Here is a 115,343-nt window from a genome sequence, read left to right on the forward strand (position 1 = left end):
AACCGTTGTTGCAGCGCATAGCGGCGCTTGGGGGTTAGCGTTGAGAGGGCAGTTATGAAGCCACAAGTTGGCGGAGTGACGCCCTCTTTGCGCAGCATTTTACCCGATGACAGTAAAGGTGGTATCAGAATGAAATGTGCTTCCGTAACACCGCGGATGTCCAATGCCGATCGAATGGATCTTCATAAAATGTAGGAAAGCAATCGCTATGCAGAGATAAGCGGAGGAAGGGGGCCCCGAATGGAGCCGAAAGTATCGATCGTCATCCCTTTTTATAATTGTGCGTATATCGAGCAGGCTGTTCACAGTGCCACTCACCAGACCTATCCGCATATTGAAGTGATCGTGGTGGATGATGGGTCAACCGAGCACGTGGAGCGACTAGAGCCATTCATGGATTCTATCCATTATATCCGCAAAGAAAACGGTGGTACCGCGACGGCATTGAATGAGGGTATCAAACAGGCGACAGGGGAATACTTTGTCTGGCTCAGTTCAGATGATGTGATGCTGCTGGACCGTGTGGAGAAACAGTTGAAGTTTATGCGTGAGGTCAAGGCTTCATTCTGTCATGGTGCCTACCACTATGTGAATGAGAAGAGTGAGTGGTTGGATACGGTGCATCCGGAAGTGGGCAGTCGTCTGGAGATGTTGCAGGTACTGCTTGAAGGTTGTCCGATCAACGGCTGTACCGTCATGTTGGAGATGGATGCATTTGAGCGGTTTGGCTTGTTCGATACCGATTTTCGCTACACTCATGACTACGAGATGTGGTTGCGACTGTTTCCGATGTATGAGCTGTTCTATTACAATGAGCCCCTGATGTGTTATCGTCTGCATGATTCAATGGGGACCAAACGTCACTTTAAGGCTCTGGTGGCCGAGATGGAACGTGTTCAGGCGAAGCACAGACCTATTTTGCTCAATTTGCTTCAGGTCGGCGGGTATTGGAAGTGAAGTAGACGTGTGTGCCGATGATGGCTTGAATGGAATAGGTGGTTAAATGGATATGAGAGCACCCTTATGAAGCATGTTTAATGTGCTATAAGTGGGGGAGCTCTTTTTTGTTCTAAGACGATCCATGGACAGGTAGGTAGAAGGGATGCCGAAGTCTCTGTATAATGAAATGATTCATACACGGAAGGGACTGGGCTATGCGCAGATATCAATATCTTACACCGAATCATTAATAAACGAATGGAGGTGAAGTATTGATTACAGAGTTACACACAGAACGATTATTTTTGCGAAAAATGAACGTATTGGATGCGGCCAGCTTGTTTGAAATTTGGTCTGATCCGGAGGTTACTAGATTCATGAATATCACTCCTTTTACGGATGAAAGTCAAGCCATAGCCATGATTAATATTCTGGACGATCTTTCTCAGGAAAACAAGGCTATTCGATTCTCTATCATCGCGCAAGAGTCCAATGAAATTATAGGTTCATGCGGTTATAACTTGCTGGATTATGACAATCTCAAAGCAGAAATTGGGTATGACATTGCCAGATCACACTGGGGAAAAGGATATGCGACAGAAGCGATCTCTTCTTTGTTAGCTCATGCCTTCTCGACGATGAAGCTGAATCGAATCGAAGCAAAGGTTGACCCCAATCATGTGAATTCTATCAAGCTATTATTAAAGCTCAATTTCACATACGAAGGTACCCTCAGAGCATACGAAAGGGCAGGCGAAACGTTCAACGATCTGAATATGTATTCCAAGTTGGCGACAGATGAATAAGATCTGGAATTCGTTACATGTCGGATCTGTGCAAAAAGAATCAATTAGCGTGTTCTGGATTCGCTAGAACACAACACAATAAAAGCAAACAAGGGGTGTCCACCGTCATTCATATGACAAATGGTACACCCCTTGTTTGATATTCCGGTATGTTACATGAAGACAGTATGGAATGGGACAACTTAATCCTTTGAATACATGATCTCCATCGACACGGGATCGGGAAATACATAGCCCTTGGGCAGCTTCTGCATCAATTGATTCATGATAGCGTAATCCACGTCGATGTGAGGCGTGGAAACTGGAGTCGAAAACCAGCGATTGTATAGATCACTCGGTACAAGCAGCGTCATATCGGTTGTCCTCCTCTGTAAATAGCCTCCTGGTAGACTTGAAAAGTACGCATTCCCATTTCTTCCAGTGAACGATGTTGTTCAGCCCAGGCTTTTGCCGCCGCCCCCACTGTTCTTCGGGTAACGTTATCCTCCAGTAATGCATTCAACAATTCGCTGAGCGAGTCGACATCCTGTGGAGGAACAACCCATCCTGTACGTCCCGGTTCAACCATCTCAGGCATGCCGGCTGTACCACTGACGATAACAGGTATACCCGCCAGTTGTGCTTCGGTCACGGAGAACGGCTGAGTATCCTGCAGGCTGGGCTGGACATAGATGTCTGCGTGGCGCAGGAAGGAAGGGATATTGTCGAGTTTGCCCCAGAACACAACATCAGCGCCAATACCTGCTGCCGTGGCCTGTGCCTGCAATTCATCGGATAGATTGCCTTCTCCTGCGATCCAGCACACCCAATCGGTACGTTTGCTTTTCAGACTGGCTAAAGCCTTGATTAATACATGTACACCCTTGATGTATTCAAGCCTTCCGGTAAAGGCAATGACTTTCTTGCCCGCGGGTGGTCGTTGGCGAAATTTCACGGCTGCTGAGGCACGGTAGGTTGGCAGGTCGATAGCATAGGGGATTTGCCTGAACTTCGACTCTGGAACCGCGAGTTCTGTAAGTGTACTTTTGATCCAGTGACTGGACACCAGAATCAGCTCAGACTGTGCTGCACTTCGCTCTTCCAATGAGAGAAAATAACGTCCGCGTTTGGATTGCAGATAGGAAGAAAGAGTAAGCTGCGGGTTGGAGTTTTGAGCATCGTAAAAGGCCTCGCGGGCAAGTGCCCCATGATAGCTGGTGACCAGTGGGATATTGCGGTTCAAGATGCGTTTTATGGCTACGGCGGCTACGGGATCTTGCGCATGGATTACGTCATAGTGGTCTACTCCCAGATAAGCGGCGGCCATCTCGAAGGCGTATCTGTTCAGTTCATAATAAGCGAGAAGCGGATCGGCAGTGAATTGTGGCAGATCGGTCGGATTGAGTTTGGCTTGCAGCATGGGCCACACCGTATCCTTGGAGAAAGCGCGGTTCAGATTACGAACATATACCTCGTTTTTAGCACCATTTGTGCCCATGATATCAACCTCTACACCAAGTGAAATCAGCCTGTCGGCCAGTTGTTTGACATATGTCCATATGCCTCCCATATGTGTAAGCTCCCAATACGTAACGAGCAGAACTCTCATAGCTACCCCCTTGTCACGGCCTGCACCGGCCGAGCTTCTATGCTTCTATTCTATGAAAAAAGAGGACCGGAAGGTCGGGCATTTTTGTGTATCTGGTTGAAAATGGGTGAATGCAAATGACAATAGACAAGGGGGAGCATATCCTATGTATAGAAAGGCTCATACGCCGAAGGAGGGATCTACAGTGGCTGTATATGTGCTAAATATCCATGAAAATTTGTTACAGACGTTTGTTCCCATCAAATACATGGACGTGGAGTTGGCCTATGTGGGGAGCGATGAAGGGACAGATGTATTTGTTGGCGGAGCCAGTAGGCACGGAGAACTGTATCGACATCTTTTTCATATAAGTTCGAATTCGGGGGGAGCGGGTGGTAATCAAGTCATTCATAATCTGGATGTATCTTCCGATCCTTATGAGCTGAGGATTATCAGCAACAGCTCTTCACCGAATCATCTGGTTATTCGCATGTATTACAGAAGTATTCACGGTCAGACATTGGGCATAATGTCAGAATATCAGATGATGAAGCTTGCAGATTGATATGGACATAATTGAATAGTCGTGATTAACCCACGTGTGGAGCAGGGAAGTGCCTGTTCCATTTTTTTATATTGCATCCATAGTAGAAAATTCTGAAAAAATAGCTTGACAGCAAAGGTATTTTCATTAGAATTAGATCAGTGTTAAACGAAAGTTTAAAACGACGATTTAAAACGATAGTTTGAAATCAGTCGAGAGAATATAGGCTAGTGAGATGCAGGCAGCAGCCTGTGTTCTTCTGCCGGAAAAGAGTGTGGAGAACGTGAAAGAACAAACAGCAGTATCACAGGAGCCGGCAGAGTTTTCGATTAAAACCATTATTTTGCCACTCCTGGCTATTATCGTTGGCATGATCATGGTTATTCTGGACAGTACCGTTGTTAATGTGGCCATTCCGAATCTCGTTCAATATTTCGAGACGGATCTGAAGACCATCCAATGGACGGTTACAGGATATACCTTGGCTTTGTCTGCAGTTATTCCGCTGGCAGGTTGGTTAACTGACCGTTTCGGTGCCAAAAGAGTATTCCTGTTCACCATTGCCATGTTTACCTTGGGTTCTGTGTTATGCTCCATTGCCCAATCACCTGAGCAATTAATCATTTACCGTGTCATTCAAGGCCTTGGGGGAGGCATGGTTGCTCCTATTGGTATGGCGATGGTATTTCGACTGGCTCCTCCTGAACGAAGAGGTTCCATCATGGGCATGCTCGGAATTCCCATGCTGCTTGCCCCTGCACTGGGCCCGGTATTGTCCGGTTGGTTTATTGAATCACTGAGCTGGCACTGGATCTTCCTGATTAACTTGCCCATTGGTATTGCAGCTTTCATTCTATGTATCAAATTTTTGCCTGATACAGATCGAGGACGCACGCCTGCACTGGATCTGCTCGGCATGATTCTGGCGCCAATTGCATTCTCAATGCTCGCTTACGGTGTGAGTGAGGGGGGAACGAGCTGGACATCTACAACAACACTGACTGGTGTAATCGTAGGTGGCGTGGCGCTCATCTTATTCATTATTGTGGAACTTCGTCATCAAAATCCATTGCTCGAACTCCGGGTATTCAAATCATCTGATTTCTCACGGGGGATTATTCTCGCATGGGTGTCGCAAGTAGCGCTGTTCGGTGCGATGATTCTGATCCCGCTTTATTTGCAGCAGATCAAAGGGTATACTGCACTGGAAACGGGATTGATTCTGCTTCCGCAGGCTCTGGCTTCCGGCGTGGGTATGCCGCTTGGTGGTCGGTTGTTTGATAAAATTGGTGCCAGACCTCTGGCCTTCGTGGGTCTGGGAATTATCTCGGGAGCCTTGTTTATTCTGTCCTCCATCACGGCAGAGACAGGTCTTGGCCTGATTATCACGGCCCTGATCATGATGGGTCTGGGTATGGGCTTGTCCATGATGCCACTCAATACGCATGTATTGAATGCTGCACCACGTAAGCTGGTTGGACGGGTTACACCGCTTACGGCCGCTGCACAGCAAGTGGTCGTGTCCTTTGCGGTTGCAGGGCTCACAGGTTTCCTTACTTCCAGAATCGCAGACAATACAACGAGTGCAGAGCCGACCGCTATAGTTCAAGGTCTGGTGAGTGGTTTCAATGATACGTTCTTCCTGGCCGCTTGTATTGCATTGTTTGGATGTCTGCTCAGTCTGATTCTGCGCAAACCAAAACCGATGCCGGAAGAAGAACTTCAAAATGGCGACAAGCCTGATCCCGCGATGATGATGGGACACTAAGACTTTTTAAAGTGACATAGTAAGGCAGTTCAAAGAATCTTGCTGAACTGCCTTTTTGTTATGCTCAATGAAAAATTCGCAGTGCTGTCATCATTTCACGGAAAGAATGGGCATATCGATCAGGTGAGAAAGACAAGCTCATATGCTGTCTGCCCTGAATGCGGATATACTCCCGCAGTTTCTTGTTCTTCATGAGGTCTCTTGCTTCGTCTACAGCAGCCTTTATATTTCCAATGGGATAAAACTTTCCAGTCTTATTATGTGTGATGAATGAGCGCACACCATCCGAATCTGTGCTGAGCACTGGGCAACCGCAGCTAATGGCTTCAGCGACGGCATAGCCGAATCCTTCTAGCAGGGAAGTGGATAACATGATTCCCCCTGACGCAGCAATCATCGAATAGTATGCGGGCATCTGAGAATGGGGAACATTGACGAAGATGCCGATCCGATCCTCAAGCCCGTATTCTGCCAACATGTGCCGGAACATGACTTCATCTTCTGGATTAGCCAAAGTGGGATCATGGAATAACCATAGTCTGGCTTTCGGATTTTTTTTGATGATTTCATTCGAAATGATTAAATATTCCCGCCAGTTTTTATTGTGTTCAAGTCGTCCTACCCAGGCCAGCACTGGATAGGGTGGAGTATCCACCAGAACCGGTGCGAAGGTGTCTGTATCCAGCATATTGGGAATAACAAACCGATGTAGCCAAGGACAGATATGAATGAACATATCCAGAAGGTGGTCTGTGGGAGGGATAACGGCAGCATCGCAATGGGCCTGAAGGTAAGGTACACCCATCTGTATCGTTTCCAGAGCCTGATCGCGTGTTCCGAGTCCCTGCGCTTCAAAAATAATTTTTCCTGTATAGCCAAGCGCTCTCAAGCGGCCGGGCATAGCGATGTCTGAAGTGGCGATGATGGCATCATAATGATGAGTATGAATGATATGATGGATATCCTCGTCACTGGATGCGGTGAAAATGGGGGTATCACTGTTGTTCTGCAATCCCGAGCCTGTGTTGAGATAAAGTAGGTGCGCTTCAATGCCATGGCGTTTCAGAACAGCGGTGCGCAGTCGGTTTAACGTATCCACGCCACCGCTTGGAACATAAAACGTGAATAATACTTTCACACGATTCACCCTCTGACTTTTGGTCAGGAGCACATTCTCCTGTACTCTATGTTACGTTGGCTTGAAGTATAGGGTGTGGGTGTTGTTTAGTGTGTACACATTTTGGACACATTTTTTTAAGCTTTCTTTTAAGTGACATTAAGCTGGGCTTAGGATAGATCACGTATTATACAAGGAACTTCCCGTGTACACATCTACCTTAAACGATGGTACACGGGTATTTTAACGGGAAAGGATGAATGATGTGCTCGAAGTGAAACAGGTCAGCAAAGTTTACGAAGGGCAGCGCGGCGTACATCAATTGGATTTCACCATGGAACGTGGTGAAATTGTCGGGTTTCTCGGCCCCAATGGTGCCGGAAAAACAACAACGATGCGTATGATTACGGGCTATGTGCATCCAACCGCGGGTTCCATCCTGGTGGATGGGGTATCGGTGCATGACCAAGGTCAGCGTGTTCGTTCCAAGATTGGATATCTGCCTGAAACTCCGCCACTGTATCCGGATATGACAGTGCAGTCCTACCTTAAATTCGTAGCGAATTTGAGAGATGTTCCGGCACGTGAGGTTAAGCTGCGAGTCAGCGAGATGGTAAGCAGATTGGGACTCCAGGGTCGGGAGAGACAAATGGTACGTGGGTTATCCAAAGGATACAAGCAACGCCTAGGGCTGGCAGGAGCCATTATTCACAAGCCGGATCTTCTGGTGCTGGATGAGCCAACCTCGGGCCTTGATCCAAATCAGATTATCGAGATCCGAGATCTGATTCGGGAACTGGGGGAGAATCATACGGTGCTGCTCAGTACGCATATTTTGCCTGAGGTGAGCACACTCTGTAATCGAATGTTGATCATTAATCAGGGGCAGCTCGTGCTGGATGGCTCACCACAGTATTTCGGATCAGCAATGGGGGATCAGTTCAAGGTGTCGATTGAAGTGAAGGCCACTGCGGAGCAATTACATAATGTGCTGAAACCATGGGAGAAAGTGCGGAGTGAAGTCATTCAAACATCAGATGCGAATACCACCAGAGATACTTCACTTACTTCTGATACAGCGAATACGGTTAAAATGCTTCTTACTGGAGAGAACTCGGAAGATTTCCGGGAGGAGCTATTTTACCTTTTGTCCGGTGCAGGATTACCGATTCTGGAGATGAAAAAGGAGAATCTCAGTCTGGAACAGATTTTCCTGAAGCTGACCACAACTGAGACAACAACGGATATAAAAGATACAAACGCGGATTCGGCAGATGGGGCAGTGATGGATCAGGCGAATGTAACTTCCGACAACGACTCGTCGAGTGTATCGGGAACATCACCGAGTCCAACAAGTAGTACATTAACGAATACTTCAACGGATGCTTCGTCCCATTCGCGCAAAGGGGAGGACTCCAAATGAGACGAATGATGGCGGTATGTAACAAAGAGCTGCAAGCTTATTTTCTGTCTCCAACGTCCTATTTTGCTTTTGCCGTATATGTACTGATGACCAGCTTGCTGTTCTACTCCAGTTTCGTATATTACCAGCCGAGTATTGTCGATTATCGACTCGTGCTGGGGGATACGTTATCCATGCTGCTGTTTGTTGTGCCTTTGTTAACGATGCGGCTTGTTGCGGAAGAATTCAGACAAGGAACGGATGAACTGCTGCTGACTTCCCCTGCGCGTGTAACAGAGATTATTTTTGGCAAATACCTTGCTTCTCTGGCCATTCTGGTCGTGCTCATCCTGTGCAGTCTGGTGTACCCCTTCATCATGTCGTTCTATGGAACATTGGATATGACGACAGTATGGATGTCTGCGCTGGGTTTATTGTTCCTGGGCGGAAGCATGATGGCAATAGGACTGTTCGCTTCCACGTTATCCCAGCATCAGATGGTGTCTGCGGTGGCGGGTTTTATTATTTTGCTCGTTTTGTGGATGCTTGATTCATTCGCAGGTAATACAGGATCTGCTTTGCAGCAGTGGCTCGATCCGTTTGCCCTGACTAACCGGTTTGACAGCTTCATGAAAGGCGTGCTTAGCGGACCGGATATATTGTACTATGTCACACTTTCAGGTGTGTTTCTGCTGTTAAGCATTCAAATTGTCGAACGGAAGCGGTGGAGGTGAGAAGATGAAAAAATGGTTAAGTCATACCAACAGTACCGTGCTGTCTGTAGCGGTGATTGGCATCTTTATTTTGCTAACACTGTTCCTGAATTCACTTGGCGGCTTCCAGCTCGATCTGACCTCGAATAAACAATACACGTTGTCTGACCAGTCTCTTACTGCGATCAAAGACGTGAAGGATGACGTCAACATTCTGGTGTTAACCGTCGAAAATGCCAACAACACCGTGCTGAACCGTGAGGTCACGGATATGGTGGAGGAATACACGAAACGGAACAGTAAGCTGAAACTAAAACAGTATAATCTGACGCAGGAACCTGCGCTTGCATCCAAATACGGCATAACAGGCAGCTCCATTGTGCTGGAGCAGGGAGATCAACACAAAGTGATTGATATCGCCAGTTTGTTCACCGCGGCAGGTGACGGCAGTGACGGATCCTATCAGTTCACAGGTGAGGAAAAGCTGACACAGGCGCTTATGAATATGTCATCCACCGAGATGCATAAAATGGTCTTCCTGACCGGACATGAGGAGCTGAGTCTCGATCAGATGACTACGCTGCAATCCTCATTGGAACAAAATAATGTGCAGACAGAAGAATTGCAGTTGAATCAGGCCGGGAAGGTTCCGGAAGATGCAGATGTGCTTGCCATTATAGGTCCACAACGTGATCTCAGTGATGCAGAAATGAAGGCCATTCGCACATATCTGAGTAATGGAGGCAAGCTGTTATTGTCCCTCGGATTCGTAGAAGATATGAAATCCAGCTGGAAAAACATCGATGCCCTCATGGCAGACTATGGTGTCGTTGATGAGCATGCAGTGATGGTGGATAATCAACAAGCCAGTACGATGGGACCACTCTGGGTGGTACCGGAGTATGGAACACATGCAATTACGGACAAACTTGCTGCAAGCCAATTGTACCCGATGTTGTCGCTGTCGATCGCGCTGACCAGCAAAGAACAGGATAAATACACCCTTTCACCGTTAATCCATTCTTCCAATGACAGTTATGGGGAGACGAATATCGGAGGCTTATTGCAAAATGAAACAACCAATGATGCTAAAGAGGATATTCAGGGGCCAGTGGAACTTGGGTATGCAGCCGATACGACGGATGGCAAACCGAAGGCGGTTATTCTGGGCTCGTCGATTTTCATGCAGGATTCGGAAATTGCGAATGGCGGAAACAGGGACTTTATTTTGAATACCGTGAATTATTTGAGTGAGAAAGAAAATGGATTGACGATTCGTCCACGGGTACAAGCCGGATATGAGACGGCATACCTGAGCGGCGAACAGGCCAGAACGATTTTCTTCGTGGCTATTGTAGCGTTTCCGCTTATCTTTGTGATCATCGGTGTACTCTTATGGTGGAGGCGCAGACGGGTATGAGAAAATGGGTTCCAACGATTCTGGTGGTCATCGTACTCATTGTGGGTTGGGTGTACGCGGCTAGTCAAAATTATTTTCGGGAGGAAGAAGCGGTGCAAGCCAAGTTGCTCGGTATTCAATCCGAAGATATTCAATCCATCACAATACATGACTCCACCGCAGAAACATCCGGTGCAGCAGCATCTTCAACTTTGACGCTTGAACATGGCGTATGGCAGATGGTTGAGCCGAAAGCTTATCCTCTGAACGGTTATAGTGTTAGCAGTTGGTTAGATGCTCTGAGTGGCGCGAACCAGGAAATGGTGGTGGAAGAAGCGCCGGCAGATCTGGATAAGTACGGATTAGGAACAGATGCAACACGTATGGATATCCAACTCAAAGATCATCGGGAGATCAAACTGGCGATTGGTGGCCAGCTTCCAGCAGATGACGCACGATATGTGCGCGTAGATGAGGGTCCCGTAGTTGCCGTACAGACAGAGGCGATTAATAACATAGCCTTGTCACGTCGTGATCTGTTGGATACTACACCGTTCAACATGGATGAGACAAATGTGGGGTCTCTGGAGTGGGAAGGTGAAGCCGCTACCTGGATGTTAACATCGACATCGGAGAACGGTGCTGCAGAGCAGACCTGGGCATTGAATGGAAAAACGATTGAAGCCACGGACGCCGTATCCCTTATCGGTAAAATCAAAAACCTGTCAACAGCAGATGATGTGCGCAAAGCGTCTGAGCTGAAAGGTACTGTTCCACGATTCACCCTGTCTGTTGAGCAGACGGTCAATGGGCAACAAGTGAGAGATGTGTATCGGGGACTTACGTTGCCATCCGAACCGGATCAGATCTGGGTCGTTACGCCGGATGGTCAATGGGCATATGCCTTGGAGACGACGAGTCTAACGGAAGCCGAGAAATTCCCGGATACAATTAAGACATCAACCGAAGGAAAATGAGTGGCGCAAAAGGTAAGAGTTCATCAATGACTTGAAATAAATTTTAAGTTACATGTAGACAGTGCTGCGAACACGCAGTACTGTTTTTTTATTTTATAGCGAAGACCTTATGGTCTGCATTTCAAAACCCAAAGATCAATAAGCTGTGAGCAAAAATTGAGCATCCAAATCTACAGGGTAAGGTACCATATCCTTTCAGCATATCGGCACGCACAGAAGCGCATCCTATCTTTGTGACCAAAACCAACATACATTGGAGGATGAGTACATGCCAGCAGTCAAAAAGGCAACAGCTATTACGTTATCATTGTCTACTGCAATCTTTGTAATGGCCGGTTTGACAGGATGTGGCACGAATCGGGATACCAACAATATGCATACGCAAAGTGTCCGTCAGCAAGCGAGCGGCATTAACCGTTATGGTGTGGAAACGAATGGCATGGATGGCATTCGTGCGAAAAGTTATCGCATGCATAATGTCACTGACCTGAAATCCAGTGAAGAGTTGGCTAAACGCATTACGGAGATGAAGGAAGTGAAATCCGCCCGTGTCATGTTAACGGATCGTAATGCTTATGTTGCGGTGCGTTTGGCAGATGGTCATGCAGGCAAGTTGGAGAGCAAGTCCAACGGTCGTACAAGCATGCTGGATGGAACGATGCGTAATCATGCGAGTGATACCATGCGTGGTGGCAACATGAACCACGATATGGGAGGCATGCGTGTGAATGGCGGTACAGGCACAATGTCACCGTACAGCACAAGTGGAATTGCTCCAGGGCTGAACACGAATTCAGCAACGGATCGCAGCCATATGGGCAATGATCGTGGCATCTACGGCACGATGGGTACAGGAGCGGTTGGAATGATGCGTGGTCTCACAAACAGCGGCAAAGCACGTGGGACGAACGATGGTCATTATGGAATGAAAAGTGAAGGACAACGTGTAGATAGCACGGATGATAACACATCAGCTGAGATTAAAGGCAAGATTTCAGCCAAAATCAAGCAGTTTGCGCCGAACATCGAGAATGTATATGTATCAGCCAATCCGGAATTTGTGCAGCATGTCGAGAACTATGCCACAGATATTCGTAATGGTAAGCCCGTTAGTGGCATGATTGATACGTTCCAATCGATGGTGGAGCGTATCTTCCCAACCAACGGAGCAGGAATGAATCACCGCGATGGCATCCTTGACGATGGCCTGATGAACCGTAATCATAACGGTGGGGTCATGAATCGAATGAATCGGTAGATTACAAGCTCAATGAACAAGTGTGCCTTTGCGCGGATGATATCATCAGCTGCAAGGGCATGTTTGTTTTAATATCAATGATTCAAATGTTGGATTACATATGCCACTGCACAGGTTCACTTGGGACAATAAAACATATAATTCCTGCCCATTTTTCTTATAAAACTGAACCAACGCCCTTGATCTGACATAAGATGAGTTGACTGTATCCCCTTAACCTTGTTACACCAACACAACCCGAGCAAGGAGGGGTGAACATTGAAGGGTATCGATCATAAAAGCAAATTTTTGTTAACCCACCGTGAACGCGAAGTATTCGAATTACTGGTTCAAGACAAAACAACGCGTGACATCGCAGGGCAGTTATTCATCAGCGAGAAAACGGTGCGTAACCATATTTCGAATGTGATGCAGAAACTCAATGTTAAGGGTCGTTCGCAGGCAGTTGTCGAGCTGATTAAGCTTGGAGAACTGAAGATCTAGTTGCGAATTACAGTTAGGATGAAGTAGCAGCATGAAAGCCTTTCTCTATTCTTTGTCATGAAGAATGGGGCAAGGCTTTTTTGCTGGTATGGACCATGGACTCAGGGAACTATCAATATTTTTGAGGGAATATCCGAAACGTAGCATCGCTTGTTTTCATTATTTTACTAGGCCATAATGATTTACATATATGAAGTAGATAAGAGATTGTAGGTAAGGCTTTGAAGTGAAACAATAGCTTGAACAAATTGGTTGAGATTTTTTTGTACTACATCTATATAAGTTAAACTACATATTTACACTAGAACGGAGAGGGCAGAAATGACCTGAAAAAGCGGAGCGGTCGCCTTTATCCGCAGATTTCCACTTTTAAAAAGTGATACAAGAAATCTGGGGATAACAGTGATCAGAAGGTTATTCTGTCAGCGAAGTGGCAAGTGTAACGATTCGGTATTCAACTTATATAAAACATGAAAGGATGAGCTGAATGGAACGTTTCTTAAGTGAATTTGAAAAACAATTTAGAGCGGGGTTTCTACCCGATCTGGAACAGACGCTGGCTAAAGTGCAACATGAGAAAGTATATGCTTGTGCATTTGGAACGGACAGTGATTGGGTAACGCTGTTTATGGCGGTGAATACCGAGGAATCCCTGGCAACGCACATTTCGAGAATGAAAGAGCAAGGGCTATGCGACAGTGAGGAGGACGAGATCTATTACAGATGGGGCTGCTCCGAATATCAGTATGGCGAGGATACGCACTTTAACCACATCAGCCGATTGTTGTATGCAACAGAAGAGGTTCGGGAGTATAAGAATGAGATCATTCGAATCATCGCTAAAGTCGTGAATGAGACAGCCGATGACGTTTTTGCTCGGTATGGACAAACTAAAGCAGACATTACCTTCTTTGTTTCCCTCACAGATGACGATCTGGCGGAGGAGATTGAGAATCAATCGGTTCACCAAATGACGGTACCCGGCTTAGTCAGCACGTTCCTAGAACGATATGATGACATGAATTAGAACGAGTTAACTTGAGTTGAGTTTTGAGTTAAATGCAAATTAAATGAAAACGAATTGAATTTTAATACCGCGAAAGTCTTTCCTAATTCTTTATTTTATCTAAAGAAGGGGAGAGGCTTTTTTGTTTTAGCATGAAAAATAAATAACCTAATTCATATCACTTTATCACGTCTGATTCCTATTCATTCGAATAAACGTCCTCCATCTTTTCTTCGAAAATGGCTGATAAAAGAGCTGCTCCAGTTCCTCGAACTGTGCTTCATTCAGATGAAGATGGAGCGCTCTTTTCGCTATTTTGGCGGCAGGCGTGGAAGAAGATTTCCGTCCTCCAGCTTTTCGTTTGATCGGAATATGAAATTGCAGCAGGTCTTCAAAGTGATTCCAGCCTTCCCAACTGAGCCGACCTCCGCGTTTCCAGTCGATGGCATAGAGGGCATAATAGGCGTGTCCTTCTGTTGGTTTGCTAGCAATAATCCAGATGGAAGGAGTAAGTTTTTTCCGTTGTCTTCGATTCATTGAATGGCTCCTTTTTTTAATACGATCATATCTCGATTCTCAATATAAAGGATACCTATGATGTGTATCAAGCAGGTGAGTGTCTATACAAGTTCACTATCATTGCGAAAGTCGTGAGAAATTGCTCTTGATTTGCAGGATCGTCTTGATTAGAATGAAGTTATAAAAATGATTTTCTTATTTATTTAAAAATATATAAAAATAATTTTCATACAAGTGAGGTCCTTATGGCAGCCATATTACGTGCGTTGCAGCAAGAACTGAATAACCTTCCGTCTCAGGAGCGACGTATTGCCGAAGTCATTATGCAATCTCCGTCGGACATTCCCGGCTGGACGATTAGTCATCTGGCAGAGCAGAGTGGCACAAGTGCGGCGACGGTGACCCGCTTTTGCAAGTCGTTTCATTTCAAAGGTTTCCCCGATTTCAAAATGAAGCTCGCCGCAGAATTGTCCCACGCTTCTGATGAAACGGCGTATCAGGACATTGTAGCGGGCAATTCACTATCCAAAATTGTTGAAGCGATCGAAGCCAATCACCTCGCGTCTATTGCTGATACTACCCGTTTGCTGGATCTGGGCAGATTGGAGCAGGCGGTGCAATTATTGTGCCAGGCTCGCCGTATTGATCTGTACGGTGTGGCGACCTCGTCGATTGTGACACAGGATTTCTATCAGAAGTTGGTGAGGATTGGCAAAAGTTGTACTGCTTTCTCAGACTCCCATATGCAGATCACATCCGCATCTTCGCTCGCTGAGGGGGATGTCGCAATGGCCGTATCCTATTCAGGCGAAACACCCGAAACCATTGATGCCCTGCATTGTGCCAAACAAGCCGGAGCTTCTACGATTTCACTGACTTCCTATGGAAGTAATACACTCGCAACGGTATCTGATATCCCACTGTTCACCTCTTCTCTGGAAGAGGGCATGAGGCGTGGAGATATGGCTTCACGTATTGCACTGCTGCATGTGGTCGATATTTTGTTCACAGGCATGGTAAGTGCCGACTTCGACCGTTTTATCCCGAGACTGGAACAATCCTATCACAACGTGCAGTCCTATCGCGTACAACACAACGGAGGTGCTTAAACAGATGAATATACGTATTTTTGAAAATGAAGAAGATTTGAATGCCACAGGTGCAGGAGTCATCGCAAGTTTATTGCAGACCAAACCACGTGCAGTCCTCGGACTTGCAACGGGAAGTTCGCCTGTAGGCATATATAAACAGCTTATCACGTTGTACCAGAAGGGACTGGTCAGCTTCTCGCAGGCTTCTTCATTCAATCTGGATGAGTATGTAGGACTTCCAACAGAGCATCGCGAAAGTTACCGCAGTTTCATGAACGAACAATTATTTCATCATATCGATATGGATCTTGCGAGAACGCATGTACCTGATGGTCAGGCTGCCGATCTGGAACAGGAATGTAAGTCTTATGAACAGCGCTTGGATGATCGTGGACCCGTGGATCTGCAACTGCTGGGCATTGGACATAATGGTCACATTGGCTTCAATGAACCGGGAACTGAACTTACAGGACGAACACATGTTGTGGATCTGAAAGAAGAGACACGTAAGGCAAATGCACGTTTCTTCGACAGCATCGATGAGGTTCCGGCTCAGGCGATTACGATGGGTGTTGGTACCATTTTGAAAGCCAAACAGATTCTGCTCATTGCCCGTGGGGAGGAAAAAGCCGAGATTATTCGCGAAGCGTTCATGGGCCCAATTACAACGGCCTGTCCTGCATCGCTATTGCAATGTCATCCAAATGTGGTGGTATTGCTGGACCGTGCAGCAGGGAGGCTGGTGAGATGACCGGAGCGAATAATCATGAACCTGGGAGCCAGCGTGAACAAAATATTTCTCTTCTTCGGGGCAAGCTGCTCCTTTCCAATGAGATATTGGAAGACGGTGTATTAGCCTGGAGGGATGGAAAAATCCTTTATGCTGGGGTACCGGAAGGTCTGCCTGAACAGATTCGGAGAGAAGCTTTGCAACTGTCTGTACCGGACCATGGCCTCATTGTGCCTGGATTCATTGATATCCATGTGCATGGTGGGAACGGAGAAGACTTTATGGATGCAAGCCCGGAGGTGTTGGACAAGATCACTTCTTTTCATAGTACGCAGGGAACAACAGCGATGCTTGCGACTTCCATGACCGCTCCGAAAGAGCGACTGGACAGCGTACTTGCTGAAGTAGCTCGTTATCGTTCCGGTGAGATGCCGTATGCACAGCTTGAGGGTGTGCACCTGGAAGGTCCGTTTTTCAGTCCGAAATGGCCTGGTGCGCAAAATCCCGAACATATCATTCTACCTGATGTATCCTGGCTTGAAACATGGGAGAAGCAATATCCCGGCCTAATCCGTCAAGTTACGTTGGCACCGGAACGTGAAGGCGCACTGGAAGTCATCTCGTGGCTGCGTGAACAGCGGATTACAGCGGCACTCGGCCACACCGATGCGACCTATGAAGAGGTGGAGCGAGCAGTTGAAGCCGGACTTCATCATGCGGTGCATACGTTTAATGCGATGACACCGCTGCATCACCGGCTACCGGGAGCTGCCGGAGCGGTGCTAAGTGATCCGCGTATCAGTGCTGAGGTGATTGCCGATGGTATTCACGTGCACCCTGCGGCGATTTCCATCCTCGCTCAATTGAAGCAACATAATGATCAACTCGTGTTGATCACAGATGCCATGTCTGCTGCGGGATTGGATGACGGGGAATACAAGATCGGCGACCTGCCCGTCATCGTGAAGCACGGTGAGGCCAGACTGAAGGACGGCGGCGCACTGGCCGGAAGCACACTGACGATGATTCGCGGTTTCCGTTACCTGGTACAGGAAGTTGGCTTGAGTCTGAACGCTGCATCACGTGCAGCAAGTCTGACCCCCGCACGCCTGCTGGGCATTGATCACCGGACAGGTTCCCTGGCTCAGGGAAAACAGGCAGATATCGTTTTGCTGAATGCGGAGCTGGATATTGAGGGTGTGTGGGTGAAGGGCAGACGGGTCGGCGAGTAAGTTGTAGCGTGGACATGTTTGCGGAGAGGCAAGAGAGGCAACAGCTTGCGTATTATGTTAAAATAGATCTCAAAAAGACGGGATCTGCGGATCACGCATAACGGAGGCGTGAAACATGGAACGTAACGCTATGCTCGAACATGATCCGTTCATCACAGTGTTGGCGGAGAAGTTGCACATACACGGATACTATGCCTTTTATGGCGAGCATTACAATGAAACCGATATGGAGCAGTACCGCAAGCATCTGTTCACATCATTCAGCAACATCGTGTGGGTAGAGCTAGATGCACGCAAAAAGTATATGATTGTCGATCATCGTGGCCGCAACACGGTCATGAAACTGATCGAAGGTATGCTGAACACCCGTAGAACATTACGAGCGAATCAGGCCATGTCGGGGACTGATACTTCTGGCGTCCAACAGGAGATCGCACATTTCTCCAAACTTGTGCACATGCTGAAGTTTACGACTTTCCGCACATAAGCGCGATGGGTAACAATGAAAAAATGAAAAGTAACACCAAGAATAATAAGAACAACCACATGAGTATACATGAGCAACACGGAAGCATGATAAGTCAGGTTTCAATAAAGTACGGACTAGGATCTCGACAATAAGACATGACAACGAGTGCCTCTCATACGTAATAATCTCTGAAGGGACGCTCAGTTCTAACGAACCTGCGAAGTCTTATTTCCAAGATTTTGCTGTGATACAAAATGTAACGAATCTCAGACACGCTATGTAATGAAAATGAGCGATATTACGTTACAAAACTATGCTTAGACTCAAAATAAGGCGCCTACGATTCGTTAGATTCTCAAACCTGCGAAATTTCGAGCAATAAGGCCTTTAAGGTTCTTTAGACGACAGTTGGCAATCTTGATGGAGATTATGTGTGTGGCTTCATACTCAACGAAATAGAGATTTCTGTCATCACTGACGGAAATCTCTATTTGCCTTATAAAAAACCTTTCAATCCGGCATCAGACGTTACACCAACATTAACTTATTGACTGGTTCGACGAAAATCAAGCTTCTGTTATTTCGCAATCCTCATGCTAAACAGTTATCTAAACGAAGTCACAAAACTGCTGAACAGCGTCCGAACATCATACTGGTACTGGTTAATTGGCTCAATTGGACGGTTCTCTCCGAGAAGAGTGTAGACGGCGATCCGTGCTGCCCGGACCGAATATTCTTCCGTGAATACCACATCATCGGGAATCTCGCAGAATTGGCTAATAAAGGCCAGGTTAGTGGAGCCCTCAGGCACAACTTTTGGTCTGTCGCTGTTCAGTCTAGGCATAAATTGGGCAGTGATGTAAGGCATCATGCATGGAATGCAGTTGGCGGTAGCCATGATCGCCTCTTGATGTTCCTGAAAATGAAGATGGCCGATCAACTCCTGCATAATTTCTTCCCCGGTACAATCACTCATTCTTTTCTTCACGTAGTCGCCAACATTATCCGGGTATAATCCGTATCCCCAGAACACCTTGACATGCTCCGGCTGACCACGGAAATGTGGTTGGAAGGCCAGAACGACAGACATGAACCAACTGGAATCCTTGAAAGTAACCAGAGCGCCGGTACCTGCCCGGTTGCGTGTGAATTTCTCCATCAGATCAAAGAAGACCGAATCCTGGAAGGTGACCGTAAACGACTCCCATTTGGACTCATGCACATGATCATTAAATGAAGAGGGATTACCCAGCATCGGTTTCTTGGCGGCAATGTTCTCCCACAGCTTCCATGAGCTGCCCTTGCCGTTCAGTTTCGGTGCAGAAGTCATGGAGCCGAGGTCGGCCCCTTCGGTCATCGAGCCATTGGTGACAATGACCAGATCGCCTTCGTGGATGTCAATGACCTCCTCTTTACCTCCCTTGAGCACATGCATCCGACTTACCGTAATGCCGTCGCCCTCTTTGAAGTCCAGATCGGTGACAGTACATTTCAGCGTGAAATCTACGCCAAACGGTTCCAGATAGTTATACAGTGGCAGGATAATTGAGTCATATTGGTTGAACGGTGTGCGGGTGACACCTTCCAGCGTCTGAATTCTTGGGAATTCGTGAAAAAAGCGAAGCATGTATCTTTTGAATTCCACGGCGCTGTGCCAAGGTTGGAAGGCAAAGGTGGTCGCCCACATATACCAGAAGTTCGTTTGGAAAAAGTGAGGGCCAAACCAGTCGTTGATTCGCAGTTTACCCAGCGTGTCTTCAGGAGTAATAATCAGCTTGCCCATCGCCAGACGATCCGCCATATCAAAACCCATGGAGAGCACATCCTCGACCTTGCCGTCACGGTTGATGAGCCGTGCATTAGAATGTGTGGGATTGGCATCGTCAAATTCGGTAATTTCCTGTCGGACAGATATGCCCGGACGGTCGATGGAAGGGATGGACGCCAACAACTCCCATAGATTTTCATAAGCCTCGTCATTGAGCATTCGACCGCCGCGGATGATATATCCTTGATCGGGATTACCAGCCCCATCATTGCTACCACCGAGAATCGGCATTTCTTCGATAATGTGAATGTGTTCTCCTGGAAAGCCACAATCTCTGACTAGATAAGCTGCACCCGCCAATGATGCAATACCGCCGCCTACAAAATAGACCCGTTTATTACCGTGTTCTTTCTTCACGATCATTCGCCTCCAAAAGGTACTGTAGTCACATCCCTAATGTAAACCTTGCAGGTCCCGTAAGGTATGATCAAAAGAATAGGTATGTCTGGTTTTTAGTCACTTTTGGAAAAATGTCTAAAACCTAGAGTTAGATTGTATGCAAAAAAGCCGCGCATCCTAATCGGATGGCAGCTTATTCTCATACCTATGCAATGCCTTCAGGACATTACCTTCGATCAGCTCACTGAGCTTTTCAATAATCTGTTTTGGCGGTTCTTGCATATTACCCCTCATCCACTGAATGATTAGCCCGGTGAAGGCCAGGGTATAGAAGTTGGCGATAAACTCTTTGTCTTCACTGCGGACCTTTATCCCACAGGCTAGCTCATCAATCACACCCATAATCAGATCATGCGTTACTTCATAGAGGTATGTATCCAGGTGGGTGCGACCGAGCGAGTCGAGTGTATTGCAGCAGAATGATTTATTGTTCTCGATGTAACAAAAGATTTTATAGAATCCGTCCGTCCATGTGCTGTAGCTTCGGTATTCCGTAAGGCTCTCCACCGCTTCAGTCTGATAGATCCATCCAAGCAGCGCGTAAATATCCTGAAAATGATAATAAAAGGTTTGCCGATTCAATCCGCAATGATCCACCAGATGTTTGACCGTAATCTTGTTCAGCGGAGTATGCTCCATCAGTGATTTGAGCGAGTGAGCCAGCGCATGTTTGGTTAGGTGAGAAGCAGACACAATAATCACCTCATCATTTTGAATTAGCTTGCGAGAGAAAATCAATCTAAAAGAACTGATAAGCCGACGCGCAGGTTATCTCCAATACACTGAACCATTAAAACCGAGACCCCGTCTATAAAATCAATCATAGGAAGCACTAAAACGAGTGATGGAGAGGAAAATAAAAAAATCCCGAAGAACATCGTTTTTGTCTCTATCACACAAACCTTTACTAATGCCCGCCATCATGAAAGGTAGCCTTTGGAAAACTGGAACAACACTCAAGAAAGAAAAAAAATACAACATTACAAAGGAAACAAAGGAAACAAATAAACAAAGAATTAAAACAAAATCAAATAAAAAAAGAACGACCCGAAGGCCGTCCTTTTACTGTCCCTATTACCTAACCCATATAAATAGTTAGGCTCAATCTTAAAATCAGTCTGCGAGAGCTGCAACGTAGTGTAGGGGACGAAATCGATTCTGAAGAAGCGGAGCGTTCGCCTAAAAGCTTTCTGCAAGAAAGCTACTTCGGAAGCATATGCTATCCCCGGATTTCTCCCTTTAGAAAGGGAATCAAGGAAATCCGACGATAACAGCGATCGAAAGAACGATTCGGCACCGGAACGTCACGTCCGCACGCTCTCAGTATGAACTGGTTTTAAACGTGATGATTACAAACTCTTCAAGAACTGAACAATCGTCAACAACCCTTTATCAAAGTTCTCCAGGTTGAAGTGCTCGTTCGGTGCATGCAGATTCTCATCCGGCAAACCAAAGCCCATCATCACAGCAGGGATTTCGAGTACACGTGAGAGCTTCTCAACAATTGGAATGGAACCGCCATCTTTGGTAAAGAGGGCACGAACGCCATACACATGCTCATATGCATCTGCCGCTTTTTGCAGAATGGGATTGGCAGGATCGATATTGAAAGCAAAAGCTTTCTCGATCTGTTTCACATGCAGGGTTGCACCCGGTTGAACGTGAGCGCGCAGATGTGCTTCGATACGATCCAATACATGTTGTGGGTCTTGGTCCGCTACGAGGCGGCAGGTGATTTTGGCATGAGCTTCCTTCGGAATAACCGTTTTGCTGCCTTCGCCCTGGAAACCACCCCATACCCCATTCAGTTCCAATGTTGGACGAGCGCCAACACGTTCCACGAACGAATAACCTTCTTCGCCGTACAATTGCTCCAGTCCGAGGTCTTGACGAAGCTGTTCTTCATTGAAGCCCTGTTTCACAAATTCTTCTCTCATCTCAGGAGACAGTGGCAGAACGCCATCGTAAAATCCATCTACACTTACACGGCCTTGCTCATCATGCAACGATGCGAGCAGGGATACGAGTGCATGAAGTGCGTTGGGTACACCACCACCAAATGAACCGGAGTGCAAGTCGGTATTGGCTGTGTTCAGATCCACGTGAAGCGAACATAGACCACGCAGGCCAGTGGAGATCGCCGGTTTCCCTTTTTCAAGCAGGGACGTATCCGAGATCAGTATCATGTCTGCACGCAGCTTGTCCGTATTGTCATTCAGATAGATGGGCAGGTTCGGACTGGAGATTTCCTCTTCACCTTCGATACAGAACTTGATGTTAACCGGAAGTTCTTTGTTTTCGGCGAGAATGGCTTCTACAGCCTTGATATGTAGGAAGATCTGTCCTTTGTCATCCGTTGCACCACGAGCGAACAGCTTGCCATCACGAATGGTAGGTTCGAAAGGAGGCGTGTCCCACAGATTAAGGGGATCTACAGGTTGTACATCATAATGACCATAGATCAGAGCTGTCGGTTTGCCGGGTGCATGCAGGTGATCTGCATAGACAATCGGATGTCCAGCCGTTGGAATGACCTCTACGTTTTCCATGCCTGCACGTGTGAGCGCATCTGCTGCCCATTGTGCTGCACGATTAACATCCTCTTTATGCTCAGAAATGGCGGAGATACTTGGAATGGATAACCATTCATTCAGTTCTGCCAGGTGTTTTTCTCTATTTTGTTCAAAGTAAGTCTGTTCTTTCATTAAAAAGGCCTCCTTGATGTTTGCTTTATCTCATTGTAATCCATTTTGTCATGTTAATAAAACATTGGTTAAAAAAATGATCGGTTACAGATCATTTCATTCACCTGATGATTATGCGTATAATACAAGAAAAGGATTTCATCCATATATTCTCAAGGGAGTTGAGGAAGTTTCCATGACAGTCAGACCCGATGCAAGCAGGCAGGTGAGTAGCGATGGAACCGACGAGGAATGATCGAATATTGGGCAGATTCAAGCGGTTATCCGATTTCAAAGCAGGAAGACATAAAGGACGATTTTATCGAAACAGCCTTATGCTTATTTTACTCATTGCCAGTATTCCCGGGTTAATCACAGGTATCGTGATGTATCAACAGGTGGTTGGCCGGATGGAAACCGAATTCAATCGGATGCATCAGAACCAGATCGAGAATCGGGCACGCAATGTGGATGATCAACTGGCCTATCTGGAGATGAACTTATCTCATTGGGCTTTTGAACCGAGGTTTGGCAATGCGTTACGAACGCTGGATTTTGTGTATTATTTTAATGAAACGCAGGAGATCGTCACTACATTATATGTACTACAAGGTTCCCACCCGTTGATCAAGTCAGCACAGCTATATTTGCAGGAACCGAAGCCGATCTTGTTTAATCGGGATTATAACGAGTTGAATGATGATGCCAAAGTACAAGCGTATGATCGTTATCTCTCCATGGGCAACCACGTGTACTGGACAGACTGGGTTTCGGGCATCAACCGAGATACCGCCCCTTCGACCAACAATAGTCTACTGCATACGGATGCAGGCAATGCACTCGTTCTCGTACATAAGATCCCAGGGGAGAGCATGAATCCATTTGGTGCACTGATTATTACGCTGGATAACGAGAAAGTCGCCAGTTTATTGAAAACGCTTACGCCTTATGATGAAGGTTTAACGTTCCTTATGGATCAGGAAGGCAACACACTGGTTACAGGGAATCCGGGAACGGCGGGGGAGACTTCTGCTTTTGAACAGCAGCTAAAAAAAGAAGTGGCCCTGCATGCCGATAGCCGCTCATTCCTGTTCCGATATGAGGATCAGACCTATTCTGTCTCGTATGGCTCGTTGAGTCGGATTGATTCGGACTGGACGTACGTCTCCGCAGCACCTTTGACCTCAGTCACTTCGCCCGTCAAGCTGGTATCCAAGATCATCGTCATTGCGAGTGCAGGCAGTCTCATCCTGGGATTGTTGTTATCCTGGTTTGCTTCCCGCCGCATCTATTCGCCTGTAGCACGGATGCTGCACCTGCTTACGCCTGGCAGAAACGAAACTACACCAACGGATGAGAAGCTGGACGAGTTTGAGCTGCTGGAGCAACAATGGAACGAACTGACCTCCCGCAGTGTAACGGCACATCGCCAGTTGCAGGAGCAGCTTCCCCATCTGCGCGACAGCTTTGTCTTACAACTTGTGCAGGGACATTTATATGCCTATAACGAGCAGGATCTCCAGCAGCGGATGCGTCATCTCGGATTTGAGTTGGAGGGTCAGCAGTATTTGCTGGTGCAGATGTATTTTACGGGATACGAGCAGCTGCAAGGCAGATTCGGAAGCCAGGACAAGGGTTTAGTCACCTTTGCAGCAGTGAATATCACACAGGAAGTGGCAAAAAATCATTTCAGGCAGATCAGTGTCATGAACTTTCATGACCTGTCTTCCGCCATGCTTGTGATCGCTCCTCAGGACGAACCTGTGAAGTCACAAGCGATGTTATGGGGACAGGAGCTCGTGGAGGTGATTGGACGAACGCTCAAAATGAAGGTGACCTTGATGATCAGCCGCCCAGCAGCTTCACTTCAGGAACTGCCCGGACGATTCGTCGAGATGGAACAGGCCGTGGCATATCGCAGTGTGGAGGAAGGAAGTCAGATACTCGATCTGGAGGATGAGGCGTGTTTCCACAGAAACGAAGCAGCTTCCTATCCGCTTGGACTGGAACGTGAGTTGCTGCAGGCGATCAGGCTGGGCAAGCAGGACGAAGCGGAACGTGTGCTGGAACAATTCATGAGCGAGATTACGCGGACGGGTAGTACCGAATTTCAGGTGCAGCAGATGATGCTGCAATTACTCGGCAGTATTCAGCACATGATGCTGCAAACGGGAGTGACACCTTATAAGCTGTTTGGTGGTTGCAACATGTATGAACGGCTATCCGGTATTCGTGAACCTTTTCAGATGAGACAATGGATGATGAATGAGGTATTCACACCGTATATCCAAGAGATTGAAGCACGATCCCAGGAACCGCTGAAACAGGTGGTGGAACGTACAATGTTGTATATCGATACCCATTATCGTAGCGATATTTCGCTGGAAAACTGCGCTGACGCGGAGCAGATGACACCCTATGCACTGAGCAAGGCATTCAAACAGGTATCAGGCATCAATTTTATTGATTATCTGACACGTGTGAGAATGGATGCGGCGAAGCAATTGTTAAGGGAGACAACGATGAAAATCAATGATGTTGCGGCGGCTGTGGGCTATCAGCATAGTTATTTTAATCGGATCTTCAAGAAACAGGAGGGCATTACCCCGAGTCAGTATCGCGAACAATGGTTTGGACAATAACCGTTCATCCGTCTGTCATTTCTGACCGGCATCCAGCATTAGCGGATGTCGTTTTTTTCTTTTTTTACCGTCATACAAAGAAGGATAAACCTGCAAAAATGTGCAATTCTATCTGCTACGATATGTCCAATATCAAGGAAGAATGGCGTTATAGCGGGCTTCTAGACCATCAAGTCGTAGCGATGCAAAAAATGAAGGTTGCCGGAAAAAGAAGGGCTGTATAGTCTGAGTATCAGGATTATTGATAACGCTTACATAACTAGGGGAGGGGAGACATGATGAAGGGGAAGACAGACTGGAACACCAACGCCACTGCCACTGCTCAAGCGGATATGGCAACAAGGCCCATGAGACGAGAGTCGAACTGGAAAAGGCAGATCCAACGAAACAAATGGTTATATGTGCTTGTGCTTCCCGGCTTTTTGTACTTTGTCATCTTTAAATACTTGCCCATGTGGGGAATCATCATTGCTTTTCAGGACTACCAGCCTTTTCTGGGCATCCGGGAGAGCAACTGGGTGGGGCTGGAGAACTTTACGAACTTTTTCTCCAACCCGGACTTCTTCCGACTATTACGCAATACGCTGGTCCTTGCGCTGTATGATCTGATCTTCTTTTTCCCGGCACCCATCATTATCGCTTTGTTATTAAATGAAATTCGGGTTGCATTCTTCAAAAGAACCATTCAAACGCTGGTCTATGTACCCCACTTTGTATCCATGGTGATTATCGCGAGTATCACGTACGTGTTTCTGACCCCGCAGGGCGGAGTCTTATATGATCTGATCGCCTGGATTACAGGCAAACCTATTGATGTGCTCTCCAGTCCGGGTTCGTTCCGACCACTCATTATTGTTCAGATGATGTGGAAAGAGATGGGGTGGGGCACAATTATCTTCCTGGCGGCCCTCGCCGGTGTGGATACGGAACAGTATGAAGCCTCCATTGTGGATGGCGCAGGACGATTGCGGCGAATGTGGCATATTACGCTTCCCGCGATTCGTACGACCATAGTCATCTTGCTCATTCTCAGACTGGGAAACTTTCTGGATACCGGATTTGAGCAGATCTATCTCATGACCAACTCCCTCAACCGGGATGTCGCAGACGTATTTGATACGTATGTGTACACGGTGGGGATTACGCAAGGGGCTTTCAGTTACAGTACCGCTGTTGGACTATTCAAGTCTGTGGTGGGCATCATTTTGGTGCTTGGCAGTAATAAACTTGCGAAAAAATTCGGTCACCCCGGAATTTATTAAGGAGGAGCGCCCATGAACAGCCGTCTATACAACAGCCCTGCCGGCAAGGTATTTGATATCTTCAATTACGTCATGCTGGGGATTCTGGGCATATTAACTGTCCTTCCTTTCCTGTATATTATAGGGAATTCTTTCGCAACGGAAGCCGAGATCACCGAACGGAGTTTTTTCCTTATTCCGAAGGTATTTTCTTTCAGTGCATATGAGTATATTTTCTCTTCTTCCACGATCTTTCGCAGCATTGGCGTTTCCATCTTCATCACGGTGGCAGGCACACTGGTGAATCTGTTCTTCACCTTAACGATGGCTTATCCACTATCCAGAACTGACTTCTGGGGCCGTAACGTCATGATGAACATGGTGATCTTCTCCATGTTATTCGGCGGTGGCATGATCCCGACGTATCTCGTTATTCGTGGACTGGGACTGCTCGATTCTTACTGGGCCCTTATGCTTCCTGGCGCGATCAGCGCGTTTAACTTAATAGTAGTCAAAAACTTTTTTCAGCAAATGCCGCCAGGGCTGGAGGAAGCGGCCCGCATCGACGGCTGTTCGGATCTCGGCGTGCTGTGGCGAATCGTACTGCCTTTATCGAAGCCGGTCATTGCCACGTTTGCCTTGTTTTACGCCGTGGGACATTGGAACAACTTTTTCTCGGCACTTCTGTACATTTCCGACAGTGACAAATGGCCGCTGCAGGTCATGCTGAGACAGATCGTATTGCTCTCGCAAGCCAGTGTCGGAGATATGGCAAACATGGACCCTAATTTTGTACAGCCACCAGAGCAGTCGATCAAAATGGCGGTAATCGTTGTAGGTACGATTCCAATTTTGCTGGTGTATCCGTTTTTGCAGAAGCATTTTGCCAAAGGTGTCATGTTAGGTTCAATCAAAGGCTAAAGCCAAGGGGGAGAACGTATGGGACAAAAAACGGGATTCAAAAAAGGTGCATTGCTACTCTCTGCGTCACTGGTACTTAGTACAATTCTGGGCGCATGCTCCACGGACAAGGCAGATTCAGGAACTGCTGCGGGTGGCACCGATCAGCTCACGATTATGCTGCCGAACTTTGAAGCGGAGAATCCGCCGGACAACAGCCCTGTGATTCAGAAGCTGGAGGAATTGACCAAGGTTGATGTCAATCTGCAATGGGTGCCCAGCAGTTCCTATGAGGACAAATTCAATATCACACTGGCTTCGGGCAAACTTCCGCAAATTATGGTCGTATTGGGTAAATCCCCAAGCTTTATCAATGCAGCCCGGACAGGGGCATTCTGGGAACTGGGTCCTTATCTGAAGGACTATCCAAATCTGAGCCAGATGAATGAAATCATCACCAACAATGCCTCTATCGATGGCAAAACGTATGGGATATATCGGGCTCGCCCTCTGGGACGTAATGGGGTGACTATCCGTAAGGACTGGCTGGAGAATCTGGGGCTGGAAGAGCCGAAGACGATTGATGAATTTTACAATGTATTGAAAGCGTTCACGAAGGATGACCCGGACGGTAACGGAAAGGATGATACGTACGGTCTGGTAGCCAGCAAATTCACGGGACCGTGGGATAACATGCAGGTATGGTTCGGTGCCCCCAACAAATGGGGAGAGGATGGCAACGGGGGTCTAATCCCTGCACATGAGACACCGGAATACATGGAAGCCCTGAAATTTTTCCGTCAGATCTACAGCGAGGGTCTGGTGAACAAGGACTTTGCCGTGATGGATGCAACGAAACTGCCTGATCCATTTGTGAATGGGCAAGCGGGTGTCATGGTGGATGTAGCAGATAATGCCCAGCGCATGGACCAGAAGATACTGGATAAAGATCCGAATGCGACAGGACGTGTCGATGTGCTGCAAGCCATGGAAGGTCCGAAGGGGCTGCGTGATATGCCAACGTCCGGATATTCCGGAATGATTGCCATCTCCAAAGGCAGTGTCAAAACGGAAGAGGAACTGAAGAAGGTACTGCGCTTCCTGGACCAACTCAATGAACCAGAATTGCAGGCGCTGCTTGGGAATGGACTGGAAGGCAAGCAGTATGAGAAAAAAGAAAACTACATCATTCCTTCCACTGACAAGCTTGCTCTCCGCGATCTGCAGGGCTTGAATCAGATATTGATGTTTGTACCGGAGGACAAAACCCTTCGCGTGCAACAGACACCTGTCCGTGAAAAAGTTGCACAGGTACAGAAAGCCAACGAAGAGATTGTCATTGCCAATCCTGGCGAACCGCTGATCTCTGATGTTTATGCTCAGAAAGGGCCGCAGCTGGACAATATCATTAACGATGCACGTATCAAATATATTGTAGGTCAGATTGATGAGAAAGGATTCGAAGATGCTGTTACCCTGTGGAAGAACAACGGCGGAGATGATTATGTGAAAGAAGTCAATGAACTGTACGCTGCACTGAAGTAGTTGGAGACCAACGATACTCTTGAACAGGCAGGGAGGAAGGCGACATGTGGAACGGGGATGCATTTAGTAATCCCGAGGCGCAGTACCGGGTTCATCCCTTTTGGTTCTGGAACGGGGATATGGAAGAAGAACAGATGAAGCGGCAGGTGGCTGAGATGGCCGTGCAAGGCGTGGGTGGATTCTTTATCTGTCCACGTCAAGGACTGCAAATTCCCTATCTCTCCGAAGCGTGGTTTGATAAGGTGCGGATTGCAGTGGAAGCGGCGGCCGCTCACGGCATGCAGGTATGGTTATATGACGAGTATCCTTATCCGAGTGGAATGGCTGGCGGGGAAGTGACTCTTGATTTTCCTGAAGCCAAGCAGCGTCAGCTCATCCATCATCAACTGATGGTTCAGGGCGGAGAAGCTGTGAATCTGGAGCTGCCATGGGGACGAGTCTTGGTTGCCAAGGCAATTCCCAAGGATGCACAGGGCAAACGGTTGTGGCATGAATTCATTGACTTGCGAAATAAAATTGGCAATATCCAGACGGACCAGGTGTATCAGGAGACCGGACTCACCTCGTATAACCGGAAGAGGTTCTTCACCTACCAAACAGCGTTTCGATTGTTGTGGGATGTGCCCGAGGGTGATTGGGAGTTGATTATATTTCAAGAGATGGAGATCGATGATTTCAAATATTACGGCAACTTTGTTGATCCTTGCCATAAGGAAGCGATGAGTCGTTTTATTGAACTGACACATGAGCGTTATAAGGCAGCGGTTGGAGATCAATTTGAGAGCGTAATCAAAGGCATGTTCTCGGATGAGATCGCACCGCTGGGCCGTATCCCCTGGTCCCAACAGCTTCCCTGTTATTTCAGTGAGCGTTGTGGTTATAGTCTGATCGATTCGCTACCGGCCCTGTTATATGCTGATGTTCCGGACGCGTACCGGATTCGGTATGACTACTATCAGTCCCTGCATCTGCTTCTCAGGGAGTCCTATCACAAACAGGTGCATGATTGGTGTGAGGAAGCAGGAATCAATTACGCGGCTGAGGTACCTGGCGTACGGATGACCACCCAGTTGTTCAGCCATATGCCAGGCGGTGATTCAGCACATGAGAAAATCGGACGATCCTTATCGTGGATTCTGGAACGATATGGCCAAAAGATGCGTGACAATCCCAAGATGGTCAGTTCGCTTGCCAGACAACTGGGCCGAAGCCGCAATCTGATTGAATGTTTCCACAGTGTAGGCTGGTCCATGACGCTACAGGATGCCAAGTGGATGATTGACCGCATGGCCGCCATGGGCACCAATTTCTATAATTTTCACGCCTTTTTTTATACAATCGGTGGGCTTGCGAAGCATGATGCACCGCCGTCTCAATTTTTGCAAAATCCCTACTGGAAGCATTTCCGGCAGTTGGGGGATTACACCGGACGGTTGAGCTATCTCATGAGCACCGGAGCAGCAGACATTCGTATTGCTGTACTTGACCCAACGACGACATTCTGGAGTCTGATGGGTAATCCGCTGCATGGATTCGAGTATAGCGGCGAAGACGAAGCAGAACGGGTGCAATTGAATCGTCTGACGAAGGACTGGATGCGAATCACGACCCATCTGCTCGAAAACAGACGTGACTATGACCACCTTGATCCCGAATTGCTGGCTGAAGCTGACTTAACGGATGGTATCATTCAGATTGGCGTTGCCCGTTATGACGTATTGATTCTGCCACCGATGCTGAATCTGGAGATCGCGGCCTGGGAACAGGTGAAGCGATTCGTTCAGCAGGGAGGGACCGCCATTTCTGTTGGGATGCCTCCGCATATTGCTATCCAGCCGGGAAGTCCGGAGGGAGATGAAGCTGCCCAGTTCTTTGGTGCGGGCGAGCAGCCGCAAGAGGTGTACTGGGGCCGTAGCGTGACAACCGATCACGATAACCGTGAAACCATGTGGCATCAAGGTGAGGGGAATGCCTATTTTCTACCCGCAGGAACAGGGCAGGGAGATGACTTTTCGCTGGAGCTAATCTCTCTCCTGCTCGATCAGGTATTGCCTGAACCCATCTGCTGGATCATGGAGGAGGAAAGTGCCTCTCTGCTGATGCACACCCGTCAATTGTCGGCTAGGGAGCATATGGTTTTTTTGACCAATCAGGAGGGGCAGGAATTAAGAGGGCAATTGAAGCTGGTCGCCAGACAGCTGTGGGATGGAGCGGAGCTGACAGATGGTGCTTGTCTCGTGGCAGAACGACTTGATCTGGAGACGGGACAGCTTCAGGCACTGCCATATACGAGTAGTGGCGGGGAATGGTGCATCACACTAACGCTGGCGCCTTACGAAGCGCATGCTGTACGCCTTACTTTACAACCAGTGAAGGTAGAGACGGGACTAGGGAAGGTGGATGTAGCAGACCCAATAAATTCGACATTCCAAACGGATGTTTCAGCAGAAGTGAAGCAAGCCACTAAGATCAGTATTCCTGCGGAGGGACCATGGCGACTGGAAACGGTGCAGCCTAACATCCTGCGAATGGGACAATTCCATCTTCAGGCAACCAATGCTAACGGAATAATACTGGAAAGCCAGCATGTAGCTGTGAAACCGTTTATTGATCAGGCAGCAGAATTATCGGAGCAGCAGCATCTGCCAGTCCAGTTTAGTCAGGTATTTGGCACACCGAAAAAGGCATCCGTTGCTTACCCGATCGAGTGCCGTTATACGACCACATTTGAGCTAAGAACGGCGTTACCTGCATGCCTGTTATTCCTGGATAAAGCGACGATTTCGGGCAGTTGGTCGATGGAGATTAATGGGCAACCACTTGAAAAAGAACAATTCGATCCAATCGAAATAACCGACCACAATAATATCGCTTGTGATATTACGGAATGGCTACACAGCGGTCTCAATGAAATGACGGTGATTGTGCAGGTGACCAAAGATGAGGATGGTATCGTTGATCCCTTATATCTGCAAGGGAGATTCGGGGTGGAGTTTCATCATGAAGGCATCGCTTCGCTCGTGCGGGAGTCAGACACAGCCCTTCGCATCGGACCTGAACCTCAGCCGCTGTATCCTCATTTTGCCGGGGAAATGAGTTATAAACGCACGTTCTGGCTGGATGAGCCAGGGGAAGATATTACTTCGTTTGAAATGGAATTTAGCGATTGGCGTGTGCAGGATGTGGTGGAAGTGCGGGTGAACGGACATAGTCTGGGTGTGAGATGCTGGTCTCCGTATCGCTGGAAGGGAGAGGCCTCCTGGTTGCGTTGGGGAGACAACGACATTGAAGTGCGGATTACGAATACATTGATCGGCCTGCTGGAAGGTACGTATTTTGATTCGGAACATCATCAATTACAGGATGCAGGTCATGTACCTGTTGAAGAATTAGGATAAAGGAGTGGAAGTAAGGGATGGGACATCGTATTCAGTTTGACCGCTATCCAGGTGGTGTGATGAAAGCGTTAACGCTAAGTTATGACGACGGAGTGGTGCATGATCGCAGACTGGTGGAAATCTGTAATCGGTATGGTCTACGGGGAACCTTTAATCTGAACTCCGGTACCCTGGGTAATCCAGGACGTATTGAGGCGTGGGAAGTTGCTGAACTGTATGCGGGTCATGAAGTGGCCGTTCACACGGTTACTCACCCTACGCTGCCTTATGTTCCGAATGAACTATTGACCGAAGAGATTATCGAGGACCGAAAAGCGTTGGAGAAGCTCGTCGGTTATCCGGTACGAGGCATGGCTTATCCCAATGGAGGATACGACCGTACGTTAAGTACAAAGCTTGCGTGGCTCGGCATCGACTATGCTCGTACCGTTGAATCTCATGGCAAATACACACTGCCAGACCGGCCGCTTGAATGGCATCCGACCTGTCATCATAACCATGATCTGGCGGGGCATGCTGAACGTTTTATCCAACATTCCAAAACAGGTACACCACTATTACTCTACGTCTGGGGCCACAGTTATGAGTTCAATGATAACGACAACTGGGAGATCATCGAACAGTTTGGTGAGCAGATTGGTCGCAGGAACGACATCTGGTACGCCACGAACATCGAAGTGATTGCCTATTGGAAAGCGGTGCAACGACTGGAGTGTTCAGCCGATCGATCCATCATTCATAATCCGTCTGCCATCCCGGTTTGGTTCACGGCAGATCAGCAGGTAGTTGAAGTGCAGGGTGGGGAGACATTGCGGCTAAGCGAACGAATCAAGGTATAAGGAAGGGGCTGACGATCATTCGTTATTTCCATGAGAACGAGGCGATTGCAGGCAAGGTGTACGATTCAATTCCGGATATATTGACCACGGTGGCTCAGCGTTATATTGGCGATCACCCGCAACAATCCTTTTTGTTCAGAGCTTATCATCAGGGAGGTTTTCGCAGACTGGGGGATTATCGCTACGACCTGAATCTGAATGAGAAATGTGCAGAGGCGCGTACAGGGCAGTACGTGTATGTATGGGGCAAGTTATGGAGCGAGCAGAATGCAACGTTAAATACAGGCCTGAACTGTTATAGTCCAGTAATGATCTATGTGAACGGAGAAGAGGTATTCAAGTCCGAGTTGTTGCAGGAATTATTTCCCGAGCGAAGAACCCAGATTCCGATTTCCGTTCACTATGGCTGGAATGATGTGTTGCTGTGTTTTGTCAAAACAGAAGTGGGATTCGGCGGTATCTACGGAACAGCCTCTTTCAAAAATTTCCCGCTGCACTTCCTTACTCCTGGGACAGATCGTCAGGGTCAGGAAGGCTGGTTATATTCAGAACCTGTCGATGAACCTGTACTATCTCTTCCTCGTGATGGCATGGCGGAAGAAGAAACAGGTCTTATCTGGTATCCAAGCAGGAACTGGACAGGGGAGGAACAGAGCAAGGGTTCATTTGCACGCATCTATGGTACGGAACAACCTGCTGTGGCCTATGCATGGACGAGGCTGGATGTAACCTTACCAGGATCATCGCCAATTATTTTAAAAGGCAATCATGATGGTGCTTTGACTCTGTATGTAGATGGCAAGGAAATATACTCTGCTGGAAGCAGTGCTAAATTGCACGTTGAACTCCCGCGCCGTTACGGTTCTTGGGATCTGGTCGTGAAAGGTGAAATCCAGGCACAAGGTGGCTCATGGGGATTCACGTTGGAAGATGACGTAAGTTCGGATTCCACAGGTTGGAGACTAAAATCACCTCATCCGGTTGCGGGGTGCTCTGACCCCTGGCTGTACACAGGTGCGTTTGTTCCCGGCGCTGAGCCATCCCATACCGACATCGTGCGAACAGATACCGTGTTTGATAATGGAGCACAAGGTGTCTATTGGCGGGTAGACCTGCCCGACACTCATGTTCGTCCCTATCTGGAGAACACACATTACGGAAAGTGGAATTATCCACTTGGTGTTACCCTGCTTGGACTGCTCCAGACGGGACAGGAATTGGGACGGGACGATTACATTCAGTATGTACGGCAACATATTGAACTGAGCACTTCATTTGATCGTTATGGTCTGTGGGATCGGGAAGCATACGGTGCGGCAGGGATCAATAATCAACTGTCTGCCATCGACAGTCTGGATGATTGCGGTTCGTTTGGATCTACGCTGCTTGCTGCGATGGAGTTGGGCGATATTCGTGGGGGAAGAGATACCGCGGATCGGATTGCGGGTTACATAACGGATGAGCAGGAACGTCTGGAGGATGGCGCCTTTTACCGGGTTCGCGGCAGTGGGGAGATGCGTCAGGAGACGATGTGGTGTGATGACTTGTACATGAGCACACCATTTCTGATGCGTTATGGTAAGTTGACAGGAGATAGCGCGTACTGGGATGATGCGATCAATCAATTCCTGATGTTCCGCAAATACCTATACCTTCCCGAACAACAGATCATGTCCCATGTGTATGATTTTGTGCGTGGTCGGGCAACAGGTATTCCATGGGGACGCGGGAACGGGTGGGTGCTCTTTTCATTGACCGAACTGTTAACGATCTTGCCACATGATCATGCGAAGCGGCCGGAACTGTTACGTTTCTATCGTGATCTAAGTCAAGGTTATCTGGCACTGCAAGGGGAAAATGGACTTTGGCATCAGGTGCTGAACCGGCCGGATTCGTATGAAGAAACCTCCTGCACATCCATGTTCATCTACGCTTATGCCCGTGGTATTCGGGAAGGCTGGCTGGAACAGCCGGAGCCTTATCTGGAGGCGGTACGCAAAGGATGGGAAGGCATGACACGTTTGTCAATTGACTATAAGGGCAATGTATATGGGGTATGCCGGGGTTCCGGGTACTCGTTTACTGCCTTGTATTATCGCGATGACCTGGGATGGAATTTGAACGACACCCATGGGATTGGCATTGTGCTCTTGGCAGGTATTGAAGCACATAAGATGAACCAGCAGCTCCGTCAGAGGCATCTATCTGAGGCTTAACCAAAAAAGGATCGGATAATTACCTATAAGTATTTCAGAAAATACTTATAATTTTGGTGCCGTCAATTTGCATTAGGGCGACTCATCCGTTAAACACTTGAACAACAGGCTCTGATATAATAGCACATAACAACTATCTGTTTTCCATGGAGGTGAGGCTATTGAAAACAATCGGGGTAGGATTCTTACATGTACGGCTCTATGCAAAGCCAGTGGAGGATATGGCAATGCTTTGCATAGAGTTTAGAAACAATCATATTGCCAACGATGAATCGTAATATTCTACTGACTGGCTTTGCACCTTATTGATTTATTAAATAAGGGAGTGAGGCCCGTGAAATATTCAAAAGCCGAGTCAATTTTTCCGGAAGAATTGCTACGTATCATTCAAGAATACGTTCAAGGGGAATTGGTTTATATCCCCAAACCCAAAGAGGCACATTTAAAATGGGGCGAGAAAACGAACAGCAAGAGTAGAGTCTCTGCTCGAAACGCTGAGATTAAATCTTTATTCCACAATGGAGTCAGCATAGAGGAGTTGGCGGGGCGATATTTCTTGTCCTGCGAAAGCATAAAGAAAATTGTCTATACAAAGAACTAATGAAATCCGCTAAATCGTCCTATCGACGGTTTAGCGGATTTTGTTCAAAGATGAATTAAATCAACTTATACATAGTAACCGCACATCTAAATCGATAGACTCAAGTTAAGGTTGTTGTGATAAAGGACGGCCCGATCATACGAAGGGGTGCAACGAATGGACGAAATCATAAAGAAGAAGTTACTGGACAAAAATGAACGACTCATTAACATGGTGATTGAACGCGCAAAAAGAGATTTTATAGACGATATCGCAATTATTGGGCTTACGGGTTCATTTAGCACGGGAGACTTTCACGAGAAGAGCGATCTTGATTTAATTATCATTAATAATACAGAAAAAGGATGGGAAATATCCGATTGCTTTATCTTAGATGACGTTGGATATGACATCTATTGCACGCCATGGAATTCAAGAATACAAGAGCAATCCACTTTGGAGAGTCCCAACGTATCGAGCTTAACTGAGCTCAAAATACTCTACTATGCAAAGCCTGAGGATTTGGAGAGATTGAACGACTTCAGGCAAAAAGCACTTGATGCACTTGCGAGCCCGATAGGAGAAGCGTGTCTTGATCGAGCAAATAAATGGATCGATCTGGCTAAGCAAGCATACAGTGATACGATGCTAGGTGAAGATATCGGTTCAGTGCGACATGCATCTGCCGACGTTCTGTTTAATTTAGTCAATGCCTTGGTTAGTATGAATAACACGTGCATACAACGAGGAATCAAGCGATATTTGGAAGAGATTCGTACGTTTCGCTATGTTCCTGATGATCTCGATTCCTTATACATGTCAATCATCGAAGCTCATACCATTGAAGATATTCGAATAGCCTCCTTTAATATGTTGAATAGTGTTACGAGGTTATATAGCACGATGTGTGATAACTTCATAATTAAATCTGCTCCGACTTTTGATAATCTGAGGGGAACATATGAAGAATTGTGGTGCAACTACCGCAATAAAATTCTGAACAGTGTTATGACGAACGATGCTTCCTACGTCTTTCTTTCGGTCTATGGAGCACAAGGGTATCTTGATGAAATGGCTCTGGAGAAAGGAACTAAGAAATTTGATATTATGCAGTACTTTGATGCAAGTAATTTACCAGTTGTGAAAGAAAAGTTCCTTGAAGTGATGGATGAATATCTAGACGAATATGATAAGGTCGGCAGAAAAGTCGAACGTTTTACAACCTTCGAGCAACTATATGCCCATTATATGAATCATTGACCTTACCTTAGAGCCCTGAATAATTAACGAAAGTTCGATAAATTCAAATGAAGACAATCGATATAGTGGCTATAGATAACGAGATGAAAAAAGCGGCAATGCCCTCGGGCTTGCCGCTTTTAGTTGACCACAAACACGGATTAAAATAATTCCAACTGCTCCGGTCCTTCTTCCTTCTCCGGTTCAGTACGGTCAGGAAAAGGCTTCACTGGCAAATCCAGCAGATCCATCATCATCTGTGCATTCGCCGCTGCATCGCCACCGGAGTTGTTGTTAAAAATAACATAGACATCCTTGCTCTGCTCCTGCAATTGCTCCAGATAACCTTTCCACTCCAACAGCTCTTCCTTGTTGTAACGGTACAGATAACGAGTCTCGCGCCAATTGGGTGCACCATTCTGATGCCAGCCGGACACATTGCGCCCATGCATGCGAACCAGTGTCATGTCCGAATCCGTGGCCTGGGGCACGATGGGAATGGAACCCAAACCCGCCTGAGGTTCGTCACAGACGCTGTGAATCCAGCCTTGCTCTTTCATGAACGCAAGTGTTCGCTCACGCATGTCATCTTCATACCAGCTGCGATGGCGGAATTCCAGGGCGCACGGAATGCCCTCCATTCGAAGCTTCACTTCACGAAGCTCTTTCACATTGTCCTTATTACATTCGAACCAGGGCGGATATTGAAATAAGGCTGCCTGCATTTTGCCTGCTTCTATAACGGGTTCCAGTGATTCCCGAAAGGCTTTATACATCTCCGACGTGCTGGTGAAGTAGGGTTTGCCTCTAAGATGTCCGGTCATTCCCTGATAGGCTTTGATGATAAAAGCAAAGGATTCAGGCGTCTCAGCAGCCCATCGTGCCATGCGATCCCGCGGCTGTACGGCGTAGAAGGAACTATCCACCTCCACGGTGGAGAAATATTGTCCGTATAGACTGAGCTTGTCTTTGGTTTTGGTACGGTTCGGATAGAGATCCTCCTGATCCCCCCATCCGGTAAGTCCGATGTGAATCATAAGAACACCTCCTGTTGCTTTTAGAACAACCTCTTATAATTACCCGATTCGCAGGGATATGCGTATGATTAATATTATATCGTGTACATTTTGGCTCTTCAATGTAGGCAATGTACCGGGATTTTTTTGAGTTTGCAGAATAAAGACGTTACAATACATTAAAGCTAGGGGAAATGACCAGGCCTGTACAAAGCGCACTACAGATAGAGGGCCAAGGACCAGGTGGAGGGCGAGATTGAATGACGGAATGGTATGAAAAGAGTTTTGGAGAAGATTATCTTCTCGTATACAAGCACCGGGATGTGCACGGTGCCTATCATGAAGTACATAAAATGATCAATTGGTTGAAGCTTAAGCCTAATGCTGAAGTATTGGATTTATGCTGCGGTATGGGGCGACACTCCCTGGCACTTGCTGATGCAGGATTGCGAGTGACCGGAGTTGATCTGTCCGATGTGCTTTTACGCGAAGCGCGCCTAACAGACACCGAACACCGAGTATCGTGGTGTCATGCGGATATGCGTGAACTGCCGTTGAAAGGTGGTTTCGACGCCGTAGTTAATCTGTTCACATCGTTTGGTTATTTCCTGGAGGACGGAGAACAACTGAAAGTATTACGAGCCATTCATCGGATGCTTCGGCCGGGTGGCAGCTATATTATTGATTTTATGAATACGGCGTATGTGACTCGTCATCTGGTGCCGCACTCCGTCCGAGAGGATGAAGGGCAGCGAATTGAGGAATTTCGCAAGATTGAAGATGGATTTGTGCAAAAGGAAATTCGTATTACCGACACCACATCCGGACATGAACCGCGAGTATATCAGGAGCGTGTAAAGTTGTACACATGTGATCAACTGAGTCAGATGTTAAGTGCAGCCGGGCTCCGGGTAGATCAGGTTCACGGCGGCTATGATGAAGAGAAATATGACGAGCAGACTTCTCCACGCATGATTTTTGTGGGTCGTCGTCCTGTGGAGTGAACGGAGATCGTCAGGAAGGGGATCATATGAAGCGAACAGAAGAGATGTCCATGACAGAGGGCATATACCGGGTCAAGATCAGCATGTCGTTTCCCTTGCGATGGGTGAACAGTTATGTGTTATCAGAACCGGATGGGAAGATAACCATTATAGATCCCGGACCGCGTAATTTGGAAACAGAACAGGAGTGGAGTGAAGCGCTGGCAGATCTCGGTCTGACCTTTGGCGATATTCGTCAAATTATACTGACCCACCATCACCCCGATCATCTTGGGTTGTCGGGGTGGATGCAACAGATGACGGGGGCACCCGTCCGAATGTCCACACGCTCACGCGAAGAAGCCGATTATATGTGGGGATCTGATTCACACATTAATACAATATTACCTGATTACTATAGTCGTCATGGTATGCCGGTAGACAAGACTGAACAGATATATGAACATATGAAGACATTTACTTCGCAGATCACGCCCCTTCCGAATGTCATACCTGTTGAAGATGGCGAGTGGCTCGATATGGGCGGGAAACGTTGGGTTTCTGTCGAGACGGGGGGACATGCCCCAGGCCATTTATCCTTTTATGCGCCAGAGTCCATGGAGATTCTGTGCGGAGATGCAGTTTTGCCACAGATTTCACCGAATATCAGTCTGCAACCCGGCAGTGACCCTCAGCCATTATTGTCTTATATGGAAGGATTGCAACGTCTCGGAGAGCTGAACGTCAAGCAGGCATATCCGGGGCATCGGAATCCATTTTCCACATTCAACGAACGGACCGTTCAACTGCTCGAACACCATGAGGAACGACTTCAGAAGCTGGCGGATCGAATGCAGGAGTCACCCGCGAATGCGTATGACATCTGTCTATACATGTTTGGCAATCGGCTTGGTACCCATCAACTGCGGTTTGCCATGAGTGAGACGTTGGCTCATTTGCAGGAGTTAATTCGACGTGAAGTAGTGAAGCAAGTGCAGCAATCGGATGGTACGCTCTATTTTCAAATCTATACGGAATGATGAATATCGTTAAGAAAATGATAATTCGATCTTATATAGAGGCTCGGGACAGGAAACTCACCTGTTCGGGGTCTTTTTAGCCTGTCTTAACAGTTCATTCATCTATTTTTAAGCCACCGCGTCTATCATACAACTATGAACTTCGCTAGGGCGTGTCTTAGAACTCCGAAGGAAGCAGATTATGAGACACACCCTAAAGAAAGCAGGGATGAGCGATGACCAGAAAAAAACGAAATCAATGGAGAAAATGGCAAGCTTCAGCGGCAGCAACGTTGACTGTGGCTGCACTCTTTCAATATGTAAGAACTTCGGATGCCTTTGATGTAGCCTACGCAGCAGCGAATGGTACAGACACAAGCGTTACTGCTTCAAGCCAGGTGGATACGCGGGATGATGTGATGGATGAATGGTTCAACAGCACAACGGACAGCAGCAACTGGAATACACAGGACAATGATAATGATGATAGTCAATATAATGGAACAACCGATAACACACAATCTGCTGGGCCTGATCAGAGCATGAATAACGAGAGAAGGTACTCAGATTCTGAACGTCCGAGCCAACATAATCAGGATTCAGATTCCGGATATAGCAGTGGCAACTATCAGTCACGCACAGGTGCATCATGAGCCGCACAGTGCAAGTTGCTCGTCCGCTCCGGTTTCAATTCCGTGCGATGAACACGGATGTTGAAGTACAGCTGTCTGCCGGGAAGGAACAAGTTGAACATGCAGCAAACTTAGTGAAGAATTGGTTTGAGACGCAAGAGCAGCGCTTTAGCCGGTTTGTCGCAGATAGTGAACTGAATCGTCTGAATCATGCAACCGGATGGATGCCCATTTCCGCTGCGATGGATGAAGTTTTGAGTCTGGCCTATGGGTATATTGGACTGACTGAAGGGATTTTCCAACCGGGTATCTCGCAGGCTCTTCAGGCTTCGGGATATGATCTAAGCTTCGAGAAAGTGCAACAACGACAACCGCAGCGCCCGCTGCTTGAACGCATTTTGCGAACGAGAACACCTGAAAGTTCAGGAATGATGGAAGATCGGCATGACCACAGTCGTCCGGGATGGATTCAGCGGGAAGGTAGCCGGATGGTTCATCTGGACCCTGGAGCTGAGTTGGATCTGGGAGGAATCGTTAAGGGATGGGCAGTGGAGCGCATTGCGGACTGGTTGCAGCGAACATTGCATATCCCGGCGGGTTTAATTAACGCGGGTGGAGATATTCAGGTATGGGGTACACCGGACTATCCCCAGTGGACCTTGAAAGTAACAGATCCTTTGCAAGAACAGGGGGATGTGTCAGGTACGATTCGTTTACAGCGAGGAGCTGTTGCCACTTCGGGTATCTCGCATAGGCAATGGCAAAATTCAGACGGAAGCCTTGCGCATCATCTCATTGACCCCCGGACAATGGAACCGGCGGATACGAATGTGCTACAGTGTACCGTTTTGGGACAGCATGCGTCGCAATGCGAGATTATTGCCAAGACGGTCTGCATTCTGGGGAGTGCCGAGGCGGTGGGCTGGCTAAACCGACACTATGATCGTCATGACGTCCTGTGGATAACACAGGAGGGAAGCACTTATTTTAGAGGAAATACGGATACGCTCGCTGAGCACTGGCCCGGTTTTGATCCGGATCATCGCTTCAGTCTGATTTAAACGAGGACAAGTCTAACAGATATGGGGGAGCCGGTTATGGCACAATGGATTGTAGATTACCTGCCGACGTGGAATATCATTCGAATTAGTGGAATTGCTGCTTATGTGCTACTCTTTGTCGGTGTATTTCTGGGCATTGCTCAAGGGATGCCTCTGGCCAAAGGCAAACCAAAAGCAGCCATGTTCAAATGGCATACTCGAACGACCTGGCTCGCCTTCGGACTTGGACTCGTGCATGCGTTAACGTTATATATTGATCATTACAGCCCATTTAGCTGGGGAGAACTTCTGATTCCTTTTACCGCCTCCGTGCATCCGATTGGCAGTGGTCTGGGAACGTTATCCTTCTACGGATTAGTGATCGTCCTGTTATCCAGTGACCTGCGGAGCAAATTGGGCCGCAAATGGTGGTTCTTGTTCCACATGCTGTCCTACCCCGTGTTCATTGGTCTGCTGGTTCACGGCATGGTAACAGGATCAGATTCTGGCAACATTATCATGCGAATGATGTATGTATTTACCGGACTCAGTATACTTGGTATCACCGTATTACGTGGCATGTTGCGAGAACGCAAGGGCCCGGAGATCACGATTGGACCGAAATGGACATCCGCTGAGCCAGCTGCCGAGCAGAAGTGGGTTGAAGGTTATGGTCTGGCGGGAACGGTACGACCTAAACATCTGAAATAATAACATGTGGATCATCCAAAAATTATGGTACACATGCAAAAGAAGCGGCCATCAGGCCGCTTTTTCCATGAACAGTTATTTCTTCAAACAGTTATTGCACTAAGCATCTACATACATGTCCAATCTTTCACTTGATTTCAAGTACGAAACGAGTTACGTGTTATACCGTGTCATCGCTGACCGGTTTTTCTCCCAGTGCTTCTTCAAGCTCGGATTGTTTGCGATGGGCGATCCGACTGCTCGCTGCCGATGCAATTGCACCGACAATATCATCGAAAAAGGTGTGGACAGGACCCAGGCTCTTGTCATTCAGTCGTTCAAGCACCCCTGGCTTCAGCTTGTCCACATAGCCATAATTCGTAAATCCGATACTGCCATATACATTGACGATGGAGAATGCCAAAATCTCATCCACGCCATACAGCCCTTCGTCATTCTCAATCATCTCCTGCAAAGGAGATATGAGCTGCCCCTGTTCCGCCAGAATATCAAGCTGAATCCCGGTCAGGACGGCGTTCTGTACCTCACGTTTGCGGAGAACCATCTCCACATTTTCGATACACTCTTCCATCGTAAGACCAGGATAATATTTTTTCTGCAATAACATGACCAGTTCTGCGATCTCAGGGATCGTGACGCCCCGCTTATGCAGCCATTCCCTAGTTGCCTCCGCGACCTTGCGGCTATTCAGGCTGTAAGGGATTTTTTCTTGCTCAGGATGTTCCATGGGCGATTCCTCCTCTGAAGTTAGCAATGTCCCTACTCTTGCTTCCTAATACGTATTAACCGGTTTTACGTTTCTTTAAGATCATCGAACGTATAACTTTTCAGCGAAGCTTTTATCTTTTAGTTATTTTTTGGACAAAGGCTCGTATACATGGTAGTACAAACTGTAAAAATGATGAGGGGGAACGTGATCATGAGAAAGATCCAATCTTTGCGTACGGTATCGGCAGCTGCGCTGCTGAGCATTCCTATGGTGTTGTCAGGTTGTGGCATGTTTGGAGCCCAGTCTTCCGAAGCTGTTGATCCGCCACCGCCCATTCAGGAAGCAGCCATGATCCAGGCAGCCGAAGGGAATGGGGCACTCGCAACGCTCCCGTTAACGACAGTATATCTGCAAGACCAGCAGGGACTGCTCGCTCCGGTATCCCTGACTCTTCCTTCTGGAACAGATGCCAGCAGTCCCAAGACAGCACTGGATACACTTGTCACAGGCGGGGCCTACGCGGGTATGTTGCCAGAAGGATTCCAGGGCGTTCTCCCGCAGGGAACGGTTGTACAGAATGTAACGATTCACGCGGATGACAAGCTGGCAGTCGTGGAGTTCTCGGGTAATTTTGCCAAGTATGATGCGAAGGAAGAACGGAAAATGCTAGAAGCTGTTACCTGGACATTGACGGGAACACCAGATGTGGAGAATGTGCAGATCTGGGTGGATGGCAAAAAGTTAACACAAATGCCGGTAAACAGTACGCCGTTGCCTGAACCGCTGAATCGGGCTGTGGGAATCAATCTGGATCTGGGTGATACTTTGGTGGCGAACAGCAGTCCGGTCACGGTCTATTTCTCAGCAGCTTCACCAGCAGGCATCCAATATTATGTTCCAGTTACACGTCTCGTTACCCCTGGCGAAGATCGGGTGCAGGCAGCATTGAATGAGCTGATCAAGGGACCTGACAAAGGCGGTGAACTGGAAGAAGTCATGACAGGCGGAACAGAGCTGCAATCGGTCAAAACGGCCGAGGATGGCACAGTAACAGTTGCCTTGAAAGATGATATGTTTGCCGAAGGGGATATCGTACCTAGCGAGCTGTTACAGTCTGTTGTATTAACCACTGCGGAGAATACAGCCGGCAAGGATGCCAAAGTGCAGATCGAATGGAACGGCCAAAAAACGGTCATGGGTGATGATAACCGGGATTACAGTACGCCTGTTTCCAAGCCTGAATATATCAACGAAATTCCGATTTAATGAACGCAGAATGCATAAGGATGCTTTTAATTGAACTCTTTGGTAAAATATAAGGGATTCGTAAAATTGTTAACAAGCTCAACATTACAGGATGCTTAAGTCGTAGGAGGCAGAAAAAATGAGATCAAACGGACGAAACAGCGAACAGCTGCGCCCGCTGAATTTAACAGTGAACACGAATAAATACGCCGAGGGCTCTGTACTGATTGAAGTTGGAGATACAAAGGTGATCTGTACAGCTACAGTGGAGGAACGTGTTCCTCCCTTTATGAAAGGGCAAGGGAAAGGCTGGGTAACAGCTGAATATTCCATGCTGCCACGTGCAACACACACTCGTAACCAACGTGAAGCCAATCGCGGCAAATTGACTGGACGCACCATGGAAATCCAACGTCTGATTGGTCGGGCACTGCGTTCAGTGGTCAATTTGCAGGCGCTTGGTGAGCGTACGATTACGCTGGACTGCGATGTTATTCAAGCTGACGGAGGCACACGCACAACGTCCATTACCGGTGCGTTTGTAGCGTTGGCACTCGCTGTGAACAAGATTTCTCAACAACACAAACTGCAAGTATTCCCGATTACGGATTTCATAGCAGCAGTAAGTGTAGGTGTTGTGGGTGAACAGCCTGTACTGGATCTGAACTATGATGAAGATTCCAAAGCCAAGGTGGATATGAATCTAGTAATGACAGGCGGCGGCAAATACGTCGAGCTCCAGGGAACAGGTGAAGAAGCGCCATTTGATCGCCGTGAGCTGAACGCAATGCTGGAACTGGGCGAGCAGGGAATTTTAGAGATGATCGAGCGTCAAAAAGAAGTACTTGGACCGATTGCGCTCAAGATTGGCGCGCGTGGATTAGGAGAAGCCTAAGATGAGTTTGGACAGCCCAATCCTCATTGTTGCTACCCGCAATGCGGGTAAAGTCCGTGAGTTCGCACATGCTTTCGCACCGCTTGGCAAAGAGGTCAAGAGCATGTTTGACTATCCGGAGCTGCCGGATGTGGTGGAAGATGGCGTAACGTTTGCGGAAAATGCCTGGAAGAAAGCGAAGGCGGTAGGCGACGCGCTTGGTTTGCCCGTACTGGCAGACGATTCTGGACTTTGTGTAGATCTGTTGGACGGGGAGCCCGGAGTTTATTCAGCGAGATATGCAGGCGAAGGAGCAACGGATGCACAGAACAATACGAAGTTGCTGGAGACGCTGGAATCGTTGAAATCCGGTGAGGACACTGAGCAGCCGCTTCTCAGTCCGGCTCGATTCGTCTGCGCATTGGTCCTGTACGACCCGACAACTGGTGATAAATATGAATCGGAAGGCACTGCGGAAGGCTGGATCACGGCTGAAGCTGCGGGTGCTGGTGGTTTTGGATATGACCCTCTCTTCTATGTACCTGAATACGAGATGACAATGGCAGAGCTGACGCTGGAACAAAAGCAGGCGATTAGCCACCGTGGTCATGCGCTGAGAGCACTCGTATCCAGACTTGAAGGCTGAGTCGCAACGAGAATTTTTGATTTAGCGTATCAGATGTGAACATCAAAAGCGTTAATGGAAGGAAAGGAGCATTCCGATGGAATGATTCACCAGCCATTAACGCTTTTTTTATATGAATTGAAGTTGCCCAACGCGGTTAGGTAAGCTCCTTCCATATACCTAATGATGGGGGCTATTTCCGCGACTTTTTTATAGAACGTATGTTCCTGTACCTACATAAGAAATGCTTCACATTGCATGATTGGGAACCTCATTGGGACTGGAGTTGGAAGAAGTTGCAAGCTGTGTGTGGTATGGGTTAACATTCAAATTAACGAATCATATATGAACCTTAAACGGAGGGATTTGCTCATGCAAGAAGTGAAGCTTGTTGTATCCTACGATGATTATGAGGACGGCATTCGTATGGAAAAATTAATTAAGGATTTGGCGGCTAAACCGGAGGCCAGCTCACTGGAAAGTCTGGTCATCGGAGATTGGGGACAGGCTTATGAGAGCTCACCTCAAGAGTTCATGAGCACACTCATCCAGTCGGCTTCAAGCTTTCCGTCATTGAAGAAACTGTTCATCGGGGATATGGGATTCGAAGAATGTGAAGTGTCGTGGATTATTCAGACGAATCTTACCCCCTTGTTGGGTGCCTTTCCAGAATTAACATCATTCTCGATTAAGGGCAGTAGCGGCCTTAGTCTGGAACCGCTCCAGCATGCCAAGCTTGAAGAATTGATTATTATCTGTGGCGGTCTCCCGAAAGAAGTGTTATCTTCGATCACCCATGCCAAATTACCTGAATTGAGTAAACTGGAATTATATATTGGCGTCGATAATTATGGCTTCAATGGTTCAATTGAAGATATACTGCCTTTGTTAGAAAAAGGATTATTTCCAAAGCTGGTTTACTTGGGTCTAAAAGATAGTGAAATTCAGGATGAGATTGCGAAAGCAGCAGCGGAAGCACCTATTCTGGATCAACTTGAAGTACTGGATCTATCGGAAGGAACGTTGTCCGATGAAGGGGCAGAGGCCTTACTTGCCAGTGACAAGATCAAGCAGCTGAAACATCTCGATCTAAGTTACCATTACATGACCGATGAAATGATCCGTCGCTGGAACCAATCGGGTATATCCGTAGACGTTAGCGACCAGCAACAAAGTGATGAGGATGACTGGCGTTACCCGTCATTAACGGAGTAGAGGATGTCAGGTTTTACGAAAATAGTTGAAAGTCTGCATCAATCAGATGATGTTCCTGATCTGGATCGGGAGCAGCCATTATTATTGATCGGAAATCCTCATAACCGACGAACGCAAGGGATGCAAGAAGCCAGGTATAGATTAGGGATGAAACCTGCCGTTGTATTGCCTTATGCCCAATTGCTCCAGAACTGGAGACAGGGGGGAACGATCGTTGATATAGTAGATTCCAATCTGCCTGTGCCCCTCGTTCGGATTGACGCTCCTGGTGAGGATTGGGAAGTAGAGCGTGAATTGTTATTCCTTGGAGTTATGAATGATACGTCATGCTTAACAAAAGAAATGGCGGCAGAGGCATTCACATCAGAGCAGGTACTTGCGTTGGAACAGGAGTGGGGAAGAATCTATGCCCCTGCTCAGTGGTTCCGCGGCTGGAAAGCATGTCTGGATCGAATCGGCCGTGAGACTCGGGAAATATGGCCTGAAGTTCGATTCATGAATGATCCTGCTGACATCCAATTGATGTTTGACAAGAGAACATGTCAGCAGCATCTATACTCTCAGGGGGTTCATGTACCTCCTACGCTCCAGTCTTCACTGCCGATTCGAAGTTACACTGACTTGCGTACAGCGATGCAATCGGCCGGTATGAACCGTGTATTTGTGAAGCTTGCGTGTGGTTCGGGTGCCTCAGGTGTTGTCGCGTATCAGATTAACCCACGTACGGGTGACGAAATCGCCATAACGACGATGGGAATGGAACAGGCGCAGGGCAAGACAATTTTTTATAATGAAGGACGTTTACGCAAGTATTCCCGTAATGGCGAGGTTGCTGCGTTAATGAACTGGTTATGTGCAGAAGGCGCACAGATTGAACGGTGGATGCCCAAAGCCACGTTTGATCAGCGGGCCTATGATATTCGCCAACTGGTTGCGGGTGGACAGGCAGGCCATGCGATTATGCGACTAAGTCGTACCCCTATAACCAATCTGCATCTGCGCAATGAACGTATGTTGCCTGCTGAAGCTGGTCTGGATGAACAGCGGATGTCGCTGGTTCGGACGGCAGCGCAGGCAGCCATGTCTGCTTTTCCCAACTCGTGGTCAGCCGGGATTGATGTGATGCTTACAAGTGATTCGAATCTGCGTGCCTATGTGCTGGATGTGAATCCGTTTGGAGATCTGTTATACAGGGTTGAGCATCATGGCCTTGGAACCTATGAGTGGGAAATGGAACTTTTGCGAAAGGAGCCTATTCAACATGCCTGATATGAACACCATTGTGGGCTCCCATGATCTGTTAATGATTACGCTGGATACGTTACGCTATGACGTAGCCAAGCTGGAAGAGGCGAATTGTCCCAATCTGTGTGGTTCCGGTCCGTGGGAGAAGCGTCATACTCCAGGCAGTTTTACATATGCGGCACACCATGCTTTTTTTGGTGGTTTTATGCCGACCCCTGCCAATACGGATAAGGCATCGCATATAAGATTGTTCCATTCCCGGAATACCGGACTCAAGACTCATCCGCATACCTGGCTGTTTGATACACCGGATATCGTGTCCGGGTTCGCAGCTGAAGGTTACCGTACCATCTGTATTGGCGGCGTCATTTTTTTTACGAAAAAAAACCCGCTTGCGAAAGTATTGCCCGGCTATTTCCAACAGAGCTACTGGCGAATGAACTTTGGGGTAACCAACCCCAAATCGACAGAACATCAGGTACAGCATGCATTAAAGCTGCTTGAACAGACGCCGCCGGATGAAAAGATATTTATGTTTTTGAACGTGTCTGCCATTCATGGCCCCAATCGTTACTTTGTGGAAGGTGCCAGGGAGGACTCGGTGGAGACTCAGCGAGCTGCACTTCGATATGTAGATGAGGCACTTGGGCCATTGTTCGAGGCGATGAGGAAACGTTCCCGGCCTGCCTTTTGTTTAGCTTTTTCCGATCATGGTACAGCTTACGGTGAAGACGGGTATCAAGGACACCGGCTTGCACATGATGTCGTCTGGACGGTACCATACCGTGAATTTTTAGTATAGGACGTATTGCTCTTAACGTATTAATCTTATGATGATGATGATAACAACCGGAGACAGGAGGAGACCGATGGACAATCATTCACAACCCATGACAACAGGCGATTCCGATCAGTCCGGATCCAATACAACGATTACAGGTCTTCGTGAAGTACTCGCATTCCCTTATCGTTCGTATCTGTACTCATACCCGCACAAGACCGCATATCGGGAGCTTGACCCACCACTGCCGCTGGGACCAATGTGGGAACGAGAAAATACCGATACGTATTTTTTATATATGCATATTCCCTTCTGTGCTGCACGTTGCGGATTCTGTAATCTGTTCACCCTGCCGGATCGACGGGATGATACGCATGAACGTTATGTGGATGCGCTGGAACGTCAGGCGAAACAGTGGGCACCCATTACATCTCGAAGACCGTATTCGCGGTTCGCGATTGGTGGAGGAACGCCTACATTATTAAATGAGGTTCAGTTGAATCGTCTGTTTGATATTGCTGAACATGTGATGGGGCTGGACCCTGCGCAAGCATCGATTTCGGTGGAAACGTCCCCGGATACCGTTACGGAAGCCAAGCTGGCTATTATGAAGGAGCGAAGTGTGGATCGTATTAGTATGGGTATCCAGAGTTTCATTGAAGCTGAAGCATCTGCCATCTATCGTCCACAAAAACCGCAGGAGGTCGAACAAGCGCTTGAGAAGCTTACCCGTTATGATTTCCCATTGTTGAATCTGGATCTGATCTATGGTCTGCCAGGTCAAACGGTCGAATCGTGGATCTATTCACTGGAAAGAGTTTTGGCTTACGAGCCGGGCGAAGTCTTTATCTATCCTTTGTATACTCGGGAAAATACAATCGTGAAGCCTGATGATATTCGTCGTCAGGGACCTGACATTCGGATGGAGCTGTATATTGCTGCACGTGAGACTTTAAAAAGTAAAGGATATGTGCAGTATTCGATGCGAAGATTTGCCAAGGAACAATCGTCCTCCAAAGTGCTTCTGCCTTATAGCTGTCAGGAGGAGGGCATGGTTGGTCTGGGATGCGGCGCACGCTCTTATACGAGTGAGGTACACTATGCTTCCAAGTACGGTGTGAGTTACAAGGCTACACAGAGCATCATTGCCGATTATGTGGCGACTGAGCGCTACGATGTGGCGGATTATGGTATCGTGTTAAGTCGTGAGGAACAGAGACGTCGCTTTATTCTGAAAGCCTTGCTGCATCGGGAGGGATTGACGTTGTCTGACTACCAACAGCGCTTCGGTACCGATGTGATGGCTGATTATCCTTGGCTTAGCGAGTTGTTTACGGAAGATATGGGGCGGGTTGAACTGGAGGAAGGCGAACGTGTATTACGTCTGACAGAAGAAGGACTGGGTTACTCCGATGCAATTGGAGATTGGCTTATATCCGCCGAAATTCGTGAACAGATGGAAGGGTTTGTTTTCTCATGAGAGCGACTTTGTATTATCGCGGCAAGTTGTCTTCCTGCAATTATGACTGTCCATACTGCCCTTTTAGCAAAACCGTCGATTCCAAAGAGACGCTGGAAGTGGATGAACAACAATTGTGTCAATTTGTGAATTGGGTTAAGGCTCAGGAAGACGAAGGTCACCGCTTCTCTATTTTCTTCAATCCTTATGGTGAAGCGTTGGTACGACGCTGGTATCGGGAAGCTATGGTTGAGCTGTCACATATGCCACATGTGGATAAAATTGCGATCCAAACCAATCTGTCCGTCAAGCTGGATTGGGCGAGGGAGCTGGATGCGAATAAAGCAGCTTTTTGGGCGACGTATCATCCTCGTGAGACAAAAGAGTCTTCTTTTGTAAAACAATGTCTGACCTTGCGTCAGATGGGACTTGCTTTTAGTGTCGGTACTGTCGGACTCCGTAGTGCTTTCCCCGCAATTGAGTCCATGAGACAGGCTTTGCCGGATGATGTGTATATGTGGGTAAATGCCTTCAAAGATCGGCCCAAGTATTACACGCCGGAGGAAATTCAGTTTTTACGTGGGATCGATCCGCTTTTTGAAGGTAATCTGCAGGACTATGAGAGTTTGGGCAAACGTTGTGCTGCCGGTTCGGAAGTATTTTATGTACAAGGGTCAGGGCATGTGAAGCGGTGTTACAAGGATCGCCGGATCATTGGGCATCTCTATCGCGATGGTCTGCAAGCTTTGGCCGAGGATCGGCCTTGCCGCATGAAAAAATGTGGTTGTTATATCGGCTACATTCATATGGAGGATTCTCCCTTCAGAGAAACATTTGGTAGTGGGCTGTTGGAGCGTAATCCGGTCCTGATTCCTTGATCCGAATTTCATATGTCAGCATAACTCTGAAATGCATTTTTCAGTGTAAGCGGGATCAGACCTTGGGTTTGAACAGGCTACGCTGAAAAGTGTGTTTTTTTTGATATTCTCAGATACATATTGTTTAATATTTTTGATGAAAAAGGGTCTTGACTATTCTTGTTGAAATATTTTCCGGGTTTATGATTCAAATCCTGTGTTTTTTGGGTTAATATAAATAGGAAAAAAGACCTGTTTCGAATAGTATTTATACATACAATCTGTATATGTATCTATTTATAGGCCTAAAGTCTTATTTCCGTTAATCTGAGGAAGGGGGACCGATGTCGGGGAAACGCGCACGTTATTTGAATCTCGGGGGAATAGACATGAAAAGAATATCAATTAGCCGCAAGTTACTTATGGGTTTCTCATCGGTACTGTTATTACTGGTGGCTGTAACGGTTATAGCGTATACCCAATTTGTATCCATTGAGAAAACGTATACAGAATTAATTAATAATAGAACAAGTAAACTATTGCTCATCAAAAATATGACGATAGATCTTAAAACACAGCAGATTGCTTTGAGGAATTTTGTGATGGAAGACAATGAGGTTAACGAGGATGAATTCAATAAGGCATATGAAGACTACATAGCGTTAAGCAAGGAGTTACAATCAACGGTTACAAGTCAGAGCATGAAAGACTACCTCACCCAATCAGATGAAGCGATGAGTAAGTATCATCAATTTGCCAAGAATATTATGACACTGACAAGACAGGGGAATAACAGCGAGATCTCGAGACTAATGCAGGATACGGCTCCAGCTCTGATCGGTGAGTTTGAAGCCATTGTCAATAATATGGAGAAACATCAACAAGACTCCATGGATGCTGGCGTTGTGAATGCCAATCTTCAGATTGCTCAAGTTCTTCGTTGGATTACTATTATTGGGGTCGCTTCCATTCTCATTGGAACACTCGTTGCGTTCATCATAGGCAGACTGATCTCCCTGCCTGTCGCTGCAGTTGCTCAAGCCGCAAGTCGCATTGCGGAAGGGGATTTGACTGGTGAACCTATTACAGTTCGTAACAAGGATGAGATTGGTGATCTGGCCCAAGCCTTCAACATCATGTCCGGGAATCTGCGTACACTTATTCATCAGGTTGGGAATAGCGCAGAACACGTAGCTGCTTCTTCCGAAGAACTGACCGCAAGTACGGAGCAGACATCCACCGCCACGGAACAAGTGGCCATCACGATGGGGGAGATTGCGACGGGAATGGATACCCAGGTACGGATGGTCAGTGACGGATTCCAGACGATGACTGAGTTGACGACAGGTTTTCAGCAGGTTACGGTGAACACCTTAAATATGTCGGAGGAAGCGACGAAAGTTTCAGCGAAGACGGTATCTGGCAGTGAGTCCGTTGAATCCGCTGTAGGACAAATGAATTCCATACATGATACGGTCTCAGGTCTGTCGGCAGTTATCGAAGAATTGAGCAGACATTCTCGGGATATTGTGAAAATGGTGGAGAGCATCTCTGAAATATCAGCCCAGACCAATCTTTTATCCCTTAACGCTGCCATTGAGGCCGCTAGAGCTGGTGAACATGGGAGAGGGTTCCAGGTTGTTGCCACAGAGGTTCGTAAATTATCTGAACAATCAGCACGTTCAGCGGAACAGATTGTGCCTTTGGTAGCCTCCATGGAGAAGGGGATGCGGAACGCTGCTCAATCCATGAGTTTAGTGACGGCAGAGGTGCAAGAGGGAATTGAACTTGTTCACCAGGCAGGTGCTACATTTAATGAAATTCGGGAAGCAGTTGGTAATGTAGCGGGTCAAACACAAGAAGTCTCTGCTTCAATCGAGCAGATGTCAGCAGGTGTAGAGCAGATTAGTATTTCCATGAAAACCATTATGGAAGTGACGGAAAGTGGAGCAGCGGGAACGGAAGAGGTGAGTGCTTCTTCAGAGGAACAGTTGTCTGCAATGCAGGAGATCGCTTCCGCAGCCAATGATCTCTCGTCCATGGCAGAGCAGTTGCAACAGACTGTCCGTCAATTTAAAGTTCAATAAATTCCGGCTTAAGAGTAAAGTGTGGGTGAAAGGTTGGGCGTAGGCTTAAGTAGCCTCTCACATAATAAAGGGTGTCCGTGCAGCTAACTGCTGTCGGGGCACCCTTTTTGGTCTTGATCTAGAACCATGTGCTGCAAGATAAGATAGGTTAACGAATAGCGACTTTATACGTCCGCAACCAGGTATTGATCTGCGTTAGATAGGCGAACAGTTGTGGACCAGACATTAATTGTCCGAACCATGGGAGATTGGATGCGGCATCTGCAGAAGAAGCTAAATTACGAATTTGGGCTTTGTCGATCAAAGGCAAAATTGGCGAGGTTGGATCGTCCAGTATGTCAAGGACCTGTTGTTTAACCGCGGCCAGATATTGCGGATTATGTGTTTTCGGGTAAGGACTCTTTTTGCGATATAACACATCATCAGGCAGGACACCTTCGAGTGCTTTGCGCAGAATACCTTTTTCCCGCCCGCCCGTTATTTTCATCTCCCAAGGGATATTGAATACATATTGAATCAGGCGATGGTCACAGTATGGAACCCGCACTTCCAATCCTGCCCCCATACTCATCCGATCTTTGCGATCCAGAAGTGTAGGCATGAAACGTGTAATGTTCAGGTAGGACATCACCCGCATTTGTGCATCTTTACCCGTTTCACCATCCAGAAGAGGCACTTCAGCCACTGCATCGGAATAGCGGTCTGCCAAATAGTCGAGTGGCCGAATCCATTCCCGAATATCCGGGGATAATAGCGCTGCTCTCATGTCAGGTGCTACAGACCACGGGAACGTACCGGAGTTCAGCATATCTTCTCGATGGAACCAGGGGTAACCGCCAAACACTTCATCCGCTGCTTCGCCTGAAATGGCAACCGTGGCCCCTTTTTTGATCTCTTTACAGAACAGATAGAGCGAAGAGTCTACATCTGCCATGCCTGGCAAATCTCTTACTAGCATGGCCTGTGTCAGGGCATGAACCAGTTCTCCGTTCTCGATCTCAATCCAGTGATGATCGGTCTTGAGTTCATCTACCATTCGTTTAATCCAGGGGCCGTCTGCACCTGGCTGAAAGGAATGCGCCTGAAAATGCTTGGCGTTATCCACATAATCGACAGAATACGTACTGACTTGGCCTTGCCCGGTCCGGTTGTAATAATCCACGGCTAAAGCAGACAAGGCACTGGAGTCCAGTCCTCCTGATAAAAGAGAGCATACTGGGACATCCGAAGCCAACTGGCGCTCCAGTGTATCTTGCAAGAGTGTTCGCACTTCGGCTGCTGTCTCTTCCAGATTATGTTCGTGATGCAGGCTTTCCAGTTTCCAGTAGGCATAGGTTCGGATCCCGTTTCGGTTGTAGATCAGTGCGTGCCCAGGCTTGAGTTCACTCAGTGAAGAGTATACACCGTGTCCTGGTGTCCGCGCAGGTCCTACAATAAACACTTCGGCCAACCCTTCCGGGCCAACCGCGGCTTCTACATCTGGATGAATGAGCAGAGCTTTGGGCTCTGAGCCGAATACGAGTGTGTCTTTGGCATTACTGTAGAACAGAGGTTTCACGCCAAGGCGATCTCGTGCCATAAAAACCTGTTCGCGTCCCCCATCCCATATGGCAAAAGCGAAAATACCGTTAAACCGGTCAACGCATGCCGGTCCCCACTCGATATAAGAGGCGAGCAACACTTCCGTATCACATTGCGTGCGGAACGGATGCCCCCGCTGGAGCAATTCCTTTTTCAACTCGGGTGCATTGTATAGTTCTCCGTTATACACGACGGTATAGGAGGTATCTCCCTGTAACGCATGCATGGGCTGTGCCCCGTTCTCGGGGTCCATTACACTAAGACGCCGATGTCCAAAGGCACAAGGATTGGAGATCCATGTACCTGAAGCGTCGGGTCCCCGGTTCGACAAGCTATCCGTCATACGGACCAGCAGCTCTGATTCCTGGGTCAGATCCCGATTCCACTGTATGAAGCCGGTAATACCGCACATGGTTTGTTCATCCTTTCTTGGTCGAGTCATTCATCCGTATGGCTGCTTAATTACGGGCAACCAGCAAATGTTGTCTTTTTCGTCAGAGGTCGTAACAAATATATGCCGAAAGCAGGCATAAAATGTCTGTCCTCTTCGGAAACTAGTTCTAGGGACAACGACCTAAACATGCCTGTGAAGGAGAGAACGTGCAATGGACAGTATGAAGTATTATGTGTCTGTCATGGGCCGCTCCGTTATTCCGGATCCGTCGGTAACATCGTATGAATGGATCATTCAGGCAACGCCGCAGGAAGCGGAGCACTTACTGGGACTGCTGAGCCTCATGCAGGAAAAGGAGGAAGAGGCCTTTCCTGGCATGGTGTTCCCATGGCCAGATACACCGGAGGAGTCCGTAAACCGGGCGTATGAAACGATATTACAGCAGGTGTATCGGGAGATTTACCGATTGGGCACACCGGAGACACGATACCAGATTGAACAAACGACATGATAAGCACAAAAGAAAAGGAGCGCGATGAGCAATGTATGCCATTCAAGATGCTAAAATACGCAGATTAACCGAGGTAGATGGATTATCTTGTGCAGAAGTGGAAGTACAACCTGGAAATGCCGGAGATCCGTCATTACTTGTATACGTGGCCTCTACTCAACCTGGAAATTCACTGGAAGTCGTTCGGATTGTACGCAATCACTCTGATTCAGCGATCGACTGGTATAACAATAATATGCACACCGCATTTGAAGAGGCGACAGAAACCGCTTTTGAGAACAGCGAAGGTATGACGGTGGAGGAAGATAAGGCTCAGTTTCAAAATGAGTTATTTGCCTTTGGTTTGCTTGGTCCAACGCTTCAGCGTTATCTGATCGGAAAGGCTTAACCGGGAACGTTTGTATAAGTTGGATTGATGGATGGCAGAATAGGAGTTCCATGTCGACCATACATCGATAGTAAACGAATTGTTCTAACCACAGCTGCAACTGGAAAACCCCGCTGTTAATAAACAGCGGGGTTTTGTTATGCAAGTCAGTCCGGGCGGATAGGTGATCAAGCGTACTCACGCAGCACTTGAATCCCTTTGACCACGTTATATACAAAGCTTAATCCGTAGATCACAAAGAATAGAACGACAAAGCCGACGGCTGAACCCAAACTATGTGCAGTCACGAAGAAATAAAATAGCGGGATGGCAGCAAGAAAGGGGAATACATGTGAGAATAAGGCGCGTTTTGCATGTCCTTCAATGTAAGCATCCTTGGCAACAATCCATACGATGATTGGAAACAGGAACGGGGCAAAGAAAATACTAAAGTAGGATAGGGCTGATAAAAGTTGTCTCATGACGATTCTCTCCTTCAATGCATCATTGAAATGTATGTATGCAAAAGATTACCCAGCAATTCTAACATTGAACATGCCTTATGTTAATCTTGCTCTAAATGTCCCCATCTCCTCAATATAACCTGGTTCAAGCAATCATATTCTTAAAGGGAATGGAGTATGAGAATAATACCGAAAGTACATTTAGAAAGGTTGTTCCAAAATTCCGAATTTGATTACGAAGGATGCCTGTGGAACTCGCATTGAAGTATAATTATTAATTTTTTTATAAAACTATTGAAAAATATAGAAATCAGAGTATAATAAGAACCGCGCCGAAAATTTATAATACATATTTGTCTCAGTAGCTCAGCTGGATAGAGCAACGCCCTTCTAAGGCGTCGGTCGGGGGTTCGAATCCCTCCTGGGACGTAAAAAACAAGAAGCTTCCTTTGGGAAGCTTCTTGTTTTACGTTCAGGGGAAGAGAACCCCAATGGTTCGTCGGAGCATTCGCTTCGTTAGCACCACTTCGCAGTCTCGACTGGAAGGAGAGTATCCCTCCTGAATTCGTTTATTGGTTATACCTATAAACAATATAGAATTTATATATTTAAGTAATAAACAATTCTGTGCCACAATGAGGATATCAATAACGGAAGCGACGGTGGTATCCATGAAATCAATAAATCAATGGCAAGCAGATGACTATGACAACAAACTGGCTTTTGTCTCCGAATATGGCAAAAACCTGATCTCTTGGCTTCAACCTCAAAAAGGGGAATACATTCTTGATCTGGGTTGCGGTACGGGGGATTTGACGTACGAAATTTCTCTCGCCGAAGCTGAAGTTGTTGGTATGGATGCATCGCCGGACATGATTCGCCGTGCGAGGGAGAAATTCTCTGAAATTGAGTTCGTGGAAGGAGACGGTCATCAGTTTGAGACGAATAGACAGTATGATGCCGTCTTCTCCAATGCTGCCTTGCACTGGATGCGAAGTCCGAGATTAGTGGCGGACAGTATATGGAAATCTTTGAAGCCCGGAGGGCGATTTGTAGCAGAATTCGGTGGTAAAGGGAACGTGCAGACTATCGTGAATGCCTTGGAAGAGGTTATCGAGCGAAACACGGGCATTCGTGCTTCTGAACGTAATCCTTGGTATTTTCCGTCGATCGGAGAATATAGCTATATTTTGGAACAAGGCGGATTTCTGGTGCGTCATGCCTATCACTATGACCGTCCTACCAGATTGGAAGATGGTGAGCAGGGTATAGTAGGCTGGTTGGCTCATTTTGGAGGAGACTATTTTGAAGGTTTCAGTCATGATGAGATACAACAAATATGCCATGAAACCAGTCAGATCGTGGTGCCTAAACTTTGGAAGAGTGATGCTTTGTATGCAGATTACAAGCGTCTGCGTATTGAAGCCGTGAAGCCGGAATGAAGTTGATTTTGTGATAGTTATCGATGTTAACCGAATTGATTTTATGCTTTGTACACTAAATAACTTTACCATATACCAAGATTCTCTTGCTGACAAAGAGGCGCTTGGTCTTTTTTTTGATGCATTATTTTAAAAATAAAATATTCGAACGACAAATAATTACAAGTAGATATTTTTATCATACTCAAGACCCATATAAGTAATTTTTATATCATTTATGTAAGTATTTAGAAGGAAAATGTGGTATTTTGATAGAATAATTTACCAAGGGTCAATCTTCTTGCAGATAGGTGGTGAAATTGGAGTGCGTATTGCAGTACGCACAAACAGCAGGAACCCATCATTTGGTGAGGTATTCACATTTAAAAGGAGGGGCAAAGCCTTGAGTAAACGATTGATATCCACGTTATTAAGTGTTCTGATGGTCTTTTCCATTATTCTCCCCGCGGCTGGAGCCGCTCCCGCAGATTCATTTATTCAGCTTGAAAACTTACCGAGTACAGCCGAAGCCAAACAATGGAGAGAAATTCTTGCAGGACGGGAAGCCAAACTTGCCGCAGATCCATTTTTGGATAAAAGCCTGGAAGGGCTGGGTGGAGAGAACACCCGAGTGATCGTTGAGCTTTCCACTAAACCTGTTGCAGTAGCGCAAGGTGAATCAACCCTCTCCGGAAAATCTTTTACCTCCTCTATGGAAACAAAGGCTGTGACTCAAGTTGAGCAACAACAACAGTCATTTGTACATAGCCTCACTCAGAAGAAAATCAAACATGAAGTATTGGAAGAGTATGCATATGCCCTAAATGGTGTAGCGATTGAGCTTAAAGGAAACCAAGTGGGACAATTGCTTCAAATACCTGGCGTGGTCAGCGTATATCCTGACCTTGAAGTTACAATAGCGCCTGAGACCGATGAAGTGAACCCGTACATGAAAGACACGGCGCCTTTTATTGGTGCACCTGAAGTATGGGATCTAGGTTACAAAGGAAATGGCATCAAAGTGGGTGTCATCGATACAGGGATTGACTATGAGCATCCTAATTTGCAGGAAGCTTACAAAGGCGGATGGGACTTTGTTGGTAACGACAATGATCCGTATGAAGCGACATATCAGGAATGGAAAAGTTCAGGGGAACCTGAGTTTAACGAAAGGGGAAGTGCCTTTTACACATCCCACGGTACGCACGTAGCTGGTACCATTGCTGCTCGTGAAGCAGGGGATTACGGGATTGTTGGCGTTGCTCCTGAAGCAGATATCTATGCATACCGTGTACTTGGGCCGTATGGTAGTGGTCAAACCTCATGGGTGCTCGGCGGAATTGATCGTTCCGTTGAAGATGGCATGGATATAATTAATCTCTCTTTGGGGAATGCCGCTAACGATCCAAGTTATATTACCTCGGTAGCCCTGAATAATGCGATGCTGTCTGGTGTGACAGCAGTAGTTGCCAGTGGCAATGACGGACCGAACCGCTATACACTCGGTTCTCCGGGGGCATCTGCCATGGCCATCACTGTAGGTAACTCCACGGGCCCTAGCCAGCTTATTACAGCGGATACTCACTTCTGGATTGGTGAGGAAGGCGAAGAGACTCTGCCTGAGCAACAACCGGTGCCAGAGGTTGAATCATCTCCTGAACTGGGGACGGCATCTGGAACAGAAGAGCCTGAAGGTTCGGAGCAAGGTGTACCCGCAACTGCTACTGAAGATAGTGCAGCAGCTGTGGAGGATGTGGTTTCTGACGAAGCTGGAGTTTCGAATGTAGAAGAGGCTGCAACTGAAGAAAATACGCCATCTGCATCACCTTCTGCACCAGTTGAAGCTTCTCCTGAAGCTGCTCCTGTGGAAGAAGAGCCTGTAATTGCTCCAACTGAAGCTCCACTGGCTGTTACAGAGTCGGTTTACCGTTTGGATGTGATGGGATGGAGCCTGTCAGCAGACCCTGAGACTGTTTTGACTGGGAAATATGAGCTTGAATTTGCAGCACTGGGTAAGCCCACTGATTTTGAAGGTAAGGATTTTACAGGCAAAGTGGCATTAATACAACGTGGTGAACTCGCATTTGTAGAGAAAATCGCCAATGCCAAAGCGGCTGGGGCCGTGGCTGTTATTGTATATAACAACATTCCGGGCCCAATCGGTGTAAGTCTGGGAGATAACTTTGAACTCATTCCAACACTGAGCATGTCCAAGGAAGATGGAGAGGTTATCAAGGCTGAGTTGGACGCAGGCCAAGCCGTTGAAGTGAGCTTTAGTGATTTTGAACGCAGCCAAACGCCGGGTGATGAAATGAATTCATCCAGTTCACGCGGACCTGCCAAGGTAACACTGGACATCAAACCGGATATTGTTGCACCAGGTACAAGCATTCTGTCTACGATTCCTGCCTACGGCAAGGATGAGCCAGACGCAGATTACGCACAAGCTTATGACCGTAAATCAGGTACAAGTATGGCTACACCTCATGTAGCAGGGTTGGTTGCACTGTTGATTGAGAAGCATCCGGACTGGACGCCATTTGATATCAAAGTGGCGCTGATGAACAATAGTAAAGTGTTGGATACAACCCAATTTGATGTATTTGATCAAGGTGCTGGCCGTATTCAAGCAGTGAATACTATTGATCCTGCTGCTTTTGTCAAAGTGCTTGATGTAACTCAATATACCGAAAGTGGCGCTGTTGTTGAAAAGGAGAATATCACCGGAAGCATCAACTACGGTAATTTCCTGAGCACAGATGAAAAGACGATTACCAAAACGATTAAAGTTGAAGCGCGGAATGGCAGTGGAGGGGATTACACTGTAAATGTGAATCCAACTCGTAATGTTGCTGGTGTATCCGTTGCGGTAGACAAGAGTTCCTTCACACTGAATGGTGAGGAAGAGCTTGCAGTGACAATTACCGTTCCACGAGGGGTTACTGCGACTACAGAAGCACAAGGATACATTGAGTTCTCGAACGGAACCAATACATTTACTGTGCCATATGTTGCTCATTTCAACGTTACGTTGAGTGGAGTTAAATATATTGAAACCGTAAAAGGCACTGAAAAAAATCCTTTCCACTATCCATTGAAGGCTGATGGTACATTGGATACGCTTAATGTAGCGATGGAATTCTACAATCCGATGACATTCGCCCTGATTGAGATTTTTGATGGTCTTAATCCGGAAGGTGGATATTATCAAGATGGTTATATCGGTTCCATTTTCGGTAACTATTATAATTTCAATGCTAACGCAAGATATAATCTTGCCTGGGATGGCACATATGCGGATTACACAACCGATGAAGTGACAGAGATTCCGGATGGTTTATACACCGTTGATATCACTACTATTGGAACGGACGGCAAAACCTATAAGGAAGACACTTCGCCATTTTTGGTGAAAAAGACAGCTCCGGCTGTAACTGCACCAGAAACATTGGAGTTCAAAGCGGATGAGTCTGCTGTCCTTAATGGTAGCGTGGAAGATTTGTACTTCCGTGTTGCGCCTGCGCTTGCCAGCGGATGGGACATTGCTTTTGATGCGGCAGCTTCCCTGGAAGCAACGTATGTTGTGAGTAAAGAAGATGGTTCGGTTTATAAAGAGGGAGGCTTTGAGGTACAAGCTGATGGCACCTTTAGCCTTCCTTTGCAAGGAATAGACGCAGGTGAGTATGCCGTTGAACTTACGGTAAAAGACCAACAGGGGCTTTCGGGTAAAGCCAATACAGTACTGAAGTTGGAAGCTGTGGAGACCGAACCTGAAACTCCAGCTACCAAGGCTCCGGGTACACCTGTATTGTCTCACAATAACTGGATAGGTAACGGCCTGCCAGAGGGTTCGTATATCGTTTCCATGAACCTATGGTGGGGCGAGAACGGAACTAGCTACAAGTTATATGAGGACGGGGTTCTAATTGATACGCAGAAGTTGACTTATAACGCGCCTTGGGCGCAGTTTGCTCAGACGAAAATCACAGGCAAAGCCAATGGCACATATACGTACGTGGCTGAGCTCACTAACGACAAGGGAACAACGCGGAGTCAGACGTTGACTGTTAAGGTTACCAACGCAGCGCCAGGCAAAGCAGTTCTATCTCAGGATAACTGGGACGGCGATGGCAATTATAAGGTGACCATGAACCTGTGGTGGGGGACCAATGCTACCGAGTATCGTCTCTATGAGAATGATAAGTTGATCGACACGCAAGAACTCCGTGCGGTATCACCTCTTGCGCAAAGTGCTGTGACTAAACTGTCCGGCAAAGCATCGGGTACGTATACGTATCGGGCCGAGTTAATTAACGCAGCTGGAGTTACCAGCACAGACACGATTAAGGTAAAAGTGAAGTGAGTTCTTCCTCATTGAAACTGAGTAAACTAATGAAGGAATTGTTCTAGCATAAACGGCCTCCATCCTGATTTTCGAGGATAGAGGCCGTTTTGTTTTAATTTATTTTTTGTTAATGAATGGTATGACTAACCGATCATCCGATTTTTACTGGCTTGAAGCCCTGCGATTAATAAAGCAATGGCCAGAATGACCTGAATGAGCAACGGAAGGGTCCATCCTTTTGTCCAGTCATGAAGCATGCCGAACAGTAGAGGTCCCACTGCCGCCAGCATATATCCGAAGGACTGGGCCATACCGGACAGGCTGGCAGCTTGTCTGGCATCTTTTGAGCGAAGGACGAAGAACATGGTTACCAGTCCAAACGAAGCTCCGGCACCGATTCCGGCCAATGTGACACCGATGGTAACGAGCGAAGCGATGCCACTTAGCAATAATGCATACCCGACAATTAATGAAGAGCACGTTATCGTGGTTAGAACACGCTGATTCTGCGTTCGGCCGGCCAGGATCGGAACGATAAAGGTAGCCGGTACACTAACCATCTGCATCAAGGAGAGCATCCACCCTGCTGAAGTGGGGCTGAACCCTTGCTCGGCGAGAATTTCGGGTAGCCAGGTAATCGTCGTATAGAATATTAGAGATTGCAGACCCATAAATAAAGTAATGAACCAGGCTAGTGTAGAGGTCCTTAGACGCACGGGTGTCCCTTCGCTCTGGGAGGTAACATATAACATCTGCTTGCGTCCTGCTGCGATCTGGGGGAGCCACAAGAGAAGCGCAAGTATGGACAACAGGGCCCACATACCTAACGAAGCGCGCCAACCCATAGATGTAGATCCGGCTAGGGGCACGCTCACGCCTGAGGCGATGGCGCCAAAAATGTTCATGGATACAGAATATAATCCGGTAACGATCCCCACCCGCAATGGAAAATCACGTTTGATCAAACTTGGCAAAAGCACGTTGCTTAATGCAATGCCGCATCCCAATATTGCGGTTCCGGTATATAAAGAGAGAACGGAAGGCAACAAGCGTAATGCCACTCCGATGGTCACAATGATAACAGCCAATAGCAGAGCAGATTCGAGTCCTAACCGTTTGGCAAGACGTGGTGCAAAAGGAGAGACTGCTGCAAAGGCGAGCAAAGGTAGTGAGGTCAGAAGCCCGGCCATCGTATGGCCGATACCTGTATCTGAGCGGATCATCTCCACTACAGGTCCGGTTGCTGTGATCGGTGACCTCATGGTAGCGGCGATAACGATAATGCCTGCTAATAACAGGCCGAATCTTTTGGATGTCGAAGAATGTTCTTCCTCGGCATGGAGGGACGAGTGCTGCTGTATTGAAGATGACATTGATAAAATCTCCTGTTTTCTATGAAGTTGATATGTATGGATTGTTACATTATCCACTTCGCAAGCATAACATTCCGTGTCAATATTGAGCAATGAAATGAAAAAAGCACCCACAAGAATGCGGAGCTCTGACGATCATGGTCCTGACAAACCTCTAACGAATCGCAGAGGTCTTATAGTAATGGATAACCGCTATGCGCAGATTCTAATGAGCCTCAGCAACGTTAATCAAGTAATCTACTGCAATCTGAGTGAGTTAATCCGCCGGAATGGTGAAATAAGCTCTCTAAAATTCGTTAGAACTCCATGATGCTGAAATTGGGTCTAATAAAGTGTCCTAGGTTCGTTAGATCTTCGATACTAACAACGATATTAAGAAATGGTGACCCATGGAATGAGCTAATGCAAACATTTTGATGAAGCGACATAGATATGTAACGAAGCGAATGCTTCCCGACGAACCGTTGGGGTTCTCATCCCCAAAACGCAAAAAAAACTTCCCGAAGGAAGTTCTCTTTTTTACGTCCCAGGAGGGATACTCTCCTTGCAGTCGAGACTGCGAAGTGCTGCTACCGAAGCGAATGCTTCGACGAACCGTTGGGGTTCTCATCCCCAGAACGCAAAAAAACTTCCCGAAGGAAGTTCTCTTTTTTTACGTCCCAGGAGGGATTCGAACCCCCGACCGACGCCTTAGAAGGGCGTTGCTCTATCCAGCTGAGCTACTGAGACATGAATTTTTTCAAGCAAAATTGATTTTATCATATGCATACAGGAATATCAAGCATTTTATTTTAATCTGTTTTTCGTATATGATATTTGGCGGCAGTAACGTTTTTTTCATTATATTTACGGTTATGTTAGAATATCAGGAGAACTCAAAAAATAGATCGACATTCGTTTTAATATATACATCTATTTAAGTTGATTCCAACTGGAGATTCAGGATATAGAGGAGGTGCTCCCATTAAGGAATCCACGACCCCGGAAACCGAGCATAACAACAATATTGTGCTGTTTCCTAAGACGCTGGACTATTACCAGATTCAATTGACAGTTATGCTTGAAAATGAACGGTATGGTGAAGCGATGAAATTGCTTCACTTTTTGCTGCAATGTCAGGGACAGGAAGAGCGCCATTATGATGAATGGCGGGCCCTGCTCGAATGGCTTCAGGCGGCGTTCCCTCAATATGAAGAAACCTCGCCTGCCATTCTTGAAGAACGGGAAGAGGAAGAAGAGATCAGTGAGGATGACATGGCACGGCATCATGCTCGAATGAAGCTTGAACAGGATGATGGATATGCAGATAAGATGCTTCGTACTGTAATGGAGGAGCCGCTATCCGAACAGACGATGCTGGCCTTGGAGCAGCTGGCCTATCTGGATCTACCGAAGATTGACGAGGCACTTACCCATTGGTTAAAAGACAAGACGCTTCACCCTTTGCTTCAATTTCGGGTGTTGCAAACCTTGCGTCGCCGAGGTGTTCAAGGTATGATCCAGTTTACGAGAGGCGAAGAGCAGGTTGAAGTCGAGATCGATACGGTGCCTCTTAAACCAGAGGAATTCCCGCTTCAAATTGTTCAGATTCTGGAACGAGTGGCAGATCAGACGGAGGTTCACGAACCTACGCTCTTTTACTTTGCCCAGGAACTGTGGATACAATATGTCATGGCGGTGTATGGAACCCGCGATTATATATCGATGCTGGAAGAAAATGATTCCATGACAGATATATGGGCAGCAGCCCTACATATGACCGTTGCAGACAGTCTAGGTGGTTCGCATGATGAGGAGAATACACGCTCAATGTATGCTGTGACAGGGGCGATGCGCTTTCGACTCGAGCAGGCTTATCGTTCCATGAAACAGTTTGTATCTGCCGGTTTGGACGGGTAATCGAGGCCGGAAACGTTTTCCTTAAACTCTATCAAGGGATTCCCCTTGAAAAAGAATCTAATCTTGTTTATACTAAAATGGTTATTTTGTACGTGATTGCCTACGTGAACATGTGAATTTTGGAGGGGAAAGTATACAATGAAAGCAACTTGGGAAAAGATAGAGAAGAACCTTGGGGTTCTTGAGGTTGAAGTGGATGCGGATCGTGTAACCGCAGCACTCGACAAAGCTTTTAATAAAGTGGTTAAACAAGCAAACGTACCTGGATTCCGTAAAGGTAAAGTACCACGTTCCATCTTCGAAGCACGTTTTGGTGTAGAGAGTCTTTATCAAGAAGCAATCGACATTTTGCTTCCTGAAGCTTATACAGAAGCAATCGACCAAACGGATATCTTCCCGGTTGATCGTCCTGACGTAGATGTTGAACAATTCGCTAAAGGACAAACATTCAAGTTCAAAGCGAAAGTAACTGTGAAACCTGAAGTGACTCTGGGTGAGTACAAAGGAATCGAAGTTGCTGTAGCAAAAGGTGAAGTAACTGAAGCAGACGTGAATGAAGAACTTGAGCGTCTTCAACAACGTCACGCTGAACTCGTTGTACTTGACGAAGGTTCCGCTGCTAACGGCGACGTTGCAGTAATCGACTTCGACGGTTCCGTTGATGGTGTACCTTTCGAAGGTGGACAAGCTGAGCGTTATTCCCTGGAACTGGGTTCCAACACATTCATTCCTGGATTTGAAGAGCAAGTTGTGGGTCTGTCCACAGGTGACTTCAAAGACGTTGAAGTGACTTTCCCAGAGAGCTACCATGCAGCAGAACTTGCTGGCAAACAAGCGGTATTCAAAGTGAAAATTCACGAAATCAAGCGCAAACAGCTTCCTGCATTGGATGATGAGTTTGCTAAAGATGTTAGCGAATTTGACACGCTTGAAGAGTACAAAGCTGACCTGAAAACACAATTGGAATCCCGTAAAGCAGACGAAGCCAAAGCTGCACAAGAAAATGCAGTTGTAGAAAAAGTGGCTGAGAACGCTGAAGTGGACATTCCGGCTGCAATGGTTGACAGCGAAGTACAAAACATGATGCGTGATTTCGACAACCGTCTGCGTAACCAAGGTATGAACCTTGAAATGTTCCTGAGCTTCTCTGGCCAGACTCAAGCTGACCTGAGAGGACAAATGCAAGAAGATGCTTCCAAACGTGTTCGCAACAACCTGGTGCTTGAAGCTGTAGGTAAAGCGGAGAACATTGAAGTATCTGATGAAGAAGTGAATCAAGAACTCGAGAAAATGGCTGAATCTTACAAGCGTCCTGCTGAAGAGATCCGTGGCATCCTCGAAGGTAATGGTTCCCTGGACAGCCTTCGCGATGAAGTGAAACTGCGTAAAACGATTGACGTTCTTGTTGAGAACAGCACAGTTGTTGAACCAGTTGAAGCTCCGGCTGAAGAAGTTGTTGCAGAAGCTGACGAAAAATAAGACAAGCTGTGATCAACTTGTCAGTTGAATAAACGATAAGGCACGTGAATTATTGCGTGCCTTATTTTTAAATTATTACATCCATTTTATAGAAAATGAAGTAATTATATGGATGTAAACTAATTTTACTGATCTGTGTACACTTTTTACATACCTATGTACTTCAAGCAAATAAAAAACGGCAAGACGGCATAGGATGGCTTCAATTTGCACATACATAGAAAACATGGTTAAATATGATCAGGCTAAAAAAGTAATCAAACTGATATCTGACCCCTCTTGTGAAAAATGACATTGTCACAGGAAAGTGTTAGAATGAATTTGGGTTTGCTTTACAGGTGGCCTATGTCTAATTACATGTAGAAAAGAGGTTGGTCTCATGAGTCTGGTGCCAATGGTTATAGAACAAACCAATCGAGGCGAGCGGTCTTACGATATATATTCACGTTTGCTGAAAGATCGCATTATCTTTCTAACCAGTGCGATTGATGACGATGTAGCCAATCTTGTCATAGCACAGCTTTTGTTTTTGGCAGCCGACGATCCTGAAAAGGATATCAGCTTGTACATTAACTCACCTGGTGGTTCTGTCACCGCAGGGATGGGTATATACGATACGATGCAATTTATCAAGCCGGATGTATCTACCATTTGCGTAGGGATGGCAGCAAGCATGGGCTCGTTATTGCTAACAGCCGGTGCACCTGGCAAGAGATATGCGCTGACGAACAGTGAAGTAATGATTCATCAGCCACTTGGCGGTATTCAAGGACAGGCTGCGGATATTAAGATACACGCAGAATGGATTATTAAAACACGTCAGAAACTGAATCAAATATACGTCGATCGTACGGGTCAACCTCTTGAGAAAATTGAGCGGGATACAGACCGTGACTTCTTCATGAGCGCTGAAGAAGCTAAGACGTACGGCATTATTGACCAGGTGCTCAGTAGACCGATCAATTCCTAAAGGGGTGGTTTCATGTTTAAATTTAACGATGAGAAAGGGCAACTGAAATGCTCTTTTTGCGGTAAATCTCAGGAGCAGGTACGTAAGCTGGTCGCTGGACCAGGCGTGTACATTTGTGATGAATGTATCGAACTTTGCACCGAAATCGTTGAGGAAGAACTCGGTCATGATGAAGAAATAGACCTCAAAGATATTCCAAAACCAAAAGAAATTCGTAATATTCTGGATCAATATGTTATTGGACAGGAACAAGCGAAAAAATCATTGTCTGTTGCGGTGTATAATCACTACAAACGGATCAACACCCAAAGCAAGATCGAAGACGTTGAATTGTCGAAGAGTAACATTTTGCTGTTAGGACCTACAGGTTCTGGTAAAACGTTGCTTGCACAAACGATGGCAAAAATTTTGAATGTACCTTTTGCGATTGCGGATGCTACGTCATTAACAGAAGCAGGTTATGTAGGTGAGGATGTAGAGAACATCCTGCTCAAACTGATCCAGGCTGCTGATTATGATGTGGAAAAAGCAGAGCGTGGCATTATTTATATCGATGAGATTGATAAAGTAGCGCGTAAATCCGAAAACCCATCCATCACTCGTGATGTCTCGGGCGAAGGTGTGCAGCAGGCTCTCTTGAAAATTCTTGAAGGAACTGTGGCTTCTGTACCACCACAAGGTGGTCGTAAACATCCTCATCAAGAATTCATTCAGATCGATACAACGAACATTCTGTTCATCTGCGGCGGTGCCTTTGATGGCCTGGAGCAAATGATCAAACGCCGGATCGGTAAAAAAGTCATTGGCTTCAATACCGTTTCTGAGCAAAAAGATCTGAAACCAGGCGAATACCTGGGCATGGTATTGCCGGAAGATTTGCTGAAATTTGGTCTGATTCCGGAGTTTGTAGGCCGTCTGCCAGTCATCTCCACTTTGGAGCCGCTGGATGAAGATACGTTGGTACGGATTCTTTCCGAACCAAAAAATGCGCTTACCAAACAGTACCAAAAATTGCTTGAGCTGGATAATGTGAATCTGGTATTTGAACCAGCTGCATTGCTTGCGATTGCCAAAGAAGCAATTAAACGTAACACAGGTGCACGTGGATTACGTGCCATCATTGAAGGGATCATGCTTGAAATCATGTATGAAGTGCCTTCACGTGAAGATGTTACGAATTGTGTCATTACCGAAGAAGTAGTTGAGAAAAGAGTTGTGCCTGAACTAAGCCAATCGAAGGACGATAAGCAGGAAGAAAGCGCCTAATGAAGGCCTGAATCCCGTTGAACTCTGAAATATAGACTTGTCAGTTCTCCACTTTGGCAGAAGGCGAATTCATGTCTCTGTCAGGGTGGAGCTTTGACGTTGTGGGGAGAGAAATCACTCATGTATTTAAGACAGGATACACGTCCCGTGAAAGTGGGAAACGTAACGATCGGTGGCAGTAACGAAGTCATTATCCAAAGTATGTGTACAACCAAAACGGCAGATGTTGAAGCAACGGTTGCAGAGATTCTGCGACTGGAAGAAGCGGGCTGTCAAGTGGTACGTGTCACGGTGAATAACGAGGAAGCTGCCGCAGCCATCAAGGAAATCAAAAAACGCATTAATATACCGCTCGTAGCGGACATTCATTTTAACTATAAGCTGGCTTTGCTTGCGATTGAGAACGGTATTGATAAAGTACGGATTAATCCAGGTAACATCGGTAAACGTTCCAAAGTGGAAGAAGTCGTGAAAGCATGTAAAGAACGCGGTATTCCAATTCGGATCGGGGTAAATGCGGGGTCTCTGGAAAACCACCTTCTTGAGAAGTATGGGTATCCTACGGCTGATGCTATGGTAGAAAGTGCATTGTATCACATTGGTATTCTGGAAGAGCTTGATTTCCACGATATCATCGTGTCACTCAAAGCATCGGATGTGCCGATGGCCATTGAGGCGTATACCAAAGCAGCTCAGATTATTCCGTATCCGCTGCACCTCGGGATTACCGAAGCAGGTACCCTGTTCTCTGGTACGATCAAAAGCTCTGCAGGTATGGGAGCCTTGTTGTCCATGGGTATTGGTTCTACGATGCGGATCTCACTGAGTGCGGACCCGGTAGAAGAAATCAAGGTTGCTCGTGATCTGCTCAAAACATTTGGACTGATTACAAATGCAGCTACTTTGATTTCCTGCCCAACATGTGGACGTTTGGATATCGACCTGTTCTCCATTGCCAACGAAGTGGAAGAGTATATCTCCAAACTTAAGGTGCCGATTAAAGTATCGGTATTGGGTTGTGCGGTTAATGGTCCAGGTGAGGCCAAAGAAGCGGATATCGGGATTGCTGGTGCTCGTGGAGAAGGTCTCTTGTTCCGTCATGGCAAGATGATCCGTAAAGTGCCTGAAGAAATCATGGTTGAGGAATTGAAAAAAGAGATCGACAAAATCGTCGAAGCTTACGAAGAGACAGGTGTTATTCCTGGTCGTTCGCACTGATTGATTCATATCCTGTCACAACAAAAGCTCGCCAGCAATGGCGAGCTTTTTATATTCTCGTCTACAAATTCCGCATTGCCCGTTTACGTCTCGTTGAAAAGGCTATACTACCAAGTATTAGCATGATCTCATATGAGAATAGGGACAGAAGGAGGATGTTGAGACATGGGTGATTTCGGAATGTTCATAATGTTGATTCAGTTATTTTTTGGAGTGGTGATTGGTTTGTATTTCTGGAACCTGCTGCGTGGCCAGAAAACCAACCGCAGTGCTGTTGAGCGTGAATCTCGCAAGGAACTGGAGAAACTGCGCAAGCTGCGCTCGATCTCACTCACCAAGCCGCTGTCGGAGAAGACGCGTCCAGCTACCATTAATGATATTGTTGGGCAAAAAGATGGGCTTCGTGCCCTTAAAGCTGCATTATGCAGTGCGAATCCGCAACATGTTATCATTTATGGCCCTCCCGGAGTCGGGAAGACAGCTGCCGCAAGGGTTGTGCTGGAAGAGGCGAAGAAGAATCCGTCTTCCCCTTTCAAACCAGACGCGAAATTCACCGAGCTGGATGCAACAACAGCCCGTTTTGATGAGCGTGGTATTGCGGACCCCTTAATTGGTTCGGTTCATGATCCGATATATCAGGGAGCAGGAGCCATGGGCGTTGCAGGTATTCCCCAACCGAAACCGGGGGCTGTGACCAAAGCGCATGGGGGAATGCTTTTTATTGATGAAATTGGTGAATTGCATTCGATTCAGATGAATAAGCTGTTGAAAGTGTTGGAGGATCGCAAGGTGTTTTTGGAGAGTGCGTACTATAACTCGGAAGACACGCATACTCCTGCTTATATCCACGATATTTTTCAAAATGGCCTGCCAGCCGATTTCCGCCTTGTTGGAGCAACGACACGTTCCCCTCATGAACTGCCACCGGCCTTGCGTTCGCGCTGCATGGAAGTTTATTTCCGTCCTTTGTTGCCTGAAGAGATTGGACGAATTGCAGAAGATGCTGTCCAGAAAATAGGGTTCAGTCCGTGTCCGGAAGCCGTTGAGGTGGTCAAGCGATATGCAACCAACGGACGTGAAGCGGTCAATATCATCCAGCTGGCTGCTGGACTTGCGCTGACAGAGAAGCGTGAGACGCTTCAAGCTTCCGATGTAGAGTGGGTGGCTGGTAGCAGTCAGATTCAGCCACGGCCTGACCGAAAGGTCCCTTCACAGCCTCAGGTGGGGTTTGTTAACGGCTTGGCGGTATACGGACCGAATATGGGAACCATTTTGGAAATTGAAGTGTCTGCTGTTCCGGCTCTTAAAGATCAAGGCCGAATTAACATCACAGGCGTTGTGGATGAAGAAGAGATTGGAGGCGGTTCGCGTACACTCCGGCGGAAAAGTATGGCTAAAGGCTCGGTTGAAAATGTGTTAACCGTATTAAAAGCCATGGGTATTCGTCCGAATGATTACGATTTACACGTGAATTTCCCAGGTGGGACGCCTATTGATGGTCCATCAGCCGGAATTGCCATGGCGACTGCCATTACATCAGCCATTCAGGGACGTCCTGTGGATCATGAGACAGCGATGACTGGCGAGATCAGTATTCATGGTCGGGTCAAGCCAATTGGTGGCGTGCTGGCCAAGGTGGAGGCTGCTTTTCAGGCGGGAGCGAAGACGGTTATTATTCCCGCCGAGAACTGGCAGTCCATTTTCGAGAACTTGGATGGCTTGCGCGTTATTCCGGTAGATACGGTACAGGACGTATTCCGTGAAGTGTTCGCCTGGGTTCCGGAACAACAGCTGGAACAGACGAAGCTTGCAGAGGAGACAGTTACCCCTGCACCGGAGATTTTTCCACCGGCATCTGCTTCCTATTTGCGTGCTGACGTGCCTCGTCCAGGACAGGTTACAGATTCGGGAAGCTGCTAAACGCTTCCCTTCATTGGTTTTTTATGTGAACATTTGATAGAATAATGAATGACTACAACCTGAGAGCCATTGGAGGTGCGAAAGCGATGGGACCGAGCAAAGCGAAAGGTCGTCGTTTTCCTTTACTGCCTTTAAGAGGACTTCTCGTCTACCCGAGTATGGTACTGCATCTCGATGTGGGCCGGGAGAAATCGGTCAAGGCTTTAGAAAAAGCGATGGTAGAAGAACATCTGATTCTCCTATGTTCCCAAGCCGAAGTAAATATTGAAGAACCAACACAAGAAGACATTTTCAGAATCGGAACCGTGGCCAAGGTCAGACAGATGCTGAAGCTTCCGAATGGTACGATTCGTGTACTCGTGGAAGGCTTGGAACGGGCTGAAATTATTGAATATACGGACAACGAGGAATATTATGAAGTACTGGCAAAAGAGCTGCCTGAAGAGGAGAATACCCATCCGGAGACGGATGCCTTGATGCGTACCGTTCTGAACCAGTTCGAGAATTATATTAATCTGTCCAAAAAAGTGACACCAGAGACACTTGCTGCGGTGTCTGACATTGAAGAACCAGGGCGTTTGGCCGATGTCATCACGAGTCACCTGTCCTTGAAGATCAAGGATAAACAGGAAATTCTGGAGACCATCGACGTTCGGGAACGTCTGGAGAAATTGCTGGATATCCTGAACAATGAGCGCGAAGTGCTGGAGCTTGAACGCAAGATCAGCCAACGTGTGAAGAAACAGATGGAGAAAACGCAGAAGGAATATTATTTGCGTGAGCAGATGAAAGCAATCCAGAAAGAACTGGGTGAAAAAGAAGGCCGAGCGGGTGAGGTTGAGGAACTTCGCACGCAGATGGAAGAACTCGGCTTGCCGGACAAGGTGAAAGAAAAGGTTGAGAAAGAAATTGATCGACTGGAGAAAATGCCTGCAAGCTCAGCCGAGGGCGGAGTCATCCGCAACTATGTGGATTGGCTGCTTGGCCTTCCTTGGAGCCAGATGACAGCAGATGATCTGGATATCCAAAAAGCCGAGGATGTGCTCAATGCAGATCATTACGGATTGGAAAAGCCCAAAGAACGTGTGCTTGAATATCTGGCGGTCCAGAAGCTCGTCAAGAAGCTTAAAGGGCCAATTCTCTGCCTAGTTGGACCTCCAGGGGTCGGTAAAACATCACTTGCCCGTTCGATCGCGAGATCGCTGGGACGGGAGTTTGTCAGAATCTCTCTTGGCGGCGTGCGCGATGAAGCCGAGATTCGTGGACACCGACGCACCTATGTAGGAGCCATGCCTGGTCGTATCATTCAGGGAATGAAAACGGCGGGTTCACTTAATCCGGTATTCCTGCTCGACGAGATTGATAAGATGGCTTCAGATTTCCGCGGAGACCCTTCTGCAGCGTTACTTGAAGTCCTTGATCCGGAACAGAATAATACGTTTAGTGATCACTTTGTAGAATTGCCGTTTGACTTATCCAACGTTATGTTTGTAACAACTGCCAATACGGTACACAATATTCCGCGTCCATTGCTGGATCGGATGGAAATGCTCAACATCCCTGGTTACACGGAGCTGGAGAAGCTGCAAATTGCGAAAAACTATTTGTTGCCCAAACAGAAGCAGGACCATGGTCTGGAAGAAGGGCAACTGGAAATCCCGGATGACGCGTTGTTGCGTGTAATTCGTGAATATACACGGGAGTCAGGTGTACGTAATCTGGAACAGCAGATGGCTTCGTTGTGCCGGAAAGCTGCCAAGAATATCGTGTCTGGTGTGGAAGGTCAGATTAACATCACATCAGATGAGATCAAAGACTATCTTGGACCTGGCAAGTTCCGTTATGGCATGGCCGAACTGGAAGATCAGATTGGTACCGTAACGGGTCTGGCGTGGACTGAAGTTGGCGGAGATACCCTTGTCATTGAGGTGACTGTTGTGCCTGGAACGGGTAAATTGACCCTTACAGGTAAACTGGGGGATGTCATGAAGGAATCGGCACAAGCCGCATTCAGTTACACACGTTCCAAAGCTACGCAGCTTGGGATTGCGCCTGATTTCCATGAGAAGAACGATATTCATATCCACGTTCCGGAAGGAGCGATTCCGAAGGATGGTCCATCTGCCGGGATTACGATGGCAACAGCGTTAATCTCAGCTCTGACGAACAAACATGTATCCAAGGATATCGCCATGACTGGTGAAATAACATTGCGTGGACGTGTGTTGCCAATTGGTGGTTTGAAAGAGAAATCACTGGCAGCCCATCGTGCAGGTTATAAAAAAATATTATTGCCTAAGGATAACGAACGGGATCTGCGTGACATTCCAGACAGCATCAAGGAAGATGTGGAGTTTGTCCCGGTCGCCCATATGGATCAGGTATTGCAGCATGCGCTTGTTGAGCAGGCAGGAATCCACCTGTAATCCACGTATCCGAAAGGTTCGTATGAAGAGTAGACCGTTCTGCGGAGGCTTCGGCGTCCGCTGGAACGGTTTTTTTGGTATGATAGAACAATCCATGGCATAATAACTTCAACAGGTTATGCATAGCAAAGGCGTTCAAGAGAGGAAAGATACAATATGAAAGTAAATCAATCTGAATTTATTATCAGTGCCGTTCGGCCTGAACAATACCCAGAGGACGGTCTGCCAGAGATTGCGTTGGCGGGTCGATCCAATGTGGGGAAATCTTCCCTGATCAACCGTTTGATCAATCGTAAAAATCTGGCTCGGACGAGTGCGACACCAGGTAAAACACAGCAGCTGAACTATTATAAAATTAATCAGGATCTCTACTTCGTCGATTTCCCGGGATATGGTTACGCCAAGGTTTCCAAAGAGCAGCGCTTTGCCTGGGGTAAAATGATGGAGAAATACCTGCTCGGACGCGAGGAATTGAAACTGGTTATGCAGATGGTGGATATGAGACATGAGCCATCCAAGGAAGATAAGATGATGAATGAATGGCTTCGTCACAATGGATTGCCTTTGGTTGTCGTAGCAACCAAGATGGACAAGATTCCCAAAACACGTAGAGCCAAACATATCAAAGTTATTAAGGAATCACTGGGTCTTCGTTCAGGAGATTTGTTTGTGCCGTTTTCATCCGAAGAGGGATTGGGGAAAGAGGAGTTATGGGACATCATTACCCGCCATGCCCGCATAGATAAGTATGCACCAGTGCTGGATGCAGAGGGTACTGCTGAAGAGGAAGAAAACAACGAAATTAACGGATAACCGAGATAGTATACAGTTTTAGTGTGGGAAAGTGAGCATGTTAAGTGAATCTTGGATGAGATCAAGATTAATCCGGTTATTTATGGGATTTCGTGAGAATTCATCATCTGGGTCTGGAGAAATATAGCGTTAAGGTAGTGTATAATGAGCATAGGTGCATATTGCCAACAGTACCCAAAACACCGGCTTCGCCGGCCTGAAGAATTTTGAGATTACTGCTACAGTGCAGGAAGGCAAAACAATCGGGAAAGAATTGAGGAGATTTGTATGGCTCAGCGGTTAGCCACAGAGTATGTTAAGGCCACTATGAAATTGTCAGAACCCCAGATGCATCAGTTTTTGCGCATGACAGAAGACGGCCGACTCCATCATCGGGTTAAGGTGTTGGACAATGGATGTCAGGAGGTTGTGCTGGGGGATGTAAGTGGAGAAGAGGTTCATTTCCCTTTTGACCGCATAGAAGGATTTTATATCTGTGAGTTATCTTGCCGCCTGGTGAATCTGCATCTGACCAATGTTGTCCGGAAGCTCTTTATGACTTTTAAGGGTGACGGGGTCGTTCATCGAATCTATAAAGGGTTCACCATGACGTATGTTTATGCTCAAGGCACTGTCCGTAAAATTGTGGAGAAAACCGGGGAGAATACCCGAGTGATCTATGAATACAAAAATACGTTGCTCGAATTGCAACATCTGTTCCTGGCCAGAGATGTAGAACGCGAAATCAACCGTGTGTATGCCGAGATTGATTCACTGCTGGACACTAGAAAAGATGCGACTGCTGATCAGCTTCATCAGATTGATGAGACTCTTGTTCGTTATCAAAAACGGTTGTTTGAGCTTGAAGCTTATTAACCTGAAAGTGTATGTCTATACACGTATAAAAATGTAATGAATTCCCTTGTATCTTCCGGGTCTTGGCACTTGCCAATGCGGAGGTTTCAGGGGGATTTTTTGTTGTAGGGTCAAATCATCCGGAAGTGAAAATATTTATTTTACAATCTTCTGGAAAAGGGTTGATTTCACTCGGATTCAATGTTATTTTTAATCTCGTTGAAAACAATATAGGAACCAGGATTCACTCAGGACATTATATGTTGCGAGAGATTTTTCCCTCGGGAAGTGAATGACGTAGGTCCTAGCGGATGAAATTTTTCAAACATTTTATTCCTAGGAAGGGGGAACCGAAGGGTGGAATATTCAACTTTCGGAAGACACGTTGCTGTTGATACTTGGGGTGTCGACTTTAATCTACTGAACAATGCGGAGTACTTGCAAGCCCAAATGGTTGAAGCAGCGGAGGCATGTGGTGCGACAGTAATGTCCGTGCAGTCCAAGCAGTTTGACCCACAGGGAGCGACCGTTCTTGTACTCTTGTCGGAGAGTCACCTCTCCATTCATACGTATCCTGAGAGAGGTTTTGCAGCAATTGATTGTTACACTTGCGGGGATACCGTTGACCCACAGTTGGCCATTGACTACCTGGTATCCGTATTAAAGCCGGAAAAAACGTATGCAAAGAAGCTGGTACGTGGATTGGGCGAATTGCAAGTTGAAACACCAGAGATGAACAAACATTCAGAATGGGTTTAAATAAATAGTATATTGCATACACAATGTTCACATATCGGGATGGACGCATAACCTCCCAAACTTTAATAGCCATGGAATCATTCCATGGCTATTTGTTTTAAATGTCCATATCATTATGAATATTCATAATCGACACTTTTTAACGCATAACGGGGAACTTTGGTGAGACACTACAATAAATGACAGTGCATATGATGATGAACATGGGGATTTCATAAACATTTCATAAAAATGACCCGGTCACGGCTATGATGTGTGATATAATTAACCATGTCAATCATAAATGGATAGACATATGCAGTAAGCACTTTGATTGGAAATTTATTAGGCAGGTGAACTTGCAATGCACATCGTTGTCGTTGGTTTGAATTATCGCACGGCGCCTGTAGAGGTTAGGGAACGATTCACATTTGCAGAAAAGGACTTGTCTGAAGCGCTGCAGCAGCTCAAGCTGACCAAGAGTGTATTGGAAGGTGTAATCGTAGCCACATGTAACCGTACCGAGTTGTATGTTGTGGTGGACCGTCTTCACATGTGTGGTTATTTTATTCGAACATTCATGGAACAATGGTTTAATGTACCACGGGAAGAATTTACGCAACACTTATATATATATGAAGATGACCAAGCCATGCGCCATTTGTTCCGTGTGATCTGCGGACTTGATTCCATGGTCATTGGTGAGACTCAGATACTTGGACAGGTGAAACAGGCTTTTCTTAAAGCGCAGGAAGAGAAATCAACAGGTACCTGGTTTAATATGCTGTTCAAACAGGCAGTTACACTGGGCAAACGGGCCCATTCGGAGACCTCCATCGGGGAGAGCGCCGTATCTGTCAGTTATGCTGCTGTTGAGCTTGGTAAGAGGATCTTTGGCATGTTCACAGATAAGAAGGTGCTCATATTGGGTGCCGGCAAGATGAGTGAACTAACCGTGAAACATCTCTATGCCAACGGGGCATCCGAAGTCATCGTGGCAAATCGTACGCTCGCAAGAGCCGAAGAGTTGGCAGCCAAGTTCCGGGGCACACCTTGTACGATGGAACAAGCATTAGATCGTCTTAATGAAGTGGACATTGTGATTAGTTCTACTGGAGCTGAACGTTATGTCATGGATGCGGCAGTGGTACGGGAGAGCATGAAGCGTCGTCAATCCCGTCCATTGTTCCTGATTGATATTGCGGTTCCACGGGATATTGATCCGGCGATTGCTGAGTTATCCAACGTATATCTCTATGACATTGATGATCTGGAAGGAATCGTGGAGAGCAACCTGGAGATGCGTAAGGTGGAAGCTGCCAAGATTGAGAGAATGATTGAGCTTGAGATGGAAGATTATTACCATTGGCTCAAAACGTTGGGTGTTCGTCCCGTTATTCGCGCTTTGCAGGAAAAAGGTGTCTCCATTCATGAAGAAACGATGGATAGCCTGTTTAATAAACTGCCTGAGCTTGATGAACATCAGCGTAAAGTCATTCGTCGTTTGACCAAGAGTATTGTGAATCAAATGACGACAGATCCGATTAATCGGATTAAGGAAATGGCAGGAACGAAGCAAGGTGATGAAGCTCTGCGCATGTTTACTCAGATTTTCGCTTTGGAAAATGCAGTGGAGATGGCCGCTGAAAAAGTGAGTCAGAGTGACGCCACAGCTCTGGCTAAACCAGCCGCTCACCTTAACGAAAACCGGCAAGACCCCGTGCCGGCTTATGCTCCGGCAGGCGTATAAGGCGGGTGGGCAGCTTGACCGTTGCTGAACAAGTCTATGAAGCTTTAATCTATATGTATGCCCTGAGCCTACTGTTCTATTTCTCGGACTGCATTCGACGCAATGCGGGGGCGAAGCGGACAGGCACAGGGTTTCTTGTCGTTGTTTGGGGACTTCAGGTCACACATGTCATTTTGCGCATGTGGACTGAAGGACATTTTCCAATCTACACCACCTTTGATTTTTTGTTTATATTTTCATTCAGTATTGTGCTGATGTCTCTTGTCATGACTCGTATCCAGCGTTCTGAATTTGTGATTTTATTGCTGAATGTTGTAGGTTTTTCCGTTACGGTATTAAACCGCCTGTGGTTTACGGCCGGAGAGATATCCCTGCATAACTGGCAAACAGTACATGGATTACTCATCATGCATATCACCTTGGCGAATCTTGGTTTTGCGGCGTTAACCGTTGCTACGGTATTTGCCTTGTTATATCTTTTCTTGCACCATAAGTTGAAGAAAAAAAAGTGGAATGATACGATGCGCCGGCTGCCAAGCCTGGAAGTGATCGGTAAGTACATGGATGGTGCTACATTGATAGGAACGCCGCTCCTTGGTGTTTCTGTAATGCTTGCCGTATTATCCATTGTGGCGGAAAGACGATGGATCTTGCTACTGGACCTCAAAGTAATTGCTACAGGTCTTGCTATAGCCATCTACGTAGGTTACTTCGTATTCAAGAGAAGAAAACAGTTCTCTACGATCATCATGGCAAGATGGACACTGATTGGATACGGATTGGTCATTGTGAGCTTTTTATCCAATGCGTATTCAGCGTTTCATCGTTGGACGGGAGAGTGAGGGAAATGGAGCGTTACACGCCAATATTTGTGAATACTTCAGGCAAGAAGTGCTGTGTAGTTGGTGGTGGACGTGTTGCCGAACGTAAAATTAAGGGATTGCTGCATGCCGAGGCTCAGATTACGGTCATTAGTCCGGAGCTTACTCCCTTATTAAAACAACTGCATCATGAATCCCGAATTCAATGGATAGACCGGTCCTACCGCAATGGAGATTTGCGGGGGGCCTTTCTCGTATATGCAGCGACTGACCGATCAGAGGTCAATTCAACTGTGGTTCGGGATGCTGGGAATGCGGGCATATTGGTGAATGACGCGATGTCTTCGGAGCACAGCAGCTTTATTACGCCAAGCGTAGTCAGACGTGGAAGATTAAGCATAGCGATATCCACAGCAGGGGCGGGGCCGGCAGCAGCTGCTGAGATACGAGCCACACTCGAACGACAGTTCGGTGATGAGTATGAGACGTATCTTGAGTTTTTGCACCAGATGAGGACCGAGGTGAAGGCACGCGTATCTTCTGCTAGTCTTAGAAGTACGTTGCTTCGGCAGTTAACTGAGATGAACATACTAGAAGATATTCGTACAGGCCATTTCCGGTGGTGGACCGAAGAAGAAATCGGGGACTGGATATCCCGTAATCAGGAGGAAGTATAGATATGCGTACAATTAAAGTTGGAAGTAGACAGAGCGCGCTTGCGCTAACCCAGACAGGTCATGTCATTCAGGATTTACGCGACATTTGTGAGCGGGAAGGATTAGCTTTTGACTTTGAAGTACATAAGATTGTTACAAAGGGAGATCTCATTCTGGATGTAACGCTGTCAAAAGTGGGAGGCAAAGGATTGTTTGTCAAAGAAATTGAACAGGCGATGCTTGATCGTACCATTGATATGGCTGTGCATAGCATGAAGGATATGCCCTCCGAGTTACCCGAAGGATTAATTAATGGCGCTGTTCCCCGTCGTGCAGATCCACGGGATGCGCTGATTTCCAATGGTGGACTTACGCTGGATCAATTGCCAGAAGGCGCAAGAGTTGGGACAAGCAGTCTGCGCCGATCCAGTCAATTAAAAGCCTATCGTCCAGATTTGCAATTGGAATCGCTTCGCGGCAATATCGATTCCCGTCTGCGGAAGCTGGAGACTGAAGGCCTTGATGCGATTATTCTGGCTGCTGCTGGGTTGTACCGAATGGGCTGGGAAGACCGGATTACCGAGTACTTGACCGAAACAGCTTGCCTTCCGGCTGTGGGCCAGGGGGCGCTTGGTATCGAATGCCGTGAAGACGATGAGGAATTGTTGCACTTGTTGCAGCTGTATAATGATCCCGAGACAGCATTTCCTGTACAGGCGGAACGCCGTTTTCTCAGTGTATTGAATGGGGGCTGTCAGGTCCCGATTGGTGCTCATGCGGTGTGGCTGCCTCAGCAAGATGCAGATTCCCTGAATGGCAAAAACACGTTACAATTAACAGGTATGGTCGGTACACCGGATGGTGGACTGATTCTTAAGGAAGCTCTGACTGGCAAAGACCCGGTTCGTCTGGGAGAAGAAGTGGCTTGGAGATTGATCGAACGGGGAGCAGAGCAGATACTGGCAGAAGTTAGGGGATGAAGACATGGTGGGGAAGGTCTTTTTGGTAGGAGCAGGTCCTGGGGATGCAAAGCTGATTACGGTAAAAGGGTGGGAATCCATCGGTAAAGCCGATGCTGTAGTCTATGATCGTTTGGCAAGTCCGAGATTGTTGAAACAAATGAAACCTGGCGCGGTCAAGATTTACGTGGGCAAGCGCCCGGATCGGCATACGATGAAACAGGAAGAGATCAATCAACTGTTGGTTGATCTGGCTCTGGAAGGCAAGGTTGTGGTACGGCTTAAAGGTGGCGATCCGACGATCTTTGGACGCGTGGGCGAGGAGGCGGATTTGCTGCACAAAAACGGCATTCCATTTGAGATTGTGCCTGGGGTAACAGCTGCGATAAGTGTGCCAGCGTATGCCGGAATTCCCGTGACACACCGTGACTATGCGTCCTCTATCTCCATCATTACGGGGCATGAAAGTCCGGACAAGCTCGATCGCAGCATCCATTGGGATAAAGTGACGAATGCGACGGGTACACTTGTATTTATGATGGGTGTTGCCAAAATTGGCTATATCAGCGAACAGTTGATTCGTCATGGTCGTCCAGCACAAACACCAGTAGCACTGATTCGTTGGGGAACACGAGCGGAACAGGATACCATTACAGGTACCCTTGAAGATATAGAAGCGAAAGTGATCGCAGCCAATTTCCAACCGCCTGCTGTTATTGTGGTAGGGGATGTCGTGAATCAACGGGAACAGTTGAAATGGGCAGAGGCGCTGCCGCTGTTTGGCAAACGAATTCTGGTGACCCGTGCTCGCAGTCAGGCGAGTGAACTCGTGAATCGCATTGAGGAACTCGGCGGCGAACCGTATGAGTTTCCGGTCATTGAGACGGTCATGCCTTCCAGTGAATCTGCGCAGCAAAGTGTCAAAGACGCGTTCAGTGCTTTAAATACCTATGACTGGGTATTTTTCACAAGTGTGAACGGCGTGGAGTTCTTCTTCCGCCATCTGGAACAGGAAGGCAAGGATATTCGCTCCATTCATCAGGCAAGAATTGCTGCCGTAGGACCATCCACAGCAGACGCTTTGCGCAAACATGGCATCGTTGCAGAGGTTGTCAAAGGTCCTTTCCAGGCCGAAGGCATGCTTGAGACTTTTGAAAGTGAACTGAAGGAAGGCCAGAAAGTCCTGCTTCCGCACGGTGATCTGGCTCGTACGTGGTTACGTGACCAGCTGCGAGAACGAGGACTTCAAGTCACCGAAGCCATCATCTATGATACGATCCTCGCTGGTGAAGATGATGATGAACTGCTCAAGCTGCTTGAAGAAGGCGGTATACATGCGGTGACCTTCACAAGTTCATCGACGGTTACCAACTTCATGAGTATGTTGAAACGGATGGGATTGCAAGATCCGCTGCCTTTGTTAAAAGATGTGGAGGTTGCATGTATCGGACCGGTTACAGCGAAGACTGCAGAGGCCGCTGGACTGCGTGTTACGCTCATGGCAGAGGAAGCGACGATGGATAGCTTGATCACAGTTCTATGTGACTGGAAACGGACAAGCGCCAAGGAAGGCGTTCTTCGGAATTAATACACAAGTAATATGTTGACATACGAAGCGTGCTGAATTCGATAGGATACCAGCGCGCTTCCCTTTTTGCTCTATTACACTTTCAGGGAGGTTTACACGTATGAGTTTTCCAATTGTACGGCATCGCCGTTTACGCCAATCCACAGGTATTCGCAATATGGTCAGAGAGACCCATCTAACCGTGGATGATTTTATTCAACCGATCTATGTAACGTATGGAGAAAATGTTAAATCCGAAATCAAATCCATGCCTGGGGTATTCCGTTTCTCGCTGGATCGTCTTCAGGAAGAAGTAACAGAAATTGCCGAGTTGGGAATTCCAGCCGTGTTATTGTTCGGTATTCCTGAGACGAAGGACAGTGTGGGTTCATCTGGCTTCGCTGAAGATGGCATTGTGCAGGAAGCGACGAGATTGATCAAATCGTGGTACCCAGAGCTGCTGGTTGTTGCAGATACTTGTCTGTGTGAATTCACAGATCACGGTCACTGCGGTATGGTACACACCGTGGAGATTGACGGTCACATCTGCGGAGATGTGTTAAATGACGAATCACTTGATCTGCTCGTGCAAACGGCAGTGTCCCAAGCCAAAGCAGGAGCGGACATTATTGCACCATCCAACATGATGGATGGATTTGTACAAGCGATCCGTGCCGGGCTGGATGAGAATGGATTCAGTCACATTCCGATCATGTCCTACTCTGTAAAATATGCTTCTGCATTCTATGGCCCATTCCGCGAGGCAGCAGATTCAACGCCACAATTCGGGGACCGCAAGTCGTATCAGATGGACCCGGCCAACGCACGAGAAGCTCTGCGTGAAGCCGAAACGGATGTGCTGGAAGGAGCGGACATGTTGATGGTAAAACCATCCCTTTCCTATCTGGATGTTATGCGCACCATCAAGGATCAATTTGATCTTCCGCTTGTTGCCTATAATGTAAGTGGCGAGTATGCCATGGTTAAGGCGGCGGCGATTCAAGGCTGGATCGATGAGAAAAAAGTAGCCATGGAAATCCTGCTCAGTATGAAACGCGCGGGTGCAGATATGATCATTACCTACTACGGAAAAGACGCTTCTCGCTGGTTGGCTGAGAAATAAAATAATCGACATTGGGGAGGATACACATGACTGTACAACAAGGTAATCGTCGTAATGATGAGCGCTCACGTAGCGCGTTTGAGGAAGCGAAGCAGTACATACCCGGGGGGGTGAACAGCCCTGTACGCGCATTCAAATCGGTGGGACTTACGCCAATCTATGCGGAGCGCGGCGAAGGGTCCAAAATCTACGATATTGATGGCAATGTTTTTATTGACTATGTAGGATCGTGGGGTCCACTCATCATGGGACATGCACACCCTGACGTTGTAGAAGCTTTGCGTGAGACAGCCCTTAAAGGAACAAGCTTTGGTGCACCTACCTTGCTGGAGACCGAGATGGCGAAACTGGTCTGTGAGCGTGTACCTTCCATCGATATTGTGCGGATGGTTAATTCCGGTACGGAAGCAACCATGAGTGCCATTCGACTGGCACGCGGGGTAACCGGACGCAGTAAAATTCTGAAGTTTGAAGGATCATATCATGGACATGCAGACAGTTTGCTGATCAAGGCTGGCTCAGGTGTTGCAACATTGGGTCTGCCAGATAGTCCAGGTGTGCCTGAAGGCGTAGCTGTGAATACCATTACGGTACCTTATAACGATCTGGAGTCTGTGACACTTGCTTTTGAACGTTATGGTGAAGAACTTGCCGCTGTTATTGTGGAACCTGTGGCAGGTAACATGGGGGTTGTACCTCCGGCTTCTGGCTTCCTGGAAGGCTTGCGCAGTTTGACGACGCAATATGGCAGCCTGCTTATTTTTGACGAAGTCATGACCGGTTTCCGCGTAGGGTTGAACTGTGCCCAGGGACGATATGGGGTTACACCCGACCTGACTTGTCTGGGGAAAGTTATCGGTGGCGGACTCCCGGTTGGTGCTTATGGTGGTCGCCGGGATCTGATGGAACAGATTGCTCCTACGGGACCGATCTATCAAGCAGGTACACTAAGCGGGAATCCGCTGGCTATGGCAGCAGGATATACCACGCTCAAATTGTTAACACCAGAGGTCTATGACCGTCTGGAGACACTGTCTGCACGTCTGCAAGCCGGATTTGAGAAAAATGCATCTGAGGCGGGTGTCGCGATAACTATTAACCGTGTGGGTTCCATGGTTTGTCCATTCTTCAGTGCCGTTCCGGTAACTAATTATGATATTGCCAAAGAAAGCAATCTGGATCAATTCCGTCGTTATTTTGCGGCCATGATTGATCAAGGTGTGAGTGTTGCGCCTTCGCAATACGAAGGCATGTTTGTCTCTGGTGTGCACACGGAGCAAGATATTGACGATACGATCGAGGCGAATCGTAAAGCTCTTCAATCGCTATGACGATCAAAAGTTGGAAACGCCGCGGGGAATGGCTTGAGCTGATGCCAGGCAAAACCGTAACCGGCAGCTCGGACAAACAGATGGCTGCGGAGCAATGGCTATTGTCTGAACTTCAATTTCCGGAGAAACTGCTACGTCAGCTTAAAGCAAACCGAGGAATACAACTCGCAGGGGACCGGCTTCGGCTGGCCCTTTTTGCGTCCCAGCCAATCGATGTCGAGCCACGCTGGGCTGAGGCGGAGGTCTTGTTTGAGGATGATTTCTGTTTGGTTATGCACAAACCGGCAGGCATGAAACTGCATCCGGATGGAAGCCGCGCTGATCAGGCCATCACGCTGGATCATGTGGTTGCCTCCTATTATGAGATGAACGGAATACAGGCAAGTGTACGCCATGTTCATCGACTGGATGAGGATACAACCGGACCTGTCCTGTATGCCAAAAATGCTTTTGCTCTCGCCAAACTGGATGAAGCGATGCGCCGCAAAGAGATTGGTCGCCATTATGTAGCCATGGCAGGGGGACAACTATCCCGCGAACTGCACAAAATTGATGCTCCCATTGGCAAGGACAGACATCACAAACAGCGCAGACGTGTCTCTGAAGGTGGTCAAGAAGCTGTTACGCATGTGGAGATCGTCGAAGTGTGGGAACGGGCAACTCTTGTACGATTGAAGCTGGACACAGGACGCACACACCAAATTCGTGTACATCTGAGTTATGCGGGACATCCGCTCATCGGTGATGAGTTGTATGGAGGAAGAGCGGATGCCATTGATAGGCAGGCGCTTCACGGAGAAGTGTTGAAGTTTAACCACCCGTTAACTGGAGCCATGATTGAAGTAAATGACCCTTGGCCGTCCGATTTTACACAACTGGCAGAGCGCGAAAAGGCTTACTAATACACTATTTGTTTCGCCTAAAAGCTTTCTGAAAGAAAGCTGCTTCGGAAGTATACGCGAGGATTACAGCGACCAGAAGGTTGTTCTATCATTGGAGTGACAGTGTAAATAACTCAGAGTTGAACATATATAGCAAGGTTTTTCAAAAGGTGGCATGCTCATCTCATTCAAGGCATATAGATGGGGTAACGAAGGATTTGGACCATGGATCAGTCCCATGAGAAGGATCATGGTGAACATATGCCGAAAGGAGGACGCCACCTTTGTTGAATCAACCTTATGGTTTGCGGTTCGATATTTATGAGCGCGTTCATTTGTCTGAGGGAGTTCCTGCGATTGAGGAATTGGAGGAGATTGAATTATACCCGCGCATTCAAGTCATAGGGCAGGATGATCATGCCACCTTAAGAGGGCATCTTTTACTTACAGGTGCGTACAGAGGAGAAAATGAGGCTTCAGAAGAGCTCAAACATTTCATTCCCGTGGAGATTACAGTGCCGCTGAACCGAGTCAGATCGATTGAGGATATTTCCATTGAGATCGAAAATTTTGACGTGGATCTGTTGTCCAATCGTAGTCTGAACATTACTGGCGTGTTGTCGTTGCGAGGCATCGAGGGCTTTCATGCTGAAGAGCCGCAAGTGTGGTCAGCAGATGAGTTTACAGTAGTCCACTCACCGGATGCTCAGCAATCCAACCGTTCCGATGAAGCAGAAGAGACAGATAGCGATCCTAACACATTTGCACAGGAGTATCTGCTCCAGCGGAGTGAGGAAGAGAGACTTGCGAATGCAGCAGAGCTTGCCTATGGTGCCCCCGAATATCATCAGGAATATGCAAACTTATCCTCGTCGGAGCCACTCCAATCGGCGGAGCCAAGTGCGGAGTACGCTAACGAAAACAGACAACCTGATGCAAACGAAGATCCTGCATCTCTGACAGCGAATGGAGATGAACTGGCATCCCAGGAGCCATACAGCGAACCTTCTCCCATCTCGTCATTTATGGCTGAGACCGCTGATCGGTTAGCTTCTTACCCAGAGTCGGAACCGTTGCTTCCTCTGGAAGATGAGTCTTCGGCGTGGTCCGAGCCTTCCGTGGATGCATTGCCTACAGAGCCTAGAAATTCAGATCAAGAAGTCCAAGAACCTGCTGCTCAATCATCTAATGAGCTCGCAGCAGCAGATGTACCGGACGGACCGGACGTATGGCATTTCGAATCAGCGAGATCTGTACCTCAGCAGGAGAATCAGGCAGTTGATGTTCCGGTTGGACCACAAGCGGAGAACTGGCAAGGTGTATTCGGTACGTCCGAAGCAGGCAATGCAGAGGAAGAACGCCAGTCTTTTGAAGCGACTGAGGTAGATGAGTTTGTACAGAATGAAGCATTTGTCCCTGAACCTGTTGCTGAGACGGAAGACAAGCCGGAGATGAAGGTTGCTTTTGGCAGTAAAAAGGAATCCGCTCCAAGACAAGAGGAGGGTGTGGGGATCTCTTCCTTGTTATCCTCCGGCAGATCAGCACGCGATGCTGAAGTGGAGAGAGGCGAAGAGGTTCCAGCCGGTGTGATACAGGAAGAAACGTATGCACCTGAGGATGTGGAATGGAAGAATCTGTTCCTGGGAACGATTGTGGATCAGACGCCATTCCGCAAAGTGAAGTTGTGTATCGTCCAGCGGGAAGATACACTGGATGCCATTGCGGATCGATATCAATTGAGCACGAGGGAACTTCAGTTGTATAATCGATTATCTGAACAAGTTGTGGAAGAAGGTCAGATATTGTACATCCCTTAATCCGTAGTTAAAGCCTTCGTTAGGACCCGTGATCCCCTTGAGGATTGCGGGTTTTTGCATGATTTGCCCTAAACCTGACAACAGCGCACTTTATCCGCTGCTGTCAGGTTGACTATCGCGCACGAGCAAGGTATGATGTGTGTAGGTTTTTTGAAGAACAACGTGGAACGGGAGTAGTAGACAGTATGACCTTTCAGAGAGTGGAATTGCAACGCTGTGAGATTCCGCAGGAACCAACTGATCGAAGTCGCCCGGGAGTTGCCTGTTTGAATTTAAGGGATGAATGAGCTTTATCGTCATTTATTTCTGAGGTAGGATGGGCCGGTAGCAGCCGTTATCTGCTTGAAGTGTCACGTCCTGTACAGAGGGGGAAGTCTATCTTGCTGTCGGCGTGAAACAAAGGTGGTACCGCGAAAGCTAACCTTTCGTCCTTTGATGGATGAAAGGTTTTTTTTGTTTTTTTTGGCGAAGATGATGAAGATGAAGTAACGGAGGAATGACACATGTCTGAGGAAAAAAAATCAGCTGCAACAGAAATGCCGACCACTTACGATCCTAAAGCGGCAGAAGACAAATGGTACTCCACCTGGATGGAGCGCGGATATTTCAAAGCCGGGCAACGTAAAGATGCCGAGCCGTATACGATTGTAATTCCACCCCCAAATGTGACCGGGATGCTGCACATCGGGCATGCGCTCGACTTTACACTACAGGATATTCTGATCCGCACCAAACGGATGCAGGGTTATGATGCACTGTGGCTTCCGGGTTCCGACCATGCAGGTATTGCTACCCAAACCAAAGTGGAGCAGAAGCTGCGTGAAGAAGGTCTGACTCGTTATGATCTGGGACGCGAGAAGTTTCTGGAGAAAGTATGGGATTGGAAAGATCAATATGCCACAACCATTCGTCAGCAATGGGGCAAAATGGGTTTGTCCCTTGACTACTCACGTGAACGTTTTACGCTGGATGAAGGTCTGTCCCAAGCGGTTCGCAAAGTATTTGTTCAACTGTATGAAAAAGGCCTTATTTACCGCGGCAAACGCATCATTAACTGGGATCCAGTGAACCGGACAGCTCTGTCTGACATTGAGGTTGAATATAAAGAGGTTCAGGGTCACCTGTACCATCTGCGTTACCCGCTCAAAGACGGAAGTGGCTACGTTACAGTAGCAACAACGCGTCCTGAAACGATGCTGGGTGATACAGCGGTCGCTGTTCATCCGAAGGATGAGCGCTATGCAGACATGATTGGCAAAGTCCTTGTACTGCCTATCATTGGACGCGAAATTCCAATTATCGCTGATGATTATGTGGATAAAGAGTTCGGAAGTGGTGCAGTAAAAATCACGCCTGCACATGATCCGAATGACTTTGAAGTAGGTCTTCGTCATGATCTGCCACAGATTACGGTCATGGATGAGAGTGGCACAATGAATGCAGAAGCTGGTAAGTATCAGGGACTGGATCGCAGTGAATGCCGCAAGCAGATTGTTGCTGATATGAAAGAGCAAGGCATATTGATCAACATCGAGGATCATACGCATCAGGTTGGACACAGTGAACGTACCGGCGCTGTTGTTGAACCGTATCTGTCTACTCAGTGGTTTGTTGAGATGAAGCCACTTGCAGAGAGAGCGATCAAGAAACAACAGAGCGGCGAAGGGGTTAATTTTGTTCCAGACCGTTTCGAGAAAACATATCTGAACTGGATCGAGAACGTTCGTGACTGGTGTATTTCCCGTCAACTGTGGTGGGGACATCGTATTCCGGCCTGGTATGATGAGGAAACGGGTGAAATCATCGTATCTGCTGAAGATCCGACAACGCTACCAGAGAATGCAGGACGCAAGCTTAGACAGGACGAAGATGTACTCGATACTTGGTTTAGCTCCGGCTTATGGCCATTCTCCACACTAGGCTGGCCGGAAGATACGGAAGATCTGCAACGTTATTATCCGACAAGTGTACTTGTGACAGGGTATGACATCATATATTTCTGGGTTGCACGTATGATTTTCACTGCACTGGAATTCACGGATGAGATTCCGTTCAAGGATGTGCTGATGCATGGTCTTGTTCGTGATGCAGATGGACGTAAAATGTCCAAATCATTGGGCAACGGTGTAGATCCGCTGGATGTGATCGAGAAATATGGCGCAGATGCAATGCGTTACATGATCTCAACCAGCAGCACGCCAGGCCAGGATCTCCGTTTCCGTTGGGAACGGGTGGAGCAGGCTCGTAATTTTGCCAACAAGATCTGGAACGCTTCGCGCTTTGCATTGATGAATCTGGAAGGATTCACCTATGAGGATCGTGACATCAGCGGAGAGCTTGGTACAGCGGATTATTGGATTTTGCACCGTCTGAACGAAACTTCCCGCGATATTACGCGTCTAATCGAAGCGTATGAATTTGGGGAAACAGGTCGTGTGCTGTATAACTTTATCTGGGATGACCTGTGTGATTGGTACATTGAGTTCGCTAAACTGTCCTTCTATGGGGAAGATCCGATTGCCAAGAAGAAAACACAATCCGTACTGGCTTATGTGCTGGATCAGACCATGCGCCTGATTCATCCGTTTATGCCATACATCTCCGAAGAGATCTGGCAGCATCTGCCGCATGAAGGTGAGACGATTACGTTGGCAGCATGGCCGGTATATGATCCTGCTTTTGAGAATCCAGAGGCTGTTGCCGAGATGAACCTGCTCATGGATACCATTCGTGCAGTTCGGAACATCCGTGCAGAAGTGAACGTGCCTATGAGCAAAAAGATTGAATTGATGGTGAAAGCAAACAGCCCTGAGGCGTCCAGTATCATCGAACGTAACAGTCATTACATCAAACGTTTCTGTAACACCTCCGAGTTCGATAGTGGGCTGGATCTGAGCTCCCCGGATAAGGCAATGACTGCAATCATCACAGGGGCAGAACTATACTTGCCGCTGGCAGGTCTTATTGATATCGAACAGGAAGTGGCTCGTCTGGAGAAAGAGTTGCAGAACCTTGAGGGCGAAGTACTCCGTGTGGAGAAAAAGCTGTCGAATGAAGGCTTTGTAGCCAAAGCGCCTGCCAAAGTTATTGAGGAAGAGCGCGCGAAGCAAGCAGATTATTCCGATAAACGGGATAAAGTGATCGCACGAATCAAGGAACTGAAAGGTTAATATATTTGGGTCGGATGGAGAGCCAGTATGCCATCCGGCCGCTTTTTTCACTCAAACTCGGAACCGAAGGTGAATCAGATGACGGAATTAGACGGGACAGATGCAGCAGCTCCTATACTTACGTATAACGAGGCCGTGGACTGGATCAATGGCCTTATTCCTTTTGGCATCCGACCTGGATTGGAACGAATCGAGGGTCTGATGTCTATGTTAGGCAATCCTCACCAACGTCTCAAATTTATTCACGTCGCGGGAACGAACGGCAAAGGTTCGACTTGCGCTTTTTTGACGTCAGTGCTTCTTCAGGCTGGATATGATGTGGGTACCTTTACATCGCCTTATATCACCAAGTTTACGAACCGTTTTCAATACAACGGCGAGGATATTCCGGAAGAGACACTGTTGAAGATCTCTAACCGTTTGCGACCGCTGGTTATGGAAATGGCATCTACACCGCTTGGTTCCCCAACGATGTTTGAGGTGTCTACGGCTCTCGCGCTTCTGTATTATGCAGAAGAGTGCTACCCTGATGTTGTGGTATGGGAGACGGGGCTGGGGGGAAGGATGGACGTAACGAATATTGTTTCGCCTGTTGTGTCCGTCATCACCAACATTGGTATGGATCATACGGATGTGCTTGGAGATACGATTGAGCAGATCGCTGGAGAAAAGGCAGGCATTATCAAGCCGGGAGTACCCGTTGTAACCTGCGCGACGCAACCCGAAGCTGTGAAAGTGATTCAGGAGAAAGCACAGCAGCTTCAATCAAGCCTGTATTTGGCTGGAAATCAATTCTCTTATCATCGACTGGAGAGTAATGAGAACGGACAATCTTTTCATTTTACAGGCCCTTTTCGTGACCTGGACGTTCGCATCCGCATGCAGGGCTCACACCAATGTGACAATGCAGCGGCCGCACTGATGGTGCTCGAATTGCTTAGACAATACATGGCATTTATGCTGGATGACAACGATATCGCACTTGGACTGGAGAATGCTTTTTGGGCAGGGAGATTCGAAAAAGTCGTCGATGAACCCCGAATTGTGCTCGATGGAGCACATAATCCGGAAGGGGCAGAGTCGCTGGCCAAGAGCATTACGGATGTCTATCCTCACAACAAGTTAATTTTGATGATGGGTATGTTGGCAAATAAGCATCACGAATCATATTTGCAGCATATACTGCCACTAGTGGATACGCTGATCCTGACCGAGCCAGACTTCCGACGCAAAATGGCTGCAGATGAATTGCTGCAGATTGTCGAACGGGTACGTCCCGCCTTTGCGAAGCAGGAACTGGAAATCATCGTCGAGCCCGAATGGGCAAAGGCTCTTGATCTATTGAAGTCACGGACGGAAGCGGAGGATCTGGGGGTGGTCTCCGGCACACTGTACCTGATTGCGGATGTGCGGGCAGCCCTTTTGCATCAAACCGATTCTGAAAAAGGTTGGTGAAAGTTTTGTTAAATACATCGGAACACGTTCATTTTATAGGGATTGGCGGATATGGCATGAGTGCCATCGCTAGAGTTATGTTGGAAATGGGATACACCGTTACCGGATCGGATGTCGCTTCACAGGAGTTGACCGAGAAGTTGGCAGCCAAGGGAGCGAAAATATATATCGGCCATACAGCAGAGCATGTCACTGGAGCAGACCTGGTTGTATACTCTACGGCAGCGCCTGCTGATAATGTGGAACGGGTAGCAGCTGCAGAGCTCAACATTCCGATTCTGCATCGTTCCCAGATGCTTGCACGTTTGTTAAATGAACGTAAAGGTGTGGCTGTGGCTGGAGCCCACGGTAAAACCACCACCTCATCCATGATTGCACTGGTTATGGATAAATGTGATACGGACCCGACATATATCATTGGCGGAGAGATCATGAATGTGGGCACCAACGCCAAGGCAGGCCAGGGCGACTGGGTAGTTGCCGAGGCGGACGAGAGCGATGGCTCATTTTTGCAGTACCATCCATGGCTCGGTATTGTAACCAATATTGAGGCAGATCATCTGGAGAATTACAACAGTGATTTTGAGGAACTCAAAAAGGCTTATGTGCAGTTCCTGAGCCAGATTCGTCCGGAAGGAACAGCCATTGTGTGCTCAGACGACGAGAATGTTCAAGCGATTTTGCCAGAACTCAAGTCACGGATTACAACCTATGGTATTGATCGTGCTGCGGATTATACGGCAACGGATATTGTATTGGGCGATCGCCGTATCTCCTTTACGATGAATCATCAGGGTGCTCCTATGGGCACGGTGGAATTATCAGTGCCAGGTAAGCATAACGTTTATAATGCGATGGCTACTGTAATTACCTGTCTGGAAGCAGGTATTCCATTTGAGAAGATTGTGGCAGCGATCATCCAGTTCCACGGAGCCAAACGCAGATTCCAGGTATTGGGCGAGGCGCGTGATATGCTGATCATCGATGATTATGCGCATCACCCGACGGAGATTGAAGCGACTATTAGTGCAGCCAAAGCGACAGGCAAACGTATTATTGCGGTATTCCAGCCACAGCGTTATACGCGTACGTTCTTCCTGTTGGATGCGTTCAGTCGTGCTTTCGCGGAAGCGGATGAGGTGCTTATTACGGATATCTATTCTCCTGCGGGCGAAAAACAGATCGAAGGGGTAACCTCCGCCAAACTGGTTGAACTAATCGTTCAAAACAGTAATGCTTCTGCACGGTACCTTCCTACGAAAGAAGAAGTTGTAGCTGATCTGCAGCATCGTTTGCAGCCAGGAGACCTGGTGATTACGATGGGTGCAGGTGATATCTGGAAAGTTGGAGATACACTTGCCCAAGGCTTGAAATAGATCATTTGCGAAACCGCCTGTCTTCGATATGAAGCAGGCGTTTTTTTGCGTTAATTGGAATGTCTTCTGCCTTCTCTGCATATAGCTGATATAAATGGGACAAAGGAGAGGGTACGGGTGAGCAATGCTAGAATGACGTTTCGCTTCGGGGATCATGAGTCGGACAAGCCTGAAAACAAGAGGAGTTCCGCATCCAGTCCATTGGTGTCGTTAAGTGAAGAATTACCGCATAATCAACTGCTAACGCCTAAGCAGATGGATACGACCCCATCATGGACGCCAGAGGATATTCCCGGAGACTGGGGAGAGACGGTGCTGACAAGCTCTACTGTACCTGAACCTGACGAGCGGGTGAGCCCTGATTCGAACTCCAACTTGGATGAGCACCATTATCTAGGAAACCGTTCAGGTTACGGTTATGATAATTATTCAGAAGATCCGGAGGAAGAGCGTCGCTATCGGTCCAATGCCCAAGAGGATCAGGGCCATGACTGGCTTGCAGATTCCGAGAACTATTCCTATAAGCGCAATCGTCCTCCAAGGGGCTGGAAAATGATTGGTTCTGTCACTGGAGCACTTGTTACCGGAGCACTCTTTGGCATGGTGATTCTCTCATTTTTTAATAAAGAAGGAGCCGTCAAGCCAGACGATCTTCTGCCCGCCAATCAGGCAGTTTCCACTGTGACTGGTCAGGAGGGGGCTGCAGGTACAGAACAGCAGACAGCGGCGACTGGCAGCACGTATTATGCACTTCAATACGGCGTGTTCAGTTCTCCTGAACGAGCTGAGCAGGCCAAGCTTGAACTGGCTCAGGCAGGTATAGCCGCAGGGTCTGATCCTGAAGATGGTAATCGAGTATATGCAGGCATTTCGGCTGATCGTGAAGAGGCCAAGCTACTTAGCTCCAGGCTAAAAGCTCAGGGAGTCGAACTGTATGTCAAGGAGATCGTGAACCCTGAGATCAATCCGGCTATATTCGGTGGCAAGCAAGAGGATGTGCAGCTTTTCTTCACAAACAGTTCTGCACTGGTCGAACAACTGTCTACCTTGTCCATTCAGCAGTTGGGACAATCTGCACCGACAGCAGTCTCTGCAGAAACGATGACCGCGATTCAGAATAAACACCAGTCATGGTTAACCGGTTTGAATAGTCTCTCACCCGGCCTGACTGCGGAGGTACAGCCTATTGTTGGTGGAATGGAGAAATCAATGAACGATGCAATAACGGCTATTGCAGAGTACAACAAGAACCCAGATGATGTGCACATGTGGTCCGTGCAGTCCGATCTGATGGAATATGTACTACAGCAGAAAAAATGGCTCGAAGCGATTAAGCAGTAACATGCTCTTTCCCATAACAACGCTTGGAATTACCCATCCGGCAAGGAACTGGAAATAGTTCCCCTTGCCGGATTTGTGTTTGTATTGACGTACAAAACCCCGTATAATAATGTGGGTGTCAAAAAATGGCGAGGGAAGATTACCGATGAAAAAAAACTTCGGCATGTTATTGCTGTTTCTGCTGCTCGGCTGGATGGCCGGAGCGTGGATCGCCAAGGCACTGCAGCCTGTTAAGGCAGTAGCCTTTCTTACGAAAGCCACGACCATACGTTGGTCGCCGCAGGCTGATCTTGATATTATCAGTTATGATATTTCACTTCAATTTCAAATGAGCCTTCTGAGTCTGATCGGTATGATTGCCGCTGTGTGGCTATATCGCAGACTGTAGGAGAATGACGAGTTATGACGAAAAAAATTAACCAGTGACATCTATTATCGTGATCCGGACAGGATGTTGCCGTGGCATAAGGAGCCGTTCATTTTGGATAACACAAAGCAGCGCCCTATTATTCTGGCCTCCACATCGCCTCGGCGCAAGGAACTGATCGCATCACTCCACCTAGCGTTTGATGTAATACCAAGTCATGCCAATGAAGATACACCGCCAGAGTGGACCCCTGAACAGACGGTACAGGAGCTTGCTTTGCGCAAGGCGCTTGCTGTGTATCGGGGGCTTGAAGGCCGCGAGCAGGAAGCCATTATTGTTGGTAGTGACACCGTTGTTGTTCTGGATGGTGAGATTCTGGGCAAACCCGTAGATGAAGCGGATGCTGAACGTATGTTATCCCGGCTGCAGGGCCGTGTGCATCGGGTGTTTACGGGCGTCGCTTGTATTGATGCGGGCAATGGACAGTCGTTAGTTCATTACCGCCAGACCGATGTAACGATGAAAGAACTGTCGGATGCGACCATCCGTGCTTATGTGAAGACAGGTGAGCCTTCGGACAAGGCAGGATCTTATGCCATTCAGGGCATTGGCGCTTCACTGGTCGACCGTATTGAAGGATGTTATTTTAATGTGGTTGGCTTGCCGCTATCCTTGCTAAGTGACATGCTGGACGGGTTCGGCGTACATGTGTTGCCACGAACATGAATGAAGCCAAATGTTGTGAAATGAAAAGAGGGAACATATGGAGTCGCCTCAATACATGATGCGCGACATCCCCCAGGAAGAACGCCCGAGAGAACGCATGATGGAATATGGGGCGGGCGCCTTAAGCCATGCTGAATTGCTGGCCATTTTACTTCGAACAGGCACAAGACAGGAATCCGCGGTGCATATGGCACAGCGGATTCTGACCGAAACGGGTGGCATTCGCTCGTTAATGGATCTGAGTCTGGAAGAATTGACTGCGATGAAAGGGATTGGCAATGCCAAGGCTGTACAATTGAAAGCTGGCATTGAGCTGGGGCATCGGATTGCCAAGAGCAGACTCACACAGTCGGCTTCAATCCGTACACCGCGTGATGCAGCTGACATCCTGATCGAACAATTGCGTTATTTGCAAAAAGAACATTTTGTGTGTCTCTTTCTGAATAGCAAAAATCATATTATTGCCCAGGAAACACTCTCCATGGGCAGCCTTAATGCTTCGATTGTACATCCGCGTGAAGTGTTCCGGGCTGCCATCAAATGCAGCAGCGCATCTATTGTGTGCGCACACAACCATCCGAGCGGTGATCCTACGCCCAGTCCGGAGGATATCCAAATAACCAAGAGACTGATTGAAGCAGGCGCTATTGTTGGCATTGACGTGCTTGATCATATTATTATCGGAGATGGAACGTACGTAAGTTTGAAGGAGAAGGGCTTAGTATAATATAATGGTTGGCGTTGATGTTTTCCTATGAATGTTAACGGCGTTGTCCGTAAAAGATAGGTTCACTTTACAAATGCAAAAAAACAAATGCGAATATTAGCTCCACGTGTTACGTGGGAATGAAATTATCACGCTCTGGATCTGAATAGAGCGGCTATATGAGGCAGAAAAGGAGATTATGTTATGTTTGGTGGTTTTACGAAAGATTTGGGTATTGACTTGGGGACAGCAAATACGTTGGTTTATGTACGAGGAAAAGGAATTGTGGTGCGCGAACCTTCGGTAGTCGCTATACGCACAGATACAAAAAGCATTGAAGCAGTAGGTGAAGCCGCCAAAAAAATGATTGGACGTACACCAGGTAACATTCGTGCCATTCGTCCAATGAAAGATGGCGTTATTGCCGACTTTGATACAACGGCAACAATGATCAAATATTTCATCCGTGAGGCGCAGAAACAACGCTCCATGTTCCAACGTCATCCAAACGTGATGGTATGTGTACCATCCGGGATCACGGCTGTAGAACAACGTGCGGTTGAAGATGCAACCAAACAGGCTGGAGCACGCGAAGCCTATACAATTGAAGAGCCTTTTGCAGCTGCAATTGGTGCGGATCTGCCGGTATGGGAGCCAACAGGTAGTATGGTTGTCGATATTGGTGGCGGTACAACGGAAGTTGCTGTTATCTCTCTTGGTGGTATTGTAACGAGCCGTTCGGTTCGCGTAGCAGGTGACGAGATGGATGAATCCGTTATTCAATACATCAAACGCCAATACAATCTGATGATCGGTGAGCGTACATCGGAGCAGTTGAAGATGGACATCGGATCAGCAATGCCATTGGAGCAAGTAGAAACGATGGAAATTCGTGGACGTGACCTCGTTACAGGTCTGCCGAAGACCATTACGATTACTTCGGACGAGATCAGCGAAGCATTGGCTGATACGGTGAATGCAATTGTTGAAGCGGTAAAAGTAACCCTTGAGAAATGCCCACCTGAACTTGCGGCCGATATTATGGATCGTGGAATCGTTCTTACAGGTGGTGGGGCGCTTCTGCGCAATCTGGACAAGCTTCTGGCTGGTGAGACAGGCATGCCTGTCATCGTGGCTGAGAACCCGCTGGATTGTGTAGCAATCGGAACAGGTAAAGCGCTAGAGAATATTCATTTGTTCAAAAGCAGAAGCAGTTCGGCAGTTCGTTCCAAACGTTAATCGGTATTTGCCTAACTTGACATTGCGAATAAGTGGCAAGATATCTTTATAGAGGACCCGGTTAACCCCGGGGATGAGCTATTACCCGCTTAACAGGGGAGGATCGGCTGATATTCTCGCAGGGACTACAAGTCTGACAGTCTCCCCGCCGGGCATGGCTCGGAAGAGAATATGGATGTTAGAGGGTGTTCGAACTGTTTAAACTGCTAGGCAACAAAAGACTTTTTGTTTTGCTGGTGGGCCTTGTTACATTTATCGCGTTAATGGGCTTTACGCTCAGTCCGCGAACCACTCTATCCTGGCCGGAGAAATTCCTGAAGGATTCAGTTGGATTTGTACAATACGTATTTTACAAGCCCGCTTCTTATGTAGCGGGCTTTTTTAAAGATGTAGCGAACATGCGTACGGTATATCAAGAGAATGAAGAGCTTCGTATCGCGATGGGTCACTATACCCGGGATCGGCTGAAGTACAATGATATGGAGCAAGTGAATGAGCAGCTTCAGAAAGCGCTCAATTTCACCGAAGAACAGAAGAATCGGTATAATTATGGTTCACGAATTGCTCAGGTTATCAGTGCCAATTCAGATCCGAATAGCAGAACCATTAACATTGATATTGGTGAAAATGCGGGAATTAAGCCGGGGATGGCTGTAACCTCGCAAGAAGGGCTAGTCGGCGTGATTAGTCATGTCAGCTCCTATACATCAACAGTTAATCTGTTAACGTCCATGGACGCCAATGATCCAACATCCAACGCCATTGCAGCAACGGCAGTAGGTAAGGAGAAAGTGTTTGGTATGATTGAGAGTTATGATCCGAAGACGGGCATGCTCAAGATGACCAAAATCTCAGAAGATTCTAATATCCAAAAGGATGATGAGATCATCTCCTCTGGAATTATAAACAATTTTCCGAAGTACATGCGGATTGGGAAAGTGAAGAGTGTCGAGAAAAGTGAGTATGGTTTAACCAAAACAGCTACAATTGAGCCATATGCAAGTTTCCTTGATTGGAAAGAGTTGATTGTCATTATCCCGCCTGAGGTAAAAGAATAATGGTAACGCGCAAGCAAGTTTTGTTCCTGTTGTTATTCGTTTTGTTCATTGCGGAAGGTACGATTTTGCCGCTGCTCATTCCTTCTGGCTGGCAGATGCGTATTTCTGCCAATCTGGTCTATATCGTCATTTTGTTTATCGCCGTATATCATCACCGACACACGGCACTAGTGCTCGGTATATTTTTTGGACTATTGCATGACGTTGTATTCTACGGCGAGATGATTGGACCTTATGGATTTTCGATGGGATTATCGGCGTACATGATGGGACTCATTTTTCAAGCACCTCGTGCACCACTGCCCGTTATGGTATCGGTTGTCATTTTGGGAAGTCTGCTGAATGACACCATGCTATTTTTCCTGTACAAGCTCTTCCAACTTAACCACGTGACCTTTGACTGGGCGTTGATTGAATACATGATTCCTAATTTGTTCATTCATTTTGTGTTTGCCTTGATCATATATGTCCCGCTTCGGAAACAACTGGAGCGGATCGGCAAGAGACGGAGCAAGACAGAAGAAGCTTCCTAAATACATTTATGGAGCGCAAAGCAGGAACTTGGGGCCCCGGGCACGAAATGTAATGAGATGGGAGGGACAGGCTTATGACGGTAAAATCGAATCACGTAACGATTAAAGGCATCCGAGACGGCCTGGTTTTCCTGTTGGACGATCAATGTGAATTCGAGGAATTGCTCTATGAGCTCCGCTATAAGCTGGAACACAGCCATCAAAATATTTTGACCGGACCGATTGTTCATGTGGATATCAAGTTGGGTGCCCGCGAAGTGACAGAGGACCAGAAAGAAGCAATTCTCGATATACTGAAACAAAAAGGGAATCTGCTTATTCGATCCATCGATTCACCTGCACTCCAACCGGAGGTTAAAGGACCGCCGCCGATTGTAACCATGTGTGGTATGGTGCGTTCTGGTCAGGTGCTTCATCATGAAGGAAATCTCCTGTTTCTTGGAGATATCAATCCGGGGGGCACAGTGACGTGTACCGGAGATATATATGTGTTGGGTTCACTCAGAGGTATGGCTCATGCCGGAATTGGCGGGGACGAGGAAGCAATCATTGCGGCATCGGTATTTGCACCGACGCAGCTACGTATTGCGGATATCATCAGTCGTCCTCCCGATGAATGGGAGAGCCGAGAGACCGGAATGGAATTTGCTTACTTACAGGACAATCAGATGCAGATAGACAAAATGAGCAATATCGTTCGGTTACGCCGAGATTTTAATGTGTTTAAAGGAGTGTAGCTCATGGGAGAGGCGATCGTGATCACTTCGGGTAAAGGCGGCGTGGGTAAAACAACCACCTCGGCAAACATCGGGACAGCGCTGGCGCTGCTCGGCAAAAAGGTTTGTCTGGTAGATACCGATATCGGCCTTCGTAATTTGGATGTCGTGATGGGACTCGAAAACCGTATTATTTACGATCTGTGCGACGTTGCGGACGGCCGCTGCCGTCTGAATCAGGCTTTGGTCAAAGACAAGCGTTTCGAAGAATTATACATGTTGCCTGCGGCGCAGACGAGAGACAAAAACTCGGTATCGCCAGAACAGGTGAAGGATATTATCCTTGAATTGAAAAAAGATTTTGAATACGTCATTATTGATTGCCCCGCAGGGATCGAGCAGGGGTTCAAAAATGCGGTAGCAGGAGCAGATCAGGCCATCGTGGTCACTACACCGGAAAATGCTGCAGTACGTGATGCGGATCGTGTCATCGGCCTGCTGGAGAGTTCACATATTCAATCACCTAAACTGGTGGTGAATCGAATTCGCAATAATATGGTTAAATCGGGTGACATGTTAGATATCGATGGTATTTTACAAGTACTTAATATTGACCTGATTGGCATCGTGCCTGATGATGAACTAGTCATCAAAGCTGCCAATTCAGGAGAACCCACGGTCATGAATCCGGATTCACTTGCAGCGATTGCGTATCGGAATATTGCACGCCGCATTCTGGGAGATACGGTCCCATTAATGCAGCTGGAGCAGAAAAAGGGTGCTTTTTCTCGCTTCAAAAAGTTCTTCGGAATGGGTTAACTCGTTAAACGAACTTATTCATAATTTTAAATACATGACAGCCGTGGCGCATAGCCCGGCTTTTTTTGTTATCTGACCGGCAGGCTTGTTCATATTATCATCCACCTCTTCATAGGATGTAGTAAACAAGCCTCGGCGGGAGGATATTCCATGAACACGAAACTCAGAATCAAGCAGAGACGAGAAGAACGCATTCGGCGACTGATGGATGGAGCCACTGTGGAGGTCTTACAGGAGCAAAAAGTAGGTTCATTGTTGGACAAGAATGAGATCATGCACCGGAAACCGTTTACGCCTAGTGAAGGGATACAAGAAAGAGATCCAGAATGGTTGTGGAAAAAAGAGAATGGTCGTTTCGTTCCAGGGGGGCATTCGAGATTCAACCTAATCAAGTCACTTTTAAAACGAACGGTCATTAGCGCTTTGATATTCGGCGGAGTATGGGGGCTGTTTCAATTAGATACATCGTGGACAAAAGCTCCCAAAACAGTCATTGCCGATGCACTCCATCGAGATATGGATTTTGCCTCTGCAGCAGCCTGGTATGAACGCCATTTTGGAGGAACGCCTTCGTTTCTGCCTGTTCTTGGTCATACGACGGATGCTGTCAATGGCTCAGGCATACGACAATTACTGGGTAAACCAATCTCAGGAACAGTGGTTCAGCCATTCGCGCTGAGCATGAAAGGAATTGAGATCGTTCCGGATGCTGCTGGTGCAGAACTTATACAGGTCGCAAGTTCGGATGCTGGACGTGTCATGGAGGTTATCGGAGATGCAGCAAGTGGATTCACCGTTGTGATTCAACATACAGGCAATGTCACGGCAATATACGGTCGGCTGAACGAAAGTGAAGTGAACGTGAATGATTGGGTGGAAGCGGGGAATCCAGTGGGGAGTCTCAAGGCTACGGGTGGTGAGCAACCGGCCACGCTCTATTTTGCGGTCAAAGAGGGGGAGGAGTACGTAGACCCAGCGGAAGTTGTTGCCCTTGATTAGGGTGTGGGGGGTCCTTATTACGTTTCATCCGTTTTTTGTAATTATCATGATGGCCTCCCTCCTGACTGGACATTTCATTGAACTTATTACGCTGTTTGCCATCGTATTCATTCATGAATGTGGACATGCTGCGGCGGCGGCCCTTCTGGGATATCGTGTTTTGTCAATCCAGATGCTTCCTTTTGGAGGAGTAGCGGTTATTGAAGATGGAGGTACGATCACGGCCTACCGGGAAATCATGATTGCTCTTGCAGGTCCATTACAAAACATGCTGATGGTTGGTGTGGTTTTATTGTTGCAGTATGGCCATCTCGGCGATCCGGTTTTTCTCAATTATATCATTCAGGGAAACCTGCTCATCGCCCTATTTAATCTGCTGCCTGTACTTCCTCTGGACGGAGGAAAAATTGTTCAGGCGCTTGTCAGCCTGTGGGCACCCTACTATACAACATTAATGTGGACCTACAGAATTAGTATTCTGTGTAGCGTAGGAGTTGTTTTATATGCGATCTGCCGATGGTTTACTGGAGACTACGGCTTACCGTTAAACATTCTGTTAATCGGTCTTTTTTTGTTCTATTCCAATCTGACGGATTACCGAAATGTACCTTATCGCTTTATTCGTTTTCTGATGAATCGAGAAGGGGCGTTCACTCGTCACGCGGCTGCTGGCAGTTTGGCGCAGCCAATAATCTCATTTCCAGCGAAACCTTTGGACACTATTTTGCGTCTATTAAAGAGAGAAAGATACCATATGGTATACGTGATGAACAGACAGGGACAAATTATGGCCGTATTGCCTGAACAACGCATTATCGGGTCCTATTTTCAACAAAATGGCGATAAATTGTAGTGTTCTGGTGGACCTGTTCTGAAATGGGTTAATACATGTACAATGAGAATGGTAAAGAGAGCTGAAATGGATGTGGATGAATTGAATTGTCTTCTAGAGGTGAAGCCATGAAACAAATGATCGTACATAATGAACATAACCTCATGCAAATGGCGCTTCTGGAAGAAGGCAAAGCTGTGGAATTTACAGCAGAGCGTACACGCGAGCGTGGACTGTTGGGTTCCTTTTTCAAGGGACGGGTAGTTAATGTGCTACCGGGTATGCAGGCTGCTTTTGTGGATATCGGTCAGAAAAAGAATGCGTTTCTGTATGTGGATGATGTGTTACATCCCCATCTGGAGAAGCAACCTAAGGTGAAGCCTTCCATCTCGGAGTTGCTTCGTCCAGGTCAGGAAGTCATTGTTCAGGTTCTGAAAGAACCGGTAGGAGGCAAGGGAGCCCGGGTGACGACTCATTATTCACTTCCGGGCCGCTGGCTTGTCTACATGCCTGTTGCCGACTATGTGGCGGTTTCCAAGAAGATTGCCCGTGAAGGGGATCGTTCTCGTCTTAAGGCACTTGGGGAGCAGCTGAGGCGGGATGAGGAAGGACTTATTATTCGAACCGTATCTGGAGAAGAGCAGCATGAAGCCATCAAGTCGGACCTGGAAACATTACGTGCGCAGTGGTACCTGATTCGTGAAAAAGCGGACAGTTTGCCTTCGCCAAGCCTCCTGCATCGGGATCATAGCATGGTGCAGCGAATCATCAGAGATGTGTACACACCAGGCAGTGATGAGGTCATCACCGATAGTGAAGGACAAGCCCGTGAGGTAAAAGCATTGCTGGAAGAGATTAGTCCTGGTCATCAACCCAAAGTTCAGGTGTATCGGGGTACAGAATCCATCTTTGCTGCCTATGGTGTACAGGAACAGTTGAATAAGGATTTTGCCCGAAAAGTCTGGCTGCCCGGAGGCGGATATATTGTCATTGACCATACTGAAGCTCTGACTGTAGTGGATGTGAACACAGGCAAATATACAGGAGCTGGCGGTGACAGTCTGGAAGAGACCGTGACGGAGACCAACATGCAGGCAGCAGTGGAGATTGCCCGTCTGATGCGTCTGCGGGATATCGGTGGCATGATAATTGTCGACTTCATTGATATGGAGGAAGCCTCGAATCGGCATGAAGTTGCGTCAACCTTGGAGGGTGAACTCAAAAAGGATCGTACCAAAGCGTTTGTAATGGGTTGGACCAAGCTGGGTTTGCTCGAACTTACCCGTAAGAAAGTGCGGGAAGAAAGTACGTTGCCCTATGTTGAGCCGTGTTCTTCCTGTCATGGAACGGGAAAAAGATATATTTCACCTTTGCATTGATTTTTGATATATTGCGTGATATAATCTTCAAGTATGTGTTTAGCCTATTGGTCTTGCACATGCTGTAACCGCACTGGCCGGGTATAAGAACAGTTCCGCAAGGAGGCTGTCACCTGAGAACGGGCGAGTCTGAGACATGAGGAGGTGCAAGGCAAATGTACGCAATTATTGAAACAGGCGGCAAACAGTACAAAGTCCAAGAGGGCGATGTTCTGTTCATCGAGAAATTGACTGCGAACGATGGCGAAAGCGTAACGTTCGACCGTGTCCTGGCTGTATCTAACGATCAAGGTTTGACAGCAGGTACACCATTGATTTCCGGAGCTACTGTAACGGCTAAAGTGGAGAAACATGGCAAAGGACAAAAGGTTATCGTATACAAATACAAACCTAAAAAGAACTACCATGTGAAGCAAGGTCACCGTCAACCGTACACTAAAGTAACTATCGAAACAATCAAAGCGTAAAGAAGGTGCGATAAGTGATTATCGTTCAAATCTTTCGTGATGAGGACGGGAACATCGAACGCTTTTCCATCGAAGGGCATGCCAATTTTGCCAAGCGGGGAGAAGATATCGTATGTGCCGGGGTATCCGCTGTTACAGTGGGTACGGTGAACTCAATTGAAACATTGACCGGTGTCGAAATGGATGCCAAGATGAAGAATGGCTTTCTAAGTGGTTCTTTACCTTTGTTGGAGAGAGGGGAAACCTGGTCCCAGGTACAACTGTTACTCGAATCCATGGTGGTTATGCTCTCTAATATTGCAGAGTCATACGGGAAGTATATTAAAATACAGCAATTCAAATAAGCAAAGAAGGAGGACAACCAATCATGTTGAAATTAAATCTTCAGTTATTCGCATCGAAAAAAGGTGTAGGTTCCACGAAGAACGGACGTGACAGTAATGCTCAACGTCTGGGTGTTAAACGTGCTGATGGTCAAACTGTAACTGGTGGTAGCATTCTCGTTCGCCAACGCGGAACGAAAATTCACCCAGGAACTAACGTTGGCATCGGTAAAGATGACACTTTGTTCGCGAAAATCGACGGCGTTGTAAAATTCGAACGTTGGGGACGCGATCGCAAAAAAGTAAGCATCTATCCTGTTAATGTTGCTCCTGTAGCAGCAGCAGTAGAAGCGTAATATCGGCATTCCGCCTAAGGAGCCTTCGGCATTTTTGCCGAAGGTTTTTTGTATTCAACGGTTATTCGGTAATGAACTGGCAGAAAAGACATGTTATACTTGGTTACGGTGGGTGTAGACCAACCGAGTTTTGTAGAACGGGGAGAAGCCATGAAATCTTGGAAAAGAGTGCCGTGGATTGCGGCATGTTCACTTCTGATTCCTTTGGTTTTCGTTATGTTGTATCCGGCGATGATCTCAAGCGTCGTATGCGCATTGTGGTCCGTCGCAGTATTGTTCATTTCTGTGAATGCGATGAAGAAACAGGCGGAGGCGGAACGCAGAACCATCATACAATCCATGGAAAAGACAGCAATTGCTTCATTAAATCATCATCGACACGACTGGATGAACGACCTTCAGGTGTTATATGGATATCTTCGGATGGGCAAACTTGATAAATCCCTGCAATGTGTGGAAAGAATAAAAGAGCGGGTTACGGAAGAGAGTCGAATCTCCAGGTTGGGTATTCCTTCGCTCGTATTTTATCTTCAATCTTTTCGGGCCAGTGGAATGCCGCTGGAATTGCATGTGGAAATAGAAGAAGAGTTGCAGCTTAGTGCTCTGGTCTCTCCCGAGGATGGCGAGTCACTTACCGGGGCGATTGCGGATGCAATCAGAGCCTATCAATATGGCGGCGGCCGGTCTTCTTGGGGAGAGGTTCGCAAACTGACCTTGAACTTCGGGCAGGATCATGGAGATGTGGTTGTCCGACTGGAGGGGGATCAAACACCCGATCCGGAAACATTGCGGCAGCTTACTGCCGTACTCCAAGGAAAAAAAGTCAGAACGGAGCAGTTTCCGTCTGAGGATACGTTTATACAATTCAGAATGCCGTGTGGAATATAGGAAGAAGGGGTTAACCAATGTTTGTAGATAAAGCGAAGATTTATGTAAAAGCCGGAGACGGAGGGGACGGAATTATTTCCTTCCGTCGTGAGAAGTATGTTCCAAACGGTGGACCCGCCGGGGGCGATGGAGGCAGAGGGGCTGACATCATTTTCCGGGTGGATGAAGGTCTGCGGACGTTGATGGATTTCCGTTACCAGCGTCACTTCAAGGCCCCACGTGGTGAGAAGGGACGTAATAAAAGTCAGCACGGTGCAAACGCTGAGAACATGATTGTGCGCATTCCACCAGGAACTGTCATTCTGGATGAAGACAGTGGAGAAGTACTGGCGGATATGACACGTCACGGTCAACAAGTTGTTATTGCTCGTGGTGGTCGGGGTGGTCGGGGTAACATCCGATTTGCCACACCGAACAATCCTGCGCCTGAACTTGCCGAGAATGGTGAAGAAGGCCAAGAGCGTTACATCGTATTAGAGCTAAAAGTGATGGCAGATGTTGGTCTGGTTGGGTTCCCGAGTGTAGGGAAATCCACGCTGCTTTCTGTCGTTTCGTCAGCCAAGCCAAAGATTGGTGCATATCATTTCACAACCATCACACCGAACCTGGGTGTAGTCGGTGTAGGAGAAGGCCGAAGCTTCGTTATGGCCGATTTGCCTGGTCTGATTGAAGGCGCACATGAAGGAATCGGACTGGGACATGAGTTTTTACGTCATGTCGAGCGCACCCGTATTATTATTCATGTGGTGGACATGTCGGGTTCAGAAGGACGCGATCCATTTGAAGACTGGCAGAAAATTAATGATGAACTGAAACTGTACAATCCGCTTTTGGCTGAGAGACCGCAGGTTGTAGCAGCCAATAAAATGGATATGCCGGACTCCGAAGCAAACCTGGAGCAATTTTTGCAGCAAGTTCGTGAGGTGCAACCGGATATTGAAGTGATGCCTATTTCATCTCTGACTCGTAAAGGGATTCAAGAGCTCCTGTATCGTGCCGCTGATCTCCTGGATCAGATTCCGGACGAGCCAGTGGTTGGAGAGGTAGCAGACGTATCCGAACGTAAAGTGTACAGCTTGGACAAAAAAGAGGACGATGGTTTCCGCATCTTGCGTGAGAATGAAATGTTCGTTGTCGAAAGTGCCAAGATTGATCGCATGATGAAACGGATGCAATTGAACTCGCATGAAGCTATATTGAAACTCGCACGTACAATGCGTTATATGGGGGTGGACGCTGAGTTGCGTAAGCGTGGAGCTGTAGAAGGCACCATCGTGCGTATTGGAGACTTTGAATTTGAATTTGTGGAAGGCAGCAGTTACTACTAAGTAACCGTCTTCCGTGGATAGACAGATTGATATACAGACGCAGAGAAGTGGGAAGTTGACCCGCAGCTCTGCGTTTTTTTGTTTTTTCCTGACATGGGAGAGGCATAAACTTGTATACTGTGAGGAATACATTTCAAAAAATAGGCATGTCATGTATTGCCCTTTTGTCGTAGATCCTATATAATGTCCACTATATGAATACATGAGTCTTTGAGGAGAGGACGTTCTGTGAACGAACGCTATTACTTGGTACGGGAAGATATTTTACCGGAGGCTGTGGTGAAGACCATGCAGGTAAAAGAACTACTGGCTTCTGGTGATGTTAAAACAGTGCATGAGGCGGTTGAACAGGTTGGATTAAGCCGGAGCGCCTTTTACAAGTACAAGGATGGAATTCATCTGATCAACCAGCTTGAACGGGAGAGAATTGTAACGATCTCTATTGATCTGGAGCATCAGTCAGGGATCTTGTCTCGTGTGCTTGGACATGTAGCAGGTTATGGAGCCAACGTGCTCACGATTAATCAGAGTATACCGCTTCAAGGAAGAGCTAATGTTGTCATTTCAGTGGAAACGACACATCTTCATGGCGAAATTGGTGAAATGCTGGATCGAATGCAAGATATGCCTGGAGTAAGACGCACACGTATTGTAGGCCAAGGTTAATGGGGCTTTAACATACAGGACTGACAGACAAGAATAGACATTAGGGGGTAGATCGTTAGTGAAACCAGTAAAAGTCGGATTGTTGGGTCTGGGAACTGTGGGGACGGGAGTCGTTCGCATTGTGGAAGGAAATCAGGAGGATCTGAGCAGTCAGGTTGGATCGCCGATTGTCATTGAGAAGATCGCGGTGAAAAATACAGAGAAGGAACGTGTTATTGCTGTAGACCGTGCCAAGCTCACTGAAGATCCTTGGGAAGTCATTCGTCATCCGGATATTGATGTCATCGTTGAAGTCATGGGTGGCATTGATCAGACGAAAGAGTATATTCTTGAAGCGTTGGAACGTGGGAAGCATATCGTAACAGCGAACAAAGATCTCATGGCACTGCATGGTACAGAGATTTTGGCGAAGGCGCAGGAAAAGCAATGTGATGTGTTCTATGAGGCGAGTGTTGCGGGAGGGATTCCAATCATTCGTACGTTAATTGAAGGTTTCTCTTCCGACCGGATTACTCGCATTATGGGGATAGTGAACGGAACAACGAACTTTATTCTGACCAAAATGAGTCAGGAAGGTGCATCCTATGAAGAAGTGCTGGCCGAAGCACAGGCGCTGGGATACGCTGAATCAGATCCAACCTCCGATGTGGAAGGACTTGATGCCGCTCGCAAAATGGCGATCTTGAGCACACTGGGTTTCCGCACTAATGTGGAGTTGAAGGATGTAACTGTTAAAGGCATATCCTCCGTTACTCGTGAAGACATAACGTATGCCAGAAGACTGGGCTATGAGATGAAGTTACTTGGTATTGCGGACCGGATTGACGATGAGATTACGATTAGCGTACAGCCGACAATGGTTAGACAGAATCACCCCATTGCTTCAGTCAATGGTGTGTTCAACGCAGTATATGTACACGGTGAAGCTGTAGGGGAGACCATGTTCTACGGTGCGGGTGCGGGAGAACTGCCAACGGCAACTTCGGTTGTAGCTGATATTGTGGCGGTTACCAAAAACCTCAAACTTGGCGTGAACGGTCTCAAAGCAATTGTTCCTTATAAGACGAAGCGACTGCAAAGCGACGAGCAGATTGTGTCGAAAAACTTTATTTTGCTGCACGTAGACGACAAAGCCGGTGTATTGGCACAAATCACACAAATTTTCGCAGAGTATGATGTCAGTCTGGCGTCGGTTGTTCAACAGCCGAATGAGCACAACCCGGATGCCGAGATCATTATCGTTACGCATAATGCAAGTAAGGCAAGCATGGATAAAGTGTTAAAACATTTTGAATCACTCAGCGTCATTCGTCGCATTAAGAGTGTATACCGGGTCGAAGGATAATTGTCCTCACCCCATACTGCATCTTCATTATTTCCGTTATAAATTATACCCGTATCATCAGGTCATCATATCAGATTATTAAAACATAAAGGAGTTTACCCACAATGAGATATCAAGGACTTTTGCAAACGTACAGAGAGCACCTTCCGGTTAATGAAAATACACCATTGCTTACGCTTCAGGAAGGGAATACACCGTTGATTTATGCAGAGAATCTGTCTGAGGAGCTCGGCTTAAAAGTATACTTCAAGTATGAAGGTTTGAATCCTACAGGATCTTTCAAAGACCGCGGTATGGTTATGGCGGTTGCCAAAGCGATGGAAGAGGGCAGCCGTACGATCATGTGTGCATCTACAGGTAACACGTCAGCAGCTGCAGCAGCCTACGCCGCACGTGGTGGCCTCAATTGTATCGTGCTGATCCCTAATAATAACATTGCACTGGGTAAACTGGCCCAAGCCATGATTTATGGAGCCAAAGTGATTGCGATTAATGGTAACTTTGACCGTGCACTGGAGATTGTGCGTGAGATCACAGCCAAACATCCGATCACGCTTGTAAACTCTGTGAATCCGTTCCGGATCGAAGGACAGAAGACAGCAGCGTTTGAAGTGGTTGAACAACTGGGCGAAGCGCCTGACGTTCTGGCTATTCCAGTTGGTAATGCGGGGAATATCTCGGCCTATTGGAAAGGCTTCAAAGAATACAAAGAGGCTGGTAAATCCAACACGCTGCCACGCATGGTTGGTTTCGAAGCCGAAGGTGCGATGGCGATTGTCAAAGGTGAACCGATTCTTGAGCCTGAAACAGTAGCCACAGCGATTCGAATCGGTAATCCGGCTAGCTGGAAAACGGCTGTAGCTGCAGCTGAGGAATCTGGTGGACAGATTAACTATGTAACGGATGAACAGATCCTGACAGCGTATCGTACGCTTGCATCTCGGGAAGGGATTTTTGCTGAACCTGCTTCTGCGGCTTCCCTTGCTGGTGTATACAAACTGAAGAGCGAAGGGTACTTTAAAGGCGGAGAGACTGTAGTTTGCGTACTGACAGGTAATGGCCTGAAAGATCCGAATATTGCGATCAAAACAGTAGCGACTGAGCCGCTTGTTGTTGAAGATACGGAAGAAGCAGTAATGGCGGCCATTGCACAATTGGAGCAGCAATCTGTATGAGTTTGCGTGAAAAGGTAACTGTAAAAATACCTGCAAGCACAGCCAATCTCGGTCCGGGCTTTGATACTCTGGGCATGGCATTGTCTCTGTATGCCTGGTTGGAGATGAAACCTGCCGAGCAGACCACATTTCATCTTTACGGCGATCATTTGACAGGCCTGCCTACGGATAAATCGAATTTGATTTACGAAGTCGCACAGATGGTATTCGATGAAGCTGGGGTGTCTGTACCTGAATTGGAGATTTCCATGTATTCCGATATTCCACTTACGCGTGGACTCGGCAGTAGTGCATCAGCCATCGTTGGTGCACTGGCGGCAGCGAATGCATTAATTGGTACTCCTTTATCGGATGCGAAACTTCTGGATATAGCCACCTCCCTCGAGAAGCATCCTGATAATGTGGGTGCATCACTCTATGGGGGTATTATTACGGCTGCATGGGATGGTGTGCGGGTAGATCATATTCGTATTGAGCCACACCAGGATTTGCAGGCTTTGGTTGTTGTACCTGAATTCCAACTGTCTACTTCAAAAGCAAGGAATGTGATCCCAGAGCAATTTGGCATGTCTGATGTGGTGCATAACATTAGCAGATCCTCGCTGCTCGTTGCCGCTTTGGCGAGTGGGCGACTGGATATGATTCAGAAGGCGATGTCAGATCGAATTCACCAACCGTACCGGGCATCATTGGTGCCAGGCATGGCTGAGATATTGGAACATGCTGTCGATCATGGAGCGTTGGGAGCTGCCCTGAGCGGAGCGGGACCGACCGTATTAACCTTGGTAGATCGTCATGACACCCGCAAAGCGGAATTGGAACAATATTTGCTGAACACCATGGAGCGGGAGGGCATATCTGCTTCTGCACTGTGGCTCGATCCGGATTTGGACGGTGTAACCGTGCTGCCTGATCAAGACGAACGTCCTTTTTTGGACAGAATCAAAGGGGAAGTTAATGCATGAAAAGAATTGCAGTATTACCTGAAGGCTCAGTTTCCCATGAGGCGATTGATTTCCTTTTTAACAGTGAACCGTTAGATTTGCTTCACTCCAAGCTGATTTCAGATGTTTTTCGAGCAACAGATAGTGGAAAAACACAATACAGTGTCATTCCGATGGAAAATACAATTGAAGGTTCCGTTAGCCTTCACATGGACTGGCTTGTGAATGAAGTGGACATTCCAATGCAAGCAGAGTGGATATACCCATCCATCCAGAATGTCATTGGACATGGGGCTGAATTCAGGACGGAGAGCGGCGAGTATGATTTTAGTAAAATTACCAAGATCATGTCTCATCCTGTGGCTATTCCGCAGTGTCAGAACTTTATTCGTCTGCATTCGCCTGATGCGGATCTTGAAGGTGTGAACAGTACAGCCGAAGCTGTAGAAATTGTGAAGAAAAATCCGGGTAAGGGCTGGGTAGCCATCGGTACCAAGCTTGCTGCTCAGAAGCATGGTCTGGACATTATGGCTGAACGAGTTACAGATCATGACAATAACTATACCCGTTTTGTGCTTATCGGCCATGAACCTGTGGTTATTCCTCGTGAACCGGATCATGTGAAAACCAGCTTGCTCGTGACATTGCCAGAAGATGCACCGGGAGCGTTGCATCAGGTATTGTCGGCATTTGCCTGGCGGAAGCTGAATCTGACCCGTCTTGAATCTCGTCCAACGAAGAAACGATTGGGCAGTTATTATTTCTACATTGATGTTGTGGAAACGGTCGATTCGGTATTGCTCACTGCAGCCATGGCTGAGATAGAGGCGTTGAATTGTCAGGTGCGTGTTCTTGGTAGCTATCCTTGTTATACATATCCTTCGAGGTAATCGACCTGTATGATGGTTGGAATGTTAGAAGGTTGTCATAATTCTGGATAGAATGAACAAGTAAGAGCTTTTCATTTGATGTACAATGGACGAGTTATAACGTTCGGAGTTAGGGAAATGGATATTTTATGGAGGTGCAGTCATCGGTGGCAGAGCAGTGGATCTATTTGGATGGTCAGTATGTGACCAAAGAGAACGCAACCGTTTCGGTATATGATCATGGATTTTTGTACGGAGACGGGATTTTCGAAGGTATTCGGATCTATAACGGAAATATTTTCAGATGTAAGGCTCACTTGGATCGTTTGTATGATTCGGCAAAATCCATCAGTTTGAACATCCCGCTGTCCATGGATGAGATGTTGGAAGTGATGGCTGAAACGGTGCGCCGCAATGATATGCGTAATGGGTATATTCGTCTTATCGTATCACGTGGCCCTGGTAATCTTGGTTTGGACCCGCTTCGTTGCCCTAAGGCATCCGTAATCATCATCGTGGAGCAATTGGCGATTTATCCGGAGGAAGCGTATCTGACTGGATTAAAAGCAGTGTCCGTATCCCAACGTCGGAACATCCCGGACGCTTTGAATCCGAAAATTAAATCATTGAACTATCTGAATAACATCCTGGTTAAAATCCAGTCTAACTATTCAGGTGCTGGAGAAGCGATTATGTTGAATTCCCAAGGTTACGTTACCGAGGGTTCAAGTGATAACATCTTCATCATCAAAAATGGTGTAGTATACACGCCGCCTTGTTATCTCGGTGCTCTTGAAGGGATTACACGTCAAGCCATTATCGATCTATGTGGAGAACTGGAGCTTGAATTAAAAGAAGTGCCATTCACCCTGCATGATGTGTATATCGCAGACGAAGTCTTTTTCACCGGGACAGCTGCAGAAGTTATCGCTGCATGTGAAGTGGATGGAAGAACAATTGGTACGGGTGTCGCAGGTCCTGTAACGCTGAGACTGCTGGAAGCATTCCGTCAGATTGTTGACAAAGATGGTTATAAAGTGTGGGAATCTTAAGTAAGAATTGTATAGCATAGGGAACAGGAATCCTCCTTGTCCGATAAAATTCAGCATACCTGGTGTATGGGGATTTTTAACGACAGGAGGATTTTTTTTGTTTAGTTGATGTCATTAGCCCGGTTTCTGCATAGGATGTAGTAACGGTATGGGCGAATGTACTGCCCAAGTATGACGTCTAGGAGGTTAGTTCCCTGTGAAAATACACATGGTGAAAAAAGGCGACACATTATATCTGCTGTCCCAAAAATACAATGTTGC

102 protein-coding genes, 2 tRNA genes and 2 other annotated features (2 of these 106 only partly in view) are annotated in these 115,343 nt (G+C 47.2%); of the genes, 91 read left to right on the top strand and 13 right to left on the bottom strand.

Features of this window, described 5'->3' with window-relative positions; genetic code table 11:
* From ACX9NY_RS29740 to ACX9NY_RS29755, 4 genes are all read left to right on the top strand, one after another.
* Nucleotides 1–38: the end of a glycosyltransferase gene (locus ACX9NY_RS29740; protein WP_472476597.1), read on the top strand. 679 nt of this gene lie to the left of the window's left edge; the window shows 38 of its 717 coding nt (coding positions 680–717); its start codon lies off the left edge, out of view; the stop codon is at nucleotides 36–38.
* Nucleotides 39–54: 16 nt separating this feature from the next.
* The gene (locus tag ACX9NY_RS29745) at nucleotides 55–195 is read left to right on the top strand and encodes a hypothetical protein (protein WP_339257109.1); all 141 of its coding nucleotides are present in this window, start codon (nucleotides 55–57) and stop codon (nucleotides 193–195) included.
* A 45-nt stretch (nucleotides 196–240) separates the two neighbouring features.
* Entirely contained in the window at nucleotides 241–957 is a 717-nt protein-coding gene (locus ACX9NY_RS29750; protein ID WP_339237279.1) for a glycosyltransferase, read from the top strand.
* Nucleotides 958–1,211: 254 nt separating this feature from the next.
* The gene (locus ACX9NY_RS29755; protein WP_472476599.1) at nucleotides 1,212–1,745 is read left to right on the top strand and encodes a GNAT family N-acetyltransferase; all 534 of its coding nucleotides are present in this window, start codon (nucleotides 1,212–1,214) and stop codon (nucleotides 1,743–1,745) included.
* Nucleotides 1,746–1,927: 182 nt separating this feature from the next.
* Here the strand turns inward: ACX9NY_RS29755 and ACX9NY_RS29760 are convergent, their stop codons facing one another.
* Nucleotides 1,928–2,098: a hypothetical protein gene (locus tag ACX9NY_RS29760; protein ID WP_253440469.1), complete on the bottom strand. Its 171-nt coding sequence runs from the start codon at nucleotides 2,096–2,098 to the stop codon at nucleotides 1,928–1,930.
* Entirely contained in the window at nucleotides 2,095–3,333 is a 1,239-nt protein-coding gene (locus ACX9NY_RS29765; protein WP_472476601.1) for a glycosyltransferase family 4 protein, read from the bottom strand. Before ACX9NY_RS29765 ends, ACX9NY_RS29760 begins: the two co-directional genes overlap by 4 nt.
* 145 nt (nucleotides 3,334–3,478) lie before the next feature.
* On the opposite strand from ACX9NY_RS29765, the gene ACX9NY_RS29770 reads away from it, so the two are divergent.
* Both ACX9NY_RS29770 and ACX9NY_RS29775 read left to right on the top strand, forming a co-directional pair.
* The gene (locus ACX9NY_RS29770; protein WP_339237270.1) at nucleotides 3,479–3,877 is read left to right on the top strand and encodes a hypothetical protein; all 399 of its coding nucleotides are present in this window, start codon (nucleotides 3,479–3,481) and stop codon (nucleotides 3,875–3,877) included.
* Between the two features lie 262 nt (nucleotides 3,878–4,139).
* Nucleotides 4,140–5,624 carry a DHA2 family efflux MFS transporter permease subunit gene (locus tag ACX9NY_RS29775; protein WP_339237267.1) on the top strand — a complete coding sequence of 495 codons (1,485 nt, stop codon included), beginning with the start codon at nucleotides 4,140–4,142 and terminating at the stop codon, nucleotides 5,622–5,624.
* Between the two features lie 64 nt (nucleotides 5,625–5,688).
* Here the strand turns inward: ACX9NY_RS29775 and ACX9NY_RS29780 are convergent, their stop codons facing one another.
* Nucleotides 5,689–6,762: a glycosyltransferase family 4 protein gene (locus ACX9NY_RS29780; protein ID WP_472476604.1), complete on the bottom strand. Its 1,074-nt coding sequence runs from the start codon at nucleotides 6,760–6,762 to the stop codon at nucleotides 5,689–5,691.
* A gap of 244 nt (nucleotides 6,763–7,006) precedes the next feature.
* Here ACX9NY_RS29780 and ACX9NY_RS29785 point away from each other — a divergent pair, with 244 nt between their 5' ends.
* The 7 genes from ACX9NY_RS29785 to ACX9NY_RS29815 all read left to right on the top strand — a co-directional run bounded on the left by ACX9NY_RS29785 (nucleotide 7,007) and on the right by ACX9NY_RS29815 (nucleotide 14,000).
* The gene (locus tag ACX9NY_RS29785; protein WP_472476606.1) at nucleotides 7,007–8,164 is read left to right on the top strand and encodes an ABC transporter ATP-binding protein; all 1,158 of its coding nucleotides are present in this window, start codon (nucleotides 7,007–7,009) and stop codon (nucleotides 8,162–8,164) included.
* Nucleotides 8,161–8,877 carry an ABC transporter permease subunit gene (locus ACX9NY_RS29790; protein ID WP_339237259.1) on the top strand — a complete coding sequence of 239 codons (717 nt, stop codon included), beginning with the start codon at nucleotides 8,161–8,163 and terminating at the stop codon, nucleotides 8,875–8,877. The genes ACX9NY_RS29785 and ACX9NY_RS29790 overlap by 4 nt, the downstream gene beginning before the upstream one ends.
* Nucleotides 8,878–8,881: 4 nt before the next feature.
* Nucleotides 8,882–10,276: a GldG family protein gene (locus ACX9NY_RS29795; RefSeq protein ID WP_339237257.1), complete on the top strand. Its 1,395-nt coding sequence runs from the start codon at nucleotides 8,882–8,884 to the stop codon at nucleotides 10,274–10,276.
* Nucleotides 10,273–11,232 carry a DUF4340 domain-containing protein gene (locus tag ACX9NY_RS29800; protein ID WP_339237254.1) on the top strand — a complete coding sequence of 320 codons (960 nt, stop codon included), beginning with the start codon at nucleotides 10,273–10,275 and terminating at the stop codon, nucleotides 11,230–11,232. Before ACX9NY_RS29795 ends, ACX9NY_RS29800 begins: the two co-directional genes overlap by 4 nt.
* Nucleotides 11,233–11,500: 268 nt before the next feature.
* On the top strand, nucleotides 11,501–12,490 hold the full coding sequence (locus ACX9NY_RS29805) for a YhcN/YlaJ family sporulation lipoprotein (RefSeq protein ID WP_339237251.1): 990 nt from the start codon (nucleotides 11,501–11,503) through the stop codon (nucleotides 12,488–12,490).
* 258 nt (nucleotides 12,491–12,748) lie between these two features.
* A complete protein-coding gene (locus tag ACX9NY_RS29810; protein ID WP_017692532.1) occupies nucleotides 12,749–12,973 on the top strand; it encodes a helix-turn-helix domain-containing protein in 225 nt (74 codons plus the stop codon).
* 487 nt (nucleotides 12,974–13,460) lie between these two features.
* On the top strand, nucleotides 13,461–14,000 hold the full coding sequence (locus ACX9NY_RS29815; RefSeq protein WP_472476609.1) for a DUF4303 domain-containing protein: 540 nt from the start codon (nucleotides 13,461–13,463) through the stop codon (nucleotides 13,998–14,000).
* Nucleotides 14,001–14,165: 165 nt separating this feature from the next.
* Here the strand turns inward: ACX9NY_RS29815 and ACX9NY_RS29820 are convergent, their stop codons facing one another.
* The gene (locus ACX9NY_RS29820; protein WP_472476611.1) at nucleotides 14,166–14,516 is read right to left on the bottom strand and encodes a hypothetical protein; all 351 of its coding nucleotides are present in this window, start codon (nucleotides 14,514–14,516) and stop codon (nucleotides 14,166–14,168) included.
* A gap of 227 nt (nucleotides 14,517–14,743) precedes the next feature.
* On the opposite strand from ACX9NY_RS29820, the gene ACX9NY_RS29825 reads away from it, so the two are divergent.
* The 4 genes from ACX9NY_RS29825 to ACX9NY_RS29840 all read left to right on the top strand — a co-directional run bounded on the left by ACX9NY_RS29825 (nucleotide 14,744) and on the right by ACX9NY_RS29840 (nucleotide 18,038).
* Nucleotides 14,744–15,607 carry a MurR/RpiR family transcriptional regulator gene (locus ACX9NY_RS29825; protein ID WP_017692537.1) on the top strand — a complete coding sequence of 288 codons (864 nt, stop codon included), beginning with the start codon at nucleotides 14,744–14,746 and terminating at the stop codon, nucleotides 15,605–15,607.
* A 4-nt stretch (nucleotides 15,608–15,611) separates the two neighbouring features.
* A complete protein-coding gene (nagB, locus tag ACX9NY_RS29830) occupies nucleotides 15,612–16,340 on the top strand; it encodes a glucosamine-6-phosphate deaminase (protein ID WP_221820902.1) in 729 nt (242 codons plus the stop codon).
* On the top strand, nucleotides 16,337–17,551 hold the full coding sequence (nagA, locus tag ACX9NY_RS29835; RefSeq protein WP_339237221.1) for an N-acetylglucosamine-6-phosphate deacetylase: 1,215 nt from the start codon (nucleotides 16,337–16,339) through the stop codon (nucleotides 17,549–17,551). The genes nagB and nagA overlap by 4 nt, the downstream gene beginning before the upstream one ends.
* A 115-nt stretch (nucleotides 17,552–17,666) precedes the next feature.
* A complete protein-coding gene (locus ACX9NY_RS29840) occupies nucleotides 17,667–18,038 on the top strand; it encodes a hypothetical protein (protein WP_339237218.1) in 372 nt (123 codons plus the stop codon).
* A gap of 586 nt (nucleotides 18,039–18,624) precedes the next feature.
* Here ACX9NY_RS29840 and ACX9NY_RS29845 read toward each other — a convergent pair.
* From ACX9NY_RS29845 to ACX9NY_RS29855, 3 genes are all read right to left on the bottom strand, one after another.
* The gene (locus ACX9NY_RS29845) at nucleotides 18,625–20,211 is read right to left on the bottom strand and encodes an oleate hydratase (RefSeq protein ID WP_472476615.1); all 1,587 of its coding nucleotides are present in this window, start codon (nucleotides 20,209–20,211) and stop codon (nucleotides 18,625–18,627) included.
* Between the two features lie 153 nt (nucleotides 20,212–20,364).
* Entirely contained in the window at nucleotides 20,365–20,940 is a 576-nt protein-coding gene (locus tag ACX9NY_RS29850; RefSeq protein ID WP_342570926.1) for a TetR-like C-terminal domain-containing protein, read from the bottom strand.
* 656 nt (nucleotides 20,941–21,596) lie between these two features.
* On the bottom strand, nucleotides 21,597–22,952 hold the full coding sequence (locus ACX9NY_RS29855; protein ID WP_339237208.1) for a dipeptidase: 1,356 nt from the start codon (nucleotides 22,950–22,952) through the stop codon (nucleotides 21,597–21,599).
* A 215-nt stretch (nucleotides 22,953–23,167) separates the two neighbouring features.
* Here ACX9NY_RS29855 and ACX9NY_RS29860 point away from each other — a divergent pair, with 215 nt between their 5' ends.
* The 9 genes from ACX9NY_RS29860 to ACX9NY_RS29900 all read left to right on the top strand — a co-directional run bounded on the left by ACX9NY_RS29860 (nucleotide 23,168) and on the right by ACX9NY_RS29900 (nucleotide 37,552).
* Nucleotides 23,168–25,573 carry an AraC family transcriptional regulator gene (locus ACX9NY_RS29860; RefSeq protein ID WP_472476618.1) on the top strand — a complete coding sequence of 802 codons (2,406 nt, stop codon included), beginning with the start codon at nucleotides 23,168–23,170 and terminating at the stop codon, nucleotides 25,571–25,573.
* 332 nt (nucleotides 25,574–25,905) lie between these two features.
* Nucleotides 25,906–26,835, top strand: coding sequence for an ABC transporter permease (locus tag ACX9NY_RS29865; protein WP_339243194.1), 930 nt, complete (start codon nucleotides 25,906–25,908; stop codon nucleotides 26,833–26,835).
* Between the two features lie 12 nt (nucleotides 26,836–26,847).
* On the top strand, nucleotides 26,848–27,735 hold the full coding sequence (locus ACX9NY_RS29870; RefSeq protein WP_472476620.1) for a carbohydrate ABC transporter permease: 888 nt from the start codon (nucleotides 26,848–26,850) through the stop codon (nucleotides 27,733–27,735).
* Nucleotides 27,736–27,753: 18 nt separating this feature from the next.
* Nucleotides 27,754–29,259 (top strand): extracellular solute-binding protein, encoded by a 1,506-nt coding sequence (locus ACX9NY_RS29875; protein WP_472476621.1) that lies wholly within the window; start codon nucleotides 27,754–27,756, stop codon nucleotides 29,257–29,259.
* A gap of 44 nt (nucleotides 29,260–29,303) precedes the next feature.
* Nucleotides 29,304–32,657, top strand: coding sequence for a glycosyl hydrolase (locus tag ACX9NY_RS29880; protein WP_472476622.1), 3,354 nt, complete (start codon nucleotides 29,304–29,306; stop codon nucleotides 32,655–32,657).
* 17 nt (nucleotides 32,658–32,674) lie between these two features.
* Nucleotides 32,675–33,496, top strand: coding sequence for a polysaccharide deacetylase family protein (locus ACX9NY_RS29885; RefSeq protein WP_339257081.1), 822 nt, complete (start codon nucleotides 32,675–32,677; stop codon nucleotides 33,494–33,496).
* A 56-nt stretch (nucleotides 33,497–33,552) separates the two neighbouring features.
* Nucleotides 33,553–35,712, top strand: coding sequence for a glycoside hydrolase family 88/105 protein (locus tag ACX9NY_RS29890; RefSeq protein WP_472476623.1), 2,160 nt, complete (start codon nucleotides 33,553–33,555; stop codon nucleotides 35,710–35,712).
* Nucleotides 35,713–36,046: 334 nt separating this feature from the next.
* Nucleotides 36,047–36,313: a CD3324 family protein gene (locus tag ACX9NY_RS29895; RefSeq protein WP_339237191.1), complete on the top strand. Its 267-nt coding sequence runs from the start codon at nucleotides 36,047–36,049 to the stop codon at nucleotides 36,311–36,313.
* 156 nt (nucleotides 36,314–36,469) lie between these two features.
* Nucleotides 36,470–37,552: a nucleotidyltransferase domain-containing protein gene (locus ACX9NY_RS29900; protein WP_472476624.1), complete on the top strand. Its 1,083-nt coding sequence runs from the start codon at nucleotides 36,470–36,472 to the stop codon at nucleotides 37,550–37,552.
* Between the two features lie 140 nt (nucleotides 37,553–37,692).
* On the opposite strand, the gene ACX9NY_RS29905 is transcribed toward ACX9NY_RS29900, so the two are convergent.
* Nucleotides 37,693–38,568 (bottom strand): DUF72 domain-containing protein, encoded by an 876-nt coding sequence (locus ACX9NY_RS29905; protein ID WP_472476625.1) that lies wholly within the window; start codon nucleotides 38,566–38,568, stop codon nucleotides 37,693–37,695.
* 239 nt (nucleotides 38,569–38,807) lie between these two features.
* On the opposite strand from ACX9NY_RS29905, the gene ACX9NY_RS29910 reads away from it, so the two are divergent.
* The 5 genes from ACX9NY_RS29910 (at nucleotide 38,808) to ACX9NY_RS29930 (ending at nucleotide 42,932) form a co-directional block, all read left to right on the top strand.
* Entirely contained in the window at nucleotides 38,808–39,551 is a 744-nt protein-coding gene (locus tag ACX9NY_RS29910; RefSeq protein ID WP_472476626.1) for a class I SAM-dependent methyltransferase, read from the top strand.
* 26 nt (nucleotides 39,552–39,577) lie between these two features.
* Complete coding sequence (locus ACX9NY_RS29915) at nucleotides 39,578–40,570, top strand: MBL fold metallo-hydrolase (RefSeq protein ID WP_472476627.1); 993 nt, start codon at nucleotides 39,578–39,580, stop codon at nucleotides 40,568–40,570.
* 215 nt (nucleotides 40,571–40,785) lie between these two features.
* Complete coding sequence (locus tag ACX9NY_RS29920) at nucleotides 40,786–41,202, top strand: hypothetical protein (protein WP_472476628.1); 417 nt, start codon at nucleotides 40,786–40,788, stop codon at nucleotides 41,200–41,202.
* Nucleotides 41,199–42,242 carry an FAD:protein FMN transferase gene (locus ACX9NY_RS29925; protein ID WP_472476629.1) on the top strand — a complete coding sequence of 348 codons (1,044 nt, stop codon included), beginning with the start codon at nucleotides 41,199–41,201 and terminating at the stop codon, nucleotides 42,240–42,242. Before ACX9NY_RS29920 ends, ACX9NY_RS29925 begins: the two co-directional genes overlap by 4 nt.
* Nucleotides 42,243–42,278: 36 nt before the next feature.
* Nucleotides 42,279–42,932, top strand: coding sequence for a ferric reductase-like transmembrane domain-containing protein (locus tag ACX9NY_RS29930; protein WP_472476630.1), 654 nt, complete (start codon nucleotides 42,279–42,281; stop codon nucleotides 42,930–42,932).
* Nucleotides 42,933–43,092: 160 nt separating this feature from the next.
* On the opposite strand, the gene ACX9NY_RS29935 is transcribed toward ACX9NY_RS29930, so the two are convergent.
* The gene (locus ACX9NY_RS29935; RefSeq protein ID WP_105601152.1) at nucleotides 43,093–43,659 is read right to left on the bottom strand and encodes a phosphatidylglycerophosphatase A family protein; all 567 of its coding nucleotides are present in this window, start codon (nucleotides 43,657–43,659) and stop codon (nucleotides 43,093–43,095) included.
* Nucleotides 43,660–43,851: 192 nt separating this feature from the next.
* On the opposite strand from ACX9NY_RS29935, the gene ACX9NY_RS29940 reads away from it, so the two are divergent.
* From ACX9NY_RS29940 to ACX9NY_RS29980, 9 genes are all read left to right on the top strand, one after another.
* A complete protein-coding gene (locus ACX9NY_RS29940; protein WP_339237159.1) occupies nucleotides 43,852–44,907 on the top strand; it encodes a GerMN domain-containing protein in 1,056 nt (351 codons plus the stop codon).
* 118 nt (nucleotides 44,908–45,025) lie between these two features.
* On the top strand, nucleotides 45,026–45,781 hold the full coding sequence (gene rph / locus ACX9NY_RS29945; protein ID WP_253440370.1) for a ribonuclease PH: 756 nt from the start codon (nucleotides 45,026–45,028) through the stop codon (nucleotides 45,779–45,781).
* A 1-nt stretch (nucleotide 45,782) separates the two neighbouring features.
* Nucleotides 45,783–46,406: an XTP/dITP diphosphatase gene (locus ACX9NY_RS29950; RefSeq protein ID WP_472476631.1), complete on the top strand. Its 624-nt coding sequence runs from the start codon at nucleotides 45,783–45,785 to the stop codon at nucleotides 46,404–46,406.
* A 351-nt stretch (nucleotides 46,407–46,757) separates the two neighbouring features.
* Complete coding sequence (locus ACX9NY_RS29955; RefSeq protein ID WP_472476632.1) at nucleotides 46,758–47,600, top strand: STM4015 family protein; 843 nt, start codon at nucleotides 46,758–46,760, stop codon at nucleotides 47,598–47,600.
* 3 nt (nucleotides 47,601–47,603) lie between these two features.
* On the top strand, nucleotides 47,604–48,869 hold the full coding sequence (locus ACX9NY_RS29960) for an STM4014 family protein (protein WP_472476633.1): 1,266 nt from the start codon (nucleotides 47,604–47,606) through the stop codon (nucleotides 48,867–48,869).
* The gene (locus ACX9NY_RS29965; RefSeq protein ID WP_339257063.1) at nucleotides 48,862–49,647 is read left to right on the top strand and encodes an STM4013/SEN3800 family hydrolase; all 786 of its coding nucleotides are present in this window, start codon (nucleotides 48,862–48,864) and stop codon (nucleotides 49,645–49,647) included. Before ACX9NY_RS29960 ends, ACX9NY_RS29965 begins: the two co-directional genes overlap by 8 nt.
* A gap of 67 nt (nucleotides 49,648–49,714) precedes the next feature.
* Nucleotides 49,715–51,106, top strand: a complete 1,392-nt coding sequence (locus ACX9NY_RS29970) for an STM4012 family radical SAM protein (protein ID WP_472476634.1) — start codon at nucleotides 49,715–49,717, stop codon at nucleotides 51,104–51,106.
* Nucleotides 51,103–51,963 carry an STM4011 family radical SAM protein gene (locus tag ACX9NY_RS29975; protein ID WP_472476635.1) on the top strand — a complete coding sequence of 287 codons (861 nt, stop codon included), beginning with the start codon at nucleotides 51,103–51,105 and terminating at the stop codon, nucleotides 51,961–51,963. Before ACX9NY_RS29970 ends, ACX9NY_RS29975 begins: the two co-directional genes overlap by 4 nt.
* A 368-nt stretch (nucleotides 51,964–52,331) precedes the next feature.
* Complete coding sequence (locus ACX9NY_RS29980; protein WP_339237141.1) at nucleotides 52,332–54,029, top strand: methyl-accepting chemotaxis protein; 1,698 nt, start codon at nucleotides 52,332–52,334, stop codon at nucleotides 54,027–54,029.
* 148 nt (nucleotides 54,030–54,177) lie between these two features.
* Here ACX9NY_RS29980 and asnB read toward each other — a convergent pair whose 3' ends face one another.
* Complete coding sequence (gene asnB / locus ACX9NY_RS29985; protein WP_339237139.1) at nucleotides 54,178–56,022, bottom strand: asparagine synthase (glutamine-hydrolyzing); 1,845 nt, start codon at nucleotides 56,020–56,022, stop codon at nucleotides 54,178–54,180.
* Nucleotides 56,023–56,215: 193 nt separating this feature from the next.
* On the opposite strand from asnB, the gene ACX9NY_RS29990 reads away from it, so the two are divergent.
* Nucleotides 56,216–56,515, top strand: coding sequence for a hypothetical protein (locus ACX9NY_RS29990; protein WP_339237137.1), 300 nt, complete (start codon nucleotides 56,216–56,218; stop codon nucleotides 56,513–56,515).
* Nucleotides 56,516–56,546: 31 nt separating this feature from the next.
* A complete protein-coding gene (locus tag ACX9NY_RS29995) occupies nucleotides 56,547–56,903 on the top strand; it encodes a hypothetical protein (protein ID WP_339237134.1) in 357 nt (118 codons plus the stop codon).
* 167 nt (nucleotides 56,904–57,070) lie between these two features.
* On the opposite strand, the gene ACX9NY_RS30000 is transcribed toward ACX9NY_RS29995, so the two are convergent.
* Complete coding sequence (locus ACX9NY_RS30000; protein ID WP_253440343.1) at nucleotides 57,071–57,364, bottom strand: magnetosome magnetite crystal formation protein family; 294 nt, start codon at nucleotides 57,362–57,364, stop codon at nucleotides 57,071–57,073.
* A 337-nt stretch (nucleotides 57,365–57,701) separates the two neighbouring features.
* Between ACX9NY_RS30000 and ACX9NY_RS30005 the strand changes: the two genes are divergently transcribed.
* The 3 genes from ACX9NY_RS30005 (at nucleotide 57,702) to ACX9NY_RS30015 (ending at nucleotide 63,130) form a co-directional block, all read left to right on the top strand.
* Nucleotides 57,702–57,775, top strand: a tRNA-Arg gene (locus ACX9NY_RS30005).
* Between the two features lie 242 nt (nucleotides 57,776–58,017).
* Nucleotides 58,018–58,788: a class I SAM-dependent methyltransferase gene (locus ACX9NY_RS30010; protein ID WP_472476636.1), complete on the top strand. Its 771-nt coding sequence runs from the start codon at nucleotides 58,018–58,020 to the stop codon at nucleotides 58,786–58,788.
* A gap of 382 nt (nucleotides 58,789–59,170) precedes the next feature.
* Entirely contained in the window at nucleotides 59,171–63,130 is a 3,960-nt protein-coding gene (locus tag ACX9NY_RS30015; RefSeq protein WP_472476637.1) for a S8 family serine peptidase, read from the top strand.
* Nucleotides 63,131–63,255: 125 nt separating this feature from the next.
* On the opposite strand, the gene ACX9NY_RS30020 is transcribed toward ACX9NY_RS30015, so the two are convergent.
* On the bottom strand, nucleotides 63,256–64,485 hold the full coding sequence (locus ACX9NY_RS30020) for a CynX/NimT family MFS transporter (RefSeq protein WP_339237125.1): 1,230 nt from the start codon (nucleotides 64,483–64,485) through the stop codon (nucleotides 63,256–63,258).
* A 655-nt stretch (nucleotides 64,486–65,140) separates the two neighbouring features.
* A tRNA-Arg gene (locus ACX9NY_RS30025) sits at nucleotides 65,141–65,214 on the bottom strand.
* A 234-nt stretch (nucleotides 65,215–65,448) separates the two neighbouring features.
* On the opposite strand from ACX9NY_RS30025, the gene ACX9NY_RS30030 reads away from it, so the two are divergent.
* From ACX9NY_RS30030 to ACX9NY_RS30255, 46 genes are all read left to right on the top strand, one after another.
* Nucleotides 65,449–66,384: a hypothetical protein gene (locus ACX9NY_RS30030; protein WP_445252843.1), complete on the top strand. Its 936-nt coding sequence runs from the start codon at nucleotides 65,449–65,451 to the stop codon at nucleotides 66,382–66,384.
* A 138-nt stretch (nucleotides 66,385–66,522) separates the two neighbouring features.
* Nucleotides 66,523–67,863, top strand: coding sequence for a trigger factor (gene tig / locus ACX9NY_RS30035; RefSeq protein WP_342570906.1), 1,341 nt, complete (start codon nucleotides 66,523–66,525; stop codon nucleotides 67,861–67,863).
* Between the two features lie 379 nt (nucleotides 67,864–68,242).
* Nucleotides 68,243–68,833, top strand: coding sequence for an ATP-dependent Clp endopeptidase proteolytic subunit ClpP (gene clpP / locus ACX9NY_RS30040; RefSeq protein ID WP_036605886.1), 591 nt, complete (start codon nucleotides 68,243–68,245; stop codon nucleotides 68,831–68,833).
* A 12-nt stretch (nucleotides 68,834–68,845) separates the two neighbouring features.
* Nucleotides 68,846–70,099 (top strand): ATP-dependent protease ATP-binding subunit ClpX, encoded by a 1,254-nt coding sequence (clpX, locus tag ACX9NY_RS30045; protein WP_253440333.1) that lies wholly within the window; start codon nucleotides 68,846–68,848, stop codon nucleotides 70,097–70,099.
* A gap of 120 nt (nucleotides 70,100–70,219) precedes the next feature.
* The gene (gene ispG, locus ACX9NY_RS30050; protein ID WP_339237119.1) at nucleotides 70,220–71,317 is read left to right on the top strand and encodes a flavodoxin-dependent (E)-4-hydroxy-3-methylbut-2-enyl-diphosphate synthase; all 1,098 of its coding nucleotides are present in this window, start codon (nucleotides 70,220–70,222) and stop codon (nucleotides 71,315–71,317) included.
* A 165-nt stretch (nucleotides 71,318–71,482) separates the two neighbouring features.
* Nucleotides 71,483–73,237, top strand: a complete 1,755-nt coding sequence (lonB, locus tag ACX9NY_RS30055; protein WP_339237116.1) for an ATP-dependent protease LonB — start codon at nucleotides 71,483–71,485, stop codon at nucleotides 73,235–73,237.
* Between the two features lie 86 nt (nucleotides 73,238–73,323).
* Complete coding sequence (lon, locus tag ACX9NY_RS30060; protein WP_339237113.1) at nucleotides 73,324–75,663, top strand: endopeptidase La; 2,340 nt, start codon at nucleotides 73,324–73,326, stop codon at nucleotides 75,661–75,663.
* 156 nt (nucleotides 75,664–75,819) lie between these two features.
* The gene (gene yihA, locus ACX9NY_RS30065; RefSeq protein WP_339237111.1) at nucleotides 75,820–76,476 is read left to right on the top strand and encodes a ribosome biogenesis GTP-binding protein YihA/YsxC; all 657 of its coding nucleotides are present in this window, start codon (nucleotides 75,820–75,822) and stop codon (nucleotides 76,474–76,476) included.
* A 267-nt stretch (nucleotides 76,477–76,743) separates the two neighbouring features.
* Nucleotides 76,744–77,331 carry a non-ribosomal peptide synthetase module gene (locus ACX9NY_RS30070; protein WP_339237109.1) on the top strand — a complete coding sequence of 196 codons (588 nt, stop codon included), beginning with the start codon at nucleotides 76,744–76,746 and terminating at the stop codon, nucleotides 77,329–77,331.
* 336 nt (nucleotides 77,332–77,667) lie between these two features.
* Nucleotides 77,668–78,069: an adenosylmethionine decarboxylase gene (gene speD, locus ACX9NY_RS30075; protein ID WP_339237107.1), complete on the top strand. Its 402-nt coding sequence runs from the start codon at nucleotides 77,668–77,670 to the stop codon at nucleotides 78,067–78,069.
* Between the two features lie 343 nt (nucleotides 78,070–78,412).
* The gene (hemA, locus tag ACX9NY_RS30080) at nucleotides 78,413–79,798 is read left to right on the top strand and encodes a glutamyl-tRNA reductase (protein WP_339237104.1); all 1,386 of its coding nucleotides are present in this window, start codon (nucleotides 78,413–78,415) and stop codon (nucleotides 79,796–79,798) included.
* A 14-nt stretch (nucleotides 79,799–79,812) separates the two neighbouring features.
* Nucleotides 79,813–80,640, top strand: a complete 828-nt coding sequence (gene ccsA, locus ACX9NY_RS30085; protein WP_445252757.1) for a cytochrome c biogenesis protein CcsA — start codon at nucleotides 79,813–79,815, stop codon at nucleotides 80,638–80,640.
* A gap of 5 nt (nucleotides 80,641–80,645) precedes the next feature.
* Complete coding sequence (locus ACX9NY_RS30090; RefSeq protein WP_339237102.1) at nucleotides 80,646–81,296, top strand: precorrin-2 dehydrogenase/sirohydrochlorin ferrochelatase family protein; 651 nt, start codon at nucleotides 80,646–80,648, stop codon at nucleotides 81,294–81,296.
* 2 nt (nucleotides 81,297–81,298) lie between these two features.
* Complete coding sequence (gene hemC, locus ACX9NY_RS30095; RefSeq protein ID WP_339237100.1) at nucleotides 81,299–82,255, top strand: hydroxymethylbilane synthase; 957 nt, start codon at nucleotides 81,299–81,301, stop codon at nucleotides 82,253–82,255.
* 4 nt (nucleotides 82,256–82,259) lie between these two features.
* Complete coding sequence (gene cobA / locus ACX9NY_RS30100; RefSeq protein ID WP_339237099.1) at nucleotides 82,260–83,822, top strand: uroporphyrinogen-III C-methyltransferase; 1,563 nt, start codon at nucleotides 82,260–82,262, stop codon at nucleotides 83,820–83,822.
* Nucleotides 83,823–83,922: 100 nt separating this feature from the next.
* Nucleotides 83,923–84,924 (top strand): porphobilinogen synthase, encoded by a 1,002-nt coding sequence (gene hemB / locus ACX9NY_RS30105; RefSeq protein ID WP_017692601.1) that lies wholly within the window; start codon nucleotides 83,923–83,925, stop codon nucleotides 84,922–84,924.
* 26 nt (nucleotides 84,925–84,950) lie between these two features.
* Nucleotides 84,951–86,255, top strand: a complete 1,305-nt coding sequence (gene hemL, locus ACX9NY_RS30110) for a glutamate-1-semialdehyde 2,1-aminomutase (protein ID WP_339237097.1) — start codon at nucleotides 84,951–84,953, stop codon at nucleotides 86,253–86,255.
* Nucleotides 86,252–87,157 (top strand): RluA family pseudouridine synthase, encoded by a 906-nt coding sequence (locus tag ACX9NY_RS30115; RefSeq protein ID WP_472476638.1) that lies wholly within the window; start codon nucleotides 86,252–86,254, stop codon nucleotides 87,155–87,157. The genes hemL and ACX9NY_RS30115 overlap by 4 nt, the downstream gene beginning before the upstream one ends.
* A 263-nt stretch (nucleotides 87,158–87,420) precedes the next feature.
* Nucleotides 87,421–88,953 carry a LysM peptidoglycan-binding domain-containing protein gene (locus tag ACX9NY_RS30120; RefSeq protein WP_472476639.1) on the top strand — a complete coding sequence of 511 codons (1,533 nt, stop codon included), beginning with the start codon at nucleotides 87,421–87,423 and terminating at the stop codon, nucleotides 88,951–88,953.
* Nucleotides 88,954–89,107: 154 nt separating this feature from the next.
* Nucleotides 89,108–89,389 (top strand) — a binding site (T-box leader).
* A gap of 67 nt (nucleotides 89,390–89,456) precedes the next feature.
* A complete protein-coding gene (locus ACX9NY_RS30125; RefSeq protein ID WP_472476640.1) occupies nucleotides 89,457–92,123 on the top strand; it encodes a valine--tRNA ligase in 2,667 nt (888 codons plus the stop codon).
* Nucleotides 92,124–92,201: 78 nt separating this feature from the next.
* Nucleotides 92,202–93,578 (top strand): bifunctional folylpolyglutamate synthase/dihydrofolate synthase, encoded by a 1,377-nt coding sequence (locus ACX9NY_RS30130; RefSeq protein ID WP_472476641.1) that lies wholly within the window; start codon nucleotides 92,202–92,204, stop codon nucleotides 93,576–93,578.
* 56 nt (nucleotides 93,579–93,634) lie between these two features.
* Nucleotides 93,635–94,954 carry a UDP-N-acetylmuramate--L-alanine ligase gene (murC, locus tag ACX9NY_RS30135; protein ID WP_339243187.1) on the top strand — a complete coding sequence of 440 codons (1,320 nt, stop codon included), beginning with the start codon at nucleotides 93,635–93,637 and terminating at the stop codon, nucleotides 94,952–94,954.
* 117 nt (nucleotides 94,955–95,071) lie between these two features.
* Nucleotides 95,072–96,295: an SPOR domain-containing protein gene (locus ACX9NY_RS30140; RefSeq protein WP_472476642.1), complete on the top strand. Its 1,224-nt coding sequence runs from the start codon at nucleotides 95,072–95,074 to the stop codon at nucleotides 96,293–96,295.
* Nucleotides 96,296–96,440: 145 nt separating this feature from the next.
* A complete protein-coding gene (locus ACX9NY_RS30145) occupies nucleotides 96,441–96,683 on the top strand; it encodes a DUF4321 domain-containing protein (protein WP_047841183.1) in 243 nt (80 codons plus the stop codon).
* Nucleotides 96,684–96,746: 63 nt separating this feature from the next.
* Nucleotides 96,747–97,388 (top strand): Maf family protein, encoded by a 642-nt coding sequence (locus tag ACX9NY_RS30150; RefSeq protein ID WP_339306009.1) that lies wholly within the window; start codon nucleotides 96,747–96,749, stop codon nucleotides 97,386–97,388.
* 37 nt (nucleotides 97,389–97,425) lie between these two features.
* Nucleotides 97,426–98,115 (top strand): RadC family protein, encoded by a 690-nt coding sequence (gene radC, locus ACX9NY_RS30155; RefSeq protein ID WP_339237080.1) that lies wholly within the window; start codon nucleotides 97,426–97,428, stop codon nucleotides 98,113–98,115.
* A gap of 183 nt (nucleotides 98,116–98,298) precedes the next feature.
* The gene (locus ACX9NY_RS30160; RefSeq protein ID WP_024633969.1) at nucleotides 98,299–99,333 is read left to right on the top strand and encodes a rod shape-determining protein; all 1,035 of its coding nucleotides are present in this window, start codon (nucleotides 98,299–98,301) and stop codon (nucleotides 99,331–99,333) included.
* Between the two features lie 185 nt (nucleotides 99,334–99,518).
* On the top strand, nucleotides 99,519–100,391 hold the full coding sequence (mreC, locus tag ACX9NY_RS30165) for a rod shape-determining protein MreC (RefSeq protein ID WP_339237077.1): 873 nt from the start codon (nucleotides 99,519–99,521) through the stop codon (nucleotides 100,389–100,391).
* The gene (gene mreD, locus ACX9NY_RS30170; protein WP_036605906.1) at nucleotides 100,391–100,924 is read left to right on the top strand and encodes a rod shape-determining protein MreD; all 534 of its coding nucleotides are present in this window, start codon (nucleotides 100,391–100,393) and stop codon (nucleotides 100,922–100,924) included. The genes mreC and mreD overlap by 1 nt, the downstream gene beginning before the upstream one ends.
* Nucleotides 100,925–100,998: 74 nt before the next feature.
* A complete protein-coding gene (gene minC / locus ACX9NY_RS30175) occupies nucleotides 100,999–101,661 on the top strand; it encodes a septum site-determining protein MinC (RefSeq protein ID WP_017692615.1) in 663 nt (220 codons plus the stop codon).
* 3 nt (nucleotides 101,662–101,664) lie between these two features.
* On the top strand, nucleotides 101,665–102,459 hold the full coding sequence (minD, locus tag ACX9NY_RS30180) for a septum site-determining protein MinD (protein WP_024633965.1): 795 nt from the start codon (nucleotides 101,665–101,667) through the stop codon (nucleotides 102,457–102,459).
* Nucleotides 102,460–102,609: 150 nt separating this feature from the next.
* Nucleotides 102,610–103,458 (top strand): M23 family metallopeptidase, encoded by an 849-nt coding sequence (locus ACX9NY_RS30185; RefSeq protein WP_339237071.1) that lies wholly within the window; start codon nucleotides 102,610–102,612, stop codon nucleotides 103,456–103,458.
* Nucleotides 103,451–104,311, top strand: a complete 861-nt coding sequence (locus tag ACX9NY_RS30190; RefSeq protein WP_472476643.1) for a M50 family metallopeptidase — start codon at nucleotides 103,451–103,453, stop codon at nucleotides 104,309–104,311. The genes ACX9NY_RS30185 and ACX9NY_RS30190 overlap by 8 nt, the downstream gene beginning before the upstream one ends.
* 107 nt (nucleotides 104,312–104,418) lie before the next feature.
* The gene (locus ACX9NY_RS30195; protein ID WP_339237066.1) at nucleotides 104,419–105,669 is read left to right on the top strand and encodes an Rne/Rng family ribonuclease; all 1,251 of its coding nucleotides are present in this window, start codon (nucleotides 104,419–104,421) and stop codon (nucleotides 105,667–105,669) included.
* Between the two features lie 56 nt (nucleotides 105,670–105,725).
* Nucleotides 105,726–105,810 (top strand) — a sequence feature (ribosomal protein L21 leader region).
* Nucleotides 105,811–105,824: 14 nt separating this feature from the next.
* Nucleotides 105,825–106,136 (top strand): 50S ribosomal protein L21, encoded by a 312-nt coding sequence (gene rplU, locus ACX9NY_RS30200; RefSeq protein ID WP_017692620.1) that lies wholly within the window; start codon nucleotides 105,825–105,827, stop codon nucleotides 106,134–106,136.
* A 14-nt stretch (nucleotides 106,137–106,150) separates the two neighbouring features.
* Nucleotides 106,151–106,480 (top strand): ribosomal-processing cysteine protease Prp, encoded by a 330-nt coding sequence (locus ACX9NY_RS30205; protein WP_036605912.1) that lies wholly within the window; start codon nucleotides 106,151–106,153, stop codon nucleotides 106,478–106,480.
* Between the two features lie 23 nt (nucleotides 106,481–106,503).
* A complete protein-coding gene (rpmA, locus tag ACX9NY_RS30210; protein WP_017692622.1) occupies nucleotides 106,504–106,815 on the top strand; it encodes a 50S ribosomal protein L27 in 312 nt (103 codons plus the stop codon).
* A gap of 90 nt (nucleotides 106,816–106,905) precedes the next feature.
* A complete protein-coding gene (locus ACX9NY_RS30215; RefSeq protein ID WP_472476644.1) occupies nucleotides 106,906–107,703 on the top strand; it encodes a Spo0B domain-containing protein in 798 nt (265 codons plus the stop codon).
* Between the two features lie 17 nt (nucleotides 107,704–107,720).
* Nucleotides 107,721–109,031 (top strand): GTPase ObgE, encoded by a 1,311-nt coding sequence (gene obgE, locus ACX9NY_RS30220; RefSeq protein ID WP_472476645.1) that lies wholly within the window; start codon nucleotides 107,721–107,723, stop codon nucleotides 109,029–109,031.
* Between the two features lie 228 nt (nucleotides 109,032–109,259).
* Complete coding sequence (locus ACX9NY_RS30225) at nucleotides 109,260–109,697, top strand: ACT domain-containing protein (RefSeq protein WP_017692625.1); 438 nt, start codon at nucleotides 109,260–109,262, stop codon at nucleotides 109,695–109,697.
* A 58-nt stretch (nucleotides 109,698–109,755) separates the two neighbouring features.
* Nucleotides 109,756–111,042, top strand: a complete 1,287-nt coding sequence (locus ACX9NY_RS30230) for a homoserine dehydrogenase (protein ID WP_253440275.1) — start codon at nucleotides 109,756–109,758, stop codon at nucleotides 111,040–111,042.
* Nucleotides 111,043–111,146: 104 nt separating this feature from the next.
* Nucleotides 111,147–112,217 carry a threonine synthase gene (gene thrC, locus ACX9NY_RS30235; protein ID WP_339237058.1) on the top strand — a complete coding sequence of 357 codons (1,071 nt, stop codon included), beginning with the start codon at nucleotides 111,147–111,149 and terminating at the stop codon, nucleotides 112,215–112,217.
* On the top strand, nucleotides 112,214–113,182 hold the full coding sequence (gene thrB / locus ACX9NY_RS30240) for a homoserine kinase (protein ID WP_472476646.1): 969 nt from the start codon (nucleotides 112,214–112,216) through the stop codon (nucleotides 113,180–113,182). The genes thrC and thrB overlap by 4 nt, the downstream gene beginning before the upstream one ends.
* A complete protein-coding gene (gene pheA / locus ACX9NY_RS30245) occupies nucleotides 113,179–114,051 on the top strand; it encodes a prephenate dehydratase (protein ID WP_472476647.1) in 873 nt (290 codons plus the stop codon). Before thrB ends, pheA begins: the two co-directional genes overlap by 4 nt.
* 146 nt (nucleotides 114,052–114,197) lie before the next feature.
* Nucleotides 114,198–115,082: a branched-chain-amino-acid transaminase gene (ilvE, locus tag ACX9NY_RS30250; protein WP_339237053.1), complete on the top strand. Its 885-nt coding sequence runs from the start codon at nucleotides 114,198–114,200 to the stop codon at nucleotides 115,080–115,082.
* A 196-nt stretch (nucleotides 115,083–115,278) separates the two neighbouring features.
* Nucleotides 115,279–115,343, top strand: partial view of a LysM peptidoglycan-binding domain-containing protein gene (locus tag ACX9NY_RS30255; protein WP_472476648.1) — the 5' portion only. Its footprint extends 1,564 nt past the window's final position; only the first 65 of its 1,629 coding nucleotides appear in the window; it begins with the start codon at nucleotides 115,279–115,281; the stop codon falls past the right edge of the window.

Source organism: Paenibacillus sp. CB74 (genome assembly GCF_055687625.1).

Coding starts and splice junctions, on each gene's coding strand:
- ACX9NY_RS29745 (WP_339257109.1), top strand. CDS start 55: ATGAAGCCACAAGTTGGCGGAGTGACGCCCTCTTTGCGCAGCATTTTA.
- ACX9NY_RS29750 (WP_339237279.1), top strand. CDS start 241: ATGGAGCCGAAAGTATCGATCGTCATCCCTTTTTATAATTGTGCGTAT.
- ACX9NY_RS29760 (WP_253440469.1), bottom strand. CDS start 2,098: ATGACGCTGCTTGTACCGAGTGATCTATACAATCGCTGGTTTTCGACT.
- ACX9NY_RS29765 (WP_472476601.1), bottom strand. CDS start 3,333: ATGAGAGTTCTGCTCGTTACGTATTGGGAGCTTACACATATGGGAGGC.
- ACX9NY_RS29770 (WP_339237270.1), top strand. CDS start 3,479: ATGTATAGAAAGGCTCATACGCCGAAGGAGGGATCTACAGTGGCTGTA.
- ACX9NY_RS29790 (WP_339237259.1), top strand. CDS start 8,161: ATGAGACGAATGATGGCGGTATGTAACAAAGAGCTGCAAGCTTATTTT.
- ACX9NY_RS29795 (WP_339237257.1), top strand. CDS start 8,882: ATGAAAAAATGGTTAAGTCATACCAACAGTACCGTGCTGTCTGTAGCG.
- ACX9NY_RS29800 (WP_339237254.1), top strand. CDS start 10,273: ATGAGAAAATGGGTTCCAACGATTCTGGTGGTCATCGTACTCATTGTG.
- ACX9NY_RS29805 (WP_339237251.1), top strand. CDS start 11,501: ATGCCAGCAGTCAAAAAGGCAACAGCTATTACGTTATCATTGTCTACT.
- ACX9NY_RS29815 (WP_472476609.1), top strand. CDS start 13,461: ATGGAACGTTTCTTAAGTGAATTTGAAAAACAATTTAGAGCGGGGTTT.
- ACX9NY_RS29820 (WP_472476611.1), bottom strand. CDS start 14,516: ATGAATCGAAGACAACGGAAAAAACTTACTCCTTCCATCTGGATTATT.
- ACX9NY_RS29825 (WP_017692537.1), top strand. CDS start 14,744: ATGGCAGCCATATTACGTGCGTTGCAGCAAGAACTGAATAACCTTCCG.
- nagB (WP_221820902.1), top strand. CDS start 15,612: ATGAATATACGTATTTTTGAAAATGAAGAAGATTTGAATGCCACAGGT.
- nagA (WP_339237221.1), top strand. CDS start 16,337: ATGACCGGAGCGAATAATCATGAACCTGGGAGCCAGCGTGAACAAAAT.
- ACX9NY_RS29840 (WP_339237218.1), top strand. CDS start 17,667: ATGGAACGTAACGCTATGCTCGAACATGATCCGTTCATCACAGTGTTG.
- ACX9NY_RS29845 (WP_472476615.1), bottom strand. CDS start 20,211: ATGATCGTGAAGAAAGAACACGGTAATAAACGGGTCTATTTTGTAGGC.
- ACX9NY_RS29855 (WP_339237208.1), bottom strand. CDS start 22,952: ATGAAAGAACAGACTTACTTTGAACAAAATAGAGAAAAACACCTGGCA.
- ACX9NY_RS29860 (WP_472476618.1), top strand. CDS start 23,168: ATGGAACCGACGAGGAATGATCGAATATTGGGCAGATTCAAGCGGTTA.
- ACX9NY_RS29865 (WP_339243194.1), top strand. CDS start 25,906: ATGGCAACAAGGCCCATGAGACGAGAGTCGAACTGGAAAAGGCAGATC.
- ACX9NY_RS29870 (WP_472476620.1), top strand. CDS start 26,848: ATGAACAGCCGTCTATACAACAGCCCTGCCGGCAAGGTATTTGATATC.
- ACX9NY_RS29875 (WP_472476621.1), top strand. CDS start 27,754: ATGGGACAAAAAACGGGATTCAAAAAAGGTGCATTGCTACTCTCTGCG.
- ACX9NY_RS29880 (WP_472476622.1), top strand. CDS start 29,304: ATGTGGAACGGGGATGCATTTAGTAATCCCGAGGCGCAGTACCGGGTT.
- ACX9NY_RS29885 (WP_339257081.1), top strand. CDS start 32,675: ATGGGACATCGTATTCAGTTTGACCGCTATCCAGGTGGTGTGATGAAA.
- ACX9NY_RS29900 (WP_472476624.1), top strand. CDS start 36,470: ATGGACGAAATCATAAAGAAGAAGTTACTGGACAAAAATGAACGACTC.
- ACX9NY_RS29905 (WP_472476625.1), bottom strand. CDS start 38,568: ATGATTCACATCGGACTTACCGGATGGGGGGATCAGGAGGATCTCTAT.
- ACX9NY_RS29910 (WP_472476626.1), top strand. CDS start 38,808: ATGACGGAATGGTATGAAAAGAGTTTTGGAGAAGATTATCTTCTCGTA.
- ACX9NY_RS29915 (WP_472476627.1), top strand. CDS start 39,578: ATGAAGCGAACAGAAGAGATGTCCATGACAGAGGGCATATACCGGGTC.
- ACX9NY_RS29920 (WP_472476628.1), top strand. CDS start 40,786: ATGACCAGAAAAAAACGAAATCAATGGAGAAAATGGCAAGCTTCAGCG.
- ACX9NY_RS29925 (WP_472476629.1), top strand. CDS start 41,199: ATGAGCCGCACAGTGCAAGTTGCTCGTCCGCTCCGGTTTCAATTCCGT.
- ACX9NY_RS29930 (WP_472476630.1), top strand. CDS start 42,279: ATGGCACAATGGATTGTAGATTACCTGCCGACGTGGAATATCATTCGA.
- ACX9NY_RS29935 (WP_105601152.1), bottom strand. CDS start 43,659: ATGGAACATCCTGAGCAAGAAAAAATCCCTTACAGCCTGAATAGCCGC.
- ACX9NY_RS29940 (WP_339237159.1), top strand. CDS start 43,852: ATGAGAAAGATCCAATCTTTGCGTACGGTATCGGCAGCTGCGCTGCTG.
- rph (WP_253440370.1), top strand. CDS start 45,026: ATGAGATCAAACGGACGAAACAGCGAACAGCTGCGCCCGCTGAATTTA.
- ACX9NY_RS29950 (WP_472476631.1), top strand. CDS start 45,783: ATGAGTTTGGACAGCCCAATCCTCATTGTTGCTACCCGCAATGCGGGT.
- ACX9NY_RS29955 (WP_472476632.1), top strand. CDS start 46,758: ATGCAAGAAGTGAAGCTTGTTGTATCCTACGATGATTATGAGGACGGC.
- ACX9NY_RS29960 (WP_472476633.1), top strand. CDS start 47,604: ATGTCAGGTTTTACGAAAATAGTTGAAAGTCTGCATCAATCAGATGAT.
- ACX9NY_RS29965 (WP_339257063.1), top strand. CDS start 48,862: ATGCCTGATATGAACACCATTGTGGGCTCCCATGATCTGTTAATGATT.
- ACX9NY_RS29970 (WP_472476634.1), top strand. CDS start 49,715: ATGGACAATCATTCACAACCCATGACAACAGGCGATTCCGATCAGTCC.
- ACX9NY_RS29975 (WP_472476635.1), top strand. CDS start 51,103: ATGAGAGCGACTTTGTATTATCGCGGCAAGTTGTCTTCCTGCAATTAT.
- ACX9NY_RS29980 (WP_339237141.1), top strand. CDS start 52,332: ATGAAAAGAATATCAATTAGCCGCAAGTTACTTATGGGTTTCTCATCG.
- asnB (WP_339237139.1), bottom strand. CDS start 56,022: ATGTGCGGTATTACCGGCTTCATACAGTGGAATCGGGATCTGACCCAG.
- ACX9NY_RS29990 (WP_339237137.1), top strand. CDS start 56,216: ATGGACAGTATGAAGTATTATGTGTCTGTCATGGGCCGCTCCGTTATT.
- ACX9NY_RS29995 (WP_339237134.1), top strand. CDS start 56,547: ATGTATGCCATTCAAGATGCTAAAATACGCAGATTAACCGAGGTAGAT.
- ACX9NY_RS30000 (WP_253440343.1), bottom strand. CDS start 57,364: ATGAGACAACTTTTATCAGCCCTATCCTACTTTAGTATTTTCTTTGCC.
- ACX9NY_RS30010 (WP_472476636.1), top strand. CDS start 58,018: ATGAAATCAATAAATCAATGGCAAGCAGATGACTATGACAACAAACTG.
- ACX9NY_RS30020 (WP_339237125.1), bottom strand. CDS start 64,485: ATGTCATCTTCAATACAGCAGCACTCGTCCCTCCATGCCGAGGAAGAA.
- tig (WP_342570906.1), top strand. CDS start 66,523: ATGAAAGCAACTTGGGAAAAGATAGAGAAGAACCTTGGGGTTCTTGAG.
- clpP (WP_036605886.1), top strand. CDS start 68,243: ATGAGTCTGGTGCCAATGGTTATAGAACAAACCAATCGAGGCGAGCGG.
- clpX (WP_253440333.1), top strand. CDS start 68,846: ATGTTTAAATTTAACGATGAGAAAGGGCAACTGAAATGCTCTTTTTGC.
- ispG (WP_339237119.1), top strand. CDS start 70,220: ATGTATTTAAGACAGGATACACGTCCCGTGAAAGTGGGAAACGTAACG.
- lonB (WP_339237116.1), top strand. CDS start 71,483: ATGGGTGATTTCGGAATGTTCATAATGTTGATTCAGTTATTTTTTGGA.
- lon (WP_339237113.1), top strand. CDS start 73,324: ATGGGACCGAGCAAAGCGAAAGGTCGTCGTTTTCCTTTACTGCCTTTA.
- yihA (WP_339237111.1), top strand. CDS start 75,820: ATGAAAGTAAATCAATCTGAATTTATTATCAGTGCCGTTCGGCCTGAA.
- ACX9NY_RS30070 (WP_339237109.1), top strand. CDS start 76,744: ATGGCTCAGCGGTTAGCCACAGAGTATGTTAAGGCCACTATGAAATTG.
- hemA (WP_339237104.1), top strand. CDS start 78,413: ATGCACATCGTTGTCGTTGGTTTGAATTATCGCACGGCGCCTGTAGAG.
- ACX9NY_RS30090 (WP_339237102.1), top strand. CDS start 80,646: ATGGAGCGTTACACGCCAATATTTGTGAATACTTCAGGCAAGAAGTGC.
- hemC (WP_339237100.1), top strand. CDS start 81,299: ATGCGTACAATTAAAGTTGGAAGTAGACAGAGCGCGCTTGCGCTAACC.
- cobA (WP_339237099.1), top strand. CDS start 82,260: ATGGTGGGGAAGGTCTTTTTGGTAGGAGCAGGTCCTGGGGATGCAAAG.
- hemB (WP_017692601.1), top strand. CDS start 83,923: ATGAGTTTTCCAATTGTACGGCATCGCCGTTTACGCCAATCCACAGGT.
- hemL (WP_339237097.1), top strand. CDS start 84,951: ATGACTGTACAACAAGGTAATCGTCGTAATGATGAGCGCTCACGTAGC.
- ACX9NY_RS30115 (WP_472476638.1), top strand. CDS start 86,252: ATGACGATCAAAAGTTGGAAACGCCGCGGGGAATGGCTTGAGCTGATG.
- ACX9NY_RS30125 (WP_472476640.1), top strand. CDS start 89,457: ATGTCTGAGGAAAAAAAATCAGCTGCAACAGAAATGCCGACCACTTAC.
- ACX9NY_RS30130 (WP_472476641.1), top strand. CDS start 92,202: ATGACGGAATTAGACGGGACAGATGCAGCAGCTCCTATACTTACGTAT.
- murC (WP_339243187.1), top strand. CDS start 93,635: ATGAGTGCCATCGCTAGAGTTATGTTGGAAATGGGATACACCGTTACC.
- ACX9NY_RS30145 (WP_047841183.1), top strand. CDS start 96,441: ATGAAAAAAAACTTCGGCATGTTATTGCTGTTTCTGCTGCTCGGCTGG.
- ACX9NY_RS30150 (WP_339306009.1), top strand. CDS start 96,747: ATGTTGCCGTGGCATAAGGAGCCGTTCATTTTGGATAACACAAAGCAG.
- radC (WP_339237080.1), top strand. CDS start 97,426: ATGGAGTCGCCTCAATACATGATGCGCGACATCCCCCAGGAAGAACGC.
- ACX9NY_RS30160 (WP_024633969.1), top strand. CDS start 98,299: ATGTTTGGTGGTTTTACGAAAGATTTGGGTATTGACTTGGGGACAGCA.
- mreD (WP_036605906.1), top strand. CDS start 100,391: ATGGTAACGCGCAAGCAAGTTTTGTTCCTGTTGTTATTCGTTTTGTTC.
- minC (WP_017692615.1), top strand. CDS start 100,999: ATGACGGTAAAATCGAATCACGTAACGATTAAAGGCATCCGAGACGGC.
- minD (WP_024633965.1), top strand. CDS start 101,665: ATGGGAGAGGCGATCGTGATCACTTCGGGTAAAGGCGGCGTGGGTAAA.
- ACX9NY_RS30185 (WP_339237071.1), top strand. CDS start 102,610: ATGAACACGAAACTCAGAATCAAGCAGAGACGAGAAGAACGCATTCGG.
- ACX9NY_RS30195 (WP_339237066.1), top strand. CDS start 104,419: ATGAAACAAATGATCGTACATAATGAACATAACCTCATGCAAATGGCG.
- rplU (WP_017692620.1), top strand. CDS start 105,825: ATGTACGCAATTATTGAAACAGGCGGCAAACAGTACAAAGTCCAAGAG.
- rpmA (WP_017692622.1), top strand. CDS start 106,504: ATGTTGAAATTAAATCTTCAGTTATTCGCATCGAAAAAAGGTGTAGGT.
- ACX9NY_RS30215 (WP_472476644.1), top strand. CDS start 106,906: ATGTTATACTTGGTTACGGTGGGTGTAGACCAACCGAGTTTTGTAGAA.
- obgE (WP_472476645.1), top strand. CDS start 107,721: ATGTTTGTAGATAAAGCGAAGATTTATGTAAAAGCCGGAGACGGAGGG.
- thrC (WP_339237058.1), top strand. CDS start 111,147: ATGAGATATCAAGGACTTTTGCAAACGTACAGAGAGCACCTTCCGGTT.
- thrB (WP_472476646.1), top strand. CDS start 112,214: ATGAGTTTGCGTGAAAAGGTAACTGTAAAAATACCTGCAAGCACAGCC.
- pheA (WP_472476647.1), top strand. CDS start 113,179: ATGAAAAGAATTGCAGTATTACCTGAAGGCTCAGTTTCCCATGAGGCG.